This window comes from Rickettsia monacensis (genome assembly GCF_000499665.2).
GTDB classification, from domain to species: Bacteria; Pseudomonadota; Alphaproteobacteria; order Rickettsiales; family Rickettsiaceae; genus Rickettsia; species Rickettsia tamurae.
Genome location: NZ_LN794217.1, coordinates 1,153,429 through 1,268,771, shown reverse-complemented (window position 1 = coordinate 1,268,771; position 115,343 = coordinate 1,153,429). Strand labels below are relative to the sequence as shown.

The window sequence follows — 115,343 nt, the reverse complement described above, 5'->3', positions numbered from 1 at the left end:
TCAGGAGATACACAAAATCAAGAAAGTATTAAATCGGCTAATCCTTTAAAAATTACTCAGAATTGGTATGAAGAGCGATCTGATAAGTTAATTGTTCAACGTAACTTACTTATCATATTAATAATACTACTAACCATTTTTATGGTTATATCAACTTTAGTAATAGCATTTGTAGTAAAATCTAAACAGTTTGATCCTTTTGTTATTCAGCTTAATAGTAATACCGGACGTGCCTCGGTGGTAGAACCTATTTCATCACCGGTGTTAACGGCAGATGAGTCTCTTACAAGGTATTTTATAAAGAAATACATAACGGCACGGGAAACATATAATCCGGTTGATTTTGCGACTATAGCTCGTACGACAATAAGATTATTCTCAACAAGCGGTGTTTATTATAATTATCTTGGCTATATAAGAAATAAAGATTTTGATCCTACGATAAAATATAAAGAAGATAATACTACATTTTTAGTAATAAAATCATGGTCAAAAATCGCAGCAGATAAATATATAGTTAGATTTTCCGTAAATGAAACATCAGGAAGCCAATTAGTTTATAATAAAATAGCGGTAGTAAGTTATGCTTACGTGCCTATGCAATTAACAGATTCAGAACTTGATGTAAATCCGGTAGGGTTTCAAGTTAACGGATATAGGGTAGACGATGACAATAGTTAGATTTTATTTTTTAGTTTTTATATTATTAAGCGGTTTTACAGTACAACGAGAATGTCCGCTTGTAGATGATCCATACAATAGTAGTAGTAATAATTATGTAGATGATTTATCTATAACTAAAGATAATAGGATAAAAACTTATATATATAATCCAAATGAAGTTTATTTATTAGTTTTGCATTTTGGCTTTCAATCGCATATAGAATTTGCTAAAAACGAAGAAATCCAAAATATAATTCTTGGGGATGCTTATGCGTGGAAAATAACTCCTCTGGCAAATAGATTATTTATTAAGCCTCTTGAAAAAGATATCCGTACAAATATGACTATTATAACTAATAAAAGAACATATGAATTTGATATCGCTTCTACGGAACTTATGATGGGTAACGAAAGGGATTTAGTATATGTAATTAAATTTTACTATCCTAAGAAAAATAGTAATTACATGGCAAGGTTTTAGTAGGGTACTGTGTCATACCGTGGCTTGACCACGGTATGACAATTTTTAATATAAAACACTTTAACTAATATAATTTAGATATGGCTGAAGAGCAAAATAACAATAATAATACCGGTTCTTTATCAGGAGCAGATTTTCCTGAAGTACAAAGAGAATTATCAAAAGTTTCAGTTAGCTTTAATAAGAGTATTGTTATAGTAGTCGTAATTTGCGGTATTTTTATATATATTTTTTATACTCTTTTTTTCGGTACTAAAAAAGAAGAAATACCGGAGACTCAGATACCGACTAATATTGTAAAACCTGTTATGGAGGTTGATTATAATATTCCGGAGATTTCAAAGTTACCTGATCCGCCTAAGCTTGAGACGCCCACCGCTCCTCCACTGCCTCCTCCCCCGGTAGTAGAAGTTCCACCGGTCTTACCTCCTACTACTCCTGTAGAAGAGAATAAAGACAAAACTCCATTGCCGCCGATTTCATTGCCTTCGACCCCAGGAACGCTAGTTGAGAGCGATGCAAAGAAGCAACGTCGTGAAGCAAAAAGAAAATCAGCTATAGTGTTAGTTAGTGGTGTAGAGCCTAAAAAAACACCGGAACAGATTACGGCAGAAGCGACCTTTAAAGATCGCGGTGATATGTCTTTGGTTCTCGGACGCGGTAAATTAATTGATGCAGTCCTTGAGACGGCAATAAATAGTGATCTCGGCGGTGAAATAAGAGCCATTATTAGTAGAGACGTATTTTCTGAGAAAGATAAAGTTATATTGATACCGAAAGGGTCAAAAATATTCGGTAAATATGCAACCTCAACTTCGTCAGATAGTTACGGTAGAGTTTCTATAATATGGGATAGAATCGATTTAACTAACGGTTATACTATAGAATTCGACTCACCTGCAGTTGATAATTTAGGTAGACTGGGACTACAAGGAAGAGTTGATAATAAATATAAAGAACAATTTGCAAATGCCGTATTACAATCCGGCTTTAATATAGGTCTTGCTAAAGTTCTTGATAAGTTAGTGCCGCCTCCTATAGATTCGCAGGCAGCAGCAACTAATAGTGCTACAGCCACACAATTGTTAAATACTGCTCAAACTATTGCGTCTAATACCGCTATGGATGCAAATACTAGGATAGTTACAATTTGTACTAATATACTTGCTGCTATTACCGATAAAACTTCGACTGCTTATACTACTATGACTCAAGCATGTACAACAGCACAAACTGCTTCTTCAGCGAATACTGCTGAGCAGAGACTTCAAACCTTAGTACAGGCAGTTAATACGGCAGCTTCAAGTTTGCTTACTACTACCTCTATAGCATCAACTCCGACGCAAGCACAACAAGCTTCTACTCAAGCTTTTATGGATGTGACGAATGTTGTACAAAATATGATAACTCAGCAGCAGTTTAAGCCGACGACAACGATTAATCAAGGTACGCCGGTTAGAATATACGTTAATAAGGATTATAAATTCCCAAAAGCCGTTTTATTAAAATCGAAGGTAATGAAATGAATGAAGAATTTGCAGCTTTAGAGACGTTTTTACTTCCTTTTAAAAATTTATTTGCTGAAGACGGTATTAACGAAATTATGGTTAATAAGCCTGGAGAAGTATGGGTTGAAAAAAAAGGCGATATATATTCTAAGCAAATACCGGAACTGGATAGCGAACATCTACTTTCATTAGGGCGTTTAGTCGCTCAATCTACCGAACAGATGATTTCAGAAGAAAAACCGCTTCTTTCGGCAACTTTGCCGAATGGCTACCGTATTCAAATAGTATTTCCTCCTGCTTGTGAGATAGGACAAATCATTTATTCTATAAGAAAGCCTAGCGGTATGAATCTAACTTTAGATGAATATGCTAAAATGGGGGCATTTGATGATACTGCAACAGAGAGTTTAGTAGATGAAGATGCAGTAATTTTAAATAATTTCTTAGCTGAAAAAAAGATTAAAGAATTTATTAGACATGCAGTTGTTTCAAAGAAAAATATCATAATTAGCGGCGGTACTTCAACCGGTAAAACTACTTTTACTAATGCGGCACTTACTGAAATACCTGCAATAGAAAGATTAATTACTGTAGAAGATGCTCGTGAGGTTGTGCTATCAAGTCATCCTAACAGAGTGCATTTACTTGCTTCAAAAGGAGGACAGGGGCGTGCAAATGTTACCACTCAAGATTTAATAGAGGCCTGTTTGCGTTTAAGACCGGATAGAATTATAGTCGGTGAGCTTCGAGGTAAGGAAGCTTTTAGCTTTTTGCGTGCTATTAATACAGGTCACCCCGGTTCAATATCAACTCTGCATGCCGATAGTCCCGCTATGGCTATTGAGCAGTTAAAGCTTATGGTTATGCAAGCAGATCTTGGTATGCCGCCTGAAGAAGTAAAGAAGTATATTTTAACCGTTGTAGATATCGTTGTGCAGTTAAAACGCGGTAGCGGTGGGAAAAGATATGTTTCGGAAGTATATTATAAGAAGAACAAGAACGCTGAGGGGATGGTGTAGACTCGTTTAATTTGGAAAAGAGCAAGGCGTTTCATATTTTTTGACCGCAGCAGCGTACATACTATAGTACGTTTGCTCTTTTCCAAATTAAACGAGTCTACCGTTTTCTATGCAATATGCATAGGTGTTAGTTTAAGGAGCGATGTCATACCGTGGCTTGACCACGGTATCCAGAAATATAACTAAAAATATTAACAATGTTAGTATTTTTAACTGGATTCTGCTATAAGTTTGCGAGATGACATTAAAGGTTACTGGATTCCCGCTTCCGCGGGGATGACATCGGCAGTTTAGTAGGAATATTAACAATATTAAGTGATAAGTAAAAACTAGGAATATCAATTCATGGAATGGCATAAGATACTTAAAGTTACTAGGAATATATTCGGTCATGCTATAATTCATCCGGTTGTTATTTTTTGTACCATTTGGATAAGCGGTGCATTTGTTGCAATTTTTACTAATGAGGTTGGAGCTTTAGGTGTAGATATAAATGCTATAAATATTGCTTATAAGTGGGCTTACTGGCTTATTAACGTTTGGGGGCAGTTAAAAATTGCCGACTATAATTATTTAAAATTGAAGCTACTTGCATCTCTTCTTGGTCCCGCTATTATTGTTATAATATTTTACATTAAAAATTTTGAAAGAATAAAATCATTACAATTTTTTGAGCAACCGGAAAAAGTATATGGAGATGCTAGCTGGGCTAATCCGTCAGATATAGAGGCTGCTGGTCTTAGATCCAAAAAAGGTATGTTAATAGGTGTTGATGCCGGTGGATATTTTGTTGCAGATGGGTTCCAGCATGCTTTATTATTTGCTCCTACAGGTTCAGGTAAAGGTGTGGGTTTTGTGATACCTAACCTGTTATTTTGGAGTGATTCGGTAGTAGTACACGACATCAAGCTCGAAAACCACGGTTTAACAAGCGGTTGGCGTGAGAAACAAGGTCAGAAGGTTTTTGTATGGGAGCCTTCTAATCCCGACGGTATTACGCATTGTTACAATCCGATTGATTGGGTTAGTACTAAGTCTGGGCAGATGGTTGATGACGTGCAGAAAATTTCAAATCTTATAATGCCGGAAAAGGATTTTTGGAATAACGAAGCACGAAGTTTATTTTTAGGTGTAACTTTATATTTAATAGCCGATCCTACTAAAACTAAATCTTTCGGTGAAGTAGTGCGTACCATGAGAAGTGACGACGTAGTTTATAATCTAGCGGTCGTACTCGATACGCTTGGCGGTGTAATACATCCTGTTGCATATATGAATATTGCTGCGTTTTTGCAAAAAGCCGATAAAGAGCGTTCGGGTGTAATATCTACAATGAACTCATCGCTTGAATTATGGGCAAATCCGCTTATTGATTCAGCTACAGCATCTTCTGATTTCAACATACAAGAATTTAAAAAAGTAAAAACAACCGTATATGTAGGGTTAACACCCGATAATATACAGCGTTTACAAAAATTAATGCAGGTGTTTTATCAGCAGGCGACAGAATTTTTAAGCCGCAAAATGCCGGATTTAAAGGAAGAGCCGTATGGGGTAATGTTCTTACTTGATGAGTTCCCGACACTTGGAAAGATGGATACTTTTAAAGCCGGTATAGCTTATTTTAGAGGTTATAGAGTTCGGTTATTTTTGATTATTCAAGATACGCAGCAGTTAAAAGGAACATATGAAGATGCAGGGATGAATTCTTTCTTATCTAATGCAACATATCGTATTACTTTTGCTGCTAATAACTATGAAACGGCAAATTTAATATCGCAGCTTGTCGGTAATAAGACGGTAGAACAAAGATCATTTAGTAAACCTTTATTTTTTGACCTTAATATTTCTACTAGAACCCAAAACGTTTCTCAAGTTCAAAGAGCTTTACTTTTACCTCAAGAAGTAATACAGTTACCTAGAGATGAGCAAATTGTTTTAATAGAATCTTTTCCGCCTATAAAATCTCGTAAAATTAAATATTACGAAGATAAGTTTTTTACTAGTAGATTATTACCGCCGACTTTTGTACCTACTCAAGTACCTTTTGACCCTAGGGCAAATAAAAATAATAATGAGGCTTCTGAAGAGACCGAAACAACAACTGCTCCGGAAAATAATGAGTAAGATCCAAAAATGCGTTCAGCGATTATTGATATCGGTTCAAATGCTTTAAGAGCTGTAGTTTATGAAAGTGATGAGCTTGGAGCTCCGGAAATTTTTAATTATAAATTTAGAAATTATCTTACAAATTTACTTAATTTAGATAATTTAGACGTAAAACATCAAACATATTTATCTCTACAATATCTTATCCATATTTTTACCAAACTGTTCGTTACTAATATTAGATGTGTTGCAACAGCTATACTTAGAGGGCATCCTAAAGCGGATGAATTCAAAGCTATAATTAAAAAGAGATTCAATATTGATATTGAAATTATCTCAGGTGAACGTGAAGCTTATTTAACTGCTGCCGGATTAATTTCCGGTATTAGTGATGCTTTCGGTATTGTAGCCGATCTTGGCGGTGGAAGTCTTGAGCTTGCACAGATTGGAAATAAAAAAGTCGGTAAATTAAAATCATTGCCGCTTGGTACAAAAATTATTGCTAGTAGCAATTTTGGTGATATTGGGCTGATTACTAAAATGCTAGAGGAGGAATTTGGAGCTGCACATTATCCTAATTTATATTTAATTGGCGGTGCATTACGTCTAATGAGCCGTATATATATGGAGTCTATAAATTATCCTCTTAAAAATTTACATAATTTTGAAATAAATCGTGTAGAGTTTGAGTTATATTTAGATAAATTATCGCAAATCGATAAATTAAAGCTAAGTTATTATGAGCAGAAAGCCATAAATTATAATGCAGTTTTAGTAATAAAGGCGATGATTAAGGTATTTTCACCGGAAAAAATTATTATCTCAAATTACGGTTTAAAAGAAGGAGTAAGATTTGACTCGTTGCCGTCTCATGAAACAGAAAAAGATATTATTTATGAGAGGGTAAAGAGATTAGTAAAATTTGATAGAAATATATGTAAAATTGAAAAATATATTGAAGCAGTACAATATCTTTTAATTAATTCCGATGCCACGACTCTTATTATTATTGAACTCGCTATAATGCTAGCACAATATAATAAAAATATTGATAAAACGCTCAGAGCAAATTTTGTTTTGGAATTTATATTATCTTCAGACATTCCTTTTAGTCATAGACAGCGTCTTATGCTAGGTATTGCCCTTACAGTTACTTATACTGCTAAAACTGACATGCAGATTAATAAAATAGCTAAGAAAATGATTAGTAAAAGTGATTATTACAACAGTCATATAATCGGTTATTATATAAAAATTGCTAGAGAAATTGATGGACCGGAATTTCAAGAGCCTTCTTTTTCGATTAAATTAAAAGACGATAAATTTTTACAAATTAATGCTTCAAATATCTTGCCTAAACAAGTTTTTGAAAAGGTTTGTGAACGTTTAAAAGATATAAGTTTTGCTAGAAAAAATATTAGTTATAATTTTAGTGATTAGGTACGTATGGTTACCATGTCGTTCCTGCGAAGGCGTTGTTGTGTGGGTCACTTTTCAACGTCATTGCGAGGAAAAACTGTAAGTTTTAACGAAGCAATCCAGTAAAAAATGCTAATTTTAGCATTTTTTTATTGTTTTTTTTTGGATTGCCACGCTCCTTTTAGTCGTTCGCAATGACGATTTGGTATCCATGCAACAACGCTTTTATGCATTATTAATTACGTTCCATCAAATACGTCACAATTATATTCCTTTGTACATCCTATAATAGTAGATTCCATTTTAGGAACTATGTGTCTCTCCCAAAAATTTGCCAGCGGTTGAATTGTATCAATAATACGTGAATCTTCGATAGAATGTAATAAATTATCTAACCCCGATTATGGATAAGGAATAGAGAGGAAGGAAGGTTACAAGAGTTATTAAACCTTATATAAATAGGGCACTGAAGGAGTAAAATAAAGGTTTAATAACATGTGTAAATATACTACAATATTTTGTATAGTAGATAAATTTTGTAAAATTTATGAGAAATGGGTAAAACATCAATTGCTGAAAAGTAATAAGCAAAGATTTAGAGAAGGTAAGCTTTCCTTAAGTGAAGAACTCTCAATAATGATTTTTACCATTTTAGTGCATATAAACATTTAAAAGCTTATTACCAAAACTTTATTATTAATGGTAATTTGTTCAGGAATCCACCTTGTTATGAGAGATTTGTTCAGCTTATTCCTTCATTATTTCTGCCATTGATTGTGATGTTACATTACTTAAGTGGGAAAAGAACGGGAATTTATTATGCAGATTCCACACATTTTGCAGTATGTAAAAATATCAGAATTAATTCTAACAGAACTTTTAATAATCTTGCAAAAATGGGACGTAGTTCTGTCGATTGGTTTTTTGGATTCAAGCTTCATATGATAATCAATGATAAGGGAGAAATTATTGCTGTTAAAATTACCAAAGGTAATGTTGATGACAGAATTGCATTTGAAGCAATGGTTATCAAAAAGGTCTAAAAGGTAAGTGTTATGATGATAAGGGGTTTATTTCAGAAAAAATGTTTACAAAACTTTATAAGCAAGGTTTAATAAAAATTACCGGAATAAGAAAGGATATGAAAAACTATTTATTACCTCTTTTGGATAAAATCCTTTTAAGGAAGAGATTCATTATCGAAACCATTTTTGGCTACATAAAAGAGAATTTTAATATTACTCCTTCCAGACATCGATCACCTATTAATTTTTTTACTTCTCTATTCTCTGCTCTTATTGCTTACCAACTTAAACCTAATAAACCATGTATTTCTTATCCATAATCGGGGTTATAATACAAAATTTTAATTGTAATTCTCAAAATAACAGTTCTTATTTATATGATAATCGAGACCGTGATAATTGGTAAATCAGAATTAATTGCTGAAGATGAAAAGACAGATTCTTACAGCTTTACCTCTGATCCGATTACCAATAAAGTCCAAGCGGTTATAACTAATTACGATAAACCTAAATATCGTATAATTGATAATGCTATTAGAGATGATATTAAATTCCTTGAGGTCTTAAATTTAGGGGAATTAGAAATTATGCATCGTACAGTAGATGACAAAACTTGGTTTGTAATGTTTTATAGTGATACCCGCCCTACTAAATGTTATAAATATGATAGGAAAAACAAAGAAGTAAAACATTTATTTGCACGTTATAAAGCATTAGAGCAATATTCTCTATCTCCTATGAATCCGGTAATTATTAAATCTAGGGACGGTTTAGATTTAGTTAGTTATATTACTTTCTCTAAAAATACTGAGTTAAATAAGCAAATTTATCCAAAGAATCCATTACCGTTAGTACTTTTAGTGCATGATGGACCTGATCAAAGAGATAAATGGGGTATGAACACCAATCATCAATGGCTTGCAAATCGTGGTTATGCGGTTCTAAGCGTTAATTTTAGAGGCTCGGAAGGATTCGGAAAGAGGTTTTTAAGTAGCGGTTACGGAGAATGGGGGCAGAAAATGCAAGACGATTTAATTGATGCCGTTAACTGGGCTATTAAAAATAAAATAGTCGAACCTAAAAAAATTGCTATTATGGGAGTCGGTTACGGTGGATATGCGGCACTTGCCGGATTAACTTTTACGCCTGAGCTTTTTGCTTGCAGTGTGGATATTGCCGGTCCACCTAATTTAGCAACAATTTCAAATTACTTTATTTAAGATGCTCGTTTAGATAGGCTAGATAAAGTAAAATTGAGTCTTTAAACGGCTGAGAAATTATACCGGTACTCTCCATTAACGCACGTTACTAATATCACAAAGCCTTTACTTGTAATGCAAGAAGCAAAAGATACAAGAGTGCCGCAAGCTGAATCGGACCAAATGGTAGAAGTAATGAACAAGCATAATATTCCGGTAATTTATACTTTATATAAAAATGAAACACATTTCTTTTTAAATGAATCAAATAAACTTTCCTTTTATGCTATTGCAGAACGGTTTTTAGCAAAACATCTCGGAGGGAGGTTTGAACCCTTTGATAATGAGGTTTTAAATAATCCTAATTTAGTATTAAACGGTAGCACTCCATCCGAAAAATTGTTAGAAGATTTGCTAAATAAATAAGCTTAAGAGCCTGTTCACGATCTTAATTTTAAAGCTAATTAAAATCTTTTTAGCTGCAAATTATAAGATTTTTTTGAAATAGGAGTACTATTCCTACAAAAATCTTATTAATTTTTGCTTAAAAATCTGTTTAGTTATCAATTAAAATAAGATTGTGAACAGGCTCTTAATAAAAAAATAAAATAATTTCAAAATTGTAGTTGACAGGTCTGATTATATTGCATATAACTACACCTAATCTAAAGCGATAAATGAAAAAAAGTCGCAGCTGTTTTTAAAAGTAAATAATTAGATATAGATAGTGACAGTAAACATGTACATGTCACAAAAGTGATAATTAAACCTGTCAATTTTTTAAAGTAAAACTGACAGAATCAAACTTGAGAGTTTGATCCTGGCTCAGAACGAACGCTATCGGTATGCTTAACACATGCAAGTCGAACGGACTAATTGGGGCTTGCTCCAATTAGTTAGTGGCAGACGGGTGAGTAACACGTGGGAATCTACCCATCAGTACGGAATAACTTTTAGAAATAAAAGCTAATACCGTATATTCTCTACGGAAAAAAGATTTATCGCTGATGGATGAGCCCGCGTCAGATTAGGTAGTTGGTGAGGTAACGGCTCACCAAGCCGACGATCTGTAGCTGGTCTGAGAGGATGATCAGCCACACTGGGACTGAGACACGGCCCAGACTCCTACGGGAGGCAGCAGTGGGGAATATTGGACAATGGGCGAAAGCCTGATCCAGCAATACCGAGTGAGTGATGAAGGCCTTAGGGTTGTAAAGCTCTTTTAGCAAGGAAGATAATGACGTTACTTGCAGAAAAAGCCCCGGCTAACTCCGTGCCAGCAGCCGCGGTAAGACGGAGGGGGCTAGCGTTGTTCGGAATTACTGGGCGTAAAGAGTGCGTAGGCGGTTTAGTAAGTTGGAAGTGAAAGCCCGGGGCTTAACCTCGGAATTGCTTTCAAAACTACTAATCTAGAGTGTAGTAGGGGATGATGGAATTCCTAGTGTAGAGGTGAAATTCTTAGATATTAGGAGGAACACCGGTGGCGAAGGCGGTCATCTGGGCTACAACTGACGCTAATGCACGAAAGCGTGGGGAGCAAACAGGATTAGATACCCTGGTAGTCCACGCCGTAAACGATGAGTGCTAGATATCGGAAGATTCTCTTTCGGTTTCGCAGCTAACGCATTAAGCACTCCGCCTGGAGAGTACGGTCGCAAGATTAAAACTCAAAGGAATTGACGGGGGCTCGCACAAGCGGTGGAGCATGCGGTTTAATTCGATGTTACGCGAAAAACCTTACCAACCCTTGACATGGTGGTCGCGGATCGCAGAGATGCTTTCCTTCAGCTCGGCTGGACCGCACACAGGTGTTGCACGGCTGTCGTCAGCTCGTGTCGTGAGATGTTGGGTTAAGTCCCGCAACGAGCGCAACCCTCATTCTTATTTGCCAGCGGGTAATGCCGGGAACTATAAGAAAACTGCTGGTGATAAGCCAGAGGAAGGTGGGGACGACGTCAAGTCATCATGGCCCTTACGGGTTGGGCTACACGCGTGCTACAATGGTGTTTACAGAGGGAAGCAAGACGGCGACGTGGAGCAAATCCCTAAAAGACATCTCAGTTCGGATTGTTCTCTGCAACTCGAGAGCATGAAGTTGGAATCGCTAGTAATCGCGGATCAGCATGCCGCGGTGAATACGTTCTCGGGCCTTGTACACACTGCCCGTCACGCCATGGGAGTTGGTTTTACCTGAAGGTGGTGAGCTAACGCAAGAGGCAGCCAACCACGGTAAAATTAGCGACTGGGGTGAAGTCGTAACAAGGTAGCCGTAGGGGAACCTGCGGCTGGATTACCTCCTTAAAGACTAAATTAGTATATTGCTTATATTTATATAAGTAATTAATCAGTCCAAATATTTACTGTCACTATCTTTAACTAATTGTTTGCTTTTAAGACTATAATTTTCTTTTTTCAATTTCCTATATCTCTTCTCAAAAACAATACTATCTTTTTTAAAGAAAGAATTAAAGTAATGAGTAACAAAACTTATTTGCTTATATATTCATTAGACTTCTTGCATAACCTCCTTCTAAAGGTAATTTATACGTCAATCCGGTACTCGCATCCTCACGTTACTTGCGTGTACGCTGCAGTGGTAAGTGCTTCCGTGTTTCTTTCAAATTTCTATTCATAAGATAGGTTATGCAAGAAGTCTAATAATAGGAATCATCTACGAGAATAAAAGCTTTAAGTTGCTTTAAAGAGTGAAGTTTGTTAATCTTTACAAAAACATATTTGAGATTATATGATAACTACATATTTAAAGGAAAATAATTCTATAGTAAAAAATGAAGAATATATTATTAATGAATCCACATTATGGATTGATTTATTCAATATAACCGATGAAGAAAAAGTAATAGTAAAAAATACATTAAATATAGAAATACCGACTTTAAAGGACATATCGCAAATTGAGATTTCCGAGAGGTTATATGTTGAAAATGAGGCGTTATATCTAACTATTACGGAACTCGTTAATAAAGAGCAAGAATTTCCTGAAACACATTCTATAGTATTTATTTTGCATAAAGGTTGTCTTATAACAGTTCGTTACGTAGAATTAATACCCTTTAATGACTGTATAAATAAATTTGCTAAGCAGCTTAATAACAAACATAATGCAGAAAATATTTTATTTATGTTACTTCGTAATATGGTAACAAGATTATCGAATATTGTACAGTTGATTAGTATGGATATTGATGATTATGGATGTTTAATACTTGATAATAACATTAATGATTTGCGTATAGATCATACTAATGTATTAAAGAAAATAGGTCGAAAAGGTGATTTACTTTCTAAAAGCCGTGAGTGTTTATTTTCTTTAACTATGGCTATATCTCCACAAATAACTCAAAATAAAGCATCTAAGGATCTATTAGATACATTGCTTCGAGACGTAGACTCAATAATTAATTTTTCACAATTTATATCTAGCGAGATTGCAAGAATCCTAGACGCAGCACTTGGTATGATTGCAATTGAACAAAATAATATTATTAAAATTTTCTCGTTGGTTACTATATTTTTTCTCCCACCCACTTTAATAGCCAGTATTTACGGTATGAATTTTACCGTAATGCCTGAACTTAAATCGCCGTATGGTTATCCTATAGCCTTATTCTTAATGTTATTATCTACAATTATTACCTATAAATATTTTAAGAAATGAAAGTGGTTGTAAGTTTTTATTGAGAATAGTTCGATAGAATTTTACATAAAAATTAATCATCGTATTTTATAGTCAATTGATTTGGACTTGTCTATTACGTTGCTCGTCGCTCTCCTATTAGTTATAGGCTTCGTTCTTTGCTCCTTGTATGCAAATCCAATTCAATTGACTTATGACATTGTGACACTATCTTAATTATTATATTACCAAAAGTTAAAATTTCTTAAATTTCAATTTAATAATAATTAGGATTTAAATATGAGCGAATTAGATTTTGAAGTAGAAAAGAAGAGTTTTGTATTAAGTGTTATTGATGCTATTGAAGAGTATATAAAAGCAGAATTTTTATTTGACTATGAAAAGCAAAAAGAAAATTTCCAGTATATTTACAATAATTTAAAGTATCTTTAATTATCAATGCCTATTGAAAATGCTGAAATTATGAAAAAGTTTTTCAGATTAAAATCAGAATTTAGAAAATCTATTAAAGATAAAGATAAGAATGTAGATAAGGAATTTTTGAAGGTAATATATATAGAGTCTTCTAAATTTATAAAAGAAAAAATTGTAGAGATAGAGAACAAAATAGAGCGTGTTAAAAACGGTCAACCTGAAAATGAAGAAGAAAAAGAGGCTTATAACTGGAGTAAGAGTAACGAATTAAAGCAAAAAGAAATAGGAAATGCTTATAAGAAAAAACAAGATAAGGAAAGTATAGACAGTTATAAACAATTAGGTGCAAAGGTACAAGCGTTAAGAGCTAAATCATCAATAGAAAAGACGGAAGATCATTTTTTAGTTAAAGAGAAAATATTAAGTGCAGAAGAAATGAAAACTATTATTTCAAATCATGAATTGTTAAAAATACATTAGCTAGTTATATATAATGATATGGCTAGTGCAAATGCAGTAACAAAATTATTTGAAATTGCTCGTAATTATTATGAAGATGATAAGCAAAAAGGCATAAATGAACTTGGAGCAATAAACTATACAAAAGCAACTTAGTTTTAAAGATATTGATTACATAGTTGGTAATGAGTTAGAGAAGTTATGTGAGTTACAGGAAATAGTGCAATCCTTACTCTTAATAATGATCAAATACATAACAGTAACCCCGATTATGGATAAGGAATAGAGAGGAAGGAAGGTTGCAAGAGTTATTAAACCTTATATAAATAGGGCACTGAAGGAGTAAAATAAAGGTTTAATAACATGTGTAAATATACTACAATATTTTGTATAGTAGATAAATTTTGTAAAATTTATGAGAAATGGGTAAAACATCAATTGCTGAAAAGTAATAAGCAAAGATTTAGAGAAGGTAAGCTTTCCTTAAGTGAAGAACTCTCAATAATGATTTTTACCATTTTAGTGCATATAAACATTTAAAAGCTTATTACCAAAACTTTATTATTAATGGTAATTTGTTCAGGAATCCACCTTGTTATGAGAGATTTGTTCAGCTTATTCCTTCATTATTTCTGCCATTGATTGTGATGTTACATTACTTAAGTGGGAAAAGAACGGGAATTTATTATGCAGATTCCACACATTTTGCAGTATGTAAAAATATCAGAATTAATTCTAACAGAACTTTTAATAATCTTGCAAAAAGGGGACGTAGTTCTGTCGATTGGTTTTTTGGATTCAAGCTTCATATGATAATCAATGATAAGGGAGAAATTATTGCTGTTAAAATTACCAAAGGTAATGTTGATGACAGAATTGCATTTGAAGCAATGGTTATCAAAAAGGTCTAAAAGGTAAGTGTTATGATGATAAGGGGTTTATTTCAGAAAAAATGTTTACAAAACTTTATAAGCAAGGTTTAATAAAAATTACCGGAATAAGAAAGGATATGAAAAACTATTTATTACCTCTTTTGGATAAAATCCTTTTAAGGAAGAGATTCATTATCGAAACCATTTTTGGCTACATAAAAGAGAATTTTAATTGTACAAGTTACGACTTAATCTGACAGAGTTGAGTAATCAGGCAGCTTGATGGGCAATCATCAAATTGTCTGATATTCTCTCTATATTACCAATATTTTTATCTATATTACCAATATTACCAATATTTTTATCTTTAGCAATATAAAGTGAATCTGTAAAAGATTGCATTGGTGTTTTACCAAAGCAATGTTTACCGGAATGAGGTCTTGCATTATTGTAACTCACAAGCCAGTTATCTATATCTGTTTGCAATTCATCAAGTGAATTATAAAATTTTTTGCGGAATAGAATGTGATAGCACTCTTCCTGCATAGTTTTATGGAAACGCTCACAGATACCGTTGGTTTGAGGACTATATGCTTTAGTTTTGGAATGATCGATATTCTCAATGCCAAGATATAGTTGGTAAGCATGGTTTTCTGGTTTTCCACAATATTCCGTACCTCTATCAGTTAATATTCTAAGCAGAGGGATATCATGGTTTGCAAAGAATGGAATAACCTTATCATTTAAGTGGTCTGCAGCTGTAATAGCCGTCTTTTCGGTATAGAGTTTACAAATAGCTACTCCTCAATAGGTATCGACAAAAGTTTGCTGATAAATACGGCCTATGCCTTTAATATTACCAACATAGTAAGTATCTTGTGAACCAAGGTAGCCAGGGTGCATAGTTTCTATTTCACCACTAGCTTCACGTTGGTTTTTAACTTTTTCAAGAACAGCAAGTTGATTATCACTTAAAACAATACCATCATTTGCTACTTTAGTCTCTAGAGCTTTTAGACGTTTTTTGAAACTTTCTAAATCATGACGTAACCACACAGATCTAACTCCGCCACCAGAAATGATTATCCCACTCTTGCGTAATTCATTAGCAGCACGTTCCTGACCAAATGCTGGAAATTCAACAGCTATATTAACTACAGCATCCTCTATATTTGCGGGCACACGATTCTTAATGCAAGCTTTACGTCTAGTCATCTCATATAGAGCTTCCCCCCTCCCCACCTTGATCATGGAGCTCTTTGTAACGATAAAATGTATCCCTGCTATAACCCATTACTTTGCAAGCTTGTGATACATTCCCTAATTGTTCAGCGAGTTTTAATAAACCGATTCTTGGCTTTATGATTTTTTCTTGATATGTTGTCATCTGACAGTCTCCTTTTTAGTAGGTTGTTAAAACTTGCCAGGTACTATCTTATCTTTTTTCTTCGTACCCAACAATCCTTAACTGTCAGATCAATTCTTTACTTTTACATTTTAATATTACTCCTTCCAGACATCGATCACCTATTAATTTCTTTACTTCTCTATTCTCTGCTCTTATTGCTTACCAACTTAAACCTAATAAACCATGTATTTCTTATCCATAATCGGGGTTAACAGTAATAATTTTTTTGATTTAGCAATTAGGTAGGTTAGAAGAAACTCTCAAAAAGTTAGCTGATGATTTTACGGTAAATGATGAGCGGATAAAATTCTATAGAACACTAACAGAGGAAAATGATAAAAAATTCTTTTTAAAGGCATAGGCCGTATTTATCAGCAAACTTTTGTCGATACCTATTGAGGAGTAGCTATTTGTAAACTCTATACCGAAAAGACGGCTATTACAGCTGCAGACCACTTAAATGATAAGGTTATTCCATTCTTTGCAAACCATGATATCCCTCTGCTTAGAATATTAACTGATAGAGGTACGGAATATTGTGGAAAACCAGAAAACCATGCTTACCAACTATATCTTGGCATTGAGAATATCGATCATTCCAAAACTAAAGCATATAGTCCTCAAACCAACGGTATCTGTGAGCGTTTCCATAAAACTATGCAGGAAGAGTGCTATCACATTCTATTCCGCAAAAAATTTTATAATTCACTTGATGAATTGCAAACAGATATAGATAACTGGCTTGTGAGTTACAATAATGCAAGACCTCATTCCGGTAAACATTGCTTTGGTAAAACACCAATGCAATCTTTTACAGATTCACTTTATATTGCTAAAGATAAAAATATTGGTAATATTGGTAATATAGATAAAAATATTGGTAATATAGAGAGAATATCAGACAATTTGATGATTGCCCATCAAGCTGCCTGATTACTCAACTCTGTCAGATTAAGTCGTAACTTGTACATCAAACTCTATTTTTATTCGCAACTAGGGATAAGATTTTTTTTAATCTTATCCTTTTTTGCCGGTTACTTTATAGCCTTATTTTCAATGCTATTATCTATAATTATCAACTCTAAATGTTTATAAATACTATTACGTCTGAAGAAACTACTATAGATACAACACTTACTGTAGTAGAAGAAGTACCGGCATTAGGAGAGGGGATAGAGGGAGCATAAGCAATAAAATTAAATATTATTCCCGTGGAAGGCTTGCTTGCATGGATATCCAAGTCGTCATTGTGAGAGACTTGCAAGGAGCGTGGCAATCTATAAAAAATAATAAAAAATCTGTAAATCAGAATTTTTTACTAAATTACTTCGTCAAAACTTACAGTTTTTCCTCGCAATGACGGAAAAACCGAACCACGTGGGCAATGTTAAGCCATTCAATAAAATCTAAATATTGCTTAGAATTATTTTACTTAATTCATAATTCAAGTGTGAGAAGTTTATCTCTTCAAATCCTTTTCTTGGAATAATAATCATTGCGAATTTTATAGCCTTGAAGCTAGAATCACTAACAATAATTCTAATTAGATGTCGGATACGCCTTTTAATTTTATTGCGAACCACAGCTTTTTTATTTAGCTTCTTGCTAACTTTGATCCCTAAAAAGACGTTATATTTTGGTTCAAGGAAAATTTTAGGAAGTTTTTTTACTATTACCAAAATGAAATATCTTTCATGGAACTTCTTTCCAAACTTATTTATAAGTTCAAATTCTTTTTGATTTTTTAAAGAGGTAATAGACACTTTGATAAGTCAGATTATTTTAAGCAGATAATTTATGTCTACCTTTAGCACGGCGTCTTCTTAAGATTGTTCTTCCGGATGGAGTAGCCATTCTAGTTCTAAAACCATGTCTTCTTTTTCTAACTAAATTGCTAGGTTGAAATGTACGTTTCATAATATTTATACCGAACGAAAATAAAAATTAATTATTATAAACATGTCATCCCGAGACTTGATTGCGGGATCTCAGGACACAAGCTGTGATACAAGATCCCGTGAAGGGGCCACGGGATGACAATTAAACTAAATATGTGCTTTTGCTTGCTCTACGATACTTGCGAATCCATCACTGTTATTGACGGCAAGTTCTGCAAGTACTTTACGATCTATATCGATTTCTGCTTTTTTAAGAGCTCCCATAAACTGAGAGTAAACAAGCCCATGTTCTCTTACTGCTGCATTTATTCTTTGAATCCATAAGCCTCTAAAATCACGCTTACGATTTCTACGATCTCTATAAGCATATTGGAGGGCTTTTTCTACCTTTTCAATAGCTACTCTAAAACAGCTATTAGCTCTACCTCTATAGCTTTTGGCTAACTTGAGGATTTTTTTATGTCGATTTTTGGAAATTTTTCCTGATTTTGCACGTGTCATTGCTTTAGCTCCTAATTAATTAATTTATACCGTACGGTAAAAAATATTTTTTAATATTATATCCGTCTTGAGGACAAAGTATTGTAGTTCCTCTAAGGTTACGAATTTGAGTTTTAGTACGACGACGCATAAAATGTTTTTTACCTGCTTGAGATGCAATAACCTTGCCGCTAGCAGTAAGTTTAAAACGTTTTTTTACGGCAGATTTTGTTTTTAATTTAGGCATATTTATTCCTTATAATTGGTATTTACTAGATTTAAACTGTAAAGATTTAAACTGTAATTAGGCATACCAAAGCCACGTACAGACAGATAGAAACCTATATAATAGTTTTTTTATTAGTTATTGCAAGATTTTTTTATAAAAATGTACTATAATGTTTTTAATCAATCGATAATAATTTAAAAATGTTCGGACAAAATCCTAAAAGAAGCATATTAAATGGTGACGGTACTAAGTTAGAGGTGCAGTCTATTTTTAAGACTATACAAGGTGAGGGTATTTTTGTAGGTTGCCCTGCGATCTTTATTAGGCTTGGGGGGTGTAATCTTGCTTGTAATTTTTGTGATACGGAGTTTGAAGATTTTGATTTAGTAGATATAGATAAGATTTTAAATAAAGTAGAAATTTTGGCATTAAATTCTAAAAATGAAAAATCAATTAATTTAGTAGTAATAACAGGCGGTGAGCCGATGCGTCAACCTATAGAGTTATTATGTCATAAGTTACTAGATCTAGATTTTAAAGTCCAGATAGAGACTAACGGTACGTTATATCGCTCTTTGCCAAAAGGAGTGTCTATAATTTGTTCACCGAAAGCCGGTAAAACCGGTTATAGTAAAATAAGGGAAAATTTATTGCCTAAAATTAGTGCAGTGAAATTTATCGTTGCTAAAAATATTTTAGAATATAGTCTCATACCGGAAGTAGGGCAAACATCTTATAATATACCGGTTTTTATTCAACCTATGGATCAAAACGACCAAAGACTTAATGACGAAAATAATGAGTTAGCAGTAAAATTAGCACTAGAAAGCGGTGCTAGGTTGTCTCTACAAACTCATAAATTTTTAAATATCCCGTAGATCTAGGTCGCCGTATGATACATTTTCATCACCTAATAATATTACTATTCCAACGTTACCATTGTCAGAATTAGAAGGGTAAAGCTCTTTAAAAATTTTAATTATATTTTCACCGGCTCCATCACTTTCAGAACGATATAATTTCCCTAACTGCCTTTGTTGTTCTACAGAAGGGAAAGGTAAGATAATTTTGTCAGCATCTATGTTACCTTTTGATGTTGATGTTATTATAGATTCGATTGAGCTTTTGGTACAGAATTGTTGGAGTTGTGCTAATATAATTACCTGCTTTTCATTGTCTAAATTAGAAACCTCCGCATTTTCTTCTTGTTCTTTAACATTTGCTTGGTAGCACATACGTAATATACCAACTAAATCTAAGTGAATTTTACATTCCGGTTCTTTAATTTTTAACAAGAGTATTGATGCATAAGAATCATCATCTTCACTCTCGCTCCCAATATAGTCAGTGTCAGAAGAGTGCATCATAGATTCAAGGAGAAAACTCTTGTTATATTCCTGTTTTGGGGCAGTAGACTTAATTTCTTCTCCACAGTTTGAGGGATTTGCAATACGCTTAGGTTGTATCTGTTTCATAATTTCCTTACAAAATAATTTCGGTTAGAACTAAATTTCTTTTTTATCCAATAAATTAAAGAATTTTAACTAAGGGAGGGATATATTACTCCTATATTCTAGTCAAGAATTAATTTACTTGAATTTTTAATTGTACTTAAGTATGATAATGAAGATTTATTATAAGTTAATATGGAGTAATAATGAGTGAAATATTAGAACTTGAAGCGAAATCCCGCGTGGAATTCGGTACGGGAGCAGCAAGAGCATTAAGAAGAGAAGGGCGTGTTCCGGCTATTATTTACGGAGCGGGTAAAACACCTGTTAGTATTTCTTTAGAAGAAAAGGAAATAACTAAATATTATAGAAAGCCGGCTTTTATCTCTCAGTTAATTAATTTAACAATTGATAAGAAAAAATATAAAGTATTACCGAAAGCCGTGGAGTTACATCCTGTTACGGATATAGTACGCCATGTGGATTTTGTCTTTTTAGAAGAGAAGACCCAAAAAATGGAAGTACCTGTAGTATATGAAGGGAAAGAAAGAGCTTTAGGCGTTAAAAGAGGCGGATACTTTAATATAGTAAAAAGAAGAGTTACTTTATTATGTGATGTTAATAATATCCCAAGAAACGTAACTATAGACGTTACTAATATGCCTATTGCTACTTCGCTAAAATCTTTAAAAATAGAATTACCGAAAGGATGTAGTTTTGTTACAAAAAAAGAATTTGTTCTTGCAACTATTATAGGACGTAGAGGAGCAAAAACTGAAGCTGAAGGGGAACAACAAGCCGCTGAAGCAGGGAAGTAAGATAATTCTCACGATAAGAACTTGCTTAGATACTTAAATCGTTATTGCAAGGAGTCGTAGGCGTTGTTGTTTGGCTCGTTTTATGTCATTCCTAGCTAGAAGCGGGAATCCAGTAATCTTTCCGTGGCTTGACCACGGTATGACAGCAGAAGTACTAGATTCCTGCTTTCGCAGGAATGACATTATTCTCTACTTCTTCTATTATTTATTAGGTAAATTATTATGATTCTTGTTATTGGTCTTGGTAATCCAGGAAAAGAGTATCAATATACGAGGCATAATATCGGTTTTATTGCTATAGAGAAAATAGCAGAGCAATATAATTTATCATTTAGTACAAAGAAAAAATTTAATTGCGAGATTGCTGAAACTATTAGTGATGGACAAAAGATAATTTTTATCAAGCCTACTACTTACATGAATTTATCCGGTAAATCAGTGATATCAGTGAAAACATATTATAATATCCACCACGCAAAAATCTTTGTTATTCATGATGATATTGATTTAGAAACAGGTAGAATAAAATTTAAAACCGGTGGCGGTAACGGTGGGCATAATGGTTTAAAATCAATTGACGGTGTTATAGGTAATAATTATAACCGCATTAGAATTGGAGTCGGTAGACCGCAAAGTAATCAAGATGTAACAGATTACGTACTTAATAATTTCTCTAAACCGGAGTATGAAACAGCGTTGCAAGCTATAGATAGAATAGCTAATAATTTTGATTTAATATTTGAGAATAAGTTAGAAGAATTTAAGAATAAAATCGCTATATTAAGACTCTGATGTCATTCCCGCGAAAGCGGGAATCCAGAAAAAACTTTAATATTGAAAATTACATATTTGATAAAATAAGTATATAAAAAACATTTAGCCATGTAGTAATTCAAGCTTTCTGCGGGACGACATAGAATTTATGAAGCAAGATTTTGAAATTGTTTATGCTGATGAAATGGATAGAACTCATAGAACTATTATTGAGGCTTTGAACAAAGATGCTAGAGAAAAAAAGGGGTTAGTAGGAGATACTGAATCTTTTTCATTTTCCTGTTTAGATCAGGATAAAAATTTTGTTGCAGGAATTAGCGGTATAAGTTCTTGGGGAGGGTTTTATATTGATTCACTTTTTGTTAATGAAAATATAAGAAACCAAAATTACGGTACTTTACTAATGCAAAAGGCTGAGGATTTAGCACGTGAACGAGGCTGTAATTTTATTCATCTTGTTACTATGGACTTCCAAGCAAAACCTTTTTATGAGTAACTTGGTTACAAGCTTGAATTTACTAGAGACGGCTATGAAAAAGATTCAGTTATGTACTATTTAAGGAAAAATTTATGACACTAAAACTTGGAATTGTTGGGTTGCCGAATGTCGGTAAGTCGACGTTATTTAATGCCTTAACGGCAAGTCAGGCTGCGGATGCCGCTAATTATCCGTTTTGTACTATTGAGCCTAATAGCAGCAAAGTTTTAGTGCCGGATGAGCGTTTGCATAAACTAGCAAGCTTAGCCGGAAGCGGAAAAATTATTCCGTCTTATATTGAGTTTGTCGATATTGCAGGGCTTGTTAAAGGAGCAAGCAAAGGGGAGGGGCTAGGTAATAAGTTCTTATCTCACATCAGGGAAGTCGATGCAATACTTCATGTACTGCGTTGCTTTGAAGATGAAGATATAACGTACGTACATAACAAAGTCGACCCAATTCATGACCTTGAGGTTATTGAAACGGAGTTGATACTTGCTGATATAGAATCGGTTGAAAAGCGTTTAGCAACAAGTGAAAAACGCTTAAAGTCAGGCGATAAAACAATGGCGGAGCAGATAGAATTGTTAAAAGAGGTTTATAAGGTACTAGGTGAGGATAAACCTGCAAGAGTGTTAAATGAAACTTTAGGAGCTGATAATTTAAAACAATTGCAGTTAATTACTTCTAAGCCCGTTTTATATATATGTAATGTACTTGAAAAAGATGCTGCAGTTGGTAATGAATTTACAAAATTAGTAGCGGAAAGAGCAAAAAAAGAAAATGCTAAAAGCGTCGTAATTTCTTCAAAAATAGAAGCTGAGATTGCTTTACTTGAAAGCAAGGAAGAAAAAGAAGAGTTTTTAAAATTTATAGGTTTAGATGAAACAGGGCTTAGTAAAGTCATTAAGGAAGGATATAATCTATTAAATCTTAAAAGTTTTTTTACTATAGGTCCTAAAGAAGCTCATAGTTGGACTTTTAAAGACGGCACGCTTGCATCGGCCGCTGCTGGTATTATTCATACCGACTTTGAAAAAGGTTTTATTAGAGCGGAAGTTATCGGCTATGAAGATTATATAGATCTTAGTAGTGAAGCAAAAGCTAAGGAAGTAGGCAAAATGCGTTTAGAGGGTAAAGAATATAAAATGCAGGACGGGGATATAGTACATTTTAGATTTAACGTGTAAATACTCGTCGTCTTTAAAGAATTAGACTTTATTTTATCATGGATTCGCGTACTCATATACTTAAGTGTATACTCCATTCAAAATAAAGTCTAATTCTTTAAATACTTAAAGTATCAATATTATAGGTGATATTGTGAAAGAAGTTTTAAGCAAGGAAAATATTAAACTTCATCGAATGTTTTGTTTAATAGATGATGATCAGTGTATTTGGAGCGATAAGGAAATTGAAGATATAGTATAAGGCTTAGAAAATAATATTAATTGTACAAGTTACGACTTAATCTGACAGAGTTGAGTAATAAGGCAGCTTGATGGGCAATCATCAAATTGTCTGATATTCTCTCTATATTACCAATATTTTTATCTATATTACCAATATTACCAATATTTTTATCTTTAGCAATATAAAGTGAATCTGTAAAAGATTGCATTGGTGTTTTACCAAAGCAATGTTTACCGGAATGAGGTCTTGCATTATTGTAACTCACAAGCCAGTTATCTATATCTGTTTGCAATTCATCAAGTGAATTATAAAATTTTTTGCGGAATAGAATGTGATAGCACTCTTCCTGCATAGTTTTATGGAAACGCTCACAGATACCGTTGGTTTGAGGACTATATGCTTTAGTTTTGGAATGATCGATATTCTCAATGCCAAGATATAGTTGGTAAGCATGGTTTTCTGGTTTTCCACAATATTCCGTACCTCTATCAGTTAATATTCTAAGCAGAGGGATATCATGGTTTGCAAAGAATGGAATAACCTTATCATTTAAGTGGTCTGCAGCTGTAATAGCCGTCTTTTCGGTATAGAGTTTACAAATAGCTACTCCTCAATAGGTATCGACAAAAGTTTGCTGATAAATACGGCCTATGCCTTTAATATTACCAACATAGTAAGTATCTTGTGAACCAAGGTAGCCAGGGTGCATAGTTTCTATTTCACCACTAGCTTCACGTTGGTTTTTAACTTTTTCAAGAACAGCAAGTTGATTATCACTTAAAACAATACCATCATTTGCTACTTTAGTCTCTAGAGCTTTTAGACGTTTTTTGAAACTTTCTAAATCATGACGTAACCACACAGATCTAACTCCGCCACCAGAAATGATTATCCCACTCTTGCGTAATTCATTAGCAGCACGTTCCTGACCAAATGCTGGAAATTCAACAGCTATATTAACTACAGCATCCTCTATATTTGCGGGCACACGATTCTTAATGCAAGCTTTACGTCTAGTCATCTCATATAGAGCTTCCCCCCTCCCCACCTTGATCATGGAGCTCTTTGTAACGATAAAATGTATCCCTGCTATAACCCATTACTTTGCAAGCTTGTGATACATTCCCTAATTGTTCAGCGAGTTTTAATAAACCGATTCTTGGCTTTATGATTTTTTCTTGATATGTTGTCATCTGACAGTCTCCTTTTTAGTAGGTTGTTAAAACTTGCCAGGTACTATCTTATCTTTTTTCTTCGTACCCAACAATCCTTAACTGTCAGATCAATTCTTTACTTTTACATATTATGTTCGTTGTATTTCAGTTTTTGATCATTGGCTTTCTGATAAAGAATGTGATGAACTAATGATATGGTATCAAAGAAAATTTAATTCTAAGGAAAATAAAGAAAAATATTATCAATATGAACAGTTGTTTGTAAAATTTTATTTATATTTATTCAATAACACAAAAGTTTATGCACGTTTTGATAGATTGTTTATATCATTTGATTCACAAGAAGAGTATTTATCGCACGTTTTATTAAGCATAAGAGAGCGATTATTCTTAAAAATTATTTTACCTGAATATCATGCTATTATAGATGGTGTTCATGATTTGACTGATCTATTAAAAGTAAAAAAAGACTATCCTCAAGGGTTAGAAGCAATAAGTAAAATAGTAAGAGAAAATGGTTTGTATATTTTAAATTAAAAAACATATTAGTATTAAAAATTAGACCATATCTAAAGTTGCTCAAATATTAGTTGAAAATTTATTTAAACTAATTTATCCTCAATTTTTTAAATTAGGTGTTTTATGTTTACAAAGTTTTCACTCGTATTAGTTATATTGTTTCTTGGTATAGTTTCCTATGCTAATCCTAAACCTATAGGGCTTGAATTAAATAAAGCAACCTTAGAAGAGGTGAAAGAAAAATATAAAATATAGGCAAGGCAGCTAATTATTGGAATGGCACTAACTATTATATAGATACTAAAAGTATTGATTTTAAAAATGTTTCAGAAGCTTTAATAATATGTAACAATAATAATATAGTGCAAGCTGTAATTTTAGTAATGAGCAAAAATAATTTTAATGAATTATTTGGTATGTTATCAGAAAAATATACATTAAAAGAAAAAAATATACCTTTTGTCGGTGATAAAAAAGCGATTTTTGTTGATGATGATGCACTATTACTTTAGATTCTCCACATCTTAATTTTGATATGGAGTTAATGTATATAACTAATGAGTTTTACAATAAATATTTAGATAAACTACAGCAAAAAGAGCAGCTTGAGAAAGAAAAAAAGAAAAATCTATTGTAAATAATATTGAAAACTTTTCATAAGTGTTTATTTTTTCTTAAATTAATATAGCGTATTAGAGTATTATAAAACTTATGAAAATTATTGCGAAGATTCCGGCATGGATGCTTCTATGCTTATTTATTTTATCACCGACTACGGAAACAATTTTATACTTCAGGATTACCGAGTTTAACTAAATATTTCGGTATTGACGGCGGTATCACTCAAATTACGTTTACATTAGATTTTCTAGGGTTTGCTCTTGGTATATTATCGCTTGGCAGATTATCGGATATTTACGGCAGAAGACCTATAGCTTTATTAGGGCTTTTTATTTATGTTGTATCTTCAATTATTAGCATTTTTGCAGTTATATAGAAATGCTGATGATAGCTCGTTTTGTACAAGCTTTCGGTGTAAGTGTAGGTTCTGTTATTGGGCAGGCTATGGCTAGAGACTCCTATCAAGGTTCGGAATTATCATATGTCTATGCTAGCTTATCTCCGTGGCTGTTATTTATCCCTTTTCTAGGTTCATCTATAGGGGGCTATAGAATATTTAAGCTGGCATTATGTTTTTGTATTTTTTAGCCTTACCGGTACTATATTATTAGCTTTATATTATAAAGTTTTACCTGAAACAAATTCTTATATAGATTTTTCCCAAAGCAATAAATATTTTGAGGTTTTGTAGGTAATTATTAAAGATAAAATTCTTTGGTTATATGCTTTTATCATTGGTGCATTTAACTGCATATATTATGTTTTTTTCATAGAAGCTCCTTTTATTTTTATTGATAAAATGAAAGTTTCGCCATCTTTTTACGGTAAATTAGCGTTTTTGTTATCTTTTGCCGCTATCTTTGGAGGGTTTTAATAAAAAACGCCATGTACACGATAAAAAAGTTATGGGTTTAGGATTTATTTTTAGTTTGTGCGGTTGTATATTATTTGCGGTAAATGCTTTTATATTAGAAGTTGTTTCAGCGAGTCATAGTCTTGCAATCGCTATGATATTTGCACCGATGATGATTCATATGGTTGGGCATAATCTACTTATCCCTATGACGCTTCGTTATGCACTGGAGGATTATGCTAAAGTAACAGGTACAGCAGGATCTATATTCGGTGCAATATACTACGTAGTTATCGCTGCTGTAACTTATTTGGTTTCTAAAATACACGGCGAAACGATAAGCAATTTTGCTTCATTTTAAGTATTAGCTCTGCTATTTCGTGTTACTGTATTTGGATTTTATATAAGAAAAAGCCAAGTATTCCTAACTAAAGACAGGTGTCGTCATTGCGAGCAGATGTGGGTGTTGTTGCATGGATAGGTTTTTTCGTCATTGCGAGGAAAAATTGAAAATTTTGACGAAGCAATCTCGTGCCAAAGTCCTGAGGTTGCCACGCTCCTTTCAGTCGCTCGCAATGACGATTTGGTATCCATGCAACAAAGCCGTTTTTAGCTAGGAATGAGACATTAAGAATTTTTATTCCTTTTTTAATTAGGGAGGCAAAAGAATATTATGCTACAATCTCATTATAACCCGGTACATTATCTGTATGCTCTTCACCCTCAAGAGTAATAATATCCTCTTTTAAGGCTTCCATACTGCAGCTACTAAATACATCAAGGTTATTCGGCTCTTGCCATTTTGAACTAGCTTGTTCAAAACTGATAATACACTCTTTAATTTCTTCTAATGTATAATTTTCTACTTTCTGTAAAAAGTTATCTATATCGGTTTTTAACGTTGGATTCTGCTTACTAAATGCATTTAAAAATTTCTTAATGCTGTTTAATAATTCGTCTTTTTCATACTCTGGATCTTCTTCAAAACCTTCATCATCAGAGTCTAGAGCTTGAGCTATCGTTTTATTAATTGCCTCGTTATTGTTTTCTATATTCTCGTCTTCTTCAAAATTTTCATCTATCAACTCTACGGTTTGATTAGCTGCTTGTTCTTTATTTAAATTATCTATTAAAGTATCACATAATCTTTGTATTTGTTCGCTATTCTCTGCTACATATTTACGTCCTATTTCTTCTAATTTTGCTATATTCTCAGGACTTGCATTATCTAAGCTTTCAGTCTCTTTAGTAATAGGCAATCCTATTTCAAAAAATTCATCTTTTCCCGGCAGATCATTTTTAGCTTCTGCAGTGGAAGATGCTTCTTTGTTTGTCATAAGCCTGTTTATCAACTTTCCTTTCACAAGCCAACCTATTACTCCGTCAAAGCCGATTTTAGGTATGGAACTCGTAGGTTCGAGGTCATTACTGAAATTAATGGCACATACCATAGTATGATCTAATATCTCTTTCTGCTCTTCACGTGTGAGGGTTTTCTCTTTGCGTATATGATTTTGCTCTTTATGGAGATAACCTTTTTTAAGCAATTTTAAAACTTCATTTTCCGGTCTGTTAGTATCGAGACCTCCATCTGCATATGCGTATGTAGGACCTATAACAGGCTTAAAATAAGTAGGAGCAGCAGTTGTGGCAAGTAATACGTCTTTTAATTTTACATGAGGACCATAGCCGTGAAAGCTGTCAAAAATTTTTAATCCCGTACCATTAGTAGTCAAATCATTTACCGAAATAATAAGACGGGAAGTAGGGCTATCCATCCTATTATCACTTATATATTTTTCTAATAATTCTTTTAAAGGTTTCTGACTATGTTTATGAGTAAATATTTGTTTAACCGAACCTAAGAAAGTATTGGGGAATATACCACTTGCACTTGATTTAAATATCTCAAATGCTTCTTTAGCACTATATTTTGCTTCTTTTGAACCCGGTTCTTTTGGAATTGTTAATAAGGCAGCCGCAAGAGCACCGGCACTAGCTCCTGCCATAATAGGGAATAGCTCGGAAATAGATTTCCCTGTTCGTTCCTCGAGTTCTATAAGAAAAGGAAACATTGCAGCGATTTTAACCCCGCCGCCGGAAAGCGTAAGTGTTCTGTGGATTTTTATATTATCAATTTTTTCTGTCATCACAATACCGTAAATATTTAGTATTGTGCGGCAATATATAATAAAAGTTAATAATTGTCAATAAATATTTGTATAAACTTAACAAATTTATTCATTTAACCTATAAAATAAAATTGTAACTATTTAGTAAAGAAGACTTGATTAATGATTAATATTTAGTATATAGCTAATATTATAACTATAATGGTATGAGATATGCTTAAATCTAGTGATTATGACATCGACCCTAGTTATTAGCTAAAGAAGTAAATATAATGATGAGTAAGGTTGGAGAGAAACTTAATAATATTGCTAATGATGAAGGCAAAATTATTTATGCAAAGAAAAAGTTACTTAAATATCTTGAGACTAATAATTTTACTAAAGTCTTAGCATTTAAAAATTGTTATGAAGGCAATACCGGTGAAACTTTGAATGTTATAAATATTACAAATGATTTATTATATAGAGATGAGTTTAGTTCGCTTACTGATATTGAAGATACTCTAGAGATTTTAACTCCGCTCCTTGGAATATTTTTTCCTGAATAATTTAACACTAATTATACTATAAATAATGACACTAAAATACGAAAACTTTGATAGCTCTTCTGAGGAAGAGGCAAAAGAGAATTATACTTCGCCTCAACATCTTGATTTTTTACTAAGAAATATACTAAATATTAATTATATTGTCCTATAGATTTGTTAAATTCATTAGACCAAAATTTAACTGCTTTAGTTCTTAAAGCAGGAGAACGTAATTTAAAGCTTACAAAAACTAAATTGCTTGAAAAAAAGGATTTTTCTCAAGATTTAAAGGATTTAATTGAAATAATCTACTTGGAATTTACTGAAAGCTTAAAAAATATTGAAAGGTTTTTAGCTCAAAAACAAGCATCTCTCAAGAAAGAAATAAAAAAATATTACCTGAAATTCTACAAATTTTATGCGGTAAAATAAAAGAGTGGTATGACATTGATGCACCTGAATATACCAAAGATGTATTACAAGATATTACAGCAAAATTTAACCAAACTATTTCCCCTGTATCATTTAAAACTAAATTAAAGCTTTCATTAAAGAGAAAAAACCTAGAGAATGAGGGTAATTATGACTATGACAGCAATAAAATATTAAAAACTCATGATGAAGAACTAGATAAAACTATAGAAGAAGCATTAGAGTTAATATGAGTGGGAGAAAGCTTTGATGATTCTATATCCTATTAAAAACAGTACTAATATTATAGTCTTTTTGAGGTCCTAGAACTTGGTAGCTAAGAGTAAATGAATCAGGATTTAAAAATATATAGGTACATTATATTGATCTTTACCACATAGATGACTACCTGTAGCTCTTGAATTATCTATAAAATCTAAACGATAAAATAAGCTATTTTCAGGAGCAATAAAATATTTTGTAATATTACTATTCTTAAAAATATATCTATATTCTTTATTAGCGTGGTTTTGATAATCGTAGTCGTTATGGTGAATTTGCAATTCCTCTTTATAGATTAATTCATTTAAACTTTCAGATAGGAAATATGCTACCCCCTCGCCGTAACCATGATTATCTATAATTCTGTTAATCCGGTATTTTCCGGATAATCTTGAAAAAATTTCTTTTCCGGAATCATTTTTTGAGGGCATTTGGTATATACCTATGTCATTCCTGCGACGTTTTGGCTTTGTTGCATTGTTGTTTATGTCATTCCCGCGAAAGCGGGAATCCAGTAATTTAAAGGTTATACACAATAAGTTTTTAAAATTAAAAGCTCGATTTATCTCGCTTTACCCTGGATTCCCGCTTTCGCGGGAATGACATCGAATCGGTTTTTCGGGCCATGCAACAAAGCCAGCTTGACCACGGTATGACATTTAGTTCTGCAATATTTTCATCAGCAAATTAATCTCTTCACTTAGTTCTATATCGTTTTTCAGCAATTCTTCTACTTTCTTAATAGCATGCATAACCGTTGTGTGGTCTTTTTTACCGAATTTTTTACCGATATCTGCAAGGCTTTTCGGCGTTAATGCTTTACTAAGATACATAGCTATTTGACGCGGTCTTGCAACTTCTCGTAATCTTCGAGAAGAAGACATATCGGATAATTTAATATTATAACGACTAGCTACTTTTTTCTGAATATCTTCAACAGTAATTATTCTTTCATTAGAACGTAATAAATCTCTTAAAATATTTTGTGTATTTTCGAGTGTAATTTCTTTTAAAGTAAAATTAGAATGAGCTATCACTTTATTTAAAGCTCCTTCAAGTTCTCTAACGTTTGAAACGATTTTAGATGCTAAAAAATCAATTACGTCTTTCGGTATTTTAACGTTCATCTGCTCAATCTTAGATTCTAGAATACCGAGTCGTAGCTCATAAGTAGTACTATGAACGTCGGCAACTAAGCCCCATCCAAGACGAGATTTTATCCGATCTTCAATATTATCTAAATCTGAAGGCGACCTATCACAAGAAATAACAATTTGACGGTTATTATCAATCAATGTATTAAAAGTATGGAAAAATTCTTCCTGCGTACTATCTTTACCGCAAATAAATTGAATGTCATCAATCATTAATACATCAACCGAGCGGAATTTCTCTTTAAACGAGATTACTTCTTTATTACGCAGAGCTTTAACAAACTGATACATAAACTTCTCTGCCGACATGTATATAACTTTGCGGCTTGGATTATTCTGCTTGATATACCAACCGATTGCATGCATTAAATGAGTTTTACCAAGCCCTACGCCGCCATATAGAAAAAGCGGATTAGACTCAGAAACCGCACCTGATGATTCCGCAACTGCTCTTGCTGCTGCATAAGCTAGCTCATTTGGGGCTCCAACCACAAAATTATCGAAAGTAAAACGTACGTCAAGGGTTGAAAAGATATTTTCCGAATTAAGTTCACTGCTGCCGATATCGGCAAAAGTCTTAGTAGGTAATTCTATAACTGTTTGGGTTGTTCCAGGTAACTCTTTAGTAATTATTTCAATCGACTTAATGGTATTATTATAATGTTGAAATAGTTGCAATATGACCATAGAGTACTTGGATTTTATCCAATCTCTAACAAAGTTAGTAGGGGCACAAAGAATAACGGTATTTAATGAAGATTCTATAAAATTGACTTTACTAAACCAGCTATTATATAGAGTTTCACCGTAATGATTGTAAAGATCTTGAGCCACGTGACTCCAGACATTTACATAATTATCACCTTGATCCGTTAAAATTATTTGATTAGTACTCACTTAAAACTGCCACGGTAAGTTATTTTGTTTCCAACCTTTGTCTTGATTATTTCCTTCAAAGCCATCACTAATATTATAACAATTTTTATAACCTATATTAGTTATAAAATTTGCTGCGATAAATGACCTATATCCTGCACAGAAAAAATATTAACAAACTTCTTGCATAACTTGCTTCTAAGGGTAATTTGCATGTCAATCCTTTACTCGCATCCTCCGTACTAAAGTGTACGCTGCGGTGCTGTGTTCCGTGTTTCCTTCAAATTCCTCCTTATTAGCTATGTAAGAAGTTTGTTGCACCTATTTTATCTTTAATTATAGATAAAAAATTATCTTCAAAATCTTTATTCAATTGCCAACTTAGAAAGATCACCTTATTTTTATTATCTAAATGAGGTATTCCCACTTGTTGCCACTCTTCTCTAGTTCTAACTTCTACAAGAAAAGCATTATCATTTGAAATTAGTATATCATAAGCTTTTGTAGAACAGATATTTTGAACCGACATATTTACGCTTTCTTGCTGTTATTGATAATAAAAGTTAATAGAATTTTACCCATGTAGAATGGATTTATTAGAGTGCTTAATTATTAAAGCATTTTAAAATGATCTTGGTATCTGATAATTTTAATAATATTATTATAAAAAAATTTTGCAAGATGTTATAGATGAATAAATTAAATAAAAACTCTTTACAAAAGAAACTTTTTTACCGTAGTAAAAATCGCGGTTGCAGAGAAATGGATTATATACTCAGTAGCTTTGCCGAAAAGTACCTATCCTTAATGGATGAAAAAAAACTTGGAAGCTATTCTTTAATACTTGATCAAAATGATAATGATCTTTATAATTGGATTAATAATAAATCTTCTGCTCCTTCTTATCTAGATGCCGAAATAATTGATAAATTACGCAAAATAGCAAAAATATAAACTCCTGTAGAATGTTACAACAAAAATTTCCGGCGGCTGCCAAATCTTTCTTTGCAATCGATAATTTTACTAAGAATCTTAAGCAAAATTTTATCTTGAGTGCAAGTAATGAAGAGGAGGCGTTGCAATTATACAAGCAAGCTTTATTTTTTTCTTCTAATGAAAATATTTATTACTTTCCAAGCTATGATACTATCCCTTATGACCATACGTCACCAAATGCAAATATCTTATCTAGACGTGCAGAAACATTAACCAAGCTAACAACAAATAATAGTAACGGCAAATTACTCATCACTCATGCAGCGAACTTATTAAACAAATTACCTCCGAAAGATTTTTTTTCTAAATATTTTTTGAAATTATCCCCTAAAGTAAAATTTACTACGGATGAGCTTGCTATGTTTCTAGTAGAAAATAGCTTTACAAGAAATGCGAGTAGCATCGATGTCGGGGAATTTGCGGTTAGAGGCGAAATAATTGATATAATATTGCCAGGTCCTAAAGCTTATAGAATTAATTTTAGCTGGGATTATATTGAATCAATAAAAGAATTTGATATTGATACGCAAATTTCGACTAAATCTTGTACGGAACTCGTTATTAGTCCTGCAAATGAGATAGTTTTAAACTCTGAAACAATCGGTAATTTTAAGAATAATTACTTACGAAGTTTTGGAGTTAATCATACCGATAATCCTTTATATGAGGCGGTGATATCGGGAAGAAAATTCTCGGGATATGAACAATTACTTCCGTTATTTTATAATTCCTGCTCTAACTTAATAGATTATTTAAACGATCCTATTTTCATATTCGATAATTTGTCAAAACAAGCCATTTTAGAATTTGAACATAGTTATAACGATTTTTATTCGGCAAGGTCAGAGGCAAATAAACTTAAATTTAATAGTTTCTATCCCACCCTTTCACCGACTAGCTTATATTTTACCGCTTCTGAAATAACGGAATTACTGGAACAAAAAAATAATAGACATCTTTCCAAACCAGCTTATAGAGAGGAATTTAAAGGAGACACGGAACACAGCACCGCAGCGTACAAAAGCGTACGTGAGGATGTGAGTACCGATTCGACGTCTAAATTACCTCTAGAAGCGAAGTTTAGAAAGATGTCTATTATATTAATTAGTTATGAAAATTCCGAGCAGGCTAGCTTAATTGAAAATATTAGTTCTGCAAGTTTTATAGAAAAGAAAACGGTTTCCGATAAATTATTTGAGATTATTAAAGCTCATTCTTCTAAAAAAACCGTAATAGGTGCAGCTTCTTTAAGCGGTCTTGAGAGAGTTAAAAGTATCACCCAAAATTATGAATATAAATATAATGAGATAAATAAATTAGATGAGGCTAAGGCTTCAGTAATAAATGTCGGGATAATTCCTTTAAATCAAAGCTTTTATACGAAAGAATATTTATTTATTACCGCTAGCGAATTATTAGAAGAAAAACCTAGTTCTATAAACACTAACAAAAAGCTTAAAAATATCTTGCTGGAGCTTGATAATTTAGCTGAAGGTGAGTTTGTAGTACACAAAGATCATGGAATAGGGCAGTTTTTAAGGCTGGAAGCTTTAGAAATCAAAGGTAAACTGCATGATTTTTTAAAGATTCTATATGCCGGTAATGATAAATTATATATACCCGTTGAAAATATAGAGGTAATAAAAAAATACGGCAATGATAATGCGGAGCTTGATAAGCTTGGCAGCGTCTCATGGCAAAGAAGTAAGGCGAAACTTAAAAACCGTATAAAAAAGATAGCACTGCATTTAATACAAATAGCAGCTAAAAGGAAACTTAATAGCAGTGCTCCCATTGAATTTGACCTTGAAGAATATGATAAATTTTGTGCTAATTTTCCTTTCAGCGAAACGGAAGACCAGTTAACCGCTATAAACGATATTAAAGAAGATCTAAGAAACGGTATGTTAATGGATAGGTTAATATGCGGTGATGTCGGGTTTGGTAAAACAGAGGTAGCAATGCGTGTCGTCTTTATGGTAGCAAAATCTCTAAATGAATATTTACCTCAAGTAGCCGTAGTTGTACCGACAACTATTTTATGTAGTCAACATTTTTCAAGGTTCATAGAAAGGTTTAAGGGTTTTGGTTTAAATATCAAGCAATTATCTAGCGTTGTTAGTTCTAAAGAAGCAAAGATTATAAGATCGGAACTTGAAAGCGGTAAAATAAATATAATAATAGGCACTCATTCTTTATTACATAAAAATATAAAATTCTTTAATTTGAAATTGTTAATAATCGATGAAGAACAACATTTCGGTGTCGGTCAAAAAGAATTTCTTAAATCGCTAAAATCCTCTTCCCATGTACTTGCAATGTCGGCAACACCGATTCCTCGAACGCTGCAAATGTCAATGACCGGTTTAAAAGAACTTAGCATTATTGCAACGCCGCCTCTAAACAGGCTGGAAGTTCGTACATCGGTTATGCCGTTTGATCCCGTTATTATCAGAGATGCATTATTACGCGAACATTTTAGAGGTGGAAGAAGCTTTTATGTAGTTCCAAGAATTAAAGATATAGAGGATATCGAAAAACAATTAAAACAAATCGTGCCGGAATTAAGCTATAAAATAGCTCACGGAAAAATGACTCCGAGTAAAATTGATGAGGTTATGAGCGAGTTTTATGCCGGCAAATTCGATATACTAGTCTCAACTACTATTATAGAATCAGGAATTGATATAGCCGAGGCAAATACCATGATCATACATAAGGCCGATATGCTGGGTCTTAGTCAGATATATCAATTGCGTGGTCGAATAGGTCGAGGTAAAATGCAGGGCTATGCCTATCTAACGGTAGCAAGTCATAAAAAGATGACATCGCACTCCTTAAGACGCTTAGAGATAATACAAAATAGTTGTGCTTTAGGTTCAGGTTTTACTATTGCAAGCCATGATATGGATTTACGGGGCTTCGGTAATTTGATAGGTGAAGAACAATCAGGACAAATTAAAGAAGTAGGTACAGAACTCTATCAAGAAATGTTGGAAGAACAAATAGCTATTTTTAAAGATGAACCGGTTGTTTCAGAACAACCCTTTATCCCGACTATTAATTTGGGATTATCCGTCTTTATTCCGGATAATTATGTATCCGATTCGGCTCTTAAACTTGGGCTATATAGAAGAATAGGTAATTTAAGCAATGAGATAGAAGTAGAGAAATTTAAAGATGAGATGATTGATAGATTCGGCTCACTACCGATTGAATTTAATAATTTACTTGATATTGTAAAAATAAAGCTATTATGCTTTAAGTTAAATATTGAGAATTTAGATTCAGGAGATAACGGGTTTGTGATTAAATTTTATAAAAATGCTGATATGACTGATAAAATTTTAAAATTTGTTAGTGCTTACTCTAATCAGGCAAGAATCAAGCCGGACAATAAATTAGTATTTATCAGGAAATTAGTAGATAAAAATATAATTGTTGAGGCAAATCAACTACTTTGGAATTTAATAGAAATTTAAGTGTCATTGCGAAGAGAGGTAAAGCCTCTAATGTGCTTTTACTGGATTCCCGCCGTTGTTGGGATGACATTAAATATAATAATATAATAAACATGCTCCCTAACCTAAAGCAATTATTTCAACAACATAATGTAAAAGGTTTGTCGATTAATTCTAAAACCGTTAAGGATAAAGACGTCTTTTTTGCGATTAAAGGACAAAATGTCGATGGAAATGATTTTATTAAGGATGCTTTAGATCAGGCGGCAGCATTAGTAATTACGGACAATAAAAAAAATATTGTTATAGATAAAGTAATTTACGTAGAAGATGTGCAAGTAGCTTTATATGAAGCCATAGAAATATTCTATCCTAAAAAACCAAAGAATATAACAGCCGTAACCGGTACTAACGGTAAAAGCTCGGTAGTATCCTATATAGCTCAAACATATTCATTACTTGGGAAAAAAGCAGCATCTATAGGTACGATAGGGGGAGAAATATTTGGCTGCGATAATCTTATAAATGATGTACCGGAATTAACAACTTTAGACTACTTAAGCTTTAGAAAAATTGCTCATAATTTAGCTGAAAACGGTATAGAATATTTAGCTTTTGAAGCTTCTAGCCATGGTCTTGATCAAGCAAGGCTTGGGGAAATAAAAGTAAATATCGCATGTTTTACTAGCTTTAGTCAGGATCATCTAGATTATCACCATACAAAAGAAAATTATTTATTAGCCAAACTGAAATTATTTACTATACATCTTTCCAAATTTGCTTTTAGAGAGGAATTTAAAGGAGACACGGAACGCAGAACCGCAGCGTATACAAGCGATCGTGCAGATTCGAGTACCGGATCGACGTATAAATTACCTCTAGAAGCGAAGTTTGGAAAGATGTCTACTGATCATTTATTATATGGCGGTCTTGCAATATTAAATTCTGATATAGAAGAAATAGAGTTTGTTAAAGATTATCTACATAATCATAATATTAAATTTATAACCGTTGGGAAAAAAGGTGATTTAGAAATAACTAGAATTAACGGTTCTTTAAAAGGACAAAATATTAATTTTACATTTAATAATAGAGAATATAATTTTAATACCCCGATAATTGGTAGTTTTCAGGCTAGTAATTTATTAATTGCTGCTCTTAGTGTTCATTATACCGGATTTGATTTTAATAAAATCATCGAAATTCTAACGCAAGTTAAACCGGTAAAAGGCAGAATGGAGCGAATAGGCAACACTAATATTTTCGTTGATTATTCCCATACTCCGGATGCTCTTGAAAAAGCTTTAACTGAGCTGAAAAATATTAAATTACGTGATAGTAAGCTAAGTGTAGTTTTTGGCTGCGGCGGTAATCGTGATAAGACAAAAAGAAGTATTATGGGGCAAATAGCCGCAAAACTTGCTGATACCATCATAATTACAGATGATAATCCACGCAATGAAAACCCAAAGCTTATTAGAACTGAAATCATAAGTGGTATAGATAAAGCAGATTATACAGAAATAGCAAATAGAGAAGAGGCTATTAAATACGGTATAAATAATTTAAAACAAGATGATATCTTATTAATTGCCGGCAAAGGTCATGAAAATTACCAAATTATAGGCGATAAGAAATTACCTTTTGATGATGCTGAGGTTGTAAGGAAGTGTATAAAAGCCTGTCATCCCGTAGCTTGACCGGCGTTGTTGCATGGATCGAAAAAAGCACACATTGTCATACCGGGGCTTGTCCCCGGTATCCAGAAATTTAATAATATAATGAACAATATTATGTATATATATTAGCTAGTGGGCGTAATGGTACATTATATATTGGAGTAACTTCAAATATTATAAAACGTATTTATGAGCATAAGCATAAAATAATCAAAGGATTTTCTTCTAAGTATAACATAAATAAATTAGTTTATTTTGAGCAATATGACAATATTATAGCTGCAATTAATCGTGAAAAGTTATTAAAAGAATATAAAAGACAGTGGAAATTAAATTTAATTGAGTCTCAAAATCCAGAATGGCATGATTTATATGAAAAAATTATTTTATAATTTTTTTACTGGATCCTGTGTGGACAAGCCACGGGATGATATGGAATGCTTTTTAAAGGCCATACAGCAACACATAAGTAACAAAAACACATGATTTGGAATTCTGAAACTTTAAATAAAGCACTAGGTATAACAATCTCTAATTCTATAAATTGTAATGAAGTACAATTTAACTCCAAAGACGTTAAAAAAGGTGACTTATTTATAGCACTTCAAGGTAATAGAGACGGTCACGATTATGTTCTAGATGCAATAGATAAAGGAGCAGTAGCCGTAATCGTTAGCAAGCAAATAGATATAGCAGATAAAGATAAAATTATCTTAGTTGAGGATTGTTTTGAAGCTCTACAAAAAATGGCTTTATATAAACGAGAGAATTCAAAAGCTAAATTCATCGCTATCACCGGTAGCGTCGGTAAAACTTCTACCAAAGAAGCTTTAAAAACACTACTAACTGAGGCTAACTATAAATCATTAGACCTCTTATATAACGAAGCTAATAAAGAGGAATTTGAAGGAAACACGGAACGCAGCACCGCAGCGTACACTTTAGTACGTGAGGATGTGAGTAGCGGATTGACGTACAAATTACCTTTAGAAGCAAGTTATATAAGAGGTCTAATTTTTGCTAGCCGAGGTAACTTCAATAATCACTTGGGATTACTTATTAATCTTGCATCAATGGCTGATGATACGGAATATGCTATTTTTGAGCTTGGCATGAACCATAAAGGCGAGATAAGGGAGCTGGTTCAAATATTAAAGCCGAATATTGCTATGATTACTAATATTTCGGAGGCTCATTTAGAATTTTTTAACTCGCTTGAAGAGATAGCAGAAGCTAAATGTGAGATTTTTGAAAATTTTAGCAAAAATGATATTGCCGTTATTAATGCCGATACTAATTGCTATAACAACAAAATATTATCGATATTAAAAAAACTTTCTATCACCGATATACATAGCTTCGGTAGATCGTCTAAAACTTCAGCAGAATTAGTTTTATATGAGAACCTAGGAGAGCAAGTCTACTTAAAGTATAAGATAAATAATAAAGTCTTAGATGTAACTATACCGTTTATTCCTCGGCATTTTGCCGAAAATTATACCGGTGTACTTTTAATGATCGATATATTAGGTAAAGATATAGAGATAGCTGCAAATAACTTAGCAAATATTTCTCCTACTAAAGGAAGAGGGGAAATTATCAATATACAAAATTGTCGTGTAATTTGTGATTACTATAACGCAAGTCCGCAGTCAATGAAAGCTGCATTAGAATATTTAAAACAAGTACCTGCCGAGAATAAAACTGCTATAATAGGCGATATGCTAGAGCTAGGGGAAAATTCTAAACGGTTACATGAGGAACTAGTGCCTTATATATTAGATGCCGCTTGTTCTAAGGTCTATTTAGTAGGAGCAAATACTAAATATATTTATGATTTACTACCTTCCAAAATAGCTAAAAAATACTTTAAAAATGTTGATGAATTAATTACGCATATTACGGATTTATTTGAAGGTAATGAGCTTATCCTAATAAAAGGCTCAAGAGGTGTAAAACTTGATAAGGTTGTTGATTATTATAAATAAATACACTAGGATATAATATTGTATGTATCACTATGTCATTCCCGCGTAGGCGGGAATCCAGTAACCTTTAATGTCACCCCGTGACTTGATCACGGGGTCTAGTGAAAAGATGGATACCGTGGTCAAGCCACGGTATGACATCGAGTGTGTTTTTCTAGCCACACAATAATGCCTTAAATATACTTTTTAATTTAAATCTGCAAATGTTATACAATCTTTTACTTCCTCATATCCATAATTCACATATAGCTAATTTATTTCACTATATTACTTTTCGTAGCGGGCTTGCTATTATTATAACTCTAAGCCTTAGCTTTATAACAGGTCCGATATTAATAAAATTTCTGCGATCTCTTCAAAAAAACGGTCAGCCTATACGTTCAGACGGACCTGAATCGCATCAAACAAAAGCAGGTACTCCGACAATGGGGGGCATTATGATTATTTTTTCTAGTTGTCTTTCTACTTTATTACTTGCTGATTTAACTAATAAATATATTTGGATTACGTTATTTGGTTTTATTAGTTTCGGTATTATAGGATTTATGGATGATTATGCTAAGGTAACTAAAAATAACCATTACGGGGTAAGAGGAAAAAGTAAACTTTTACTGCAAGGAATTATTAGCTTAATCATATGTGTTTTACTAGAATATACCGATAAAAATCCAAGTCATTTACTTAACGTACCGTTTTTTAAAAATTTAAGTTTGGATCTTGGTTATTTTTATATAGTTTTTGCTATATTTGTTATAGTTGGCTCTTCTAATGCCGTGAATCTAACGGATGGGCTTGATGGTCTTGCTACCATTCCTATTGCTTTTACTGCCGGTTCTTTTGCTTTAATAAGTTATTTAGTAGGAAATCTAATTTACTCGAACTACTTACAGCTAACCTATATACCGAATACCGGAGAGTTAACGGTGTTATGTGCGGGATTAGTCGGTAGCTGCCTTGGATTTTTATGGTTTAATGCACAACCGGCAGAAGTTTTTATGGGCGATACTGGTAGTCTAAGTCTTGGCGGTGTGCTTGGTATTATTAGCATCATTACTAAGTATGAAATAGTTTTAGCTATAGTCGGCGGCTTGTTTGTTATTGAAACGGCATCCGTAATTTTACAGGTATATTACTTTAAAGCTACTAAAGGAAAAAGAGTATTTAGAATGGCACCGCTCCATCATCATTTTGAAAAACACGGCTGGGCAGAATCAAAAGTCGTAATAAGATTTTGGATTATTTCAGTCATATTTGCTCTTATAGGCTTATCATCCTTAAAATTACGTTAACTATACTCGTTTAATTTGAAAAAGAGCACAAAGTCTTATAAGCTCAATGATACTCACATATTATTATACTCTGCGTTCCTTGACTTATAGACTCCTTGCTCTTTTTCAAATTAAACTTCGTCTATCTACTTTTTATTTATCAAAAATACATTAACTTTCTCTTTGCTTTTGTACAAGAAATTTACTATAATGCCGACATTAATTTATAGTAGGTGTATGGCGTGGCAAAAGAAATAGATATAAATAAATTATTAGCACAAGAAAATAATGCTTTAAATACTATATTAGGCCAAGTAAACGAATTATGCGAACAAAATAAGAAGTTGCAAGATTTAATTGAAATACAAAATGAAATTAAAGAACTAGAAAAAGAACATAGCAGATCGCTGCCTTGGTTTAAAAGATTTGTAAAAACAGTTTCTAATGTAAAGTATATTTTTATAAAAAGTGAAGAACAGTTAACAAATGAAGCAATAAAGTATAATAATAAAATATTAAAAGATATTGATAATAAGATATATAATATAGCGGAAAAATCTGCACCTTTAAAGCAAGAATTACAAGAAGAAATCGAAAAAAATTTTAAGGATTTAACAAAGAAAGATTTATCTAAAGATCAAAGAGAAAGATTATCGGAAGTATTTTTTAGTTATAAGAGTAAGCCTGAAAGATTCTCAACTCTACATATGACAAATCCCTTACAATTCATTAATGCTGAAGGACTAGAGAAACAATATAATTCTTTAAATGCTACAAAACAAAACATCCAAAATTTAATATCCGAAAATTCTAATATCAAAGAACTTAAAGAAATACAAAAACAGGTTGCTGAAATTAGGGAAGAAATATCTTATACATTTTTTGAAAAGTTAAATAATATTTGGCAAAATGTTAAAAATGTTTTTGTAAATAATAATGAGCAGGTTTTAGCAAAAAACAAAGAAAGTAATACTAGAACAATTAGAAAGATTGATGAACAATTATATAAAACGAAGCATAAATTTGAGGAATTAATTGAAAATAAAGAAAGAAATATTAATGATATAATTGCAAAGTTATCTGACAATGAGGAGTTACAAAAGATAATAAGTAACCTTACAAATCACATGACTTCAAAAAAAGAACCAATATTAGTAAATTCGTCCCTAGCTAAACCTTTGGAAAATAATGTAACACCGCCTCCGCCTCCTCCTTTACCGGAAAATAACATTCCGCCACCGCCGCCTCCGCCTCCTCCTTTACCGGAAAATAACATTCCGCCACCGCCGCCTATGCCTACTATGGCTCCGGTTCAGACTGAGACATTATCTAAGCCTGTAGGAGCTACTACGGTTAAAAAACCGGAAAATCAACCACGTCCTTCTATAGATACTTCTGATTTAATGAGAGAAATAGCAGGACCAAAAAATCTAAGAAAAGTTGAAAAAACGGATGTTAAGGCACAAGATTCTAGAGATTTATTGCTGCAGTCCATAAGAGGTGAACACAAACTAAAAAAAGTTGAATTTGATCCTAATACAGGAAAACCGGTTGCACATTCTCATAGTAATCCTGCTCAGAATGTTAACAAACCTAATGGAGTTGCATCAATTTTAGCACGAAGAGTTGCTATGGAGATGAGTGATAGTAGTAGTGGCAGTGAAAGCGATAGCGATAGCGGTAACTGGAGTGATGTTAGTGTTAATAGTAATAAATCAAAAATTCTAAAAACTAAAGGAGAACGAGATGCTAAAACGACTACGCATGCTCAAAAAATTCTAAATAAAAAACCATCATTTGTGAGAAGTTAATTAAGATGTTATTTCTTTGATTGGGTTTTGTTGCGTGGATCGAAAAACGCATTCGGTGTCATACCGTGGCTTGACCACGGTATTCATAAAAAAGTTTAAAAAGACTGGATCCCGCGATCAAGTCGCAGGATGACAAGAGAAAAAGCGGCCCACGCAACAAAGTCTGCAGTCGCTTAGCTCGTGACGATTTGGGCTCTACCCTTTAAACTTCTTAGTTATTTCAACTATTCTTTTGCCAAATAAATTAGCAGTTTTTAGATCACCTTGAGTAGGAGTAATATCAGGAGAAGATTTGTGGTTAGATTGAGTCATAAGTCCTGACCAGCTACCTAAGCGGTTAATTTTATCGGGATCAGGCATCTCATGATCGGCAAAATTCGGGGCAGCTTCAGCTCGCCCAACCCAAATCATACAATGCTGCATAGCGAAGTGAAATAGCTGCTGAATACTGCATAACTTATCACCTGAATAAGAAGCAGAATTAGTGAAGCTTGCTATTTTATCTTTTCATTTTTGTTGCGCCCATCTAGTTGAGGAAATATTTTAAACGGTTCTGCTAAACTACCCATATAGGTTGGAAATGATAGCATCTGCATTATCTAACCCCTATGGATAAGAAATACATGGTTTATTAGGTTTAAGTTGGTAAGCAATAAGAGCAGAGAATAGAGAAGTAAAGAAATTAATAGGTGATCGATGTCTGGAAGGAGTAATATTAAAATTCTCTTTTATGTAGCCAAAAATGGTTTCGATAATGAATCTCTTCCTTAAAAGGATTTTATCCAAAAGAGGTAATAAATAGTTTTTCATATCCTTTCTTATTCCGGTAATTTTTATTAAACCTTGCTTATAAAGTTTTGTAAACATTTTTTCTGAAATAAACCCCTTATCATCATAACACTTACCTTTTAGACCTTTTTGATAACCATTGCTTCAAATGCAATTCTGTCATCAACATTACCTTTGGTAATTTTAACAGCAATAATTTCTCCCTTATCATTGATTATCATATGAAGCTTGAATCCAAAAAACCAATCGACAGAACTACGTCCCATTTTTGCAAGATTATTAAAAGTTCTGTTAGAATTAATTCTGATATTTTTACATACTGCAAAATGTGTGGAATCTGCATAATAAATTCCCGTTCTTTTCCCACTTAAGTAAAGTAACCCCGATTATGGATAAGGAATAGAGAGGAAGGAAGGTTACAAGAGTTATTAAACCTTATATAAATAGGGCACTGAAGGAGTAAAATAAAGGTTTAATAACATGTGTAAATATACTACAATATTTTGTATAGTAGATAAATTTTGTAAAATTTATGAGAAATGGGTAAAACATCAATTGCTGAAAAGTAATAAGCAAAGATTTAGAGAAGGTAAGCTTTCCTTAAGTGAAGAACTCTCAATAATGATTTTTACCATTTTAGTGCATATAAACATTTAAAAGCTTATTACCAAAACTTTATTATTAATGGTAATTTGTTCAGGAATCCACCTTGTTATGAGAGATTTGTTCAGCTTATTCCTTCATTATTTCTGCCATTGATTGTGATGTTACATTACTTAAGTGGGAAAAGAACGGGAATTTATTATGCAGATTCCACACATTTTGCAGTATGTAAAAATATCAGAATTAATTCTAACAGAACTTTTAATAATCTTGCAAAAATGGGACGTAGTTCTGTCGATTGGTTTTTTGGATTCAAGCTTCATATGATAATCAATGATAAGGGAGAAATTATTGCTGTTAAAATTACCAAAGGTAATGTTGATGACAGAATTGCATTTGAAGCAATGGTTATCAAAAAGGTCTAAAAGGTAAGTGTTATGATGATAAGGGGTTTATTTCAGAAAAAATGTTTACAAAACTTTATAAGCAAGGTTTAATAAAAATTACCGGAATAAGAAAGGATATGAAAAACTATTTATTACCTCTTTTGGATAAAATCCTTTTAAGGAAGAGATTCATTATCGAAACCATTTTTGGCTACATAAAAGAGAATTTTAATATTACTCCTTCCAGACATCGATCACCTATTAATTTTTTTACTTCTCTATTCTCTGCTCTTATTGCTTACCAACTTAAACCTAATAAACCATGTATTTCTTATCCATAATCGGGGTTAACATAACGATAAGCATCACCATTAGGTTCTGTTACTATCGTTCCACCTTTAGGGTTAATATAATAAGTATAATTACCAATTTTTTTTACATAAGGTCTTAGATCTTCTTGTTTTGGCATATTAATTTCCTTAATAAATTAATTGTTTTCTTAAAATATAATTTTTATATATTATCACAAGAATAATTATAATAGCTATCTACAGAACCTAGAAATTCAGATTTATAAATTGCAGTATTATATTCATAAGGATATTCTAAATATTTTTGCAATTTTAAAGTATTTTCTTGAAATAATGGGTAATTATTTGATGGTTCGTGCTTTGATAAATTGAAATATTTCCTTGCTAACCATTTCTTATCTTGAACATTATTAAAAGTTTTGATTTTTGAATATCTGCTTTGTTGTTCTTCTTGTAAAAAATAATCTTTATAATCCTTATAATCTTTTGGAAGATTTAATATAAATCTAGAATATTGTTCTAACTGAAAGTTTGTTAACCAAGTAAATAAGTAAATATAGAATATAAATTTTCTCTATGGTTCGAAGAAAAAATAACTGCAACTTCTGATTGCTTTGTATCTGCTCCTATCTCTCTTTCAATAACGTCATTAGATAATATAATTAACTCTTTATTAAAATGTTCTTTATTATTCTTTGCTTGAATCATTACACATGTCAATCTCTAGGTCCTTTAAGGTAAATAATTGTTTGTATTTATTAAGCCATGGGCCAAAAGCTATAGATTCAAGTTTTTTAAAATATTCAATTAATTTCATATACAACCGTAGGTTAAATTTAAGGGCGGCAAAAATTGAGATAAGTCAAGAGATATTAAATTAATAGTTTAAAAAGTATTTGTCACCCCGTGACTTGATCACGGGGTCCAGCTTAAAATACTAATAGTTATTAGTATTTTAAATTGTTTTCCTAGATACCGTGGTCAAGCCACGGTATGACACTGAATTGATCACTAAAAATTTTTCACATAACCTAATGACAAAAGTAAAATATGAATATATTATTTAATTTTAGAATAATTAAATAATATACATTCAATGAGTGCAGATACTAATATTAGCGATAGCTTAGAAATTGTTACGCAAGATCATTTATCGATTTTTTCTTTAATAAGTTCATCCGACATTATCGGTAAGTCGGTTATGTTGATGCTTCTTATTGCCTCGATTTGGTCGTGGGCTATTATTTGGGACAAAATATTTAAGCTAGCACAAGTACAGCGAAGAATGAAGAACTTTGAAAATGTGTTTTGGTCCGGTGGAGTATTGGAGCAATTATATGAAAGCATAAAGAGGTCGGTTAATAATCCGCTAGCTTTAATATTCGTATCCGCTATGGATGAGTGTAAGAGTTTAAGTACTAAAGGGCTTTCTGATGCATTAAAAAATAACCATAAAGAGCGTATCACAAATTCAATGTATCTAGCTCAAAATAGAGAAGTCGAAAAGCTTGAGAAGAATTTAAGCTTCTTGGCAACCGTCGGGTCAAGTGCTCCTTTCGTGGGTTTATTCGGTACCGTTTGGGGGATTATGCACAGCTTCCAATCGATTGCTAATTCAAAAAATACTTCTCTTGCCGTAGTAGCTCCCGGAATTGCCGAGGCGTTACTTGCAACTGCGATAGGCTTATTTGCAGCTATTCCGGCAGTAATTTTTTATAATTATCTGATTTCCCGTATTACTCTTATCAATAATAAGATTGAAGATTTTATTAGTGAGTTAAATTCTATACTTTCTAAGGCAATTGATCAGGAGAAAATGTAATGGCTATAAAGCTTGCCGGAAGTAATAGAAAAAGTAAAAGAGCGGTAGTTAGCGAAATTAACGTTACGCCGCTTGTTGACGTGATGCTTGTGCTATTAATTATTTTTATGATTACTTCTCCAATGCTTGTTTCAGGGGTAAATGTGGATTTGCCTGAGACAAATTCAAGCCCGATTTCAGGGCAGGATGAGCCTTTGGTTGTTACTATCAATAATAAAGGCGAAATTTTCTTACTTGAAACTCCAATAGAAAGAACGCATTTAACCGACAAGCTTGCAAATATCACTAAAGAAAAAAAGGATGCTAGAATTTTTGTAAGAGGCGATAGAAATGTTTCTTATGGGCAGGTAGTAAAGATAGTTGCCGAAATTCATGCTGCTGGCTTTTCTCGTGTAGCTCTTATTTCAAATATTAAAAATAATGAAAAGTAATCAAAATAAGGATAATTTTACGGTTTTCCTTACCTTCTCTGTTGTTCTGCACTTACTTCTTTTATATTTTTTTCTATTCAGTATGCCGTCACTTTTTGAAAAATTACCGGAAGAGCAAACTATAACTTTTGAAATGTTACATGTTAGCGATAAATCAAATATTATCACTCAGACAAAGCAAAAAGAAGCCCCCATAGAAAACGAAGACGCTAAAAAATCTGAGCAGAGTAAGCCAAAAGAAGAAGAACCGCAAGATTTGCCTAAAGAAGAAAAAGCAAAAGAGCCTGAGGCTAAAACAATAGAAGAAAAGCCTAAAATAGAAGAGAAAAAACCTATAGAAGAACCAAAGCCTGAAGAAGCGAAAGAAGCGTTGCCTGAGAAAAAAGAAGAAGTAAAGGAAGAAAAACCTAAAGAAGAGGAAAAAAAACAAGCAGAAGAGAAGAAGTCCGAAGAAAAGAAAGAGGGAAAGAAACCGGTTGAGAAACCTAAAGAGGTGAAGAAAAAAGAGCCTAAAACCGATGAGCTTGATTCTTTGCTGAAGAATTTAGAACAATCTTCGGAAGGGAATAATGTAAAATCCAATAAGCATCAAAGGTCAAAAAAAGCTGATAATGCAAAAGAAGCTAAAGGGGTTTATACGGATGGGCTGCTTCTTTCCGATAGTGAAACATCTTTAATAAAAAGACAAATTGAAAGACATTGGAGTAATGTACCGGCAGGGGTTAGAGGTAATAATAAGGTAAAAGTTATTATTAGCATTACCCTAGATAAAGCAGGTAATGTTGAACAGGCAAAGGTTAAAGAAAAAATCTGTCCTAATATTCCGGCTAGCGTTTGTGAAGCTTTAGCGGATAATGCAATTAGAGCAGTATGGCAGGCAAGCCCTATCGAAAACATTGATCCTGCTCGTTTTAATCATTGGAAAGAGATTAATTTTAGCTTTGATCCGAGTAAATTGTAGGTTGGGCATTGCCTGTGTGGATACCACCCCGTCATTGCGAGCAGTCGTAGACTGCGTGGCAATCTCATGAAATAATAACAAACTCCTGAGATTGCTTCGTCAATTGCTATGCAATTTCCTCGCAATGACTATTTTCGAGCCACGTAGGCAAGCCTTTCGCAGGAATGACATTAAGAACCATGCAATAATTTAAAAATATTATTCATCATGTTCGTGGTGATCACCGATTAATTCAAACCCCATATCTTTTCGCTCATTATCAAAACAACAATAGCAGAAAGTTGCTCCCATTAAAAGTAGAGTCAAAGCAGCACTACTAGAGCTTGTTAGCTCATATTCTGAAGGTAATAAATCCGTAGGGATGTCTTTGTTCATAAAACTTAGTTATTATGTTTACTATTTATAAATAACGCCGATTATGGATAAGGAATAGAGAGGAAGGAAGGTTGCAAGAGTTATTAAACCTTATATAAATAGGGCACTGAAGGAATAAAATAAAGGTTTAATAACATGTGTAAATATACTACAATATTTTGTATAGTAGATAAATTTTGTAAAATTTATGAGAAATGGGTAAAACATCAATTGCTGAAAAGTAATAAGCAAAGATTTAGAGAAGGTAAGCTTTCCTTAAGTGAAGAACTCTCAATAATGATTTTTACCATTTTAGTGCATATAAACATTTAAAAGCTTATTACCAAAACTTTATTATTAATGGTAATTTGTTCAGGAATCCACCTTGTTATGAGAGATTTGTTCAGCTTATTCCTTCATTATTTCTGCCATTGATTGTGATGTTACATTACTTAAGTGGGAAAAGAACGGGAATTTATTATGCAGATTCCACACATTTTGCAGTATGTAAAAATATCAGAATTAATTCTAACAGAACTTTTAATAATCTTGCAAAAATGGGACGTAGTTCTGTCGATTGGTTTTTTGGATTCAAGCTTCATATGATAATCAATGATAAGGGAGAAATTATTGCTGTTAAAATTACCAAAGGTAATGTTGATGACAGAATTGCATTTGAAGCAATGGTTATCAAAAAAGGTCTAAAAGGTAAGTGTTATGATGATAAGGAGTTTATTTCAGAAAAAATGTTTACAAAACTTTATAAGCAAGGTTTAATAAAAATTACCGGAATAAGAAAGGATATGAAAAACTATTTATTACCTCTTTTGGATAAAATCCTTTTAAGGAAGAGATTCATTATCGAAACCATTTTTGGCTACATAAAAGAGAATTTTAATATTACTCCTTCCAGACATCGATCACCTATTAATTTTTTTACTTCTCTATTCTCTGCTCTTATTGCTTACCAACTTAAACCTAATAAACCATGTATTTCTTATCCATAATCGGGGTTATTTACACATGTTATTAAACCTTTATTTTACTCCTTCAGTGCCCTATTTATATAAGGTTTAATAACTCTTGCAACCTTCCTTCCTCTCTATTCCTTATCCATAATCGGGGTTATTTACGGTGATACCGCAGAGCTTGCCGGTGTTATTAATACTAACATGATAGAGTAGTTAAAATATTGTCATACTCAATCGTCATTGCGAGGAGGCATTGTTGCGTGGATCAATTCCGCCTCTGTCACCCCGTGGCTTGACCACGGGGTCCAGTTAAAAATACTAGTATTTTTATTGTTTTTATGGATACTGTGGTCAAGCCACGGTATGACAAATTAATCGTTTTACTATCTCTTCTCTATCAATCAAAGGTAAAACGCCTGCGATTTCTGGTCCTGATTCTCTGCCGGTTAAAGCAAGGCGAAGAGGTAAAAATAACTCCTTACCTTTCCTGCCTGTTATATTTGTTATTTCTTTAGTCCAAATGCTCCAGCTATCTTTAGTGATTTCACCTGGCGGTAATAATTCTGCTGCTTGCTTTAAATATTCTTTATCTAAATTTAGATTTTGAACATTCGGAGTTTGATGGCAAATTTCCCACCAATCTTTTACATCACGTAATTTTTGCAAGTTAGGTCTTACCGATAACCAAAAATTTTCATCAATATACTCGGCATCTATTTCTTTAAGGCGTTCTTTTACTTCATCAAAATCTAAACTTATAAGTAATTTATGATTTAATCTTTCTAAATCTTCCGGCTGATAGATAGTTGGACTTTTAGAGAAACTACTTATCTCAAATGTATTTGCTAGCTTATCTATTGATTTATAAGGCAAGATTTGTGCGGATGAACCAAGTAAACTAAAAAAGCTAGCAATTGCCATAGCTTCGATTCCGATTTCTTTTCTAAGAGTTGCGATCTCAAACCCTCCCACTCGTTTAGAAATTTTCTCGTCTTTATTTATTATTAAACTCAAATGCCCAAAAACCGGCGGAATCTTATTTAATGCTTCAAACATCTGAATTTGAATAGCGGTATTGCTAACGTGATCTTCACCCCTAATAATATGAGTAATATCATAATCAATATCGTCAATAACCGAGCATAACATATAGGTCATACTACCGTCTGCTCTTATCACTATTGGATCACTTAAAGCATTGCCGTCATATTTAACTTCGCCTTTGATCATATCATGCCAGCTAATTGGTTCATGATTTACCAAAAATCTATAATGCGGTTTTCTTCCTTGTTCTATATATTTCTTTGCTTGCTCTTCAGTTAGATTTAAGCTAGCTCGATCATAAATCGGCGGCAAACCTTTAGATAATTGAAATTTATGCTTTAATTCTAGCTCTTCAGGAGTCTCATAGCAGGCATATAATCTTTTTTTGTTTAGTAATAGATTTTTGATTTCATCATATCTATTTAAACGGCTTAATTGGTTGAACGTTTGACCCCAATTAATATTTAAAAATTTTAGATCTTCCTCGATAGCGTCTTTATATTCCTGTTTACTACGCTCTAAATCCGTATCGTCAAATCTTAAAATAAACTGTCCGTTATGCTTCTTTGCATATAGCCAGTTAAGCAGTGCTGCCCTGATATTCCCGACATGTAACATACCGGTCGGTGACGGAGCAAATCGTGTTATAACTTTTGTCATAAATAAGTAATTTTATTAATTGTCATCCTACTAAAAAACTATGTTATGCCGTGGCTTGACCACGGCATGACAGGGGTGAAATTGATCCACGCAACAATGTCTCCTCGCAATGACGATTATGACATTCTTACGCCTGTTTCTTCTCTAACTTCGCTTATTGTCTTCAATTAGCTTCATTGCGTCATCTAATCTTAAATTTAGAAAATCATATTTTTTTTGCACTGAAATAAATTTACCCATATATTTTATGTAAGGACCGAATTTACCGTATCCTATCATAATTTCCTCGCCACTATCTTTATGCACGCCGATTTTAAGCGGTAAGCTTAGAAGCTTTAATGCTATATCAAGTGTAATATCGTTTTGGTTCAGGCTAGCAGGTACGGGGCTACGTTTCGGCTTTACTTTGCCTTCTTGTTCGCCAAGTTGAATATAAGGTCCGTAAGGTCCTTTTTTCAGATATATTTCTACTCCGTCTTTATTCGTACCTAAAACTTTATTCTCATTAGGAATAGCGGAAGGCTCGCCTTCATTCTCGTTATTATCGTTACCGCTAACAATAGATTTTCTAAAAGTACATTCAGGGTAATTACTACATGCTAAAAATGCCCCGAACTTACCAAGCTTTAAGCTAAGCTCGCCTGTTTTACATGATGGACAAACTTTAGATTCTTTATTCTCACCGAACAAGTGATAATCAAGGGCTTTCTGTACATAGCTAATAATCTCGGTTATTTTCTGCTCGTTTACCGATTCAATATTATGGTTAAAACCGCTCCAAAAATTACTTAAGGCAGCTTTCCATTCAAGCTTGCCGGCTGCTATTTCATCTAATTCATTTTCAAGTCCTGCCGTAAAATCATATTCAACGTATTTTTTGAAAAAACCGACTAAAAATACCGTTACCAAACGTCCAAGCTCTTCAGGTATAAATCGTTTTTTCTCAAGAGAAACATATTTTCGATCTTGTAAAACCGATAAAATACTAGCATAGGTCGAAGGACGACCGATCCCAAGCTCTTCAAGTTTTTTCACTAAACTTGCTTCCGAATATCTTGGAGGCGGCTCGGTAAAATGCTGATTCGGAATAACTTCTTTAGTTTTAAGTGGTTCTTGTTCTTTTAAAGGCGGCAGCATTTTATTTTCTTCTTCAGCCTCATCGTCCACACTTTCACGACAAACCTTATAAAACCCGTCAAAAGCTATAGTCGATCCGTTTGCTTTTGCCAAATATTCTTTATTTTCCGAAGCTAAATTTGCAACTACCAAATCCATTATAACATTTTCCATTTGGCAGGCTATAGTTCTTTTCCAAATTAGTTCATAAAGCTTATAATAATCCTTTTCTAACTTTTCTTTTAAGCTATCTGGAGTATAAGTAATATTCGTCGGTCTTATCGCCTCATGAGCTTCTTGAGCATTTTTTACTTTGGATTTATAAATTCTAGGGCTAGTCGGTAAATATTTATCGCCGTAACTTTTATCGATTAACTTGCGTATATCTGCTATTACATCATTTGATAATGTAACGCCGTCGGTTCTCATATAGGTAATAAGCCCTATAGTTTCCTTACCTATGTCAACGCCCTCATAAAGTTTTTGTGCTATTTGCATAGTCTTTTTAGCACTAAAACCTAGTTTTCTTGCTGCTTCTTGTTGTAGTGATGAAGTAATGAAAGGAGGTTGAGGCTGACGTTTTTGTTGTTTCTTTTCTATCTTATCAACATGAAAATTTTGAGATTTTAATTTTTCGGTTAAATCTTTGGCATCTTTTTCGTTAATAATTGAGAATTTTTCTAGTTTCTGATCGTTTACGTGAGTCAATTTAGCAGTAAATAGTTCGTTATTACTATTTTGCATTTTAAGGCTAATATCCCAATATTCTTCTGACTTAAAACGCTCTATTTCATCTTCTCGTTCACATATTAATCGCAGAGCCACGGACTGCACACGTCCCGCCGATTTACATCCCGGTAACTTACGCCATAAAAGAGGTGAAAGGGTAAAGCCGACTAAATAGTCTAAAGCTCTTCTTGCTTGCTGGGCATTTACTAAGTTAGTGTCAAGTTTTCTAGGGTTCTCAACGGCATGAATAATTGCTTTTTTAGTGATTTCATTAAAGGCTACCCTTTTGAAAAAATCATCGGATTTAACCTTATTTTTTTCTTTTATTACCTCTGCAACATGCCATGAGATAGATTCACCCTCACGATCAGGATCGGTTGCAAGATATACTGCATCAGCTTTTTTAGCATCTTTAACTATGGCATCTACATATTTACCGGCTTTATCGGAAATATCATATTTCATTGCAAAATTTTCATCAGGTAACACCGAGCCTTTTTTAGAAGGTAAATCTCTAATATGACCGAATGATGCAATGACCTTAAACTCATCACCTAAATATTTATTTATCGTTTTTGCCTTTGCCGGCGATTCTACTATTACTAATTTCATCTACTTATTATAAACTAATGATATTTTATTACCGGCGTGACGCATTACTTTCTCGGCGAGTTCTAATTCTAATATTACCGTATATATGATAGGAAGCGGTAATTCTATTTCTTTTTGTAAATATTCAAAATCTATAGGTACTGCCGATAATAGTTCCAATATAGCAGTACGCTCCTTTTGTGACGGTTCTTTAACATATCTCGTATTTACTGTTCCTAGCTCAACAAAATCCTTAAATAACCCATCATCTTTTTCGATAAATTTTTCATATTGCGGTAAATTAGCTACAATATCCTCCGCTGATTCCACTAAATATGCTCCTTCTCTAATCAATTTATTTGTACCTTGACACCTTGGATCTAAAGGAAAGCCGGGAACAGCAAATATTTCCCTATTTTGTTCAAGTGCAAATTTTGCAGTTATTAATGAACCGGATTTTAAGCTTGCTTCTACTACCACTACTCCTAAGGCTAGTCCCGATATTATCCTATTACGCTGTGGAAAATGTTTTCCAAGCAGCCGATAGGTAACTCAGCTAATATTAAACCTTCTTCTGCTAAATTTTCAAATAGTTTTTTATTTCCCGGTGGATATATATGATCAATACCTCCGGCAATGACTCCGATGGTTCGAGAAACTGCTGCTTGATGTACGCTGCTATCTATTCCTCGTGCTAACCCTGAAACGGTTATATAACTTTCTTTTACTAAATCATTTGCAATTTTATGAGCAAAGCTTCTTCCGTTTGCAGAAGCGTTTCTTGCACCTACTATTGCAACGTATTTATTATGATTTAATAACTCTATATTAACCCCGATTATGGATAAGAAATACATGGTTTATTAGGTTTAAGTTGGTAAGCAATAAGAGCAGAGAATAGAGAAGTAAAGAAATTAATAGGTGATCGATGTCTGGAAGGAGTAATATTAAAATTCTCTTTTATGTAGCCAAAAATGGTTTCGATAATGAATCTCTTCCTTAAAAGGATTTTATCCAAAAGAGGTAATAAATAGTTTTTCATATCCTTTCTTATTCCGGTAATTTTTATTAAACCTTGCTTATAAAGTTTTGTAAACATTTTTTCTGAAATAAACTCCTTATCATCATAACACTTACCTTTTAGACCTTTTTGATAACCATTGCTTCAAATGCAATTCTGTCATCAACATTACCTTTGGTAATTTTAACAGCAATAATTTCTCCCTTATCATTGATTATCATATGAAGCTTGAATCCAAAAAACCAATCGACAGAACTACGTCCCATTTTTGCAAGATTATTAAAAGTTCTGTTAGAATTAATTCTGATATTTTTACATACTGCAAAATGTGTGGAATCTGCATAATAAATTCCCGTTCTTTTCCCACTTAAGTAATGTAACATCACAATCAATGGCAGAAATAATGAAGGAATAAGCTGAACAAATCTCTCATAACAAGGTGGATTCCTGAACAAATTACCATTAATAATAAAGTTTTGGTAATAAGCTTTTAAATGTTTATATGCACTAAAATGGTAAAAATCATTATTGAGAGTTCTTCACTTAAGGAAAGCTTACCTTCTCTAAATCTTTGCTTATTACTTTTCAGCAATTGATGTTTTACCCATTTCTCATAAATTTTACAAAATTTATCTACTATACAAAATATTGTAGTATATTTACACATGTTATTAAACCTTTATTTTACTCCTTCAGTGCCCTATTTATATAAGGTTTAATAACTCTTGTAACCTTCCTTCCTCTCTATTCCTTATCCATAATCGGCGTTATATTACCTTTATAGCTTAATATTGGCGGTGGATCATAAATTTCAAGTAACAATTTTGAATATTCCGGAGATTTATATGTGATGATCTTAGCATTATCTTTTTCGAGAAGTTCTAACTCTTTTTCAGCATCGCTTTTACTAAAAATTTTAATTGGTTTTGACTTTCCGCCTTGCAAATGAAAAATCCGGAGCGTTATCTATGGCAGTTGCTGCATCACCGAATAATTTAATTAAACTAAAGAAAGTTTTAGGACCGATATTTTCACTCCTAATAAGACGTAAAATATTAATTGTTTCAATATTATTTAGGGTTATTTGATATGAGTTAGTGTCATCCCGCAACTTGATCGCAGGATCTCAGGACACAGCCTGTGATACAAGATCCCGTGGTCAAGCCACGGGGATGACATAAATAAGAGCAACTACAGCTTCTCGGCATGTGAGCTTAAATAATGTGCTATACCCTCATGTGATGGGGTAATTGCTTCCTCGCCTTTATGCCAGCCTGCAGGACAAACTTCGCCGTGTTTTTGATGATGAGTTAAAGCATCGATTACTTTTAATGTATAATTAATATCACGACCGATAGATAAGTCGTTAACTAGCATGTGACGTACTATGAAATCCTTATCAATTAAAAAAGCTCCACGCAAAGCAACACCGTCTTCATTAAGTACGTTATATTTTGAAGAAATATCCTTTTTTATATCGGAAACCATTGGGAATTGTACTTGTCCAAGTCCGCCTTTATTATGCGGAGTATTTTTCCAAGCTAAATGGCTAAAATGAGAATCAACGCTAACAGCTACTACTTTAGTACGTCTTTCGGTAAATTCACCAAGCTTATTGTGAAATGCTATAATTTCCGATGGACAAACAAAAGTAAAATCTAGGGGATAAAAAAATAACACTATATTATCCCCCGCAGCATAATCGCTAAGTTTAAACTTATCGTCTATATTATTATTAGGCATAATAGCTTTAGCTGTAAAATCCGGAGCAGTTTTGCCGACAAATACTGACATATTCATAACCTTTTATTAGTATTAATAATCTGATATGATATATAAAACTAATTATTATTACAATATAAATTGCTACTTATCTATTTTCTTTTCCGAAGAAGCTTTTAATTGGTTAAATATAGTTAATGCTCCGGTTACAAAACTACTCGGTTCTGAAAGGTTTGCGGGTAAAATTACAGTGTTGGTATCTTTAGCCAAATTACCGAATGCACTAATATACTGCTCAGCTACTTTAAGAGCTACCGCCTCACTTCCTCCCGTTTTTTGTACGGCAGCTGCGACAATCTCAATACTATTTGCTGTAGCGGTAGCGACTAAGCCTATTGCTTCAGCTTCACCTTTTGCTCTGTTCACTTGATCCGTATAAGAAGCTTCTGAATTCAGTACAATTTGTGCTTTTTCACCTTCTGCATGGTTAATTTTTGCTTGTCTATTACCTTCCGACTCTAGAATTTGAGCTCTTTTTTGACGCTCTGCTGCTACCTGCAATTCCATAGCTTTAAGTATAGTTTGCGGAGGTTGAATATCTTTAATTTCATAACGCATACATTGTATACCCCAATTTATAGCAGCCTGATTAATAGCTGCTACAATTGCTACGTTTAAAGTTTCGCGTTCTTCAAAAGTTCTATCTAAAGGGAGTTTACCGATTTCCGAACGCATAGTAGTTTGAGCAAGCTGTGTTATGGCATAGTAAGGATTATTAACACCATAAGATGCTGCCATTGGATCAATGATTTTAACATATAAAACGCCATCAATAGATAATGTTACGTTATCATTTGAAATAGCTGTTTGAGCGGTAACGTCTATTGCTTCTTCTTTTAAAGTATGTTTGTATGCTACTCTTTGAATGACAGGGATTAGTAAATTTAAGCCAGGCTGCAGTACCTTATCGAATTTTCCCAATTTTTCTACTACCCATGCTTGTTGTTGCGGTACAACTTTAACCATTTGTATTATAACTAAAATCGCTATAATACTGAAAATTAATAATGCATATTCCATAATTCAATACTTTTTTTATTTCCACTCTATATTATTTTTAATTATAAAAAAAGGATTAAAGTTAAACGGTACTTAAATTATATATTTTTTTATCAATAAAATGGGTTTTAATTACTTTGAGTAAAGAAAGAATGCTTGAATATTCTTCAAGTTGTTCATTTACATTTTTTATCTTATTTAAAGCACTATTAAAATCTTTCTGTAATAAATAAGTTTCAGCAGCTTTATTTTGTTCTAGTGTTTTAAGTAAAATATTTTGTAAAAATCTATAATAATAGTCGTCTAGTTTAGGTATATCAGACATGATAATAAATCATATAATTATTGAGATCTTAATTTATATATTAATTTTTAATAATTCAATAATTTTTAACTAGATTTACATATACTTAAGTCTTTATCTACTATGTTGGAATCTATATTTAAACAGTCAAGGATTGAGTGAAATACATAATCATGGCTAATTTCGGTATTAGCATAATTTTTAATTGAAGATACTGAGTCAGGATATTTTGCTTTAAAAGCGTCCGATACCCAAACTATAAGAGGTACGGTTATTTGTTCTGCAAGTAGTGGGCCACCGTGACCGTAATAACCATTTTCTCCTAGCGATTCGCCGTGATCGGATACATATAATAAAAATGCATTTTTATCTTTAAGCAAATCTATTAAATTAGATAAAAAAAAATCGGTGTATAAAATTGAATTATCATAACTGTTAACTAAAGCAAGCTTATCGCAATCACTTGCATCCCCCTTAACCTTAATAGGGCAGGTAGGGGTAAAATACTCAAACTCTTTTGGATATCTTGCGTTATAGTTCCAGTGACTTCCTGAGGTGTGAACTACTAAAAATTGTTTCTCTGAATTTGTTATTATTTCTTTTATAAAAGGCAATATTTTTTCATCATAATCATTTAAAGAGAATAGGGCAGAGCCGCCCGGTACTATAGTAAAATTAACGTCGTTATATATATTACTGAGGTCAACATTTGCAAAACTCCTCATTAAAGTTTGAGTACCGATCCAGGTAGTATTAAATCCAAGATTTGTTAAAATTGATAAAAAGCTGTTCTCTTGTCTAGTATTTTCAATTTGATTTGTAGGATAACGTGAAAGTAATGACGGTACGGAAAGATAGGTAAGGTTAGAAGAAGATTTAGCTTTGAAAGAAATTAGGTTTTGAGTAGTCTTTAAGTAAGGGGTCGTATCTCTTTCATAACCGTTAATACCGAAATGATCAAATCTTGCTGATTCTCCTATAACTAAAACACCGATAATATCTTTATCTGACTTATCTATAAAGTTATATTGTTTGCTAATATCTATACATGCATAATTTTTATCACCGAAATTTCCAGCAAAATTAAGGTAGCTATTATGTAAATACTGAATGGGAAAATGATTTTTTAGTATCTTAAATGAAGGAGTAATAATATTATATACAAAAATAAGTAAGCAAGCGGCAGATAATAGTTTTGTTACGAATGATTTAGAATTTTCGGCGGCAAAAGATTTGAGAGTATAAAAACAAGTAAAAAGACAAAAAATTATCCATATTATTAACTTAATGCTGGTTAATTCATAAACTTCGTTTAAATCCGTTGAGAAAAAACTACCTATTACTTGTTTAGTAGGATTGATTTTGAAGAAATAAATGTAATAACTAGCAATAGCGGATGTTATAAATAAAAACCCCACGCCGATTTTTAACACTAATCTATGTACGCTAAGACCAAAAAATGCTATAAAAGAAAATATATAAATATAACAAAAATCTTTTGATAACTCTAATATCCCTCTAAAGATCGTTGCTTTATAATAATCAAATTTATAAATCAATATTGCGGTATTAAATAACAAACAATAAATAAAGGCTAAAATCGCCGATAATTTAATTAATTTGATATCTATGTGTTTTTGAATAGTTTTTAGCATATATAATAATTAATAAAGTAATTTTTATAACTATCATGATCATAAAAAATCTTCAAGAATTTTATCGGCTTTTAATACCAAATGCTCCGCTTATCGCTATTGATTACGGAAGCAAAAAATTAGGAATCGCATTATCTAATCAAGAATGTAGTATTGCTATGCCCTTAAATACTATAACCGAGATAAATAAAAAAATTGTTATTACTTCCTTGCTTAATATCATCGAAAAATATAAAGTTTGTGGCGTGGTAATAGGTCTACCGATTGATATGAGCGGAGCAGTAACGGAGCAAACAAATATAGTGATGAAATTTGCTGAAGAGCTAGCAGAATCTATAAACTTGCCTATATATTTACAAGATGAAAGACTAACTACAAAAGCTGCAAATAATTTCCTTAAATCATTCGGCGTGAAAAGAAAAGACCGTAATAATAACGATGATGCAGTAGCTGCTAGTATGATTCTTGAAACCGTGCTTGATTCTATAAAAAAACTTTAGATTATCATTAATTGAATATCGTCATTGCGAGCGACTGTAAGGAGCGTGGCAATCCAGAAAATAATAAAAAAATTCTGTAAATCAGAATTTTTAACTGGATTGCTTCGTCAATTACTTTGTAATCTTCCTCGCAATGACGTAAACTTTTTAAATTATTCCCTTTTTTAAGTAATGCCTTTCTAGCTTTTCAAAAACCTTATTGTAAAGATATCTTATTTATGATAAAACCGATCCGGTAAAAATAAATAAGATATACCATGAAAATATTAATTCTAGGTGTTACCGGTATGCTAGGTAATAGCATATTCAGGTTTTTAAGTAGTGATAAAAATTTTGACATTTTTGCGACAGCCCGAAATAATTCCGCTCGTTCTTATTTTTCTAAGGATTTATCCGATAAATTAATTACAAATGTAGATGTTGAGAACCATGATTCGTTAGTTGAGGTATTTAATAAAGCAAAACCCGATATAGTAATAAATTGTATAGGGCTTGTAAAACAACTAGCTGATGCAAACGATCCGTTAAAAACATTGCCGATAAATAGTTTGTTACCGCATAGGCTAGCTAATTTATGTAAATTAGCTAATTCAAGGTTAATCCATATTAGTACGGATTGTGTATTTTCAGGAAAAAAAGGTAATTATAAGGAAAGCGATTTTCCTGATTGTTATGACCTTTACGGTCGTTCTAAGTTTCTTGGTGAGGTAGATTATCCTCATGCTATCACTTTGCGTACTTCAATTATAGGTCATGAGCTGGCAGGCAATAGAAGCTTAATAAATTGGTTTTTAAGTGCAGAAGGGCAAGTGAAAGGTTTTGAGAAAGCTATTTATTCAGGATTCCCGACTGTAGAGCTTGCAAGAATAATAAGGGATTTTGTGTTACCTAATAAAGAGCTGCATGGGCTTTATCATGTTGCATCAAAACCGATTAACAAGTTAGAATTATTAAAATTAGTAGCGGAAATATATAATAAAGAAATCGATATTATTCCGTCAGATGAGCTTGTAATAGATCGATCACTAGATGCTACTCGTTTTAACGAGGTAACGGGATATACGCCTCCTGAATGGCGTGAGCTTGTAAAGCGTATGTGTGAGTTTGGGTAGTAAGGCCGTCATTGCGAATATAGGTTTGTCCACTCTTGTCATCCCGTGGCTTGACCACGGGATGACTACCTTAGAGTGTTTCTCGATTTACGCAATGACAGAATGAATAATAACAAAATAGGTATTTATATATAATGTTTGTAGATAAAACTTTAATGATTACAGGAGGCACCGGTTCGTTTGGTAATGCGGTGCTTTCTCGTTTTCTTAAATCCGATATTATTAATGATATTAAAGAAATTAGAATTTTCAGTAGAGATGAAAAAAAGCAAGAGGATATGCGTATTGCCTTAAATAATCCGAAACTTAAATTCTATATCGGGGACGTACGCAATTATAAAAGTATTGATGAGGCAATGCACGGTGTAGATTATGTATTCCATGCCGCTGCTTTAAAGCAAGTTCCGACTTGCGAATTTTATCCTATGGAAGCAATAAATACTAATGTCTTAGGGGCTGAAAATGTTTTAAGTGCAGCCATTAATAATAAACTTGCAAAAGTTATAGTACTGAGTACCGATAAGGCTGTATATCCAATTAATGCAATGGGATTATCTAAAGCGTTAATGGAAAAGTTAGCAGTAGCAAAAGCTCGTATGCGTAGCCAGGGTGAGACCGTGCTTTGTGTCACTAGATACGGTAATGTTATGGCTTCCCGTGGTTCAGTAATTCCTCTTTTTATCAATCAAATTAAGCAGGATAAAGACCTTACCATCACTGAACCTTCAATGACACGTTTTTTAATGTCGCTTGTAGATTCCGTAGATTTAGTTTTATATGCGTTTGAGCATGGACGTCAAGGCGATATTTTTGTACAAAAAGCTCCGGCAAGTACAATCGAGGTACTTGCAAGAGCGTTACAAGAAATATTCGGTAGCAAAAATGAAATACGCTTTATTGGTACACGTCACGGAGAGAAGCATTATGAATCGTTAGTATCATCGGAAGAAATGGCAAAAGCTGATGATTTAGGTGGTTATTACCGTATTCCTATGGATGGACGTGATCTTAATTATGCCAAATATTTTGTTGAGGGTGAAAAGAAAGTAGCTCTTTTAGAGGATTACAATTCTCATAATACAAAACGTTTAAATTTGGAAGAAGTAAAAGAGCTGCTACTAAATCTTGATTATGTGCAAGAGGAGCTAAAAAATGCTTAAAGTAATGACGATTGTCGGTACTCGTCCTGAACTTATTAAACTATGCTGTGTGATTTCCGAGTTTGATAAATATACTAATCACATCCTAGTTCACACCGGTCAAAATTATGCATATGAATTAAATCAGGTTTTTTTTGATGATATGGGAATTAGAAAACCGGATTATTTCTTAGAAGTAGCGGCAGATAATACGGCAAAATCTATCGGGCTTATTATTGAAAAAGTTGATGAAGTACTTGAGAAAGAAAAGCCCGATGCCGTTTTATTTTACGGTGATACTAACTCTTGTTTATCGGCAATTGCCGCTAAACGCCGTAAAATTCCGATCTTTCATATGGAAGCAGGAAATCGTTGTTTTGATCAGCGTGTACCTGAAGAAATAAACCGTAAAATCATTGATCATATTAGCGACGTTAACATTACGTTAACCGAGCATGCAAGACGTTATTTAATCGCTGAGGGACTACCTGCTGAGCTTATTTTTAAATCAGGTTCGCATATGCCTGAGGTCCTTGATCGCTTTATGCCTAAAATATTAAAGTCTGATATTTTAGATAAATTATCATTAACCGCTAAGCAATATTTTTTAATTAGTTCACATCGTGAAGAAAATGTCGATGTCAAAAATAATCTGAAAGAATTATTAAGTAGTTTACAAACGCTTATTAAAGAGTATAATTTCCCCGTAATCTTCTCAACACACCCAAGGACTAAAAAAAGGCTTGAGGATTTGGGATTTAAGGAGCTTGGTGATAAAATAAGGTTTTTACCGGCTTTTGGTTTTACGGATTACATCAAACTTCAGATGAATGCTTTTTGTATTTTATCCGATAGCGGTACTATCACCGAAGAAGCATCAATACTTAATTTACCTGCTTTAAATATTAGAGAAGCACATGAACGTCCTGAAGGTATGGACGCCGGCACGCTTATTATGTCAGGTTTTAAGGCTGAGCGGGTGCTGCAATCGGCAAAAGCTATTACGGAAGAACACGAGAATAATAAAAATACGCAAGATATTGTACCGGATTATGCTGAAGCAGGTCTTGTATCAAAGAAAATATTGCGTATAGTTTTAAGTTATGTGGATTATGTTAATCGCACAGTGTGGTTTAAAAAGTAATCCTAATCAAAAACATGAAATTCTTTAAATTAATAAAACTTAACACTTTATTTTTAAGTGTTTTTTTACTAATAACTCTTATATCTTCTTTTTGCTATTCCAACGAAAATTCTTATAAAAGAATAGTTTTCCTTGTTAGTACAGAGACATTCGGCGGCAAAGGCGTATACGCAATGTATAATGAGATGAAAAAAATAGGTCATGATGTCAAAATTGTAATAGTACCTCATCCTCATCCTAATATTCAAGGAGGAATAGATACCGGGTTTATTAGTAAATTTGATACACAAGATGTGATATATCCATGCGGTAAGTATGCTTCTTATTCAAATGTTAATATAAAATGTGAAATTTCTGAACTAAAAAATTATCAGCCGGATTTTATCTTTACGCAAAACCCTTACGAAAATTTCCAAGGCTATATATCAGAACCTTTTACGGCTGCTAATTTGTATAAGAGCTTTAGAGGAACTAAAACAAAAATTATGTATATAGTCTATGGTCCGCATATCTTTCATCAAAAAAATATTGATGATGATAAGTTATCAAGTTTCATAGAGACGGTATTTGTTGATTCAGAAAGTACAAAGGATATCTTTATTAGTAATTATAAATTTCCTAAGGATAGAGTTATTGTTTCAGGTTATCAACCATACTATGAAGTAAGAAATTATAATATTAAAGAAAAACCAAACTCGGAAACCATTTTATGGCTTCCTAGATGGGAATTATCATTTAAAAATAGAGATTTATATGAAGGAGGTTCTACTTTCTTAAATTATCACTATTTTTTCTATAATTATGCATTACAACATCCTAATATTCATTTTATTATAAGACCGCATGTTACACTATTTACCTATGCGGTCGGTAAAAATTACTTAAGCCAAAGTGATATGGATAATATATTAAGTAGATTTAATTCTTTAAAGAATGTTACTGTTTCTGCACATGCATTCAGGTCGTTATTAGATGATATAATGGTGTCAGATATTGTAATAAGTGACGGTACTTCATCTCTTGCTGAAGTAGTAGTTGCCGATAAGCCTATAATTTACTTAAGTAATGGTTGGAATAATGAATTTAATAGCAATGCTCTATCTAAAGAATTAAAAAAATATATGTATTTTGCTTATGAGCCGCAAGATATTATTAACTATATAGAATTTATTAAGCAAAATCATTATTTGCCTTATCATGAAAATAGTAGCGGCAGAAATCAATTTAAAAAGATGCTTGATCCTGTAGAAAACCCTGCTGCATTTATCGCCGAATATTTATTAAAATTATAATAGTTTAAATAATTTATGTTAGAAGAAATTTATAATGACGGAGAAAGATTAATTCCTGGAGAAACTCATGATATTTTAGAGGTAATTCGTCATAAAAGTAGCTATAAGATTTTTAAAAAAATTATAGAAGTCGATATACTTAATAGCCCATTAATGCTAAATCAAAAAATAAAAATTTTAGATATAGGTTGTGGAACAGGACACGGAACTTTCATGCTTAGCGATATATTAGGAGTAGAAATTATAGCAATAGATATCAGTAAAGAATCTATAATTTATGCTGAACAAAATTATGGAGCATCTAATATAAAATATATTAAATCTGATTTAGTTAGTTTTATTAAAAAGGCAGAAGAATATGATTATATTGTATCAAGACATGCACTTGAGCATATTAAAGATGGGTTAAATCTGGTGCTTAATCTTAAATATAAAAAACGATTAATAGTAAATGTACCTTTTAATGAACCGGAAGGGAATATATATCATTTAGTTAATTGGATTACTGAAAAAGATTTTGAATCATATCAGAACCAAGAATTTTTATATGAAGGATTAGATGGCGTAACTAACGACACGCATTCTGAAAAAAATCCTCCTAATTCTATAATCTGTATATCCAGTAACTCAGATTTAAAGCCTATAAAACAATTATTTAACTATCCAATCTCAGCTTGGAACCCGGAATTTTTAGAAAAGTTAGGTTTGCAATTCCAAGATATATTAAAACAATTGCTGCAAACTAGGGATGCATTTAAAAATAGCGAAGAGAAAAACTTAAACTATGAAAGTAAATTAAATAATACTGTAACAGAGCTAAATAATGCTTTAGAAGAAATAAAAATTCTTAAAAATAAACTAATTATTAGTGAAGAAGAAAAATCTATTTTTTTAAAGCTCTATAGAAAATTTAAACAATAAAACTAACATTTTATAAATTTTTTTTAAAAGTTATGACAACTAGAAAAGATAAACCTCTAAATATTTATCATACTTTAGTTTCCATTATTATACCTGTCTATAATGGGGCTAATTATATGAAAGAAGCTATAAATAGTGCTTTAGCACAAACTTACAAAAATATTGAAATTATTGTTGTTAATGATGGTTCAAAAGATAATGGAGAGACAGAACGCGTAGCATTATCATACGGTGATAAAATACGCTATTTTCATAAAGAAAACGGCGGCTGCGGTTCGGCTTTAAATTATGGTATAAAAAACATGAAAGGGGAGTATTTTTCATGGCTTAGCCATGATGATATATATTATCCTAATAAAATCGAGCATCAAGTTAACATATTAAATAAATTAGATAATAAAGATACTATCATTTATGGCGGTTATGAATTAATTGATGAAAAAGGAAACTCTCTACGTTATATTAAACCGGATAGTGTGCTACATATAAATAAACTTAATATTTCTTTATTACCTTTATTACGAGGATTAATACATGGTTGTTCGTTATTAATTCCTGCTAAATATTTTCATGAAGTCGGTATATTTAATGAAGCTTTACCGACAACGCAAGATTATGATTTATGGTTTAAAATTTTCCGTGTTGCTCCTATTCATTTTGATGAGTCTATCCTAATTAAATCTCGTTTTCATTCAGAGCAAGGTAGTAAAAAAATATCAAATCATAACGAAGAATGTAATGTATTATGGTCATCGTTTCTTCGTGAGTTAACAGAAGAAGAAATGATTAAAATGGAAGGTTCTTCTTATTTATTTTTAACTCGTACAGCTAATTTTTTATCAAATAATACTCCATATAATAAAGCCTGTGATTTAGCAAATACTATGGCTAAGCAAGTACTACATGATACTAAAGTTAGTGTTATTATACCGGTATATAATAGAATAAATTGGGCAATTGAAGCTATAGAAAGTGTACTTATTCAAACACACAAAAATTTTGAGATACTTATAATAGATGATGGATCGACTGATGATATATCAGAATTAACTTCAATATGCAAAAAAGATAAAAGAATAAAATATTTTCATAAAAAAAATGAAGGACCTGCTGCTGCACGTAACTTAGGTATTAAAAATGCTATAGGAAAATATATTGCTTTCCTTGATTCGGACGATTTATTTTATGGGGATAAAATAGAAATCCAATTAAAGTTTATGGAAGAAAATAATTTTATATTTTCTCATACTTCATATAAAAAAATAAATGAAAAAGGAAAATATATAGAATCTGTTCATTCCGGGTTTTTTAGTGGAAATGTTTTTCCTCAAGTCATACAAACTTGTCCAATAGCAACGCCGACAGTTATGGGAACTTTGACGTTATTCCAAGAAAATTTATTCCCTGAAAATATAAGAAGCGGTGAAGATTGTTGTTTATGGATATCTATTGCTAGTAAAAACTCAATAGGTGGTATAGACAAAGAATTGTCTAAAGTACGAATTAGCGGTGGTACTAATACGTTTATGGACCCAAATAAATATTCAGTAGGTTTAATAAATATTACTTCTTATGTTCTTAATGATTCTTATTTAAATAAATTTAGTCCGTTTACTATTAATTTGTTATTAGCAGCTGTTACACAATTAAGATTACTAGAAAATAAAAATGAAAACTATAAAAAAAGTAATATTTTTTTTTTCAAAAATAACTATGTAATTCAAAAAATACGAACCTATTGCTTTGTGACAAAAATTTTGATTTTATTAACTATTACTTCTATAAGGCAAGAAGGAATACGTGCAACAATCTCTAGAATACAGAGATGGCTTAGAAAGCATATATAAATAACTATTCCTCAAGTATCTTAACTTTTGAGCCGTCGCTGATTTTAGTCATACCTTCGGTAACGACTAAGTCACCTTCTTTAATATCGTCAGAGGTAATTTCAATTAAACCTTCTGTACGTGTACCGATTTTTACATATAATTGTTTTACTGTATCACCGTCTATTTTATAGATAAAGTTACCTTGATTATTTCGTTGAATACAACTTTCGGGGACGGTTAGATTTTTATGGGGATTAAGTATAAGCATCACATCTACAAAGCTATTATGCAGGATTCTTGTACCCATAGGTAAAATAATTTTAGCTGTTAAAATACCGTTATCTGATAAGTAATGCGATACTGCTTCGATTGTGCTTTTAATTTTTCCTGCAATTAAAACTTCAGTATCGACTCCAACTTTTCCGCTTAAAGACTCCGGCAATTCAATAAAAATACTTTGTGAGTTTTCTGTTCCGGTAATGCTAAAAAGATAATCGCCTATTTTTACTTCATCGCCAACCATAGACTTAATTACGCCTATTTTACCGGAGTAGGGTGCAGTAATTATCATGTCGTTGTATGTTTTAGAGCTTTGGAATAATTAAATTTTGTATCTTCAAGTTCGCTTTTTGACCTTTTATATTCCTCGTTGCTTACAAATTATTTAGCAAATAAAGCTTCTTTTCTATTATAATCTTCTTGTTTTGTATTTAATAAAGCTGCTGCTCTAGATTTAGTAGTTTCTGCTATGTTTTTATCTATAACCAGCAATATATCCCCTTTTTTACTATTTCTCCTTGATGTGCTGAGACTTTTTCAACTACTCTGGTGGCATTAGCATAATAATCACGGCTATTATCATTCTGGCATTGCCCTACAATATTAAATATGTCGTAAAGCTCGGCAATTTGTACTTTAGTTGCTTTTACTCCTGTAATTTTTCCTTCTTCCTTTTTACTTGCCATAGTAGAAAGTGAGATAAGTAAGGTAAAAAGAACAATAAGTTTTGCAGGCATAATATTATACTCTAAGGTGAATAAGTGTTATTCTAGTAGTTTGTCCACGGCATCTAGGGAAGGTAACTAAAAGCGTATGTTGTTGTAACATTTTTAGCTGGATACCGTGGACAAGCCACGGTATGACAAAGTGTGCTTTTTAAGCTCCTCATCTGTTAACCATTTATATTCTTTTTCTAGAATTTCAAATCTGATTTTTTCTAATTGTTCATCAAGATCAGGTTCAGGAACGATAGCAGAACCCATAAATTCAAATCCTTGATAGTTAATTTTAAGTTTCTTACAAGTTTCTTGTAATGATAATAAATTTTCTTCTATATCATCAATAAATATTATTGATTGCGGATAATAATTTGTTTTGCGTAATACATATTCAAGTACGCTTCCTTTATCATATTCTGCGGTGTAAATTATGCCGTCTTTTAATGTAGGTTTACCGCAGCCGGCATTAAAATCTTCTATTATTATCTCATCTTCTAAAGGTGAAAATTCTTGAAAAATTACCTTTAATTCAGTGAGTTCACGAATTCTCCATTCGATCATATCTTCAATTACGCCGAATTTACCGGTAGGAAGTTTAGTAAGACCCATTGCGGGTATATTTTTTTCTTTAAGTAGAGCAAATATTGTTAATATATCTTGATTAACAAATCTAGCTTTTCTATCGTTAAGAACGATGCTAAGTAATAATTCACATTCTTTTCTAGTAAGTCTTTTTTCAATGCTCTTCATTAATTCTTTTCTATAATCATGTGTTAACCTAGATTCATCACTATCCATTACAATTACTTCATCTACATCAAAAAGCACCAAGTTAGTATTATCGGCTTGTTTTACCGCTTCTATAACTTCTTTAAAATTGTGAACTTTATTTATTTTGTTATACATATTTATTATTTATTTAATATTTAGAGAGGCTAATTACTTCTTCTAAGGAATTTGTCATTACCTTTAAATCTTCTTCTCTAGACAAATTATGGTGACCGTCTTTAATTAGCTTCATTACTATTTGTTTACTCGTTATTTTTTCTAATAATTTTACTGAAACATTATAAGGCACGTCTTCATCTAACATCCCATGGATTATATGTAGCGGTGTATTTATATCAATCTGTTTCTTTGTCAATAATAAATGTTTTTTTGCATCTTCTATCAGTTTATAGCTTATAGGATATTTATGCTCACAATTTTTACCGCTTACTTCTAGTATTCCTTCTTTTTGCATCTTATTTTGATCATTTAGAGATATATTTTGCCAAATATTTTCAGTAAAATCTGGAGCAGGGGCTACACACACAAGCCCTTTTATTTTATCAGGAAATCTTAAAGCCGCAAGAAGTGCTAGCCATCCTCCCATGCTCGAACCTACTAATATCGCCTCTTTATCAATTAATTTATCTAAAATTAGTGATACTCCTTCTAACCAATAACTAATTGTTTGATCCTCAAATTGTCCTGATGCGTTTCCATGACCGAAATTATCAAAAACAATAAAATTGTAATTGTTTTTTTTACAATAATCTATTAAATAGATAGCCTTAGTTGATTTCATACTAGACATCAAGCCGTGTAAAAAAATTACAGATGGAATATTTGTATTAATTATTCTATAATTATCATAGACAATAAATTTGTCTTGTGTTTTATTATAAAGCTTGTGCATTTTAAATAATTATTTTAATAGATTGAGATTTAATGCCTTCATTAAAGTCAAGTAAACGATACAATAAATATACTATTTTGCAAGTAGTTCCTGCTCTAGTTTCGGGAGGGGTTGAAAGAGGTACTATAGAAGTTGCAAAATATCTTAAAATTCTCGGTCATACTCCTATCATAATTTCAGCAGGCGGTACTTTAGTTAAAGAGTTAGATAAGGAAGATATATTACATATTAAAATGAATAGTAGCAGTAAAAATCCTTTTGTAATTCTGAATAATGCAAAATTGATATCAGAAATAATCAAAAAATATAATGTTGATATAGTTCATACAAGATCAAGGGCACCGGCATGGAGTTCATATCTAGCAACAAAATGGACTAATGCTAAATTTCTGACTACTTTTCATGGGGTTTATAATATTCCGAATAGTTTTAAAAAATATTATAATAGCATAATGCTAAAAGGCGAGAAAGTTATTGCCGTATCTAATTTTGTAAAACAACATTTGCTTGAAAACTATAAAATTGATGAAGATAAAATAGTAGTAATTGAACGTGGAGTAATTTGTGATTATTTTAATCCGGCAAATTTAACACCCGAAAAACTTAAAAAATGTCGTGATAAATATGATGCACCGAGCAACGTGCCGATAATATTAATGCCTTCTAGAATGACAAGCTGGAAAGGGCATCTTGTTTTAGTAGAAGCATTAAGTAAGTTAAAACATAGAGATTTTTATTGTTTAATGGTCGGTGATATATCTAGACATCCCAATTTTACTAATAGAGTAAAAGAGCTTATAGCTACTCTAAAACTTCAAAATAAAATTCAAATTTTCGGTAATGATTCGGATATAATAAACCTATATGGGATTTCCAATATTATCGTTTCTGCCTCAATCGAGCCTGAAGCTTTCGGTCGTACTATTATAGAAGGGCAGGCGATGGAGAAGCTTGTTATTGCAACTAATATCGGCGGTGCAGTAGAAACGATAAATAATAATATAACCGGTTTCCACGTAGAACCAAATAATGCCGAAGCGTTAGCACAGAAAATCGATTATTGTTTCTCAATTTTAGGTACTGATACTGCTAAGAAAATCCAAGAAGCGGCAAGACATACGGTAATTAATAATTTCTCTTTTGATCTGATGCTAAGAAAAAACCTTGAAGTCTATAAAGAAATCTTAAAAAACTCCCATAATTAAAATTTTATTATAATCGCTATTAGTTATTAGTGTGGTTTATGTCATTCCCGTGTGGCATTGTTGCGTAGACGTCTAATCGTCATTGCGAGCGACTGCAAGGAGCGTGGCAATCCAGTAAAAAATTCTATAAATCAGAATTTTTTACTGGATTGTTTCGTCAATTACTTACGTAATTTCCTCGCAATAACGGAAAAAACGCTCTACGCAACAATACCTTCCAGCAACGGCGGGAAGGAAGAAAAAACATATATAAAAAACTAGATTACTCTTCATTTACTCGAAATATATAGGGTTGAATAGAAATAATTCTATTCCGGCATACAAATCTTCAAGATTTATATACTGATCATAAAAATTATTATATCATGAATTTACCGTCATGATGTACTACAAGCATTAAAGTTTCCGGTAAAAATTCTTTTAAAGCTTGTTGTGCATTTTCTATAGATGTTTTTTATCAAGATTGGCAAACACCTCGTCTAAAATTAATATTTTAGGGTTTGAAATTATAGCTTTAATGATTCCAATTTTTTTCTTTTGACCGCCACTTGGTGCATTTATTACATCATAATTTTTATTAAAAATTATTGCATTATATGTTCTTAAAAATAATACGCAAGTAGAAACAATTATTATATATGGGGCATTGTTTATTAAAAATAGATATAGTCATTGCGAGCGGGCGTTGTTGCGTGTATCGAAAAAAGCACTCAGTGTCATATCGTGGCTTGACCATGGTATCATAAAAACAACTAAAAATACTAATAATGTTAGTATTTTTAACTGGATTCCCGCTTTCGCGGGAATGACATTACGAACATTCTTAGTGGGTTTAATTTGTAAAGACAGTATTATGTATTAACGAGAATATAACTCGATTACTAAATGAACTTCTGCTTCAAAAGGATATGGAACATCAGAAAGAGCAGGAACTCTTAAATATTTACCGGTTAATGAAGGTACATCAAATGATAAATAGCCCGGTGTTGTTTGACCTTGTTTTGAAACGGATTCTTGGATAAGCGGTATTTGTTTTACGGATTCTTTAACTTCTATAACATCACCTTCCTTTAGTCGTATGCTTGCTATATCGGCTTTCTTACCGTTTAATTTAATATGTCCGTGTGAAACTAACTGTCTTGCAGCAAAAATAGTTGGAGCTATGTTCATTCTATAAACGACAGTATCAAGTCTGCTTTCAAGTAACCCAATGAAGTTTTCACCGGTATTACCTTTCATTTTTTGAGCAAGTGCAAAAATATTCCTAAATTGTTTTTCAGTGACACGACCGTAGTGGCATTTTAATCTTTGCTTAGCTTTTAAATGTAAACCATAATCTGAAGTTTTAATCATGGTATTCTGCCCATGCTGCCCGGGACGATAATTTCGTGTATTGAAAGCATCCTTGCTATCACCCCATAGACTTACCCCAAGTCTTCTACTAGCTTTATATTTAGAACGAACAATTTTTGTCACTGATAATATCCTTAACTTTTATTTGAATTACAGCGTCATTCAAAAAGCTTGATACAAGCTTTCTGACATTCACCTTTGCTCACGTACTTTTTGTACGCTCCGCAGGCTCAGTCGTCAATTCATCTTGTCTAAAGCTTTTTGAATCTAGCTTTGTAAGAAAATATATACATTTCTTACATCAAAGTCAATCATTGATTTTTAACATAAAACTTTTTATACTTAAATAAAAAAATCGTATGAGTTCTTTGGTAAAATCAATAAATTTAGGTCAAATAAATTACTCTCAGAGTACAGTTAAAGACTATATATTATTAATGAAACCACGTGTGATGTCGCTTGTGATTTTTACGGGTTTTGTAGGTATGTGGCTTGCTCCTTATTCCGTGCATCCTTTTATTGCCGGTATTGCAGTTGTTTGCATAGCTCTTGGTGCAGGTAGTGCAGGGGCAATTAATATGTGGTACGATAGAGATATCGATAGCTTAATGAAACGTACTCAAAAAAGACCTATAGTCAGAGGTGCTATAGAACCTGATGAAGCTTTATCTTTTGGTTTGATAACGGGATTTTTTGCAGTATTTTTTATGGCTTTATGTGTTAATCTACTTGCATCCTTTTTACTGCTATTCACTATTTTTTATTATATCTGTATTTATACTATTTGGTTAAAGCGTCGTTCTATACAAAATATTGTTATTGGCGGAGTATCGGGAGCATTACCTCCTGTGATAGGTTATGCAGCGGTAAGCAATACTATATCTCTAGAGTCGATTATATTATTTTTGATTATTTTTATTTGGACACCGCCGCATTCATGGGCTCTTGCTTTATTCTGTAACGAAGATTATAAAAACTGTAAAGTACCGATGATGCCTGCAGTAAAAGGGAATTTATATACTAAAAAACAAATTCTAATTTACAGTATTCTTTTATTTATTGTTTCGCTAATGCCTTTTTTTATCGGAATGAATAATTTTATATATTTAATAATTTCCGGTATTCTTGGGTTAGTATTTCTATATTATTCCGGTTCTTTATTCTATGATACCCCTGATAACAAACAAGCTAAACGATTTTTTGCCTATTCGATATTTTACTTGTTTTTTATATTTTTACTTTTGTACTCAACTAACACTATATCCCCTATCAGTTGAGAGATAATAGTGTTGGGTTACTTTTATGGGAGATAAAATTGAAACCTAACGTGAAGAAACATATCATAAGTTTATTTTTATGCAAGTGATTTTTTATTTATAACTGTAATTTTCAAATTTTATGCTTTTGTTTCGTAATTTTGATAAGTAGGAAGAGTTAGAAGATATATCGGATTTGATTCCATGGGATCAATCTGTTATGCAATACATTCCATCGTTGGATAATTGTAAAAGTAAAGAATTGATCTGACAGTTAAGGATTGTTGGGTACGAAGAAAAAAGATAAGATAGTACCTGGCAAGTTTTAACAACCTACTAAAAAGGAGACTGTCAGATGACAACATATCAAGAAAAAATCATAAAGCCAAGAATCGGTTTATTAAAACTCGCTGAACAATTAGGGAATGTATCACAAGCTTGCAAAGTAATGGGTTATAGCAGGGATACATTTTATCGTTACAAAGAGCTCCATGATCAAGGTGGGGAGGGGGGAAGCTCTATATGAGATGTGACTAGACGTAAAGCTTGCATTAAGAATCGTGTGCCCGCAAATATAGAGGATGCTGTAGTTAATATAGCTGTTGAATTTCCAGCATTTGGTCAGGAACGTGCTGCTAATGAATTACGCAAGAGTGGGATAATCATTTCTGGTGGCGGAGTTAGATCTGTGTGGTTACGTCATGATTTAGAAAGTTTCAAAAAACGTCTAAAAGCTCTAGAGACTAAAGTAGCAAATGATGGTATTGTTTTAAGTGATAATCAACTTGCTGTTCTTGAAAAAGTTAAAAACCAACGTGAAGCTAGTGGTGAAATAGAAACTATGCACCCTGGCTACCTTGGTTCACAAGATACTTACTATGTTGGTAATATTAAAGGCATAGGCCGTATTTATCAGCAAACTTTTGTCGATACCTATTGAGGAGTAGCTATTTGTAAACTCTATACCGAAAAGACGGCTATTACAGCTGCAGACCACTTAAATGATAAGGTTATTCCATTCTTTGCAAACCATGATATCCCTCTGCTTAGAATATTAACTGATAGAGGTACGGAATATTGTGGAAAACCAGAAAACCATGCTTACCAACTATATCTTGGCATTGAGAATATCGATCATTCCAAAACTAAAGCATATAGTCCTCAAACCAACGGTATCTGTGAGCGTTTCCATAAAACTATGCAGGAAGAGTGCTATCACATTCTATTCCGCAAAAAATTTTATAATTCACTTGATGAATTGCAAACAGATATAGATAACTGGCTTGTGAGTTACAATAATGCAAGACCTCATTCCGGTAAACATTGCTTTGGTAAAACACCAATGCAATCTTTTACAGATTCACTTTATATTGCTAAAGATAAAAATATTGGTAATATTGGTAATATAGATAAAAATATTGGTAATATAGAGAGAATATCAGACAATTTGATGATTGCCCATCAAGCTGCCTGATTACTCAACTCTGTCAGATTAAGTCGTAACTTGTACACATCAAAACAGTTTCTTTAATCCTTTTTGTAGCAGTTTGTTTACAGGATCTTCTTGTTGGTTTTCCTGCGGAGGGCTGCTTTGTTCCTCTGCATTTGTATCTTTTTTCTTTCTAAGACCTAAAGCATCTTTAATAATATTTTCAGGTTTCTTCTCTCCGCTTTTTAAGTCTTTAATAACGCTATTAAATACGTTTTTAACTAAATATGTTTGAAGGGCTTGAACGTCTAATTTATGCTGCGGATTATTTATGAATCCGTATAATTTAACGGCTATAGGTGGTAAATCCCTAATAGTAACGCTTGCACTAATATCCATCATATATTGCTGTAAGTTAATTTGACCGCTTGCATTTGCTTTGGCAGGTGAAGCATCTAAACTACATTCATTTAAATTAAGCTTGCCATTCGCTATATTTCCGCTGGCAATTAAATTTTTGAAAGATGTGGATCCGCCGCTAAAGGAGCTGTTAATAAGTCGCAATACTCCTTCGGTATTTTTAACATTATTTACCGCATCTGCAATTCGGTTTAAATCAAATCCGCTTATTTTCCCGTTATCGCTATTTACGTTAAATTGTCCATTTAGATTATTAACATATGTATAAACGCTATTACCGTGAGAAGTAAGATCCGCTTTAAAGCTTAGTCGTCCATCGGTTATTTTTATTTTACCGGATTGTGGAGTTAAATTTTTGAGATAGGCATTTTTTAAATCGATTTTGATTGAAGCGTTTTGATCTTTTCCTGAACTCACATAACCGGTGCTACTTAGTTCGCCACCGTAAATGCTTGCATTAACTGAAGTAATATTCAGCGTGCCGCCGGTGATATTTAATTTTGCTTTTAAATTATTTATGATTAATGAGTAGTTAGTTAATTTATCAATATTTGCGGATAGTTGCCCTTCAATTTCATTTAAAAATCCTAAGTTAATAGGATTGTTTGACCAAGGAGAATTATTTTTAGCTGTAGGTGTATTTTGAGTAGTAGGGCTACTAGTTTTACTTGGATTAGCAGTAGAGTTGTTGCTTGAAGTAATTTTCTCTAAATTAACTAACGGGCTATATAAGTTAAGGTTAAAATTTGGCTTCTGAGCGGCTAAATTAATATCTCCTTTAATAGATATATTAGTATTAAAAGCGGATATTTTATTATTAATATGGAAAGTATCTTTAATTTTTTGTACTTCCCCGTTTAACTGCAGCACCCCAATCTTACTTAAATTACTTACTCCCATAAGAGACATAAATGACTCAAAATTATTAATTTTTAGATTGTGAGAAATAGTTATATCTTGTGCTAAATTTTTAAGCTCAATATCTCCTGTTAGATTACTATTTGCCGCCGATAAATTAATATTTTGCAGCTTTATTGCTTGGGAGTTATAAATTACATTAGAAGTAGCGTTCAGTTTTTGGTTAATAATAGGAGGTAATTTATCAGTCTTTAGTTTTAGAGCATCAAGTATAGGTTTTAAACTATTAGCTTGTAGCATAATATTTGTCTTATCTAAATTAGAGTTAATCTCGGTTATAATGTTACCAGGATTGATAATAATATTTGATTTTAGGTTATTACGCTCTATATCATAATTTGCATTTGCTAGTAATTCTATATTTGGATAATTAAGTCTAGCATCTTTGATAGCTATATTTTTACTATCGGTAGTAATTGCCGTAGTTAGCTCATAGTCATTTTGTAAGTCAGCAGGCATACCTAAAGTTTTAGTATTGCCTTTAATATTTGCGTTACCTATAAAAGAATTATTTTCGCTATCAAACTTTCCTTCGATTTTAATTTTTTCACCGGCAAGATTAATATTGGCACTTAACGGAATTATTTTTCCGATTTCTTCAATATTCCCCTCTATATTAATCTGCTGTTCTAAAGCCTTTAAAGCTAAAGTAAAGTCTATAGGACCTTTAAGGCTTTTAATTTTAGTATCTAAATTAATATCGTTAAATATTTGCTCACTATTTTTTTCTATATATATTACTTTGCCGTCTATAATTTTAAAATGACTAATCAAAATAGGAAGTTCTAATTCACTATTAGCATTAGTAGATTCTGTAGAACTAACGTTATTTTCTTTAGGGTTATTATTAGATGTAACGAATTGCCAATTTTTTTGTCCGTTATTCAAGATTTCTAGATTTATAGTTGGTTTTTGCAGTTCTATAGAAGCTACTTCAATTGCTCCTCTAAAAAGAGGAAAAAGCCTTAATGACGCTTTAGCACTTTCAACGGAAACTAGATGAGGTTCTTTTGTGCCGTCTATGGATGATAATTTAATTTCTGATAGTGATACTGCCGGATTTGGTAATAAAGATAATTTTATATCGCCGTTAATAGTTAAATCTCTATTTGTAGCCTCTTTGACTTTGTCTATTATTACTCCTTTATAATTATTTAAAGGAATAAAGAAAGGAATAACAATTAATAACAATATTATACTTATAAATATAATAAGTGAGTATTTTAAAGTTTTAGGCATAGAGCTTAACCTTCTATATATATATATATTGATTATAGTATTTAAGGATTAATTGTCAAATTCATATAATTTACTCAATTAAAGATTAAAATAATTATATTACTATATTATGGGACCATATGGTAAAGTAGGAGGACATCATCCATATGCTAAAAAAGCTTTTGAAGGTAATATTAATTATGATCCTAAAAAAGGCTTTGCTATTAGTGAAGAGTTTATGCTAAGAAATGAGATAGATCATTATAAAATAACTGCTGCACAAAGAAAATTATTTGGAGAGCTATATAAAAGCGGTAGACCAAACACTTTACAAGAGCATACATGTATAGCAGTTGAAGCTTTAAAAGCGGGTGGAGCAACAGAGCAACAAGCGCGAGATATTGTAGCTAAAGCTTTACAACAGTTAAGGAAAGATAAGGTATTGGCACCTACTAATATTCCTTGGTATTATAAAAATAAAAACTAATAAAAGGTAAAAATATGAGTAAAAAACAAAAACTATTAGATAAATTTGGAAGTGTATATATAGATTTTGTACGTGATGGTGTGCTAACACAAATGCTTGGCATTTTAAATAACACAACTAAAGCAAATAAAATTTTAGCTCAAAAAGTTAATGAGATATCAAATGAAAGTAAAGAAATCATAGAAATAATTGTACAAGAAACCTTGGATAGATGCCTCCACTATACTTTATTTATGCTACAAGAATATGAAGATGAAATGGCATTAATTATGTATGACGAAGATCATAATCAATACTCCTTAGCTGAAATTAGCGATGGTTTATGCGGAGAATTATATAGTGAAGATGGTTGGATAGCAAAATATTCTAAATACCCCAATTGGAAGACGATAGAAAAATAATCATTTAAAGCTGATTAAGAAAAAGTAAACCAGTAAAAGCATCAAGTATATCAGAAGAAGTGGTAATTAATTCTCAAGGTTCTATTAATGTCGAGATTGAAGCTGGTAAGAAGCCTGCATGGCTGAGTATGCTTGAGGCAAGACAGGGCGGGCAGAATGTAAATATAAATGAGATATAAGGCGAGAATAACTGGGAGAAGAAAGTGCGTCAGTTAACGACGCAAGGGCAGGTGCTGATAACAACAGCAGTTACGGCAGCAACAACTGGTGCAGGTAGTACTATTGGAGCCGGAGCAGTAAGCAGTGCGATAGCAACGGGGATCAGTGGTTTTGCATCTAACTTAGCGGTAAATACGATCAATAGCGGCAGTAATGTAGGCAAGGGACTTAAGTCTGCAACGACTAAGGAAAGTTTAAGATCGCTCGGTAAGAATATGCTAGCAGCCGGTGTTACAACCGGAATAATGAAAGGAACCGGTTTTGGAAATGTAAATTCAACGTTAATGTACGCAATATGGCAATTGCCGAGCAAACAGGTAACCCTTACATAGCGGCACTTGCGGGCGGAATGGGTGAGGCGTTGAGCGGTCTTACTTCTTCCCCGGGTCATGAGTTCTCCAGCATAGGTCCAAGCAGCACTGGCTTATCTAACTGGAACGATACTATAGTTGCTGCTACTACCATGCTTGTTGGCACCTCCGCCGCTGATATGCAAATGGCAACCGCAGTCTCATCATCTGTTGTGGAGTATAATGATATATTACACCAAGAGCATCTAGTGTATTTTAGTATCATACATCAATAATATTTATGTCTAAAAGCTTAAGCATTCTATGTCATTCCCGCTTTCGCGGGAATGACATAGAATTAGTTAATATTGGTATTAATTATATAGAATTAATTTTATGCTATACTTTGACCAAAATTAGTCAAAATGATATAATAGAAATAGAAAAAATACTTAAATCACATTTGAACCCCGAAGAAGGAGAACAAATTATAGGAAGTATAGTGGAACATTGGCTGCAAGAAGGTAGACAAGAAGGTATGTATATAGGTGAAATGAAATTAGCAGAGATGGCAAAAAAAATGTTAAGGAAAAATAAGCCTTTAGACGAAATTATTGAATTTACCGGTTTTACAAAAAAAGAAATTGAAGAATTACAAAAACAACTCCAAAAATAGGAGATTTAAAAACTACGGTAAATTATTCAAGCTTCTCTTTGATAATTTAAAATCACATAATCTTTAGTTATAACAGGAAAAAATTCTTTATTGAAAGGTAATAATTCGGTTGTTTGATCTGAAAATTCTATTTCAATTATGTCACCGGCACCAAAGTTAAGAATATTTTTAATTTTGCCTATTTCTTTATGATTTTGGTCTAATATCGGTAAATGATTTAAATCCGCTATATAAAATTCATCTTCTTCTAGCTCCGGTAAACTTGCTCTTAAGCAAAATATTTTATAACCTTTTAAATTTTCAGCTTCATTTCGAGTAGCTATATCATTAAATGTACAAATTAATTCTCCTTTGGCATTTTGGCTAATTAGCTTAATATGTATATTTTCTCCTGACTCATTTACTAAATTTCTTTCAAGTATTTTTGTAGCAGGGTCGGTAAAAGATTTTAAAATTACATGACCTTTAATTCCGTGACATAATTTTATTACACCGACTAAAATTAAATTTTCTAAAGAATTCATTAATTTGCCTTTAAATTTTGATAATTATATATAATAATATATTTAAAAACTTTTTTATAGACATGATAAAAAAAATAGCTGCCGGCATCATAATTTGTTTCTCATTATTATTATTTATAATTTTTGGTACATTATCGTTTGTTAACTATAATTCGGTTACTAATAATTTTACCAGTCATTTAGGAATTGCGAAAGAAAATATCAGAAAGATAAAGATGAATAAATTTCCTTTGCCCTATTTAGTTATTGAGACGATAAGAGAAGAAGGAAAGTTAGATTTAGAGCAGATTAAAATTCATTTTTCATTATGGTCGCTTATAAAATTTAATCCTAAAATTAATAAAATAGATATATTAGATGCTAAATTTTATTCAAATTCTAATGTATTAAATATTTATAATCATGAAGAGTTAATAAAGAATTTCTTTAAATATAAATTACAAAATATAAATCTAAATGTTACTAATCTAAGTATTATTAATAAACAAGATTATTCTATTTTAAATTTTAATAATTGTATATTTAAAAAAGAAAATGCTTTATCGTCTAATTACATATTTAAAACTACAAGTAACTATATAGGTAAAATTTCAGGTTCAATTAATAAACGTGACGATACAGTAGATTTTAGTCTTAATATTGATAATAATGATTATGGTTTTAAGTTATCGCAAATTTACAAAGATTCTAAGCTTACTAGCGGTAGCGGTGAATATCAGATTAAAAATTTAGCATCGGTAATGTATAATATATTACCGGATTTAAACCATCTTTTTAATAAATTTAATCAAAATGAGGCAGTAAACGTTAAATTTAATATTTCAAATAATGAAGATGAAATAGAGCTAAAAGACATAGTAATAGCATCGTCTTTTATTACCGGTAATGGATTTGTTAACATTGCTAAAAATGATAATATTACTACTAATGTGAAACTAAATTTTCCTAAAATAGATTTAAGTTCGTTAATTTCTCCAAATGCAGTGGTAACATTTAATACTTCTTCTTCAAATATTAGATTTATTTTTGCCGATAAATTACTTAAAGCAGATGTGGCAATTAACGAAATAATTTTAAGTAATAATGAAGCACTAGAAAAAATAGTTTTTTCTTCTAACTTATCAAAGGGTACTTTAAAGATAAATGAATTTTCAGGTAATATTAAGTCAGGTGGGGAATTTAAGCTTACAGGTAATGTAACACAGAATGCCGTTAGAAGTATGTTCGATGGACAGCTATATTTAAAGCACAACGATATAAATTCGTTACTGAATATTTTAGGATTTAACGACGTTACTATTAAAGAAGCTATTCCTTTTATCTTGTCATCGGATTTAAAACTCACTTTAATAGATTTATTTTTTAAAAATTTATTACTCAAAACAGATAATTTAAATTTATCAGGAAATTTTTCTAGTAAATTTATTGCTCAAACACCTCGTTTAGATGCTACGCTTAATATATCTTCGCTTGACTTAAGCAGTAGAACGTATCCAATAATTTCGCCGCTTATCAAATTTACAAAAAATTTAACTAAAGATATGAAAACTTTAGATTATCCAAGCAAATTTATTCCTATTAGAACAATAGGATATTTAGCTAATTTAGATATTTTAATAGATAGCGTTAAGTATAACGATCATATATTTGACAAAATGAATTTGCTTGCTAAAATCGTACCGGCTAATATAAAAATTAGTAATTTAGATTTTAAAACTGCTAACAGCTATTTATCAACTAGCTGGAACTTGGATGCATCGAGTGTATTACCGTCTTTGACCGTAGAAATTAAGGACGGTAATCTTACTACTGATTTATTATCACCGGCAGGAATGCTTAATTTAAGAAATAAATTAATAAATGATTATAGTCTAGATAAAGCTACATTGCAATTTTACGGGACATTATCAACATTATCACAAAATGATTTAATATTGAAAAATGTTAAATTTTATGTAGCAAATAATAATAATCTATTACAATTTAATAATATTGAAGCAGAATTATTAGGCGGTAAGCTTCAAGGTAGCGGCAATATTTTATTAGAACCTTATTCTATAAATTTCGTATATGCTTTAAATACAATAGATTTAAACAAAGTTTCGGCTCTTATGAAAATATTTACTGCAAGTAGCGAAAAAGTAAGTATAAGCGGTAGTTTAGGGACTAACGGTAACACTCTTCAAAGCCAGCTATATAACCTTACTACAAAATCACAATTTGCTATAAACAATATAGATGTTAATAATTTTGCAATTGATTCTTTTATAGAAAAAATTAATACAGCTGATTATAAGGTACAAAATTTAGATAAAGATATAAATAGTGCTATAACCACAGGACAAGAAAATATTAGAGGCATAAGCGGTGATATTGAACTACAAAAAGGTATTGCCCTTTTAAAGAAAGTAAAATTTGCAACACAATATAGTAGCGGTGCGGCCTCTTTTGCAGTTAATATATATAATTTTGATATGGATGCATCGAGTATTTTATCATTTTATGTACCGGCAAGGCTTGTTAAGTTAAATACCTCAAATACGAGTTCCGATAAAGATAGTTTGGCACATCTTAATATAAAAATGCAAGGGAGTATTTTTGCTCCTAAGAAAACTTTTGATAGTAGTGAGCTAAAAAAATTACTTATACCACAAACAACTGAAGACAAAACTACTACAGATAACCATTAAAAAATAAAAATAAATGACTAATACTAAAACTTTAGAAGAAAATATTAGCTTTGAAGAAGCTTTAAAAGAGCTTGAGGAAATTGTTAAAAAAATAGATAACGGACAAGAGAGTCTAGAGACGGCAGTTAATAGCTTTGAAAGAGGTATTTTACTTAAGAATCATTGTGAGAAAAAACTAAAAGAAGCTCGGTTAAAAATTGAAAAAATTACTAAACTTGCTGATTCTACGGTGGTCTTAGAAGAGACGGAAGTGTAGTGTTGACATAAAGCATACATTGTACTAATAAGATGACAAAGAAATGTAATTATAGCTTTTCTGCTGAAAAAAATTATAAGTTAATAAGTGAGCGAAAGGTAAGTTTTGAAGAATAATATCAGTTATAGAAAGTAATTGTTTATTGGATATAATAGAACATCCAAATCCTGATAAATATTCAGAAATGTATATAGTTAAATTTAATGAATACGCCTATTTAGTTCCTTTTATTACTGAAGTTGATGGAACAGTTTTTTTTAAAGACTATTATCCCAAGTTGAAAAACTACTCAGAAATATCTAAAAATAGGAAAAAGTAATGAGAAATAAAGAGAATATATCAAATATAATACTAGATGCTGAAGAAAAAGCATTGCTAGAGTCTTTTGAAAATGATGAATGGCAAAGAATTAAAAATTTTGAACAAGAGAAACATATAGCACAAGTAGCAGCAGCTAATTATTTAAAAAAAGATACTCGAATAAATATTCGTATTTCTAGTAGTGATTTAATGAGAATAAAACAAAAAGCTGCTTATGAGGGATTACCTTATCAAACTCTTATTTCTAGTATATTACATAAATATTCAGCAGGACATGGTTAATCATATAATTGACTTTATCTATACCGTTCCTAATATTGTTTTGATGAGTTTTTGTGCGGGATGTTTATATTTAACAAAATACATTATTCCTAATAATTTTCAAAAAGAAGAGCTTGGAAGTTTTGCGGGTTTTTATCGGGTGTAGTCGGTAGTATGTATGCGGTATCAACCGGTTTTATATTAATTTATTTACTCGGTAATTTTAATAAAGCACAAGAAGGGGTGGCAGCAGAATCTATAGTGTTGATGAGGCTTGCAGATAGTGTAGGTTGGCTTCCCCATGAAATGAGACCTGCAATTTATCTAGATATTAAAAATTATACCAAAGATGTAATGCAGCGTGAATGGCAATTAATGAAAGACGGCAAGAAAATCGGTTGTGAAGCTCTTAGTTTCCTCCAAGATATTAATAAGCGACTACAAGCTTATAAAGCAAGTGAGCAAATGCAGTTATTTACTAAGCAGGAAATCATTGAGGAGATAAAAGAGCTTTATACCGTAAGGTATAACAGGATTAAAATGTCCTATTTTCCCTTAAATATTCAATATTGGATAGTTGTATGTATAATGACCGCATGCTTGGTACTAAACTTTATCTACATAACCCCGATTATGGATAAGGAATAGAGAGGAAGGAAGGTTACAAGAGTTATTAAACCTTATATAAATAGGGCACTGAAGGAATAAAATAAAGGTTTAATAACATGTGTAAATATACTACAATATTTTGTATAGTAGATAAATTTTGTAAAATTTATGAGAAATGGGTAAAACATCAATTGCTGAAAAGTAATAAGCAAAGATTTAGAGAAGGTAAGCTTTCCTTAAGTGAAGAACTCTCAATAATGATTTTTACCATTTTAGTGCATATAAACATTTAAAAGCTTATTACCAAAACTTTATTATTAATGGTAATTTGTTCAGGAATCCACCTTGTTATGAGAGATTTGTTCAGCTTATTCCTTCATTATTTCTGCCATTGATTGTGATGTTACATTACTTAAGTGGGAAAAGAACGGGAATTTATTATGCAGATTCCACACATTTTGCAGTATGTAAAAATATCAGAATTAATTCTAACAGAACTTTTAATAATCTTGCAAAAATGGGACGTAGTTCTGTCGATTGGTTTTTTGGATTCAAGCTTCATATGATAATCAATGATAAGGGAGAAATTATTGCTGTTAAAATTACCAAAGGTAATGTTGATGACAGAATTGCATTTGAAGCAATGGTTATCAAAAAGGTCTAAAAGGTAAGTGTTATGATGATAAGGGGTTTATTTCAGAAAAAATGTTTACAAAACTTTATAAGCAAGGTTTAATAAAAATTACCGGAATAAGAAAGGATATGAAAAACTATTTATTACCTCTTTTGGATAAAATCCTTTTAAGGAAGAGATTCATTATCGAAACCATTTTTGGCTACATAAAAGAGAATTTTAATATTACTCCTTCCAGACATCGATCACCTATTAATTTTTTTACTTCTCTATTCTCTGCTCTTATTGCTTACCAACTTAAACCTAATAAACCATGTATTTCTTATCTATAATCGGGATTTTGATAGTAAAATAACAAGATACTGGACATCACCTGAGGAATGGGATAAATGGGAAGAAGAAAAACAGAAAGGTACAGGGAAAGAGAATAAACTAATAAGACCTCGTACAAAATTTGCAATAGAACATTCTAAACGTACTCAATCTAAAGAACCTATATATCATCCAACTCCTGAAAAATTGAATATTAACGAAATAACTCACGATTTAAAGCTAAAAGGCAATACAAAAAGCTTAAAAGACAAATTTGAAAACTTAGCAAAAGAAGCGAAGCAAAGTGGGACACAAGCACAGCAAAGCTCCAAATCTTCAAGTAGTCCTAGCATAAAACCTACAGGTCGCAGTAAAGACGGAAGAAATATCTAAGGTAATTGATGTTATTTCTATGTATATTTTAAGTTGTTTTTTGGATCCCGTGGTCAAGCCACGGGATGACAACGAGTGCGTTTTCCGATCCACACAACAAGCCTTTTTACGAGGATGACATCCTACGTAAAACCAACACTGTACTCATTAATATTATAAGCAAAAATATGAAAAAGTTTAAAGTTAGAGATAGTGACTTAAAATTTTGCCACAACAACATACTAAAGAAAGGAGTAGTTGAGGATAGAATAATACCTCCAAAAGAATGTGATAGACTATAAAGCCTCATTTTAACATTAGTCTTAAATAAGGATTGAACAATAATTTGTAGCGGTACTGCATAAAATGCTGCAAGCCCTATTAATATAACGGGACAGAGAATATTAAATATTTGTTTGTATAACATTATCTGCATTCCTAAAGCAACAATAATGCTGGCAAATAAAGCCCATGCAATCTGTCTTAAAGGGTTTATTTTATCGGCAAGCAGCCCTGCAAAAACGGCTGATATTCCATAGGTAGTAGTAAGAGCTATATTCATAAATCTTATTTCAGGATGATTTATAAAAGCTATTTTTGTTAAAAAAACTCCTAAGAAAATTACTAAAAAGTGGTATACTCCTCCAATAGCACCGTTTACTAATAATGCTATTATAAAGGATAGTTTATTATCTTTTATAATTTGCCGAGCGTCATTTAGAAAGCTTAATACAAGCGAATTTTGCGGCATTCGTCTGTGTTCACGTACTTTTGTACGCTCCGCAGACTCTTCCTTAAATTCATCTTGTCTAAACCTTTCTAAATTTAGCTCTATAGTACTTTTATAATATAAAAATTCGCTACTTTCTTTAAAAAAATTTCTCATCAAAATAGCAAATAAACCAAATATTGCACCGATAAAGAAATTAAAACGCCATAAATATTGCATATCGGAATTACTAGCGTAATAATAAGCTATAGCCGCAAATAATGCTCCTATTTGGCTACAACATGAAACTATTCCTATATTTAAATTTTTCCGATTATTTCCTGTTTTTTCAGCTACATAAACCTTTATTCCGTCAACTTCCCCGGCAAGGCTTGCTAAAAAAACCATTCGACATAATGTTAGTATTACCGTAGCAAAAATACCTATTATCTCAAAGGAAGGAGTAATAGCAATTAATCCGGTAGAAATGCTACTCATGAACATTGATATCTTGATAGATTTAGTACGCCCATATTTATCTCCGATAAATCCAAAAATTAAAGACCCTAAAGGTCGCACTATAACGGCTGCACTAAGAATGGCAAAAAAACCGAGTAGTTGTTTATCCTGCTCTATATTAGGTAAGAAATTTTGTGCAATAATACTAGCCGATAAACCGAATAGAGCATAATCATAATAACGGATAATCGTTGTAAAAAATGCAACTAAAAAAGCTGAATTAGACATATAATATTTTCTTTTGGTGACAACTATGATACCAACTATTTAGGCTGTCTGAAAGAAAATTAATTTAATCTATTTTTACTCTTTTTGTCTACAAATTATAAGATTTTTTTGAAATATGAATAACTATTCCAACAAAAATCTTATTAATTTTCGCTAAAAAATAAAATTAAAGAATTTCAAGCATTAGTAAAATCTAGAAATAAATATAACATATCATTAGTTGACTCTTTAATTGAATCAAGAAGAAAGGAATTTAATAATATGTAAAAGTAAAGAATTGATCTGACAGTTAAGGATTGTTGGGTACGAAGAAAAAAGATAAGATAGTACCTGGCAAGTTTTAACAACCTACTAAAAAGGAGACTGTCAGATGACAACATATCAAGAAAAAATCATAAAGCCAAGAATCGGTTTATTAAAACTCGCTGAACAATTAGGGAATGTATCACAAGCTTGCAAAGTAATGGGTTATAGCAGGGATACATTTTATCGTTACAAAGAGCTCCATGATCAAGGTGGGGAGGGGGGAAGCTCTATATGAGATGACTAGACGTAAAGCTTGCATTAAGAATCGTGTGCCCGCAAATATAGAGGATGCTGTAGTTAATATAGCTGTTGAATTTCCAGCATTTGGTCAGGAACGTGCTGCTAATGAATTACGCAAGAGTGGGATAATCATTTCTGGTGGCGGAGTTAGATCTGTGTGGTTACGTCATGATTTAGAAAGTTTCAAAAAACGTCTAAAAGCTCTAGAGACTAAAGTAGCAAATGATGGTATTGTTTTAAGTGATAATCAACTTGCTGTTCTTGAAAAAGTTAAAAACCAACGTGAAGCTAGTGGTGAAATAGAAACTATGCACCCTGGCTACCTTGGTTCACAAGATACTTACTATGTTGGTAATATTAAAGGCATAGGCCGTATTTATCAGCAAACTTTTGTCGATACCTATTGAGGAGTAGCTATTTGTAAACTCTATACCGAAAAGACGGCTATTACAGCTGCAGACCACTTAAATGATAAGGTTATTCCATTCTTTGCAAACCATGATATCCCTCTGCTTAGAATATTAACTGATAGAGGTACGGAATATTGTGGAAAACCAGAAAACCATGCTTACCAACTATATCTTGGCATTGAGAATATCGATCATTCCAAAACTAAAGCATATAGTCCTCAAACCAACGGTATCTGTGAGCGTTTCCATAAAACTATGCAGGAAGAGTGCTATCACATTCTATTCCGCAAAAAATTTTATAATTCACTTGATGAATTGCAAACAGATATAGATAACTGGCTTGTGAGTTACAATAATGCAAGACCTCATTCCGGTAAACATTGCTTTGGTAAAACACCAATGCAATCTTTTACAGATTCACTTTATATTGCTAAAGATAAAAATATTGGTAATATTGGTAATATAGATAAAAATATTGGTAATATAGAGAGAATATCAGACAATTTGATGATTGCCCATCAAGCTGCCTGATTACTCAACTCTGTCAGATTAAGTCGTAACTTGTACATCTAAGTCCTACTTCTTCTCGCTTTCGATCACTTGGCAGCAGAATTCAATCATCATTATTACAATCACCTCAAGACACCCCAAGCTCTATTGCTACTATATTTTTTGATCACCTAAATTACTGTAACTTAAAATCCAGTTTTTCTAAATGTAGACTTGTTTTTAGAGCCTTAGCAATAACCTTTATACCCTTATCGCTTAGTTGGCTACCTGAAAAATTAACAGTAGTAGTTGTTTTAATGCTTTTTAATTTATCAGCTATTAGCTCTGCTAATTCATCACTTATTTCTTGATAACAAATATTAAGAGAAGCAGGATTGCAGAAAATTTGTTCTTCATATTTATTTTCTGCATTTGTTTTATTTTTCTTGGCTGCATAAATCATTGCCCTCGGCGTTTAAGCTTTCTGCTTTTTTTCTACTATAGTTTTATTTCTTTGCAAATATCCGTTAATTGTGTCCAACGTTGCATTATTTATATAACCCCAAAAAATACCTGTGCTGTTATACCTAAGATTAAGCTCTGTAATAGTAGAATTATCTTTTAGCATTAAGGCTAATTCCTTTGCTCCTTGCTCGCCTATTTTGTTCCATCTAAGATCAAGCGACGTTAAAGAGTTATTAGCTTTTAAGTTTGCCGCTAAGTCTCTCGCTCTAGCCTCGCCTATGTCGTTATAAGAAAGATTAAGCGTTGTATCACCCTTTCTTAAACTATTTGCTTGTCTAGTAAATCCTCTTTTTTCTAGAAATTCTATTAATTCTTTCATATCTCTACCCTTATTAAATTCTATAAATTTTAATATTTTGTTAAAAATGAGCTTATAGACAGAATCATAATAAGGAGCTTTAAGAAAGCAATAGAAATTTAACTAAAAGTATGAATAAATAAATTAGGATTAATTTAAGGGATTTATGAGTATATAGAGGATTAGAGGAAATAATAAGAGTGTTAATAAATGATAATAATTATAATCTATAATGTTGCTGATGTGTCGCTAAACCTTGCAGCTTAACACCGCCTTTAGTACGCATCCATCTTAATAGCTCATCGACACAGTTGCTAAATATTCAACTCGGTTAAGCTTCTGCCACAAGGTTGATGCTTGGAATTTCCCCCCGCCACAGTTAAAGATAAATGAGATTAAGGAGGCTTGTTGGTTAATTAAATTATTAATATTTCTTTTTATAAGGTGATAAATTTACTATTTAGAAGAAAGAGAAAAGCTACTTAGTTTAGAGATTTGGTGAAAGACACTTGATATTTCAGTTAAACGGCAAAAAGCTTGATTTTATACTGTGTCCGCCGTTTGATACGTTTGTAGAAATACTGAAAAATGAAGAATGGCGCACCCGAGAGGAGTCGAACCCCTAACCTTATGATCCGTAGTCATATACTCTATCCAATTGAGCTACGGGTGCTAAGCTTGAAGTACTTATTTCTAAGCCTTATTTCTTGTTGCTAACATACGAAGGAGTATATATAAAAGCATAGCATTTGTCAAGAAACATAGAGTGTTCTTATATTTTTCTAAATAATAAAATATAAGAAATTACAATTAATAGTTGAATTATCGTATTATATATTGTATTATGACTGTGCAAGCAGACAATATATCGGAAAGTGCTAAAAAAAATTAGAGGTAATTAACTCTTTAAATGTTGAGGAAAAGTGGCAAAAAGGTAATGTAATAAATTGTAAGTCGGGAGAAACTTTATTAGAAGAAACGGAAAAATATAACTCTCCTAAGTTAAAGCGTTTGACTCATTGTAGTTGTTTTGCGTATGCTGCTAGTGCAGCCTTGGGGCTTCCAAATAAGTCTCTACTTCCTCATCCTGAAAACGATAAAGATTTATACCTACTTTATCAAATAAGCAAGCTGAGTGGCTTGAAACAGACGGAATAAAGAACGGATGGAATTTTGTTAAAGCAGGAAATCGTGATGATAGTTTTATTCAAGCACAAAAATTTGCTAATCAAGGATATTTTGTTGTATCCGTATATAAAAATGCTAACCCAAAAAGAGCAGGGCATATTGCCGTTGGTAGTACCAAGTAGTAAGGATATAGAGAAAATAAAAAATGAAGGACCGGACACGGCTCAAGCCGGTATTAATTATTTCTTAAAAAATTAATAAATTTTTTACTACAGTACCTAACAACCATATTCTATCATTGACAGTCTATCTCATATGTGGTTATGTCTATACTAAAATATTATATGTAATGATGTTATTTAAAATAAATCCTGAATGGATATTAAATTTTAGAAGTGAAATGTTAACTAGCTGGTTTAAAATATTTCCTTTTTTGCTAGTGATTATTTTTACATTACAATTATTGCGATTGCCTACTGGTTAAATCCAAGAAATAGATTATTTTTGGATTTAGGCTGGCTTATATCATTTGCAACATTATTGAATGTTATTATTAAAAGGGCTTTTTCTATTACTCGCCCGCCTAGTACATTACATATGTTACCTATTAATGATGGATCATTTGGTTTCCCTAGTGGGGATGTACAGGTGGCTACTGTTTTCTTTATGATAATATTTTTATCATTTAATTCAAAAACGTTAAAAATAATATCTATCGCAATGATTATTAATATTATGCTTTCACGCCTATATCTTGGAGTACATAGTATATATGATGTTATAGGCGGTATGATTTTTGGAGTGTTTTAGTTTATAGAAGTAATTTTATACAAGCACAAATAAGTAGATGGGAAAATAGGGCTAAATCTTATTATTATATATTGGCTTTTGTGATAGGTATATGTTTCTTTTTATGGAAAGACAGTCCTTTTCCCTTACTGCTTTTATTACCAATAGGAACTTTAGTGGGTTATGGTATCGTATATATTTGCTTTAAATATAATTCTGATTTGATCTTAAATAATGCTCAAAAAACTATAGGTATAATTATTAGTTTCATTCTGTTATTCTTTTTTTATAAAACTTTTCCTATAATAAAAAATTCAACAATATTATTTAATTTTACACTTTTGCTTAAATTTGCTTTATTACCTGTTTTGATTTATATTTTACTTCCTATGATGCAAAGAGAACTAAAAAATAGATTAAATTAAATTTCTTTCACAAAATCCAATGTACAGATTTATAACTATCCGCAGGATAGTCTAATATATCAAGTATTGACAAAGTACTTACATTATTTATTATAAATATAACATTGAAAATGGTTGTATTATGAGTATCAAACTAGATCCTTACGAACAAGATATTGAAGATAATTTTGAAAAGCAGCAAAAAATTGATGATCCAGCTCTCATTGCATTATTTCAAAAGTCTGCAAAAGCACATCTTAATAAAAAGCGGTCTGTTACTATTAGAATTGCAGAACATGATCATAGAAGCAATAAAAATTAAGGCTTCTAAGCATGGTTTGCCTTATCAAACCTATCTTAATAATTCATTCAGATGCTACTAAATTGTAAATACCAATGATCAAATTTAGATATAATCATGAAAAGAACGCTAAGTTATTGCAAATATAGGCTTTGAAGAAATAATACAGTCGATTGCTGACGGTAATTTATTATATATTAAATTACATCATAATCAAGAGAAATATAAAGGTCAAAAAATTTTATATGTTAGAATGATTGAGCAAGTATATGCAGTACTTTATATAAAAGGTGATAAAGATGCTATTTTCCTTAACACTTTATTTCCTAGCAGAAAAGCAAAAAAGGAATTTTAAAAAAAAATAAGAAATAATATATGAGTTTTATAGAAGAATTTATAAACAAAGGATATTTCCATCAATGTACCGATTTGGATCGGTTAACTGCTATAACGAAAGAAACAAAAATAGCTGCGTATATAGGCTTTGACTGTACTGCTACATCACTCCACATCGGTAGTTTAATGCAGATAATGATTCTGCGATTGCTTCAGCAGTATGGACATAAGCCTATTGTAATTATCGGCGGTGGTACGAGTAAAATCGGTGATCCTTCAGGTAAAGATGAAGCACGTAAAGCTTTGACTAAAGATGATATAAAAAGAAATGCCGAAGGTATTAAAAAGTCACTGTCAAAGTTTATCAAATTCGGTGACGGTAAAAGTGATGCTATTATGCTGGATAACGCAGAGTGGTTAGATTCGCTCAATTATCTAGATTTCCTATGGGATTTCGGTAGCTATTTCTCGGTAAACCGCATGCTGACTATGGATTCAGTAAGGCTAAGGCTTGAGCGTGAGCAGCATTTAAGCTTCTTAGAATTTAACTATATGTTGCTGCAAGCCTATGATTTTTACTATTTAAGCAAGCATTATAATTGCAGTTTGCAGCTTGGCGGTAGCGATCAATGGGGCAATATCGTAATGGGAGTGGATTTAATTCGTAAAATAAGCGGTAAAGAAGTATTCGGTATGACGACGCCGCTACTTACGACTAGCTTAGGTGCTAAAATGGGTAAAACTGCAGTAGGGGCGGTATGGCTTAATGAAGATTTGTTAAGCCCGTATGATTATTACCAATATTGGCGTAACTGTGAAGATGCCGACGTAATTAGATTTGCTAAATTATATAGTGAGCTAACTTCTGAAGAGCTTAATAAATTTGAGAGTTTAGCGGCTGAAGATATTAATTCAGCTAAAAAACAGCTTGCTTATGAGCTAACTAAGCTTTGTCATTCGGAACAAGCGGCAAAATCAGCTCTAGAAACTGCAGTAAAGATATTTGAAGAAGGACAAATCGATGAGAATTTACCTACCGTTGTTTTAGAGCAGGAAGTATTACAAGCAGGTATTAGTGCATATGAATTATTTCATGAAGCAGGGCTTGCTACTTCTAAATCGGAAGCACGCAAGCTTATAAGAGGGAAGGGAGCTAAAATAAATGATGAATTAGTTGCAGATGAGAATATGATAATTAATACTAATTTCTTACTCGATAAAAATGTTATAAAGCTCTCTGCCGGTAAGAAAAGACATATATTGGTTAGGATTTGAATATTTTTCTAGATTACCATGCTCCCTTCAGTTGCAGCATTATTGTATGGCTCAAATATATTACGTCTAATTGAAACTGCAACTTTCAATTAGACAAATTGTATATTTTCTATCTCATGAACCCTTATAACATAAGTTAAATTCAAATTTAAAAAGTAATGACTAAAATAAGGCTTGATGAATATTTGCTGCAAAAAGGTTTTGTAACAGATATTACCATAGCACGAAGCTTGATTATCCAAGGTAAAGTACATAATAAGCATGAGCAGTTAATTAAGCCTGGGATACAGGTTAATATAAATGACACCGACATTAAGGTAAAGTTACCGAAGCATAATTATGTTTCAAGAGGGGCATTAAAATTAATTGCCGCTTTGGATTATTTTAAAATTGATCCTGAAAATTTAGTTTGTATTGATATAGGTAGTAGCACCGGCGGTTTTACAGAAGTATTACTTGAGCGTAAAGCAAAATTAATTTTTGCCGTAGATGTCGGTTATGGCGAACTTCATCCTAAATTACGCGACAATCCACAAATTAAAGTGCTTGAGAAGACTAACGCACGATATTTAACCGATAAGCAAATAACTACCCCTCCTGATTTAATTGTCTGTGATGCCAGTTTTATTAGTTTAACTACTATATTACCGACTGCACTAAATTTAGTTAAAGAAGATTGCATGCTTATTGCTTTAATAAAACCGCAGTTTGAGGTCGAAAAGCATGAAGTAGAGCAGGGAGGAATTATTAAAAATTCTCTCTTACATCAAAAAGTATGTGATAAAATCAAAGATTGGCTTGAGAAAGAGCATAATTTTAAAATATTTGGTATAATAGAAAGTCCTATACTAGGTGCTAAGGGGAATAAGGAGTTTTTAATATGCGGAAAAAGAAAAACGGTTATTTTTCTATAGTGTACAAGTTACGACTTAATCTGACAGAGTTGAGTAATCAGGCAGCTTGATGGGCAATCATCAAATTGTCTGATATTCTCTCTATATTACCAATATTTTTATCTATATTACCAATATTACCAATATTTTTATCTTTAGCAATATAAAGTGAATCTGTAAAAGATTGCATTGGTGTTTTACCAAAGCAATGTTTACCGGAATGAGGTCTTGCATTATTGTAACTCACAAGCCAGTTATCTATATCTGTTTGCAATTCATCAAGTGAATTATAAAATTTTTTGCGGAATAGAATGTGATAGCACTCTTCCTGCATAGTTTTATGGAAACGCTCACAGATACCGTTGGTTTGAGGACTATATGCTTTAGTTTTGGAATGATCGATATTCTCAATGCCAAGATATAGTTGGTAAGCATGGTTTTCTGGTTTTCCACAATATTCCGTACCTCTATCAGTTAATATTCTAAGCAGAGGGATATCATGGTTTGCAAAGAATGGAATAACCTTATCATTTAAGTGGTCTGCAGCTGTAATAGCCGTCTTTTCGGTATAGAGTTTACAAATAGCTACTCCTCAATAGGTATCGACAAAAGTTTGCTGATAAATACGGCCTATGCCTTTAATATTACCAACATAGTAAGTATCTTGTGAACCAAGGTAGCCAGGGTGCATAGTTTCTATTTCACCACTAGCTTCACGTTGGTTTTTAACTTTTTCAAGAACAGCAAGTTGATTATCACTTAAAACAATACCATCATTTGCTACTTTAGTCTCTAGAGCTTTTAGACGTTTTTTGAAACTTTCTAAATCATGACGTAACCACACAGATCTAACTCCGCCACCAGAAATGATTATCCCACTTTTGCGTAATTCATTAGCAGCACGTTCCTGACCAAATGCTGGAAATTCAACAGCTATATTAACTACAGCATCCTCTATATTTGCGGGCACACGATTCTTAATGCAAGCTTTACGTCTAGTCATCTCATATAGAGCTTCCCCCCTCCCCACCTTGATCATGGAGCTCTTTGTAACGATAAAATGTATCCCTGCTATAACCCATTACTTTGCAAGCTTGTGATACATTCCCTAATTGTTCAGCGAGTTTTAATAAACCGATTCTTGGCTTTATGATTTTTTCTTGATATGTTGTCATCTGACAGTCTCCTTTTTAGTAGGTTGTTAAAACTTGCCAGGTACTATCTTATCTTTTTTCTTCGTACCCAACAATCCTTAACTGTCAGATCAATTCTTTACTTTTACATCTATAGCTTATCCTTAATTTGAATTGTTTTAGTAATCATTGTATCTTCTAATGTATAATTATTCAATGTTTTTATAAATGCTTCACTTGCTTCTTTAATAAAATGTTTAAATTGGCATGAATTTGTAATTCTGCAGCTATTAGTATTTTTATTGAAACATTCTACTATATCCATATTAGGTTCTAATTTTTCTATTATATCTCCCAACTTCATAGAAGAAGGGCTAAATGCTAGCTTAATTCCCCCTCCTTTTCCTTTACTACTATTAATATATCCTAATTGTGCTAATCTATGAATCACTTTTACCAAATGATTAAGGGAAATATTATAGTACTCTGATATCTCTTTTACACTACAAATTCTTTCCGGTTTTGAAGCAAGATATATAAGGCTACGTAATCCGTAGTCGGTAAAACTTGTTAACTGCATAAAAATTTTATTTATTTTTACCTTGAATATACAAAAAAACGTCTATATAAGTCTAGTTACTATAATATGTATTTTAAATGCATATTATAGTAAAAGTTATATTATTAAAAAAGAACAAACTATAGTGAGAGAAATAAGAAAAGCTGCTGAGCTATTTAAGAATTTTGATATTACTAAATCTTTAAATTTTTATGGAAATTTAGCAACTAAATATGAAGCAGTGGTAAATGAATTTTTTAATAGTAATAGTTTTAATACTGAAAAACCTGAGAAAGGAATACAGCCAAATGCAATGAAAAATTTTTTAAATCTTACCGGCAGTAGTATTCTAAAGGTTTTAAGTTCATATAGCGAAACAGATGAAGTAGATCTTTTAGAAGTGATCCAACCAGCATTAGAGAATGATCATAAATTTAAAAAGGCAGTATCAAAAATTGTTGGTATACATGTAGGGCGTAATATTCCTTCAGAGTTATAGCTAGACCATAGTAAGTAGGTACATACTATGCTAATATATATGTTATAAATAATAAAATAAATTATGGCAAGCAGTTACAGTTACGATTTAAGAATGAAACTATTCAAAGCTCTAGATGATGGGCTCTCAATTGTTAAAGCATGTAAAATATTCAATATAGGTCGTAACACTATATATAGATGGAAAACTCTTAAATGGGAAACAGGAAAAAGCAAAACCTTATGGTCCAGCAAAGGGTTATAATGCAAAAATAAATCTCAAAGAATTTGAAGAATTAATTATCTAATAATCATGATAAAACAGCTAAAGAATTAAGTATTATACTAGGTAATAGATTACAAAGAACTAGAATAAATTACTATAGAAAACTACTAGGCTACACTTATAAAAAAAAGTCATCTTCATCCCAAAAGGGATATTGGTTTAAGGAATGAATTTATAGAAAAGATACAGCAAATTTCTAAAGAAACTCTAGTATTCATTGATGAGTCAGGAATAGAAGATAATGTTTGTAGAGAATATGGATGGAGTATAAAAGGTACTAGATGTTATGGAAACAAAGTGTATCAACATAAATCCAGGATCAGTATGATAGCGGGGCTTCGTAATAATCAAATTATAGCGCCAGTAATATTTGAAGGAAATTGTAATAAAGAAATATTTACAACCTATGTAGAGACTATATTAACTAAAGAATTACATCCTGGACAAACAGTAATTATGGATAATATCAACTTCCATAAGAATAATATAATAAGAGAATTAATCGAGTCGGTTGGGTGCAGAATTTTATTCTTACCTACATATAGCCCAGACTTAAATCCTATAGAACATTATTGGTTTAAGATTAAGAACGAAATAAGAAAAGTTACGGGGCAATTCAAAGATATCAGTATGGCTGTAGAACACGTACTAAAGTTTATTTAACTGTACCTATTTCCTATGGTCTAGCTATATATCAACCTGTTGCTGAAGAGCTTATATCAAATGTAGATGAGGGTAACACGCTGGTAACGGAAATATTAAATATAGTAGGAAAGCATTTTGTAAGTGCTGAAAAGAAGCAATATGATGAATTAAAAGAAAAGTATAATAAAGTATAATAAAGTCATAAAATAAAAATCGAAATAGAAAGTGCTGATAGAAATACGGCAAAAATAAAATTTTGTAGACAAAATGAACAAAAAGTAATACCCCACAAACATGGGCAGGTCATTACTGTTAAAGTAGGAGAAAAATACAGTGAATTTACAGTTATAAAACCGGTCATGATGAAGAAGGTTATTATTATGAATGCCTAATAAAGAAAAATCCTAATGGAACTATAACAAACTATCTATTTGATTCTGAAAATCAGCTAGTAAAAGTACACCCTTCGTATATTGAATCGGATATAGAAAACAATAAAGATCTCGTTCTTATCAGCGGTGGGTCAGGAGAAAGCCATTCTATTTCTAGAATTAATAGTATAACAAATGAAGAAAATGTTAAGCTTCCCGCCGTTATTCACATTATTCACTCTACTAAAAATAAAAACAGTGACACATTTCAATTAGATGCAGCTGTAAAAAAATTAACTGATATTGCAGCAATATGCGATACTGAAATTCACTATGATAAATTTTATACTCAAGATAGTTATGATAATATTAATGAGAACGATAATATACATTATCATACCGGTAGAATAGCTGAAGAATTTTTATTAGGCATTTAAAAGGTGAAACCTATGAAATTTGCGGTCCTCATTCTTTTAACGATCATGTGCAGCATATATTAGAAGAGAAAATGGGGGTTATGTATACTCAGATTCATGTAGAAGAATTTTGTTCATCAGGAGGAGACTATGATCCATCTCTAAGCGGACAAGAGGGATTATCGAGTATTTGCCCATTTATGAATATGTAGTTTTACAAAAATATAAAGTTAAATATTGCTTATATATTCTAATTAGTGTATTATCCTTACGGATAAGGATTATAAAAATTATAGATAGGTGGGTGTATCCCACCTTTTTTGTTATAAATATCAAATATGCAAACTATTGAACAACAAATAACAAACGTAATAGAAGAATCCTTGACGGATATGGGGTTTGAGTTAGTTCTTGTTAAGTTTAAAGGTTTTAACCCTAAAGTAGTCGAGATATTGATTGATAGCTTAAACGGCGAAAAAATATCTGTGGAAGATTGTACTAAAGCAAGTAGGACTATCTCCGCTATTCTAGATGTTGAAGATTTAATAGAAGATGCATATTCTTTAGAGGTAGCATCAAGCGGTCTTGAACGTCCGTTAGTAAAGTTTGAAAATTATAATAGATTTTTAGGAAGAGAAGTGAAAATCAAACTTAAGGAATTATTGAACGGCAAAACTCGTTATCAGGGTAAAATAATTAAAGCCGAAAATAATAAAATATATTTAAAATGTGAAGAACAAGAAGTACTAATAGATTATAATTTAATTAAAAATGCTAATCTAGTTTTAACTGAAGAAGTATTTAAAAAATTACTAGGTTCTGTGAAAGTTTCTAATTGATTGGCTATTTTGAGGTATTTTAAAAAAATAACCAAAATTAAATCTTTTTAGAAATTGTACGCAAGAACCTAAAGCAATAAGAATAATGTATGTCTAATATAGGTAATGTAGAAATTTTACAAATTATAGATTCTGTAGCCCGTGAGAAAGGAATATCAAAAGAAATTTTGATTTCAACGGTTGAACAAGCGGTACAAGTAGCAGGACGAAAAAAATACGGTAATGAATATAATATTAAAGCTCAGATAAATAGGAAAACCGGTGAGATAAATCTTTTAAGGATCTTAAAAATAGTAGAAAATGTAGAAGATTACTTAACGCAAATCTCACTTGAAGAAGCTTTAATAAAGAATCCGGAAGCTAAAATCGGTGATGAAATATATGAATATTTACCGCCGATTGATCATGCTAGAGTATCGGCTCAAGCTGCAAAACAAGTTATAACTCAACGTGTTATAGAAGCTGAACGTGAAAAACAATATCATGACTTTAAAGATAGAAAAGGCGAAATTATAAACGGGATAGTTAAGAGAATAGAATACGGTGATATAATAGTTGACTTGAGTCGTGCTGAAGCAATAATAAAAAAAGATCAATTAATTAAGGGTGAGCATTTTAAACCTAATGATCGTATAAAAGCATATGTACAGGATGTAAGGCAAGAAACAAAAGGACCGCAGATTTTCTTGTCTAGAGTAGATAACCAGATGCTGGTTAAGCTATTTAAGTTAGAAGTACCTGAAATTCTTGAAGATATTATTCAAATAAAATCAGTAGCACGTGATCCCGGTTCAAAAGCAAAAATAGCGGTATTTGCTTCGGATAGTAGTATAGATCCTGTAGGCTCATGCGTAGGTATTAGAGGTAATAGAGTAAAAGCCGTAATAAATGAATTAAACGGAGAGAAAATTGATATAGTATTATGGAGTAATGATCTTGCACAGTTTATAGTTAATGCTCTTGCACCGCTTGCACCTGGGGAAATCACAAAAATTTTGATTGATGAAGATAGGCATAAGGTAGAAGTAGTAGTTTCGCAAGAAAATCAAAGTATTGCAATAGGTAGAAGAGGGCAGAATGTTCGTTTAGCTTCTAAGCTTACAGGTTGGAATATCGATATAATGACCGAAGAGCAAGAATCAAAAAGAAGAAATGAAGAATTCTTAACTTCTACGGAATTATTTATGGAAGCTTTAGATGTTGAAGAAGTTATAGGTCAGCTTTTATCGGTAACGGGATTTAATTCAGTAGAACAAATTGCTAGTAGTGAGATTAGTACTTTAACAAGAATCGAAGGCTTTGAGGAAGAACTTGCCGTAGAGATCAAAAATCGAGCTATTAATTACGTCGACCTTAAGAATGAAAAGATTATCAAAAAGCTAGAGGATCTAGGAGTTGAGCAAGAATTAATAGATATATTAGAATTACCGCTTGAATTAATATTAAAATTTGCCGAATATGGTATAAAGACCATAGAAGATTTAGGAGAGATGAGCGTAAATGAATTTAAAAATTTAGCTCCAAATTCTAATATAACGGACGAAAATATTAAATTGCTGATTAAAACTGCTAGACAGCACGGTGAATTAAAGGATAGTTAGTGGGTTGGGTGTATGTTATTCCTAGCTAAAAGCAATATTGTTGCATGGCTCGGGTTTATCCGTCATTGCGAGCTGGCATTGTTGCATGGATCAATTCCATCGCTGTCATCCCGCGACTTGATCGCGGGATCTAGCTAAAAATACTAAAATTATTAGTATTTTTAGTTATTTTTTTGGATACCGTGGTCAAGCCACGGTATGACACTGAACGCATTTTTAGAGCCACGCAGCCTACGGCTGCTCGCAATGATGAAAAAAAACTGATCCACGTAACAACATTTCTACGGGAATGACATAATGAAGTAGTAGACGGAAAAAACAGAAACACAAAGGTTTTAAATATGACGGATAACCAGGAAATCAAACCCAAAAAGTTGACACTTGGCAATTCAAAATTATCGCTTAATAAGTCTTTTGACTCTCTTACAGGAGCTCAAAGCTTTGTTAATGCTAAATCTAAAACGCTAGTAGAAGTTAGAAAAAGCTCTACCGGTAGTACTATCCTTTCATTAAATAAAGAAAGAAATAGCTTAGATCAAATTGTTATTGATGCTAATAAGGAAGAATTTAACAGACGTTTATCTATTCTTAAAAAAGCTGCTGAGCAATCTAAATTAAATGACCCTTCACAAATAAGCACTTTAAGTAAACTTGCAAGTATTAACCAGTCTGCTAACTCAAAAATAGAACCGCTAGAAACTGATAAAGAAGTTGAACAAAAACAGCAAAATACCGAAGAAAATAAAGTAGAAGTTAGTGCTAAAATCGTTCAAGATGATGAAGATACACCGTCACAAATACCTAAAAAGAAAGAAGAAACTTTTGTAAAGTCTCCTTTAGTAGGAATGCGAACACGTTACGGTATAGAATCAGAGAAAGAATTAGATAAAACAGCAGATAGTAAAGTAGTCGCACCAAAAATTAAGCTAGAAGAGCCAAAAAAATTCAAAAAAGCCGATCTTTTCAATATGCTTAGCGACGACGAAAGCGGCAGCGGTAGAACTAGAAGTCTTGCTTCTATAAAAAGAGCTAGAGAAAAAGAAAAGCGCAAATTAGTATCACAAACACCTGAGAAAGTATATAGAGAAGTGACGATACCGGAAGTTATCGGAGTCGGCGATCTTGCAAATGCTATGTCTGAAAGAGTGGCTGATGTAATTAAAGAATTAATGAAACTCGGTATTCTTGCAAATGCTAGCCAAACAATAGATGCCGATACGGCAGAACTAGTTGCAACAAATTTAGGGCATACGGTAAAAAGAGTCCAAGAATCAGATGTTGAAAATGTTTTAATTAGTGATGATAAGGTTGAAGATTTAAGAACGCGTGCTCCGGTTGTGACGGTAATGGGGCATGTCGATCATGGTAAAACCTCATTGCTTGACGCTCTTAAATCTACGGATATTGCTGCAGGTGAGCTAGGCGGCATTACCCAACATATCGGGGCTTATAGAGTAACTCTTGCAGATGGTAGAGCGATTACTTTTATTGATACTCCGGGGCATGAAGCTTTTTCGGAAATGCGGTCAAGAGGTGCTAAAGTAACGGATATAGTTATTATAGTGGTCGCAGCAGATGATGGAATCAAAACGCAAACGGTTGAGGCAATTAATCATGCGAAAGCAGCGGGTGTTCCTACAATTGTAGCTATTAATAAGATTGATAAGCCTGATATTGATATTGAGCGTGTAAAGAACGAATTATATGTCCACGAAATTATCGGCGAAGAGGCAGGTGGCGACGTTATGGTTATTCCTATCTCGGCACTAAAGAAAATTAACTTAGATAAACTTGAAGAAGCAATTTTATTAATTGCAGAAATGCAGGATTTAAAGGCAAGCCCTTTCGGTTCAGCTGCCGGTGTTGTAATCGAGTCAAAAATTGAAAAAGGAAGAGGAACGCTAACTACTATATTAGTTCAGCGAGGTACTTTAAGAAACGGTGATATTATAATAGCCGGTTCTTCTTACGGCAAAGTTAAAAAGATGACCAATGATAAGGGACTAGAAATAGCGGAAGCAACTCCGTCTGTTCCTGTAGAAATTCAGGGTTTAAACGAAGTACCTTTTGCCGGCGATAAATTTAACGTAGTACAAAATGAGAAACAAGCAAAAGATATAGCTGAATATAGAATGCGTCTTGCTAAAGAAAAGAAAATATCTATTGCACCGCGTTCAAGTTTAGAAGATTTATTTTTAAAAGCTTCCGGTAATAGTAAAATTAAGGAATTACTTTTAATTATTAAAGGTGATGTTCAAGGGTCGGTTGAAGCTATTTCAGGTAGCTTATTAAAATTACCGAGTGATGAAATAAAGCTTCGTATACTTCATAGCGGCGTAGGTCCGATAACGGAATCCGATGTATCTCTTGCCCATGCTTCTTCGGCTATTATTGTTGGCTTTAACGTTAGAGCAGGGGCAAATGCTTTAACTGCTGCAGAAAAAGAAAAAGTCGATATTAGATATTATAGTATAATATATAATTTAATTGATGACGTAAAAGCCATTATGAGCGGTATGCTTGATCCGATCGTTAGAGAGCAGTATATCGGAAGCGTAGAAATTAGACAAATATTCAATATTACCAAAGTCGGTAAAATCGCCGGTAGCTATGTAACTAAAGGGATTATTAAGAAAGGGGCGGGCGTACGCTTATTACGTGATAATGTAGTCATTCATGAAGGAAAACTCAAAACTTTAAAACGCTTTAAAGATGAAGTTAAAGAGGTTAGAGAAGGATATGAGTGTGGTATAGCATTTGAAAATTACGAAGATATTAGAGAAGGAGACACAGTTGAAGTTTTTGAGCTAATTCAAGAACAAAGACAATTATAATATACTCGTTGAACAAAATTGGCTACATTATCATACAAGTACTCCGGCGTTGTTGCATGGATACTACTAAAATGTACAAGTTACGACTTAATCTGACAGAGTTGAGTAATAAGGCAGCTTGATGGGCAATCATCAAATTGTCTGATATTCTCTCTATATTACCAATATTTTTATCTATATTACCAATATTACCAATATTTTTATCTTTAGCAATATAAAGTGAATCTGTAAAAGATTGCATTGGTGTTTTACCAAAGCAATGTTTACCGGAATGAGGTCTTGCATTATTGTAACTCACAAGCCAGTTATCTATATCTGTTTGCAATTCATCAAGTGAATTATAAAATTTTTTGCGGAATAGAATGTGATAGCACTCTTCCTGCATAGTTTTATGGAAACGCTCACAGATACCGTTGGTTTGAGGACTATATGCTTTAGTTTTGGAATGATCGATATTCTCAATGCCAAGATATAGTTGGTAAGCATGGTTTTCTGGTTTTCCACAATATTCCGTACCTCTATCAGTTAATATTCTAAGCAGAGGGATATCATGGTTTGCAAAGAATGGAATAACCTTATCATTTAAGTGGTCTGCAGCTGTAATAGCCGTCTTTTCGGTATAGAGTTTACAAATAGCTACTCCTCAATAGGTATCGACAAAAGTTTGCTGATAAATACGGCCTATGCCTTTAATATTACCAACATAGTAAGTATCTTGTGAACCAAGGTAGCCAGGGTGCATAGTTTCTATTTCACCACTAGCTTCACGTTGGTTTTTAACTTTTTCAAGAACAGCAAGTTGATTATCACTTAAAACAATACCATCATTTGCTACTTTAGTCTCTAGAGCTTTTAGACGTTTTTTGAAACTTTCTAAATCATGACGTAACCACACAGATCTAACTCCGCCACCAGAAATGATTATCCCACTTTTGCGTAATTCATTAGCAGCACGTTCCTGACCAAATGCTGGAAATTCAACAGCTATATTAACTACAGCATCCTCTATATTTGCGGGCACACGATTCTTAATGCAAGCTTTACGTCTAGTCATCTCATATAGAGCTTCCCCCCTCCCCACCTTGATCATGGAGCTCTTTGTAACGATAAAATGTATCCCTGCTATAACCCATTGCTTTGCAAGCTTGTGATACATTCCCTAATTGTTCAGCGAGTTTTAATAAACCGATTCTTGGCTTTATGATTTTTTCTTGATATGTTGTCATCTGACAGTCTCCTTTTTAGTAGGTTGTTAAAACTTGCCAGGTACTATCTTATCTTTTTTCTTCGTACCCAACAATCCTTAACTGTCAGATCAATTCTTTACTTTTACAAATAATAACAAACTCCTGAGATTACTTCGTAATTTCCTCGCAATGACGAAAAGTTAGAACCACGCAACAACGCCCTGCTTTCGCGGGAATGACATTTAGTAGAATATCCCTCTTTGATAAATTAATCAATTTTAAGTAAAATATAATAAAAAGTTAATAATTATTAGCCTTTATCTTGATCTCCTCATAATTTCTATTATAATGCAATGCTGATTATTATAATAAGAAATGAGGAAGAATTATGGCAATAACATCAATTTTTAATAATTTACAAAATTTAATCACATATAATATTTCTCCAAAGCCTGCCTCCTATCTTGCTAACGATGAATTTGAGTTTATAACTTATCCAAAGCAAACTACTAATCAAGAAGAAAATACTGATTTTTTAAATTCTAAAACAACCTCACAAGAAGTAGTAAAAGATCAGCCAGATACTCTAGGCATCTCTCAAATCGAATATACTGATATTATGAATGAAGCTGATAATATAATTAGTACACCTGCAAGCATAACTAACACACCTGAAAGTAAAGGTTTTTTCAGTACATTTAGTCCATCATTAAAAACAGTTTATGATTTTGGAGTAAAGAGTTTTAATATTATAAAAAATACATCTAGTATTCTTTCTTCTAAAGTTGCTAAAACTTTTAATTTTATGAGTAATAAAGTTTTTTCTTATTTAAACAATAACGCTGAAGAAACATTTAATCTCTTAGATCAACTTGAAACTCTTTCTGATAATGAGTTAGTAGAAGAAATTTTAAATACGCCTGAAAATGAATTAGATGAAGTTTTTGAAAAGATGACATATAAAAAATTGGCAAAATTAATTAATAATATTTCTGATGAGCAAGCACAAAAATTAGTTAATTATATTATGCCTTGGCATCTTGAAAAAGTAATAGATTTAATTACACGAGATAAGTTGGATAAATTATTTAATGAAAACCCTAATAATCTTTCTTTAGAAGAACTTACAGAGCAGGAACTAAAAAAATTATCAAATGAGAATATTTCTGATGAATGGCTTGAAAATATAATTATTTTAGCAGGAGAAGAAAAACTTGCAGAAAATTTTGATATTATTCCAAATAAAAATTTAGTAAGAATCGTTAGTAGTATTCCAAATAATAAATTAGCAAAGTTAATTAATAACGCCTCAGATGAAAGTCTAGTAAGAATCATTGATATTATTGACTCGGATAATTATGATTTATCGAAATCATTAGTTGGGCAAATAATAACCTTAATACATGACAAGAAGTGTGCAAAGCAAGAATCAGGTGAAGTATCTGATAGTGATTCCGGATTCTCTGATTGTGAAGATGAAATAGAAGTATCAGACAATCAAGTAGAACACTCTAATAGTGATTTTACTATGAAGTTATCAGGTGAATTATCTTATAATTATTTTGGAGTCTTTATGAAGGATGATGTAGTATACGTATAATAAAGCTCTTATGTCATTTCGTTGATCACAGGAATCCAGTAAATGGATTCCTACTTTTAACTAGGAATGACATAATTGATTGCTATTTTAGCATCAGGAGGGCGTATGTATAGCGGTTCGATAGAGCTGTTTAACTTTATATCGCTCGACAATTTATTAACAATATATCTACAAATAACCCAGGCTTTAACTCGTGCAAAACGTGGCAAGGTTATTATACTCGGTAAATGCATAATTTGGTGATATATAAATTCAAGTCCGCTACCGCAACAAACTATATTCCCTTTCTCATTTGTAAGCAGTTTTATAGCATACTCGAAATCTATCAATAACGGCTCTTCTATTTTCCCTGATTTATGAAAAACTTGCATATAAAGCTGTGAGCGATAAGCGTTTAAAAAGACATATATTTTATCATAATCTTTAACTTGAGTTATGGCTCTAAAGTAGGCATATTCAAAATTGCTAACCGCTAATGCTTTAATATTTTCCTTGGCAAATAATATACCTTTAGCACTAGCAAGTCCTATTCTAATGCCGGTAAAGCTACCGGGTCCGTTAGTTACCGCTAAATAATCTAAATCATCATATGAACATTTAGCTGCTTTCATCACGTCTTCTATCATCGGCATTAGATTTTCTGCTTGCATAGAAGGGCGTAATTCTTCTATATATGCAAGGATATTCTCATTTTCGGATATTGCTACCGATGCAGTATTATTGACTGTGTCAAATGCTAGTATTTTCATAGATTATTATTTGAATAAGTCACTATGTGTACCGGTACGTTCTAATCTTAAAACTTCATCATCCAAATAATAAAGTAACAGCCAATCAGGCTCTATATGACAATCCCAAATATTTTCCATATTAATAATTTTATGTAGCAATATTTGGTAGGGAGTAATAAATGATGTGCGATACCGGCTTTAATATTTTCTACTAATAAATCTGTAACTTTAATTAGCTTTTTAATGTCTTTACCACGTTTATACATAAGTAGTAATTCTTTCTCAAAACGTTTAGTAGAAGTTTGCAGAATCATATTAAATTAAGTTTTTTATACATTCCTTTATATGAAGAATATTTATTAATATTTAAACCTTTTGCTGATTCTTCTAATATTTTTATTGATTCTGTATTTAATTCTTTTTCCTGTTCTATTTTACGGTATATCGCTTCTCTTACAAAATTCATAATAGTATCATTTTTATGTGCAGTATGAACTTTAAGAAAATGATGTAATTCGTTTGGTATATCTATGCTTAGTCTAGTCATATTACATACTTATTTAAGTAATTACTTAAATAAGTATATCATTAAATAAGAAAAATAAAAGTAAAAATATAGAATCTCTAAGAATTATTTATAGTAAATTAAGTAGTATTAGGTGCAATTTATAGGAAATATTTTATTTTTTTAAAGATATAACGAATACCGCTAATGCTAACCCATTTACGGTATGAGATATGTTTTTAAAAAATTAAAAGATGCTGTAGAAATTGCACCTAATACTACTTAATTTACTATAAAATGTACTCCATAAAAGCTTGGCGTGCTTCAGCCTGTCTATTATTATGAAATAAATATCTATTAAAAAAATAGTTTGTTAGAGTTATAGCTTGTTTTTTTTCTTCTAATGTAATCTCGCTATTTTCTGATAGTAAAAATCTTGGTAAAATCAATAATTTATCTTTATAAGGTTTCCCTACTTTATATGATAATGCTCTACCTGATTTAGGTGATACATAGGTTAAATCAGTTGTAACATGACTCACGCCGCACTTGGTAAGATCAAGCTTATAACCCGTCTCGGCAAGTAAAGCTAGCTCAAAATTAATATAATCACGAAAACAAAAATTCTTTGATAAATTATCTAAATAGTTAATTAGAAATGAAAAAAAATTAGAATGTTCTTCTCTTTCATGAAATAACTCTTTGATTAAAGATATAACGGAATTAAAGGCATATAATTTAGCTTTATTTATTATAAAATAACCGGTGTAAGATTTGATGAGTTCACATTTAGCCATGCCGATATGTTCGTGTAGTCTTGCCTGCCAAAGAAAATCTACAATATTCCCTTCCTGATATATAAATTTGCTTTTTTTAGAAGATTCTTTTACAACCCCCGAATATAAACCATGATTTTTAGTAAAAACCGTAATAATAAATGTATTTTCTTTTAAAGGTTTTTTAGCAATTATTACCCCTATATCTTTGATATTCATGGTTTTTATTATTAAATTTTCGTCATTGCGAGGAAAATTACGGAGTAATTGACGCAGCAATCCAGTTAAAAATGCTAATTTTTAGCATTTTTTTAATTATTTTCTGGATTGCTGCGCTCCTTTCAGTCGCTCGCAATGACGACTCGGTATCCGTGCAACAAAGCCGGAAATTTACAATAGTAATTGTACGTACGCAATCTCGGGAAAATTCCTGAGATTGCCACGCTCACTAGCGTTCGCTCGCAATGACGGTTTGATATCCGCACAACAACTCCCTAGCTTCCTCGGAATCCCCTGTATATGCTATATTTTTATACCCTAGTTTGATTGCAGTAAATAAAGCGGCGTGATCCTCTCCTACATTTACGGTAAGATCTAAAACTTTTTCCGGAAATTCTTTACTTAAAGTTTTAAACATGTAATCAATTGCTAGCATACCGTAATATTTTACGCTAGAGGCATGATTTGTTAATATCAGCTGCTCTTCTACACTAGATAAAAAATTACGTGCTTCTTCCAAATTTCTTATTTCATAAACTATACTCATTTAATTATCTTTTTTAGGTCCTTTAAATGTGAGACGGAAGATATAAAGTCATACGTTAAATTTTCAAGTTTAGAGCAGATAATCTTATTAAATCCAAGTTTTACAGCTTCTTTTATTCTTGTTTCTGCTTTTGCGGTTTTTCTTATTTCACCCGATAAGCTTATTTCGCCGAAAAAGACGCTATGTTCGGGTACAGGTTTGCCGGTTGCAGCAGATATTAAGCTTGCTACTACTGCTAAATCAGAAGCAGGATCGGCAATTTTAAGTCCCCCCGCAATGCTTAAATATACCTCATAATTAGCAAGGTTAAGTCCTATCCTACTACTAATAAGCACGGCAAGTATCATTGATAACCTATTAGCATCCCAGCCTACCGCAGAGCGTCTGGGAGTTACCATATTTGAGGGTACTATAAGGGCTTGTACTTCCATAAGTAACGGTCTTGAACCTTCGATTCCTGCAAAAATAGACGTACCTATAACGTTCTGCTCTCGCTTCATTAAAAATAGTTCAGACGGATTTGTTACTTCAATAAGCCCGCTGCCGCTCATCTCAAATACTCCTATTTCGCCTACACCGCCAAAGCGATTTTTATATGAGCGTAAAATACGGAAATGATTATTATGATCTCCCTCAAAATATAGCACGGTATCAACTAAATGTTCAAGTATCTTAGGACCTGCTAGTTGTCCGTCTTTAGTTACATGACAGCTTAATAAAATAATTATATTATTTTGTTTGGCATAATTAACGAGTTCATTTGCACATGTACGAATTTGCGAAACAGTACCTGGAGGTGAGGATAATTCTTTTGTGGTAATTGTTTGAATAGAATCAATCACTACTAAATCAATATTATTCTTATTTGCTTCTATACTTGCAATAATATCTTCCAAATTAGTAGCTGCTAAAATATCGGTATTATAGTTAGTTAGGTTTAGCCTTATGGCTCTTAATTTTATTTGGTCTAACGATTCTTCGCCCGTTATATATAAGCAATTCATCTTTGATGCAAAGTTACTTGCTGCTAGTTGTAGTAACAAAGTAGATTTGCCTATGCCAGGGTCTCCTCCTATTAATATAGCAGAACCAAGCACTAAACCGCCGCCTAGTACTCTATTTAATTCACCTATAGGGGTAGGGATGCGTAACTGCTCGGCTACGTGACCTGAAAGCTTATCGAAATCTTGTTTGCTACCTGTTTTAACAATTGCTTTATTTGAACTTACTATCTCTTCAACAATACTACCCCATACACCGCAATCAAAGCACTGCCCCGACCATTTAGGACTAGTATTTCCACAGTTAGAACATGTATAATGCTTTTTGTCTTTGGTCATGTTTTTATTCGATGATGAGTATATATGAACGTCATTGCAAGCGACTACAAGGAGCGTGGCAATCTCATAAAGTAGGATTCCTGAGATTGCTTCGTCGAAACTTACAGTTTCTCCTCGCAAGGCATTATTGCGTGGACCGGTAAAACCCACTGTGTCAAGCCACGGGGTGACAGAGGTGAAATTGATCCACGCAACAATGCCTCCTTGCAATGACGTTTCTTTAAAACCAATAGCTTACTCTTACCATATAGTTTTTCACGTAAAATTTCAATATTTTTATCTAAAACATAGTCATCTAGTTTAGCCATCTCAATAACTATGATAGTACCGTCTTTAAACCAGTTATTGTTTATAAGCGACTTCATTACTTTAGGCACTATATCTTTATAATAAGGGGGGTCGATAAATACAAGATCAAAAGCTTTATTGGCTTTCGGTAGATTTAAAGCATTAATATTAACGAAATTAACATTATTTTTAATGTTTAGAGATTTAGCAAATCCTTCTGCTATTTTTAATGAGGATGTATCAATATCAATTAAGGTAGCAAAACCTGCTCCTCTTGATAGGCTCTCAAAAGCAAGGCTACCACTACCGGCAAATAAATCAAGTATGTGGGTATTTTCGTTAAATAATTTATTACCGGTAAACTCACCGGAGGTTAATATACTAAATATTGCCTCTTTGAGCTTACCGGTGGAAGGTCGATATTTGATATTTTTAGCGGTAGGTATAATTTGGTTTCTATATTTACCGGATATTATTTTTAACACTTATTTAGTTATATGCTCTTTTGTTGCCCTTGATTTTTTGTTCGACTTTTATTTTTTCAGCAAATCCTTTGCCTTTAGTGTTAGGTTTAAATTTTGCTGCGAATGTATTAGATTTTGTTTGTTGTTTTTCTACAGTTTTATCTTTCTTTTCTTTTATTTCTACTTTTGGCGTTTCTTGGTTTAAATTATTTTGTGCTTGTTTTAAAATATCTTGTTCTTTAGCTTTATCAATATTATTATTTACATTATTTAAATTTTCTTCCCTTTCTTTAGATTTTTCTGTCTCAGCTTTTTGTCTTGCTTGTTGTTTTTCTGTTACTAATTCATCAATATTTTCAGGAGGCGGTGAGATATATTTATCTATACTGCTAGTCAAATTTTCAAATGATTTCTGAAGATTGCGTAAAAGTTTTTGAGTAAGTTTATAAGTTCCGGTAGCGACTAGCCCTCCAGCTAAAATACCTGCTCCTAGAATGACAGTTTTAGTAGCAAGGGCTGTGCCGGTGACTAATAACACAGGCATTGCTACGAAAGGTGCAGCTGCTACTGCAAGCCCCGCTACTACGGCAAGCCCTACTAAAAATTTTTTACTTGCTAAGAAATTTGTTACGCTGCTAATTCCTGATGTAGTACTTTTAGCAATTTTTGTACAAAATTGTCCTACTCCGGTTTTCAGAAACCAACCGCTTTTCTCTCTTGCATGAATTTTATCTTGTAATTTAGCATGTTCGTTAACATTGACAGATGTTTTTTTACCGTCTTTATCTTGATGATCTAAATTCCCTTTAGCCTCACCTTTAGTATCATGCATCTTTGTAGCATCGTCGATTTTTGCTTTATCAAAATCTGCTCCTTCTTTATTAATTCCAGCTAGATTTGCTGCTTTTAGATTCGCTTGTTTTAGATTTGCTTCTTTAAATATAGCCTCGGTTGCTTCCATTGCTTGCATATCAGCATTTTCCAACACTGCTTTAGTGAAATCGGCTTTAGTAAGATCGGCACGCTGCATAATTGCATTTTTAAAGTTAGCTTCCTTAGCATTAATATTTTTAGCAATAGCATCTGAAATATTTAATCCTTCGGCTTCTGCTTTTTCTAAAGTAGCATTACTTAACTTAGCAAATTGTGCAGTTGCATTAGTAAGCGTAGCGTTTGTAAGATCGGCATATTCAAGCTTTGCTTTATCAAGCTTTGCTTTTGTTAAATCAGCGTTCTTAAGTTTAACACGCTGCATTATAGCTTCTCTTAAGTCAGCTTCTTTTAAAGATAATATATTCTCAAATTCAGCATCGCTAAAATAGGCATTCCTTGCAGTTATGCCTTGCATGTTACATTGCTCTTTAAATTTTGCTTCTAATGCATGTGTTTTATTCATAAAAGCATTTTCAAGATCAGTAGAAACGATATTTGCTTGATCTAGAAGTGCATTATTTAAAACTACTCCCTGCATTTGAACTCTTTGCATATCTGCATAAGCAAGCGATATACCGGTAAGATTAGAATTTTTCCATTCTGAATCTTTAATAATTAACTTTTCGGCATCGGCATTAACCATCATAACTGCATTAAATTTGCTATTTGTTACCTCTGCTTCAGATAAATCTACTTTAGGCATGTAAGCTCTCGACATATCACTATTTTCAATTTTGCTATTTTTAAGATCAGCAAAAAGAAATCCTGTGTTACGAGCTGTAACATTTTGAAAAACGGCATTTTGTAAATTAGCTCCTTCAAAATTAGTAAAATCTAAATTACAATTTGAGATTTTAATATTTTCTAAATTAGCTGAAGCAAATAATGTATTCTTCAGGTTAAGATTAGTAAGGGTTTTACCTGATAAATCGATTTCTGAAAGATCAGGGATTATATGTGTATCTTTTGAAAGATTTTTTTGTTTTCTAACAAAATCGGTAAGAGATAATTTTGTGTTAGATTGTTTCGCTGCTTCAGCTAAATATAGATCAAATTCTTGAGAAGTTAATTTTATATATTCTTTCGGTATATCTCGTTCTTTGGCAGTCGAACCTATAACATATGAAGAATCTAGTTTTATTTGTATTTTTTCGTCTTTTAACTGCTCAAAAATATCTGCAAGACCGTTACCGCAGAACATTCTAAGATTATCTAAAGCATATACTTCAGTTTCTAATTTATTTACTTCATGCTGTAACTTATTGATTTTTTCTAGTTCGTTTTGTCGGTTTTGAGCAATAGTTTCTGCGCTATTCCAAAAAGCATTTAAAAGATTAGTAGCAATCCCAGGATTATCTAAGTTTTGCTTTAGAGTTTCTAACTCTTCTTGCTTAGTTTTTAACTCTCTTGATTTAACTGTATGTAAAGTTTCTTCGTCTTCCGTAGCTAGAATATATTTCTTTTTCTTCGTAACTTCATCTACAACTATTTCTTTAATACGTTCTTTTTCTAAATCTTTATCTATATATTTATTTAATCTTTCAAGATTTGAAAAAGATAGTTTTATATCGCGTATTTTATCTTTTAGATTAGGAATTTTGCCCTCATCATTATCTTCATAATTAAAATCTGTATAATGAAGATTTGCTCCCCTAAAGTCGGTACCGATAAATATACAATCATTAAATTTTACATTTGTTAAATTTGAATCACATAATATGGTATTTGTTAAGTCACAATTATTAAATACGGCATCTGTTAGTATTGTACCTTGGAAATTAGCATTTGCTAAATCTGCGTTAATTTCCATATTTTCTAAACTGGTAATGATAATTTTATCATTATCTTCAGCGAAATAATATTTATTTTTGATAAAATCATTTAGTGAGACATTAGGGTTATCTTTTATATAACCAAGATAATCGTTTAAGTCTTTTTCTTCACATTTATATACATTAAGATTTGTCATATGTTTTCTATATGATTAGTTAAAATGCGTTAATAATAACACATTACTAATTATTTTTCCAGTATTTTATTATTTATTTCTTTATAATCTCCGGGTTTTAGATTACCTATTGTAAAACTACCATATTGAATCCTAATTAACTTGTTAACTTTTAGTCCAAAATACTCGAATATTCTTCTAATTTCACGATTTTTCCCTTCAAATAAAACTACTTCAAACCAAGAATTACTCTTATTTTTCTTAAGTAAT

Annotated in this window: 107 protein-coding genes, 1 tRNA gene, 1 rRNA gene and 27 pseudogenes (2 of these 136 only partly in view); 79 read left to right on the top strand and 57 right to left on the bottom strand. The window is 32.2% G+C overall.

Annotated elements, in window-relative coordinates; genetic code table 11:
• From RMONA_RS06650 to RMONA_RS06600, 11 genes and pseudogenes are all read left to right on the top strand, one after another.
• Positions 1-681 carry the 3' portion of a VirB8 family type IV secretion system protein gene (locus RMONA_RS06650; protein ID WP_023508005.1) on the top strand. The gene continues 51 nt to the left of window position 1, outside the view, so 681 of the gene's 732 nt are visible here — the last part of the coding sequence; its start codon lies beyond the left edge, outside the window; the stop codon is at positions 679-681.
• Complete coding sequence (locus tag RMONA_RS06645; protein ID WP_023508006.1) at positions 668-1,144, top strand: TrbG/VirB9 family P-type conjugative transfer protein; 477 nt, start codon at positions 668-670, stop codon at positions 1,142-1,144. The genes RMONA_RS06650 and RMONA_RS06645 overlap by 14 nt, the downstream gene beginning before the upstream one ends.
• 80 nt (positions 1,145-1,224) lie before the next feature.
• Positions 1,225-2,670: a TraB/TrbI/VirB10 family type IV secretion system protein gene (locus RMONA_RS06640; protein ID WP_023508007.1), complete on the top strand. Its 1,446-nt coding sequence runs from the start codon at positions 1,225-1,227 to the stop codon at positions 2,668-2,670.
• Positions 2,667-3,671: a P-type DNA transfer ATPase VirB11 gene (gene virB11 / locus RMONA_RS06635; protein ID WP_023508008.1), complete on the top strand. Its 1,005-nt coding sequence runs from the start codon at positions 2,667-2,669 to the stop codon at positions 3,669-3,671. The genes RMONA_RS06640 and virB11 overlap by 4 nt, the downstream gene beginning before the upstream one ends.
• Positions 3,672-4,016: 345 nt before the next feature.
• Entirely contained in the window at positions 4,017-5,798 is a 1,782-nt protein-coding gene (locus RMONA_RS06630; RefSeq protein ID WP_023508009.1) for a type IV secretory system conjugative DNA transfer family protein, read from the top strand.
• A gap of 9 nt (positions 5,799-5,807) precedes the next feature.
• Positions 5,808-7,220, top strand: coding sequence for a Ppx/GppA phosphatase family protein (locus tag RMONA_RS06625; protein ID WP_023508010.1), 1,413 nt, complete (start codon positions 5,808-5,810; stop codon positions 7,218-7,220).
• Positions 7,221-7,978: 758 nt separating this feature from the next.
• A complete protein-coding gene (locus RMONA_RS11035) occupies positions 7,979-8,242 on the top strand; it encodes a transposase (protein ID WP_023507103.1) in 264 nt (87 codons plus the stop codon).
• A 41-nt stretch (positions 8,243-8,283) separates the two neighbouring features.
• Positions 8,284-8,544 carry a transposase gene (locus tag RMONA_RS11030; protein WP_023507102.1) on the top strand — a complete coding sequence of 87 codons (261 nt, stop codon included), beginning with the start codon at positions 8,284-8,286 and terminating at the stop codon, positions 8,542-8,544.
• Between the two features lie 57 nt (positions 8,545-8,601).
• Positions 8,602-9,849, top strand: a pseudogene (locus tag RMONA_RS06610) (alpha/beta hydrolase family protein).
• Positions 9,850-10,225: 376 nt separating this feature from the next.
• Positions 10,226-11,724 (top strand): 16S ribosomal RNA (locus RMONA_RS06605).
• 445 nt (positions 11,725-12,169) lie between these two features.
• Positions 12,170-13,102 carry a magnesium transporter CorA family protein gene (locus tag RMONA_RS06600; RefSeq protein ID WP_023508013.1) on the top strand — a complete coding sequence of 311 codons (933 nt, stop codon included), beginning with the start codon at positions 12,170-12,172 and terminating at the stop codon, positions 13,100-13,102.
• 65 nt (positions 13,103-13,167) lie between these two features.
• Here the strand turns inward: RMONA_RS06600 and RMONA_RS08885 are convergent.
• A pseudogene (locus RMONA_RS08885) lies at positions 13,168-13,263 on the bottom strand (palindromic element RPE2 domain-containing protein); the annotation flags it as partial.
• Between the two features lie 97 nt (positions 13,264-13,360).
• On the opposite strand from RMONA_RS08885, the gene RMONA_RS10615 reads away from it, so the two are divergent.
• The 4 genes and pseudogenes from RMONA_RS10615 to RMONA_RS08880 all read left to right on the top strand — a co-directional run bounded on the left by RMONA_RS10615 (position 13,361) and on the right by RMONA_RS08880 (position 15,083).
• Positions 13,361-13,513: a hypothetical protein gene (locus RMONA_RS10615; RefSeq protein ID WP_023508014.1), complete on the top strand. Its 153-nt coding sequence runs from the start codon at positions 13,361-13,363 to the stop codon at positions 13,511-13,513.
• Positions 13,514-13,930: 417 nt separating this feature from the next.
• A pseudogene (locus RMONA_RS11575) lies at positions 13,931-14,110 on the top strand (hypothetical protein).
• Between the two features lie 491 nt (positions 14,111-14,601).
• Positions 14,602-14,865 (top strand): transposase, encoded by a 264-nt coding sequence (locus RMONA_RS06585; protein WP_046058374.1) that lies wholly within the window; start codon positions 14,602-14,604, stop codon positions 14,863-14,865.
• 41 nt (positions 14,866-14,906) lie between these two features.
• Positions 14,907-15,083, top strand: a complete 177-nt coding sequence (locus RMONA_RS08880; RefSeq protein ID WP_242402797.1) for a transposase — start codon at positions 14,907-14,909, stop codon at positions 15,081-15,083.
• Between the two features lie 13 nt (positions 15,084-15,096).
• Here the strand turns inward: RMONA_RS08880 and RMONA_RS08875 are convergent.
• Positions 15,097-16,213, bottom strand: a pseudogene (locus RMONA_RS08875) (IS481 family transposase).
• 372 nt (positions 16,214-16,585) lie between these two features.
• Between RMONA_RS08875 and RMONA_RS08870 the strand changes: the two are divergent.
• Positions 16,586-17,167: pseudogene (locus RMONA_RS08870) on the top strand (integrase core domain-containing protein); the annotation flags it as partial.
• Positions 17,168-17,640: 473 nt separating this feature from the next.
• On the opposite strand, the gene rnpA reads toward RMONA_RS08870, so the two are convergent.
• The 4 genes from rnpA to rpmI form a co-directional block, all read right to left on the bottom strand.
• The gene (gene rnpA, locus RMONA_RS06560; RefSeq protein ID WP_023508018.1) at positions 17,641-17,997 is read right to left on the bottom strand and encodes a ribonuclease P protein component; all 357 of its coding nucleotides are present in this window, start codon (positions 17,995-17,997) and stop codon (positions 17,641-17,643) included.
• 19 nt (positions 17,998-18,016) lie between these two features.
• Positions 18,017-18,151, bottom strand: a complete 135-nt coding sequence (gene rpmH / locus RMONA_RS06555) for a 50S ribosomal protein L34 (RefSeq protein ID WP_010421915.1) — start codon at positions 18,149-18,151, stop codon at positions 18,017-18,019.
• A 128-nt stretch (positions 18,152-18,279) separates the two neighbouring features.
• Positions 18,280-18,633, bottom strand: coding sequence for a 50S ribosomal protein L20 (rplT, locus tag RMONA_RS06550; protein WP_023508019.1), 354 nt, complete (start codon positions 18,631-18,633; stop codon positions 18,280-18,282).
• 19 nt (positions 18,634-18,652) lie between these two features.
• Positions 18,653-18,859, bottom strand: a complete 207-nt coding sequence (gene rpmI / locus RMONA_RS06545) for a 50S ribosomal protein L35 (RefSeq protein ID WP_008580803.1) — start codon at positions 18,857-18,859, stop codon at positions 18,653-18,655.
• A gap of 182 nt (positions 18,860-19,041) precedes the next feature.
• Here rpmI and RMONA_RS06540 point away from each other — a divergent pair, with 182 nt between their 5' ends.
• Positions 19,042-19,719 carry a 7-carboxy-7-deazaguanine synthase QueE gene (locus RMONA_RS06540; protein WP_023508020.1) on the top strand — a complete coding sequence of 226 codons (678 nt, stop codon included), beginning with the start codon at positions 19,042-19,044 and terminating at the stop codon, positions 19,717-19,719.
• Here RMONA_RS06540 and RMONA_RS10605 read toward each other — a convergent pair.
• Complete coding sequence (locus RMONA_RS10605) at positions 19,705-20,316, bottom strand: hypothetical protein (RefSeq protein ID WP_023508021.1); 612 nt, start codon at positions 20,314-20,316, stop codon at positions 19,705-19,707. The genes RMONA_RS06540 and RMONA_RS10605 overlap by 15 nt on opposite strands.
• Positions 20,317-20,498: 182 nt before the next feature.
• Here RMONA_RS10605 and RMONA_RS06525 point away from each other — a divergent pair, with 182 nt between their 5' ends.
• The 4 genes and pseudogenes from RMONA_RS06525 to ychF all read left to right on the top strand — a co-directional run bounded on the left by RMONA_RS06525 (position 20,499) and on the right by ychF (position 23,552).
• The gene (locus RMONA_RS06525) at positions 20,499-21,110 is read left to right on the top strand and encodes a 50S ribosomal protein L25/general stress protein Ctc (protein ID WP_023508022.1); all 612 of its coding nucleotides are present in this window, start codon (positions 20,499-20,501) and stop codon (positions 21,108-21,110) included.
• A gap of 222 nt (positions 21,111-21,332) precedes the next feature.
• Positions 21,333-21,902, top strand: a complete 570-nt coding sequence (gene pth / locus RMONA_RS06520; protein WP_023508023.1) for an aminoacyl-tRNA hydrolase — start codon at positions 21,333-21,335, stop codon at positions 21,900-21,902.
• A gap of 130 nt (positions 21,903-22,032) precedes the next feature.
• Positions 22,033-22,458 (top strand): annotated as a pseudogene (locus RMONA_RS08865) (GNAT family N-acetyltransferase).
• Positions 22,455-23,552, top strand: a complete 1,098-nt coding sequence (gene ychF, locus RMONA_RS06510) for a redox-regulated ATPase YchF (protein ID WP_023508025.1) — start codon at positions 22,455-22,457, stop codon at positions 23,550-23,552. The pseudogene RMONA_RS08865 and the gene ychF overlap by 4 nt, the downstream one beginning before the upstream one ends.
• A 257-nt stretch (positions 23,553-23,809) precedes the next feature.
• On the opposite strand, the pseudogene RMONA_RS08860 reads toward ychF, so the two are convergent.
• Positions 23,810-24,968: pseudogene (locus RMONA_RS08860) on the bottom strand (IS481 family transposase).
• A gap of 171 nt (positions 24,969-25,139) precedes the next feature.
• On the opposite strand from RMONA_RS08860, the gene RMONA_RS06490 reads away from it, so the two are divergent.
• The 4 genes and pseudogenes from RMONA_RS06490 (at position 25,140) to RMONA_RS06480 (ending at position 27,375) form a co-directional block, all read left to right on the top strand.
• Complete coding sequence (locus tag RMONA_RS06490; protein WP_023508028.1) at positions 25,140-25,487, top strand: hypothetical protein; 348 nt, start codon at positions 25,140-25,142, stop codon at positions 25,485-25,487.
• A gap of 105 nt (positions 25,488-25,592) precedes the next feature.
• Positions 25,593-25,724, top strand: a complete 132-nt coding sequence (locus RMONA_RS11025) for a hypothetical protein (RefSeq protein WP_023508029.1) — start codon at positions 25,593-25,595, stop codon at positions 25,722-25,724.
• Between the two features lie 107 nt (positions 25,725-25,831).
• Positions 25,832-25,981 (top strand): hypothetical protein, encoded by a 150-nt coding sequence (locus RMONA_RS10600; protein ID WP_023508030.1) that lies wholly within the window; start codon positions 25,832-25,834, stop codon positions 25,979-25,981.
• Between the two features lie 199 nt (positions 25,982-26,180).
• Positions 26,181-27,375, top strand: a pseudogene (locus RMONA_RS06480) (Bcr/CflA family efflux MFS transporter).
• A 239-nt stretch (positions 27,376-27,614) separates the two neighbouring features.
• Here RMONA_RS06480 and RMONA_RS06475 read toward each other — a convergent pair.
• Complete coding sequence (locus RMONA_RS06475) at positions 27,615-29,093, bottom strand: patatin-like phospholipase family protein (RefSeq protein WP_023508033.1); 1,479 nt, start codon at positions 29,091-29,093, stop codon at positions 27,615-27,617.
• Positions 29,094-29,347: 254 nt separating this feature from the next.
• Between RMONA_RS06475 and RMONA_RS06470 the strand changes: the two genes are divergently transcribed.
• Both RMONA_RS06470 and RMONA_RS06465 read left to right on the top strand, forming a co-directional pair.
• Positions 29,348-29,623, top strand: coding sequence for a hypothetical protein (locus RMONA_RS06470; protein ID WP_023508034.1), 276 nt, complete (start codon positions 29,348-29,350; stop codon positions 29,621-29,623).
• 153 nt (positions 29,624-29,776) lie between these two features.
• Positions 29,777-30,034, top strand: a complete 258-nt coding sequence (locus tag RMONA_RS06465; RefSeq protein WP_023508036.1) for a hypothetical protein — start codon at positions 29,777-29,779, stop codon at positions 30,032-30,034.
• Positions 30,035-30,289: 255 nt separating this feature from the next.
• Here the strand turns inward: RMONA_RS06465 and RMONA_RS06460 are convergent.
• The 4 genes and pseudogenes from RMONA_RS06460 to RMONA_RS06450 all read right to left on the bottom strand — a co-directional run bounded on the left by RMONA_RS06460 (position 30,290) and on the right by RMONA_RS06450 (position 32,854).
• Positions 30,290-30,726: pseudogene (locus tag RMONA_RS06460) on the bottom strand (DUF6314 family protein).
• 228 nt (positions 30,727-30,954) lie between these two features.
• On the bottom strand, positions 30,955-32,346 hold the full coding sequence (gene dnaA, locus RMONA_RS06455) for a chromosomal replication initiator protein DnaA (protein ID WP_023508038.1): 1,392 nt from the start codon (positions 32,344-32,346) through the stop codon (positions 30,955-30,957).
• A gap of 166 nt (positions 32,347-32,512) precedes the next feature.
• Positions 32,513-32,625, bottom strand: a pseudogene (locus RMONA_RS11310) (palindromic element RPE1 domain-containing protein); the annotation flags it as partial.
• Positions 32,621-32,854 carry a rhodanese-like domain-containing protein gene (locus tag RMONA_RS06450; protein ID WP_023508039.1) on the bottom strand — a complete coding sequence of 78 codons (234 nt, stop codon included), beginning with the start codon at positions 32,852-32,854 and terminating at the stop codon, positions 32,621-32,623. The gene RMONA_RS06450 and the pseudogene RMONA_RS11310, both read right to left, overlap by 5 nt.
• A gap of 161 nt (positions 32,855-33,015) precedes the next feature.
• Between RMONA_RS06450 and RMONA_RS06445 the strand changes: the two genes are divergently transcribed.
• From RMONA_RS06445 to rickA, 9 genes and pseudogenes are all read left to right on the top strand, one after another.
• Positions 33,016-33,279, top strand: coding sequence for a succinate dehydrogenase assembly factor 2 (locus tag RMONA_RS06445; RefSeq protein WP_023508040.1), 264 nt, complete (start codon positions 33,016-33,018; stop codon positions 33,277-33,279).
• 11 nt (positions 33,280-33,290) lie between these two features.
• Positions 33,291-34,271 (top strand): annotated as a pseudogene (locus tag RMONA_RS11570) (transcription-repair coupling factor); the annotation flags it as partial.
• Between the two features lie 147 nt (positions 34,272-34,418).
• A pseudogene (gene mfd / locus RMONA_RS06440) lies at positions 34,419-36,803 on the top strand (transcription-repair coupling factor); the annotation flags it as partial.
• 92 nt (positions 36,804-36,895) lie between these two features.
• Entirely contained in the window at positions 36,896-38,482 is a 1,587-nt protein-coding gene (locus tag RMONA_RS06435; protein WP_037231640.1) for a UDP-N-acetylmuramoyl-L-alanyl-D-glutamate--2,6-diaminopimelate ligase, read from the top strand.
• A 101-nt stretch (positions 38,483-38,583) separates the two neighbouring features.
• Positions 38,584-38,853, top strand: coding sequence for a GIY-YIG nuclease family protein (locus RMONA_RS08830; protein WP_081819068.1), 270 nt, complete (start codon positions 38,584-38,586; stop codon positions 38,851-38,853).
• Between the two features lie 90 nt (positions 38,854-38,943).
• Complete coding sequence (murF, locus tag RMONA_RS06430; RefSeq protein WP_023508043.1) at positions 38,944-40,449, top strand: UDP-N-acetylmuramoyl-tripeptide--D-alanyl-D-alanine ligase; 1,506 nt, start codon at positions 38,944-38,946, stop codon at positions 40,447-40,449.
• A 70-nt stretch (positions 40,450-40,519) separates the two neighbouring features.
• A pseudogene (locus tag RMONA_RS11565) lies at positions 40,520-40,588 on the top strand (palindromic element RPE4 domain-containing protein); the annotation flags it as partial.
• 64 nt (positions 40,589-40,652) lie between these two features.
• Positions 40,653-41,738, top strand: coding sequence for a phospho-N-acetylmuramoyl-pentapeptide-transferase (gene mraY / locus RMONA_RS06425; RefSeq protein WP_023508044.1), 1,086 nt, complete (start codon positions 40,653-40,655; stop codon positions 41,736-41,738).
• 221 nt (positions 41,739-41,959) lie between these two features.
• On the top strand, positions 41,960-43,528 hold the full coding sequence (gene rickA / locus RMONA_RS06420; RefSeq protein ID WP_023508045.1) for an Arp2/3 complex-activating protein RickA: 1,569 nt from the start codon (positions 41,960-41,962) through the stop codon (positions 43,526-43,528).
• Positions 43,529-43,723: 195 nt separating this feature from the next.
• On the opposite strand, the gene RMONA_RS06415 is transcribed toward rickA, so the two are convergent.
• The 3 genes from RMONA_RS06415 to RMONA_RS08815 all read right to left on the bottom strand — a co-directional run bounded on the left by RMONA_RS06415 (position 43,724) and on the right by RMONA_RS08815 (position 44,625).
• Positions 43,724-43,939 (bottom strand): hypothetical protein, encoded by a 216-nt coding sequence (locus RMONA_RS06415; RefSeq protein ID WP_037231644.1) that lies wholly within the window; start codon positions 43,937-43,939, stop codon positions 43,724-43,726.
• A 195-nt stretch (positions 43,940-44,134) separates the two neighbouring features.
• Entirely contained in the window at positions 44,135-44,395 is a 261-nt protein-coding gene (locus RMONA_RS06410) for a transposase (protein ID WP_023507102.1), read from the bottom strand.
• A 41-nt stretch (positions 44,396-44,436) separates the two neighbouring features.
• A complete protein-coding gene (locus RMONA_RS08815; RefSeq protein ID WP_242402868.1) occupies positions 44,437-44,625 on the bottom strand; it encodes a transposase in 189 nt (62 codons plus the stop codon).
• Between the two features lie 456 nt (positions 44,626-45,081).
• Here RMONA_RS08815 and RMONA_RS11020 point away from each other — a divergent pair, with 456 nt between their 5' ends.
• Together RMONA_RS11020 and RMONA_RS11015 are read left to right on the top strand one after the other, a co-directional pair.
• The gene (locus RMONA_RS11020; RefSeq protein ID WP_023507103.1) at positions 45,082-45,345 is read left to right on the top strand and encodes a transposase; all 264 of its coding nucleotides are present in this window, start codon (positions 45,082-45,084) and stop codon (positions 45,343-45,345) included.
• Positions 45,346-45,386: 41 nt separating this feature from the next.
• Complete coding sequence (locus RMONA_RS11015) at positions 45,387-45,647, top strand: transposase (protein ID WP_023507102.1); 261 nt, start codon at positions 45,387-45,389, stop codon at positions 45,645-45,647.
• On the opposite strand, the gene RMONA_RS09425 is transcribed toward RMONA_RS11015, so the two are convergent.
• On the bottom strand, positions 45,638-45,775 hold the full coding sequence (locus tag RMONA_RS09425) for a hypothetical protein (protein ID WP_023508047.1): 138 nt from the start codon (positions 45,773-45,775) through the stop codon (positions 45,638-45,640). The two genes, RMONA_RS11015 and RMONA_RS09425, sit on opposite strands and share 10 nt — an antisense overlap.
• A gap of 376 nt (positions 45,776-46,151) precedes the next feature.
• Positions 46,152-46,337, bottom strand: coding sequence for a hypothetical protein (locus RMONA_RS10585; protein ID WP_242402813.1), 186 nt, complete (start codon positions 46,335-46,337; stop codon positions 46,152-46,154).
• A gap of 376 nt (positions 46,338-46,713) precedes the next feature.
• On the opposite strand from RMONA_RS10585, the gene tolQ reads away from it, so the two are divergent.
• The 3 genes from tolQ to RMONA_RS06385 are packed head-to-tail and all read left to right on the top strand — an operon-like array spanning position 46,714 to position 48,831.
• The gene (gene tolQ / locus RMONA_RS06395) at positions 46,714-47,439 is read left to right on the top strand and encodes a protein TolQ (RefSeq protein WP_023508050.1); all 726 of its coding nucleotides are present in this window, start codon (positions 46,714-46,716) and stop codon (positions 47,437-47,439) included.
• Positions 47,439-47,870 (top strand): protein TolR, encoded by a 432-nt coding sequence (gene tolR / locus RMONA_RS06390; protein WP_023508051.1) that lies wholly within the window; start codon positions 47,439-47,441, stop codon positions 47,868-47,870. Before tolQ ends, tolR begins: the two co-directional genes overlap by 1 nt.
• On the top strand, positions 47,860-48,831 hold the full coding sequence (locus tag RMONA_RS06385) for an energy transducer TonB (RefSeq protein WP_037231653.1): 972 nt from the start codon (positions 47,860-47,862) through the stop codon (positions 48,829-48,831). The genes tolR and RMONA_RS06385 overlap by 11 nt, the downstream gene beginning before the upstream one ends.
• A gap of 198 nt (positions 48,832-49,029) precedes the next feature.
• Here the strand turns inward: RMONA_RS06385 and RMONA_RS09710 are convergent, their stop codons facing one another.
• On the bottom strand, positions 49,030-49,206 hold the full coding sequence (locus RMONA_RS09710) for a hypothetical protein (RefSeq protein ID WP_023508053.1): 177 nt from the start codon (positions 49,204-49,206) through the stop codon (positions 49,030-49,032).
• A 332-nt stretch (positions 49,207-49,538) separates the two neighbouring features.
• Between RMONA_RS09710 and RMONA_RS06380 the strand changes: the two genes are divergently transcribed.
• Positions 49,539-50,192, top strand: a complete 654-nt coding sequence (locus tag RMONA_RS06380) for an IS982 family transposase (protein ID WP_339325421.1) — start codon at positions 49,539-49,541, stop codon at positions 50,190-50,192.
• Between the two features lie 315 nt (positions 50,193-50,507).
• Here the strand turns inward: RMONA_RS06380 and gltX are convergent, their stop codons facing one another.
• The 12 genes from gltX to RMONA_RS06325 all read right to left on the bottom strand — a co-directional run bounded on the left by gltX (position 50,508) and on the right by RMONA_RS06325 (position 60,057).
• The gene (gene gltX, locus RMONA_RS06375) at positions 50,508-51,860 is read right to left on the bottom strand and encodes a glutamate--tRNA ligase (protein WP_023508055.1); all 1,353 of its coding nucleotides are present in this window, start codon (positions 51,858-51,860) and stop codon (positions 50,508-50,510) included.
• Positions 51,861-52,004: 144 nt separating this feature from the next.
• Entirely contained in the window at positions 52,005-54,317 is a 2,313-nt protein-coding gene (topA, locus tag RMONA_RS06370) for a type I DNA topoisomerase (protein ID WP_023508056.1), read from the bottom strand.
• Complete coding sequence (locus RMONA_RS10580) at positions 54,318-54,776, bottom strand: DNA-processing protein DprA (protein ID WP_037231656.1); 459 nt, start codon at positions 54,774-54,776, stop codon at positions 54,318-54,320.
• 23 nt (positions 54,777-54,799) lie between these two features.
• On the bottom strand, positions 54,800-55,153 hold the full coding sequence (locus RMONA_RS06360) for a DNA-processing protein DprA (RefSeq protein ID WP_096001043.1): 354 nt from the start codon (positions 55,151-55,153) through the stop codon (positions 54,800-54,802).
• Positions 55,135-55,395 (bottom strand): transposase, encoded by a 261-nt coding sequence (locus RMONA_RS06355; RefSeq protein WP_023507102.1) that lies wholly within the window; start codon positions 55,393-55,395, stop codon positions 55,135-55,137. Before RMONA_RS06355 ends, RMONA_RS06360 begins: the two co-directional genes overlap by 19 nt.
• Before the next feature lie 41 nt (positions 55,396-55,436).
• Complete coding sequence (locus RMONA_RS06350; RefSeq protein WP_023507103.1) at positions 55,437-55,700, bottom strand: transposase; 264 nt, start codon at positions 55,698-55,700, stop codon at positions 55,437-55,439.
• Positions 55,701-56,061: 361 nt separating this feature from the next.
• Complete coding sequence (locus RMONA_RS09705) at positions 56,062-56,262, bottom strand: DNA-processing protein DprA (protein ID WP_023508057.1); 201 nt, start codon at positions 56,260-56,262, stop codon at positions 56,062-56,064.
• Complete coding sequence (locus RMONA_RS11305; protein ID WP_331385725.1) at positions 56,234-56,428, bottom strand: DNA processing protein DprA; 195 nt, start codon at positions 56,426-56,428, stop codon at positions 56,234-56,236. Before RMONA_RS11305 ends, RMONA_RS09705 begins: the two co-directional genes overlap by 29 nt.
• 80 nt (positions 56,429-56,508) lie before the next feature.
• Positions 56,509-57,111 carry a peroxiredoxin gene (locus RMONA_RS06340; RefSeq protein ID WP_008580069.1) on the bottom strand — a complete coding sequence of 201 codons (603 nt, stop codon included), beginning with the start codon at positions 57,109-57,111 and terminating at the stop codon, positions 56,509-56,511.
• 72 nt (positions 57,112-57,183) lie between these two features.
• Positions 57,184-58,119, bottom strand: a complete 936-nt coding sequence (locus tag RMONA_RS06335) for an SPFH domain-containing protein (protein ID WP_023508058.1) — start codon at positions 58,117-58,119, stop codon at positions 57,184-57,186.
• 61 nt (positions 58,120-58,180) lie between these two features.
• Complete coding sequence (locus RMONA_RS06330) at positions 58,181-58,423, bottom strand: hypothetical protein (RefSeq protein ID WP_023508059.1); 243 nt, start codon at positions 58,421-58,423, stop codon at positions 58,181-58,183.
• 65 nt (positions 58,424-58,488) lie between these two features.
• A complete protein-coding gene (locus tag RMONA_RS06325) occupies positions 58,489-60,057 on the bottom strand; it encodes a phosphoethanolamine transferase (protein WP_023508060.1) in 1,569 nt (522 codons plus the stop codon).
• 35 nt (positions 60,058-60,092) lie between these two features.
• Between RMONA_RS06325 and ruvX the strand changes: the two genes are divergently transcribed.
• The 8 genes and pseudogenes from ruvX to RMONA_RS06290 all read left to right on the top strand — a co-directional run bounded on the left by ruvX (position 60,093) and on the right by RMONA_RS06290 (position 68,012).
• Positions 60,093-60,557, top strand: a complete 465-nt coding sequence (gene ruvX / locus RMONA_RS06320) for a Holliday junction resolvase RuvX (protein ID WP_023508061.1) — start codon at positions 60,093-60,095, stop codon at positions 60,555-60,557.
• Between the two features lie 10 nt (positions 60,558-60,567).
• A pseudogene (locus tag RMONA_RS09415) lies at positions 60,568-60,698 on the top strand (lytic transglycosylase domain-containing protein); the annotation flags it as partial.
• A gap of 116 nt (positions 60,699-60,814) precedes the next feature.
• Entirely contained in the window at positions 60,815-61,669 is an 855-nt protein-coding gene (locus RMONA_RS06315) for a dTDP-4-dehydrorhamnose reductase family protein (protein WP_023508062.1), read from the top strand.
• A 134-nt stretch (positions 61,670-61,803) separates the two neighbouring features.
• Positions 61,804-62,829, top strand: a complete 1,026-nt coding sequence (locus RMONA_RS06310; protein ID WP_023508063.1) for a polysaccharide biosynthesis protein — start codon at positions 61,804-61,806, stop codon at positions 62,827-62,829.
• Positions 62,822-63,952 carry a non-hydrolyzing UDP-N-acetylglucosamine 2-epimerase gene (gene wecB, locus RMONA_RS06305; protein WP_023508064.1) on the top strand — a complete coding sequence of 377 codons (1,131 nt, stop codon included), beginning with the start codon at positions 62,822-62,824 and terminating at the stop codon, positions 63,950-63,952. The genes RMONA_RS06310 and wecB overlap by 8 nt, the downstream gene beginning before the upstream one ends.
• Positions 63,912-65,244 (top strand): annotated as a pseudogene (locus RMONA_RS06300) (hypothetical protein). Before wecB ends, RMONA_RS06300 begins: the two are co-directional and overlap by 41 nt.
• 15 nt (positions 65,245-65,259) lie before the next feature.
• Positions 65,260-65,742, top strand: a pseudogene (locus RMONA_RS10575) (class I SAM-dependent methyltransferase); the annotation flags it as partial.
• Positions 65,743-66,197: 455 nt separating this feature from the next.
• Positions 66,198-68,012 (top strand): glycosyltransferase family 2 protein, encoded by a 1,815-nt coding sequence (locus tag RMONA_RS06290; RefSeq protein ID WP_023508067.1) that lies wholly within the window; start codon positions 66,198-66,200, stop codon positions 68,010-68,012.
• Positions 68,013-68,016: 4 nt separating this feature from the next.
• On the opposite strand, the pseudogene RMONA_RS06285 reads toward RMONA_RS06290, so the two are convergent.
• From RMONA_RS06285 to RMONA_RS06275, 3 genes and pseudogenes are all read right to left on the bottom strand, one after another.
• Positions 68,017-69,010: pseudogene (locus tag RMONA_RS06285) on the bottom strand (efflux RND transporter periplasmic adaptor subunit).
• Positions 69,011-69,103: 93 nt separating this feature from the next.
• The gene (locus RMONA_RS06280; protein WP_023508070.1) at positions 69,104-69,898 is read right to left on the bottom strand and encodes a DUF2608 domain-containing protein; all 795 of its coding nucleotides are present in this window, start codon (positions 69,896-69,898) and stop codon (positions 69,104-69,106) included.
• A gap of 13 nt (positions 69,899-69,911) precedes the next feature.
• Entirely contained in the window at positions 69,912-70,673 is a 762-nt protein-coding gene (locus tag RMONA_RS06275) for an alpha/beta hydrolase (protein ID WP_023508071.1), read from the bottom strand.
• A gap of 32 nt (positions 70,674-70,705) precedes the next feature.
• Between RMONA_RS06275 and RMONA_RS06270 the strand changes: the two genes are divergently transcribed.
• Positions 70,706-71,878, top strand: coding sequence for a glycosyltransferase family 4 protein (locus RMONA_RS06270; RefSeq protein ID WP_023508072.1), 1,173 nt, complete (start codon positions 70,706-70,708; stop codon positions 71,876-71,878).
• Between the two features lie 441 nt (positions 71,879-72,319).
• Here the strand turns inward: RMONA_RS06270 and RMONA_RS10570 are convergent, their stop codons facing one another.
• Both RMONA_RS10570 and rpsD read right to left on the bottom strand, forming a co-directional pair.
• Positions 72,320-72,397 (bottom strand): hypothetical protein, encoded by a 78-nt coding sequence (locus RMONA_RS10570; RefSeq protein WP_242402866.1) that lies wholly within the window; start codon positions 72,395-72,397, stop codon positions 72,320-72,322.
• A gap of 339 nt (positions 72,398-72,736) precedes the next feature.
• Entirely contained in the window at positions 72,737-73,354 is a 618-nt protein-coding gene (rpsD, locus tag RMONA_RS06265; protein ID WP_023508073.1) for a 30S ribosomal protein S4, read from the bottom strand.
• Positions 73,355-73,590: 236 nt separating this feature from the next.
• On the opposite strand from rpsD, the gene cyoE reads away from it, so the two are divergent.
• A complete protein-coding gene (cyoE, locus tag RMONA_RS06260) occupies positions 73,591-74,508 on the top strand; it encodes a heme o synthase (protein WP_023508074.1) in 918 nt (305 codons plus the stop codon).
• Positions 74,509-74,842: 334 nt separating this feature from the next.
• Positions 74,843-75,961 (top strand): annotated as a pseudogene (locus RMONA_RS06255) (IS481 family transposase).
• Positions 75,962-76,000: 39 nt separating this feature from the next.
• Here the strand turns inward: RMONA_RS06255 and RMONA_RS06250 are convergent.
• Positions 76,001-78,493 carry an AsmA family protein gene (locus tag RMONA_RS06250; RefSeq protein WP_023508075.1) on the bottom strand — a complete coding sequence of 831 codons (2,493 nt, stop codon included), beginning with the start codon at positions 78,491-78,493 and terminating at the stop codon, positions 76,001-76,003.
• Positions 78,494-78,602: 109 nt separating this feature from the next.
• On the opposite strand from RMONA_RS06250, the gene RMONA_RS06245 reads away from it, so the two are divergent.
• From RMONA_RS06245 to RMONA_RS06225, 4 genes are all read left to right on the top strand, one after another.
• Positions 78,603-78,959, top strand: a complete 357-nt coding sequence (locus tag RMONA_RS06245; protein ID WP_023508076.1) for a hypothetical protein — start codon at positions 78,603-78,605, stop codon at positions 78,957-78,959.
• Positions 78,960-78,973: 14 nt separating this feature from the next.
• Complete coding sequence (locus tag RMONA_RS06240; protein ID WP_023508077.1) at positions 78,974-79,360, top strand: hypothetical protein; 387 nt, start codon at positions 78,974-78,976, stop codon at positions 79,358-79,360.
• A gap of 230 nt (positions 79,361-79,590) precedes the next feature.
• Positions 79,591-79,911: a DUF637 domain-containing protein gene (locus RMONA_RS10565; protein WP_242402812.1), complete on the top strand. Its 321-nt coding sequence runs from the start codon at positions 79,591-79,593 to the stop codon at positions 79,909-79,911.
• A 259-nt stretch (positions 79,912-80,170) separates the two neighbouring features.
• A complete protein-coding gene (locus tag RMONA_RS06225; protein ID WP_023508081.1) occupies positions 80,171-80,545 on the top strand; it encodes an RpnC/YadD family protein in 375 nt (124 codons plus the stop codon).
• Between the two features lie 26 nt (positions 80,546-80,571).
• On the opposite strand, the gene rimM is transcribed toward RMONA_RS06225, so the two are convergent.
• On the bottom strand, positions 80,572-81,069 hold the full coding sequence (gene rimM / locus RMONA_RS06220; RefSeq protein ID WP_023508082.1) for a ribosome maturation factor RimM: 498 nt from the start codon (positions 81,067-81,069) through the stop codon (positions 80,572-80,574).
• A 62-nt stretch (positions 81,070-81,131) separates the two neighbouring features.
• Here rimM and RMONA_RS06215 point away from each other — a divergent pair, with 62 nt between their 5' ends.
• From RMONA_RS06215 to RMONA_RS06185, 7 genes are all read left to right on the top strand, one after another.
• A complete protein-coding gene (locus RMONA_RS06215) occupies positions 81,132-83,759 on the top strand; it encodes an AsmA-like C-terminal region-containing protein (protein WP_023508083.1) in 2,628 nt (875 codons plus the stop codon).
• 13 nt (positions 83,760-83,772) lie between these two features.
• Positions 83,773-84,015 carry an exodeoxyribonuclease VII small subunit gene (locus RMONA_RS06210; protein WP_008580037.1) on the top strand — a complete coding sequence of 81 codons (243 nt, stop codon included), beginning with the start codon at positions 83,773-83,775 and terminating at the stop codon, positions 84,013-84,015.
• 318 nt (positions 84,016-84,333) lie between these two features.
• The gene (locus RMONA_RS06200; protein WP_023508084.1) at positions 84,334-84,618 is read left to right on the top strand and encodes a CopG family antitoxin; all 285 of its coding nucleotides are present in this window, start codon (positions 84,334-84,336) and stop codon (positions 84,616-84,618) included.
• Positions 84,619-84,771: 153 nt separating this feature from the next.
• A complete protein-coding gene (locus RMONA_RS06195) occupies positions 84,772-85,245 on the top strand; it encodes a bestrophin-like domain (RefSeq protein WP_023508086.1) in 474 nt (157 codons plus the stop codon).
• Between the two features lie 361 nt (positions 85,246-85,606).
• On the top strand, positions 85,607-85,870 hold the full coding sequence (locus RMONA_RS11010; RefSeq protein ID WP_023507103.1) for a transposase: 264 nt from the start codon (positions 85,607-85,609) through the stop codon (positions 85,868-85,870).
• 41 nt (positions 85,871-85,911) lie between these two features.
• The gene (locus RMONA_RS11005; RefSeq protein WP_023507387.1) at positions 85,912-86,172 is read left to right on the top strand and encodes a transposase; all 261 of its coding nucleotides are present in this window, start codon (positions 85,912-85,914) and stop codon (positions 86,170-86,172) included.
• Between the two features lie 187 nt (positions 86,173-86,359).
• A complete protein-coding gene (locus RMONA_RS06185) occupies positions 86,360-86,545 on the top strand; it encodes a hypothetical protein (RefSeq protein WP_037231690.1) in 186 nt (61 codons plus the stop codon).
• 106 nt (positions 86,546-86,651) lie between these two features.
• Here RMONA_RS06185 and RMONA_RS06180 read toward each other — a convergent pair whose 3' ends face one another.
• The gene (locus RMONA_RS06180) at positions 86,652-87,980 is read right to left on the bottom strand and encodes an MFS transporter (protein WP_023508089.1); all 1,329 of its coding nucleotides are present in this window, start codon (positions 87,978-87,980) and stop codon (positions 86,652-86,654) included.
• 153 nt (positions 87,981-88,133) lie between these two features.
• Here RMONA_RS06180 and RMONA_RS08775 point away from each other — a divergent pair.
• Positions 88,134-88,247: pseudogene (locus tag RMONA_RS08775) on the top strand (AbrB/MazE/SpoVT family DNA-binding domain-containing protein); the annotation flags it as partial.
• 103 nt (positions 88,248-88,350) lie between these two features.
• Positions 88,351-89,467: pseudogene (locus RMONA_RS06175) on the top strand (IS481 family transposase).
• A gap of 154 nt (positions 89,468-89,621) precedes the next feature.
• Here RMONA_RS06175 and RMONA_RS06170 read toward each other — a convergent pair.
• The 4 genes from RMONA_RS06170 to RMONA_RS06160 all read right to left on the bottom strand — a co-directional run bounded on the left by RMONA_RS06170 (position 89,622) and on the right by RMONA_RS06160 (position 90,921).
• Positions 89,622-89,888: a hypothetical protein gene (locus tag RMONA_RS06170; RefSeq protein WP_023508090.1), complete on the bottom strand. Its 267-nt coding sequence runs from the start codon at positions 89,886-89,888 to the stop codon at positions 89,622-89,624.
• A gap of 12 nt (positions 89,889-89,900) precedes the next feature.
• Positions 89,901-90,269, bottom strand: coding sequence for a Ran GTPase-activating protein (RanGAP) involved in mRNA processing and transport (locus tag RMONA_RS06165; RefSeq protein ID WP_023508091.1), 369 nt, complete (start codon positions 90,267-90,269; stop codon positions 89,901-89,903).
• Between the two features lie 270 nt (positions 90,270-90,539).
• Positions 90,540-90,635, bottom strand: a complete 96-nt coding sequence (locus RMONA_RS11560; RefSeq protein ID WP_371256148.1) for a hypothetical protein — start codon at positions 90,633-90,635, stop codon at positions 90,540-90,542.
• A gap of 209 nt (positions 90,636-90,844) precedes the next feature.
• Positions 90,845-90,921: transfer RNA gene (locus tag RMONA_RS06160), tRNA-Arg, on the bottom strand.
• Between the two features lie 587 nt (positions 90,922-91,508).
• On the opposite strand from RMONA_RS06160, the gene RMONA_RS11000 reads away from it, so the two are divergent.
• The 6 genes and pseudogenes from RMONA_RS11000 (at position 91,509) to RMONA_RS06125 (ending at position 95,395) form a co-directional block, all read left to right on the top strand.
• Positions 91,509-91,634 carry a hypothetical protein gene (locus RMONA_RS11000; RefSeq protein ID WP_277914367.1) on the top strand — a complete coding sequence of 42 codons (126 nt, stop codon included), beginning with the start codon at positions 91,509-91,511 and terminating at the stop codon, positions 91,632-91,634.
• Positions 91,635-91,916: 282 nt separating this feature from the next.
• Complete coding sequence (locus RMONA_RS10555; protein ID WP_242402811.1) at positions 91,917-92,186, top strand: phosphatase PAP2 family protein; 270 nt, start codon at positions 91,917-91,919, stop codon at positions 92,184-92,186.
• A gap of 525 nt (positions 92,187-92,711) precedes the next feature.
• Positions 92,712-92,959, top strand: a pseudogene (locus RMONA_RS06140) (CopG family antitoxin).
• 6 nt (positions 92,960-92,965) lie between these two features.
• A pseudogene (locus RMONA_RS06135) lies at positions 92,966-93,242 on the top strand (hypothetical protein).
• Between the two features lie 3 nt (positions 93,243-93,245).
• A complete protein-coding gene (tyrS, locus tag RMONA_RS06130) occupies positions 93,246-94,481 on the top strand; it encodes a tyrosine--tRNA ligase (RefSeq protein ID WP_023508097.1) in 1,236 nt (411 codons plus the stop codon).
• 158 nt (positions 94,482-94,639) lie between these two features.
• Positions 94,640-95,395 (top strand): TlyA family RNA methyltransferase, encoded by a 756-nt coding sequence (locus RMONA_RS06125; protein WP_023508098.1) that lies wholly within the window; start codon positions 94,640-94,642, stop codon positions 95,393-95,395.
• A 37-nt stretch (positions 95,396-95,432) separates the two neighbouring features.
• On the opposite strand, the pseudogene RMONA_RS06120 reads toward RMONA_RS06125, so the two are convergent.
• Both RMONA_RS06120 and RMONA_RS06115 read right to left on the bottom strand, forming a co-directional pair.
• Positions 95,433-96,549, bottom strand: a pseudogene (locus RMONA_RS06120) (IS481 family transposase).
• Between the two features lie 109 nt (positions 96,550-96,658).
• The gene (locus tag RMONA_RS06115; protein ID WP_023508099.1) at positions 96,659-97,087 is read right to left on the bottom strand and encodes an Rrf2 family transcriptional regulator; all 429 of its coding nucleotides are present in this window, start codon (positions 97,085-97,087) and stop codon (positions 96,659-96,661) included.
• A 124-nt stretch (positions 97,088-97,211) separates the two neighbouring features.
• Here RMONA_RS06115 and RMONA_RS06110 point away from each other — a divergent pair, with 124 nt between their 5' ends.
• The 5 genes and pseudogenes from RMONA_RS06110 to nusA all read left to right on the top strand — a co-directional run bounded on the left by RMONA_RS06110 (position 97,212) and on the right by nusA (position 101,701).
• The gene (locus RMONA_RS06110) at positions 97,212-97,565 is read left to right on the top strand and encodes a hypothetical protein (protein ID WP_242402810.1); all 354 of its coding nucleotides are present in this window, start codon (positions 97,212-97,214) and stop codon (positions 97,563-97,565) included.
• Between the two features lie 63 nt (positions 97,566-97,628).
• Positions 97,629-98,492, top strand: a pseudogene (locus tag RMONA_RS08755) (IS630 family transposase).
• A gap of 577 nt (positions 98,493-99,069) precedes the next feature.
• Positions 99,070-99,384, top strand: a pseudogene (locus RMONA_RS11300) (ferredoxin reductase domain-containing protein).
• A gap of 215 nt (positions 99,385-99,599) precedes the next feature.
• Positions 99,600-100,100: a ribosome maturation factor RimP gene (rimP, locus tag RMONA_RS06100; protein WP_023508101.1), complete on the top strand. Its 501-nt coding sequence runs from the start codon at positions 99,600-99,602 to the stop codon at positions 100,098-100,100.
• 89 nt (positions 100,101-100,189) lie between these two features.
• Positions 100,190-101,701, top strand: a complete 1,512-nt coding sequence (gene nusA / locus RMONA_RS06095) for a transcription termination factor NusA (RefSeq protein ID WP_023508102.1) — start codon at positions 100,190-100,192, stop codon at positions 101,699-101,701.
• A 133-nt stretch (positions 101,702-101,834) separates the two neighbouring features.
• Here nusA and RMONA_RS11555 read toward each other — a convergent pair.
• A pseudogene (locus RMONA_RS11555) lies at positions 101,835-101,931 on the bottom strand (permease); the annotation flags it as partial.
• 111 nt (positions 101,932-102,042) lie between these two features.
• Between RMONA_RS11555 and infB the strand changes: the two are divergent.
• Positions 102,043-104,535: a translation initiation factor IF-2 gene (infB, locus tag RMONA_RS06090; protein WP_023508103.1), complete on the top strand. Its 2,493-nt coding sequence runs from the start codon at positions 102,043-102,045 to the stop codon at positions 104,533-104,535.
• A gap of 184 nt (positions 104,536-104,719) precedes the next feature.
• On the opposite strand, the pseudogene RMONA_RS08745 reads toward infB, so the two are convergent.
• Positions 104,720-105,761: pseudogene (locus tag RMONA_RS08745) on the bottom strand (IS481 family transposase); the annotation flags it as partial.
• 349 nt (positions 105,762-106,110) lie between these two features.
• On the opposite strand from RMONA_RS08745, the gene RMONA_RS06070 reads away from it, so the two are divergent.
• Positions 106,111-107,322, top strand: a complete 1,212-nt coding sequence (locus RMONA_RS06070; RefSeq protein WP_023508105.1) for a hypothetical protein — start codon at positions 106,111-106,113, stop codon at positions 107,320-107,322.
• 56 nt (positions 107,323-107,378) lie between these two features.
• Here the strand turns inward: RMONA_RS06070 and tsaB are convergent, their stop codons facing one another.
• From tsaB to RMONA_RS06025, 10 genes are all read right to left on the bottom strand, one after another.
• Positions 107,379-108,071 (bottom strand): tRNA (adenosine(37)-N6)-threonylcarbamoyltransferase complex dimerization subunit type 1 TsaB, encoded by a 693-nt coding sequence (tsaB, locus tag RMONA_RS06065; protein WP_023508106.1) that lies wholly within the window; start codon positions 108,069-108,071, stop codon positions 107,379-107,381.
• Positions 108,072-108,077: 6 nt separating this feature from the next.
• Entirely contained in the window at positions 108,078-108,191 is a 114-nt protein-coding gene (locus RMONA_RS08740; RefSeq protein ID WP_084686706.1) for a type II toxin-antitoxin system mRNA interferase toxin, RelE/StbE family, read from the bottom strand.
• Positions 108,164-108,367: a type II toxin-antitoxin system RelE/ParE family toxin gene (locus RMONA_RS09700; RefSeq protein WP_023508108.1), complete on the bottom strand. Its 204-nt coding sequence runs from the start codon at positions 108,365-108,367 to the stop codon at positions 108,164-108,166. Before RMONA_RS09700 ends, RMONA_RS08740 begins: the two co-directional genes overlap by 28 nt.
• Positions 108,364-108,600, bottom strand: coding sequence for a hypothetical protein (locus RMONA_RS06055; protein ID WP_023508109.1), 237 nt, complete (start codon positions 108,598-108,600; stop codon positions 108,364-108,366). Before RMONA_RS06055 ends, RMONA_RS09700 begins: the two co-directional genes overlap by 4 nt.
• A 248-nt stretch (positions 108,601-108,848) precedes the next feature.
• Positions 108,849-109,553, bottom strand: a complete 705-nt coding sequence (gene recO, locus RMONA_RS06050; protein ID WP_046058402.1) for a DNA repair protein RecO — start codon at positions 109,551-109,553, stop codon at positions 108,849-108,851.
• 229 nt (positions 109,554-109,782) lie between these two features.
• Entirely contained in the window at positions 109,783-110,100 is a 318-nt protein-coding gene (locus RMONA_RS06045; RefSeq protein ID WP_023508111.1) for a hypothetical protein, read from the bottom strand.
• On the bottom strand, positions 110,097-111,440 hold the full coding sequence (radA, locus tag RMONA_RS06040) for a DNA repair protein RadA (protein WP_037231724.1): 1,344 nt from the start codon (positions 111,438-111,440) through the stop codon (positions 110,097-110,099). The genes RMONA_RS06045 and radA overlap by 4 nt, the downstream gene beginning before the upstream one ends.
• A 101-nt stretch (positions 111,441-111,541) precedes the next feature.
• Positions 111,542-112,213: a 16S rRNA (guanine(966)-N(2))-methyltransferase RsmD gene (gene rsmD, locus RMONA_RS06035; RefSeq protein ID WP_023508113.1), complete on the bottom strand. Its 672-nt coding sequence runs from the start codon at positions 112,211-112,213 to the stop codon at positions 111,542-111,544.
• A 4-nt stretch (positions 112,214-112,217) separates the two neighbouring features.
• A complete protein-coding gene (locus RMONA_RS06030; protein WP_023508114.1) occupies positions 112,218-115,094 on the bottom strand; it encodes a pentapeptide repeat-containing protein in 2,877 nt (958 codons plus the stop codon).
• Between the two features lie 50 nt (positions 115,095-115,144).
• On the bottom strand, positions 115,145-115,343 hold the final stretch of the coding sequence (locus RMONA_RS06025; RefSeq protein ID WP_023508115.1) for a pseudouridine synthase. The gene runs 491 nt beyond the window's last position; 199 of the gene's 690 nt are visible here — the last part of the coding sequence; its start codon lies off the right edge, out of view; its stop codon occupies positions 115,145-115,147.

Bases quoted from the DNA above. Each gene is read 5' to 3' on its own strand.
- RMONA_RS06645 (WP_023508006.1), top strand. From the start codon at position 668: ATGACAATAGTTAGATTTTATTTTTTAGTTTTTATATTATTAAGCGGT.
- RMONA_RS06640 (WP_023508007.1), top strand. From the start codon at position 1,225: ATGGCTGAAGAGCAAAATAACAATAATAATACCGGTTCTTTATCAGGA.
- virB11 (WP_023508008.1), top strand. From the start codon at position 2,667: ATGAATGAAGAATTTGCAGCTTTAGAGACGTTTTTACTTCCTTTTAAA.
- RMONA_RS06630 (WP_023508009.1), top strand. From the start codon at position 4,017: ATGGAATGGCATAAGATACTTAAAGTTACTAGGAATATATTCGGTCAT.
- RMONA_RS06625 (WP_023508010.1), top strand. From the start codon at position 5,808: ATGCGTTCAGCGATTATTGATATCGGTTCAAATGCTTTAAGAGCTGTA.
- RMONA_RS11035 (WP_023507103.1), top strand. From the start codon at position 7,979: ATGTTACATTACTTAAGTGGGAAAAGAACGGGAATTTATTATGCAGAT.
- RMONA_RS11030 (WP_023507102.1), top strand. From the start codon at position 8,284: ATGTTTACAAAACTTTATAAGCAAGGTTTAATAAAAATTACCGGAATA.
- RMONA_RS06600 (WP_023508013.1), top strand. From the start codon at position 12,170: ATGATAACTACATATTTAAAGGAAAATAATTCTATAGTAAAAAATGAA.
- RMONA_RS10615 (WP_023508014.1), top strand. From the start codon at position 13,361: ATGAGCGAATTAGATTTTGAAGTAGAAAAGAAGAGTTTTGTATTAAGT.
- RMONA_RS06585 (WP_046058374.1), top strand. From the start codon at position 14,602: ATGTTACATTACTTAAGTGGGAAAAGAACGGGAATTTATTATGCAGAT.
- RMONA_RS08880 (WP_242402797.1), top strand. From the start codon at position 14,907: ATGTTTACAAAACTTTATAAGCAAGGTTTAATAAAAATTACCGGAATA.
- rpmH (WP_010421915.1), bottom strand. From the start codon at position 18,151: ATGAAACGTACATTTCAACCTAGCAATTTAGTTAGAAAAAGAAGACAT.
- rplT (WP_023508019.1), bottom strand. From the start codon at position 18,633: ATGACACGTGCAAAATCAGGAAAAATTTCCAAAAATCGACATAAAAAA.
- rpmI (WP_008580803.1), bottom strand. From the start codon at position 18,859: ATGCCTAAATTAAAAACAAAATCTGCCGTAAAAAAACGTTTTAAACTT.
- RMONA_RS06540 (WP_023508020.1), top strand. From the start codon at position 19,042: ATGTTCGGACAAAATCCTAAAAGAAGCATATTAAATGGTGACGGTACT.
- RMONA_RS10605 (WP_023508021.1), bottom strand. From the start codon at position 20,316: ATGAAACAGATACAACCTAAGCGTATTGCAAATCCCTCAAACTGTGGA.
- RMONA_RS06525 (WP_023508022.1), top strand. From the start codon at position 20,499: ATGAGTGAAATATTAGAACTTGAAGCGAAATCCCGCGTGGAATTCGGT.
- pth (WP_023508023.1), top strand. From the start codon at position 21,333: ATGATTCTTGTTATTGGTCTTGGTAATCCAGGAAAAGAGTATCAATAT.
- ychF (WP_023508025.1), top strand. From the start codon at position 22,455: ATGACACTAAAACTTGGAATTGTTGGGTTGCCGAATGTCGGTAAGTCG.
- RMONA_RS06490 (WP_023508028.1), top strand. From the start codon at position 25,140: ATGATATGGTATCAAAGAAAATTTAATTCTAAGGAAAATAAAGAAAAA.
- RMONA_RS11025 (WP_023508029.1), top strand. From the start codon at position 25,593: ATGTTTACAAAGTTTTCACTCGTATTAGTTATATTGTTTCTTGGTATA.
- RMONA_RS06475 (WP_023508033.1), bottom strand. From the start codon at position 29,093: ATGACAGAAAAAATTGATAATATAAAAATCCACAGAACACTTACGCTT.
- RMONA_RS06470 (WP_023508034.1), top strand. From the start codon at position 29,348: ATGATGAGTAAGGTTGGAGAGAAACTTAATAATATTGCTAATGATGAA.
- RMONA_RS06450 (WP_023508039.1), bottom strand. From the start codon at position 32,854: ATGTCGGTTCAAAATATCTGTTCTACAAAAGCTTATGATATACTAATT.
- RMONA_RS06445 (WP_023508040.1), top strand. From the start codon at position 33,016: ATGAATAAATTAAATAAAAACTCTTTACAAAAGAAACTTTTTTACCGT.
- RMONA_RS06435 (WP_037231640.1), top strand. From the start codon at position 36,896: ATGCTCCCTAACCTAAAGCAATTATTTCAACAACATAATGTAAAAGGT.
- murF (WP_023508043.1), top strand. From the start codon at position 38,944: ATGATTTGGAATTCTGAAACTTTAAATAAAGCACTAGGTATAACAATC.
- mraY (WP_023508044.1), top strand. From the start codon at position 40,653: ATGTTATACAATCTTTTACTTCCTCATATCCATAATTCACATATAGCT.
- RMONA_RS06415 (WP_037231644.1), bottom strand. From the start codon at position 43,939: ATGATTTGGGTTGGGCGAGCTGAAGCTGCCCCGAATTTTGCCGATCAT.
- RMONA_RS06410 (WP_023507102.1), bottom strand. From the start codon at position 44,395: ATGTTTACAAAACTTTATAAGCAAGGTTTAATAAAAATTACCGGAATA.
- RMONA_RS11020 (WP_023507103.1), top strand. From the start codon at position 45,082: ATGTTACATTACTTAAGTGGGAAAAGAACGGGAATTTATTATGCAGAT.
- RMONA_RS11015 (WP_023507102.1), top strand. From the start codon at position 45,387: ATGTTTACAAAACTTTATAAGCAAGGTTTAATAAAAATTACCGGAATA.
- RMONA_RS09425 (WP_023508047.1), bottom strand. From the start codon at position 45,775: ATGCCAAAACAAGAAGATCTAAGACCTTATGTAAAAAAAATTGGTAAT.
- tolQ (WP_023508050.1), top strand. From the start codon at position 46,714: ATGAGTGCAGATACTAATATTAGCGATAGCTTAGAAATTGTTACGCAA.
- tolR (WP_023508051.1), top strand. From the start codon at position 47,439: ATGGCTATAAAGCTTGCCGGAAGTAATAGAAAAAGTAAAAGAGCGGTA.
- RMONA_RS06385 (WP_037231653.1), top strand. From the start codon at position 47,860: ATGAAAAGTAATCAAAATAAGGATAATTTTACGGTTTTCCTTACCTTC.
- RMONA_RS09710 (WP_023508053.1), bottom strand. From the start codon at position 49,206: ATGAACAAAGACATCCCTACGGATTTATTACCTTCAGAATATGAGCTA.
- gltX (WP_023508055.1), bottom strand. From the start codon at position 51,860: ATGACAAAAGTTATAACACGATTTGCTCCGTCACCGACCGGTATGTTA.
- topA (WP_023508056.1), bottom strand. From the start codon at position 54,317: ATGAAATTAGTAATAGTAGAATCGCCGGCAAAGGCAAAAACGATAAAT.
- RMONA_RS06360 (WP_096001043.1), bottom strand. From the start codon at position 55,153: ATGTATTTCTTATCCATAATCGGGGTTAATATAGAGTTATTAAATCAT.
- RMONA_RS06355 (WP_023507102.1), bottom strand. From the start codon at position 55,395: ATGTTTACAAAACTTTATAAGCAAGGTTTAATAAAAATTACCGGAATA.
- RMONA_RS06350 (WP_023507103.1), bottom strand. From the start codon at position 55,700: ATGTTACATTACTTAAGTGGGAAAAGAACGGGAATTTATTATGCAGAT.
- RMONA_RS06340 (WP_008580069.1), bottom strand. From the start codon at position 57,111: ATGTCAGTATTTGTCGGCAAAACTGCTCCGGATTTTACAGCTAAAGCT.
- RMONA_RS06335 (WP_023508058.1), bottom strand. From the start codon at position 58,119: ATGGAATATGCATTATTAATTTTCAGTATTATAGCGATTTTAGTTATA.
- RMONA_RS06330 (WP_023508059.1), bottom strand. From the start codon at position 58,423: ATGTCTGATATACCTAAACTAGACGACTATTATTATAGATTTTTACAA.
- RMONA_RS06325 (WP_023508060.1), bottom strand. From the start codon at position 60,057: ATGCTAAAAACTATTCAAAAACACATAGATATCAAATTAATTAAATTA.
- ruvX (WP_023508061.1), top strand. From the start codon at position 60,093: ATGATCATAAAAAATCTTCAAGAATTTTATCGGCTTTTAATACCAAAT.
- RMONA_RS06315 (WP_023508062.1), top strand. From the start codon at position 60,815: ATGAAAATATTAATTCTAGGTGTTACCGGTATGCTAGGTAATAGCATA.
- RMONA_RS06310 (WP_023508063.1), top strand. From the start codon at position 61,804: ATGTTTGTAGATAAAACTTTAATGATTACAGGAGGCACCGGTTCGTTT.
- wecB (WP_023508064.1), top strand. From the start codon at position 62,822: ATGCTTAAAGTAATGACGATTGTCGGTACTCGTCCTGAACTTATTAAA.
- RMONA_RS06290 (WP_023508067.1), top strand. From the start codon at position 66,198: ATGACAACTAGAAAAGATAAACCTCTAAATATTTATCATACTTTAGTT.
- RMONA_RS06280 (WP_023508070.1), bottom strand. From the start codon at position 69,898: ATGTATAACAAAATAAATAAAGTTCACAATTTTAAAGAAGTTATAGAA.
- RMONA_RS06275 (WP_023508071.1), bottom strand. From the start codon at position 70,673: ATGCACAAGCTTTATAATAAAACACAAGACAAATTTATTGTCTATGAT.
- RMONA_RS06270 (WP_023508072.1), top strand. From the start codon at position 70,706: ATGCCTTCATTAAAGTCAAGTAAACGATACAATAAATATACTATTTTG.
- cyoE (WP_023508074.1), top strand. From the start codon at position 73,591: ATGAGTTCTTTGGTAAAATCAATAAATTTAGGTCAAATAAATTACTCT.
- RMONA_RS06250 (WP_023508075.1), bottom strand. From the start codon at position 78,493: ATGCCTAAAACTTTAAAATACTCACTTATTATATTTATAAGTATAATA.
- RMONA_RS06245 (WP_023508076.1), top strand. From the start codon at position 78,603: ATGGGACCATATGGTAAAGTAGGAGGACATCATCCATATGCTAAAAAA.
- RMONA_RS06240 (WP_023508077.1), top strand. From the start codon at position 78,974: ATGAGTAAAAAACAAAAACTATTAGATAAATTTGGAAGTGTATATATA.
- RMONA_RS06225 (WP_023508081.1), top strand. From the start codon at position 80,171: ATGTCTAAAAGCTTAAGCATTCTATGTCATTCCCGCTTTCGCGGGAAT.
- rimM (WP_023508082.1), bottom strand. From the start codon at position 81,069: ATGAATTCTTTAGAAAATTTAATTTTAGTCGGTGTAATAAAATTATGT.
- RMONA_RS06215 (WP_023508083.1), top strand. From the start codon at position 81,132: ATGATAAAAAAAATAGCTGCCGGCATCATAATTTGTTTCTCATTATTA.
- RMONA_RS06210 (WP_008580037.1), top strand. From the start codon at position 83,773: ATGACTAATACTAAAACTTTAGAAGAAAATATTAGCTTTGAAGAAGCT.
- RMONA_RS06200 (WP_023508084.1), top strand. From the start codon at position 84,334: ATGAGAAATAAAGAGAATATATCAAATATAATACTAGATGCTGAAGAA.
- RMONA_RS06195 (WP_023508086.1), top strand. From the start codon at position 84,772: ATGTATGCGGTATCAACCGGTTTTATATTAATTTATTTACTCGGTAAT.
- RMONA_RS11010 (WP_023507103.1), top strand. From the start codon at position 85,607: ATGTTACATTACTTAAGTGGGAAAAGAACGGGAATTTATTATGCAGAT.
- RMONA_RS11005 (WP_023507387.1), top strand. From the start codon at position 85,912: ATGTTTACAAAACTTTATAAGCAAGGTTTAATAAAAATTACCGGAATA.
- RMONA_RS06180 (WP_023508089.1), bottom strand. From the start codon at position 87,980: ATGTCTAATTCAGCTTTTTTAGTTGCATTTTTTACAACGATTATCCGT.
- RMONA_RS06170 (WP_023508090.1), bottom strand. From the start codon at position 89,888: ATGATTTATGCAGCCAAGAAAAATAAAACAAATGCAGAAAATAAATAT.
- RMONA_RS06165 (WP_023508091.1), bottom strand. From the start codon at position 90,269: ATGAAAGAATTAATAGAATTTCTAGAAAAAAGAGGATTTACTAGACAA.
- RMONA_RS11000 (WP_277914367.1), top strand. From the start codon at position 91,509: ATGCTAACCCAAAAAGAGCAGGGCATATTGCCGTTGGTAGTACCAAGT.
- tyrS (WP_023508097.1), top strand. From the start codon at position 93,246: ATGAGTTTTATAGAAGAATTTATAAACAAAGGATATTTCCATCAATGT.
- RMONA_RS06125 (WP_023508098.1), top strand. From the start codon at position 94,640: ATGACTAAAATAAGGCTTGATGAATATTTGCTGCAAAAAGGTTTTGTA.
- RMONA_RS06115 (WP_023508099.1), bottom strand. From the start codon at position 97,087: ATGCAGTTAACAAGTTTTACCGACTACGGATTACGTAGCCTTATATAT.
- rimP (WP_023508101.1), top strand. From the start codon at position 99,600: ATGCAAACTATTGAACAACAAATAACAAACGTAATAGAAGAATCCTTG.
- nusA (WP_023508102.1), top strand. From the start codon at position 100,190: ATGTCTAATATAGGTAATGTAGAAATTTTACAAATTATAGATTCTGTA.
- infB (WP_023508103.1), top strand. From the start codon at position 102,043: ATGACGGATAACCAGGAAATCAAACCCAAAAAGTTGACACTTGGCAAT.
- RMONA_RS06070 (WP_023508105.1), top strand. From the start codon at position 106,111: ATGGCAATAACATCAATTTTTAATAATTTACAAAATTTAATCACATAT.
- tsaB (WP_023508106.1), bottom strand. From the start codon at position 108,071: ATGAAAATACTAGCATTTGACACAGTCAATAATACTGCATCGGTAGCA.
- RMONA_RS08740 (WP_084686706.1), bottom strand. From the start codon at position 108,191: ATGGAAAATATTTGGGATTGTCATATAGAGCCTGATTGGCTGTTACTT.
- RMONA_RS09700 (WP_023508108.1), bottom strand. From the start codon at position 108,367: ATGATTCTGCAAACTTCTACTAAACGTTTTGAGAAAGAATTACTACTT.
- RMONA_RS06055 (WP_023508109.1), bottom strand. From the start codon at position 108,600: ATGACTAGACTAAGCATAGATATACCAAACGAATTACATCATTTTCTT.
- recO (WP_046058402.1), bottom strand. From the start codon at position 109,553: ATGAATATCAAAGATATAGGGGTAATAATTGCTAAAAAACCTTTAAAA.
- RMONA_RS06045 (WP_023508111.1), bottom strand. From the start codon at position 110,100: ATGAGTATAGTTTATGAAATAAGAAATTTGGAAGAAGCACGTAATTTT.
- radA (WP_037231724.1), bottom strand. From the start codon at position 111,440: ATGACCAAAGACAAAAAGCATTATACATGTTCTAACTGTGGAAATACT.
- RMONA_RS06030 (WP_023508114.1), bottom strand. From the start codon at position 115,094: ATGACAAATCTTAATGTATATAAATGTGAAGAAAAAGACTTAAACGAT.